The sequence below is a fragment of the uncultured Tateyamaria sp. genome (assembly GCF_947503705.1).
Taxonomy (GTDB): Bacteria; Pseudomonadota; Alphaproteobacteria; order Rhodobacterales; family Rhodobacteraceae; genus Tateyamaria.
In genome coordinates this window covers 225,217-336,814 of sequence record NZ_CANNES010000001.1, presented here as the reverse complement: position 1 = coordinate 336,814, position 111,598 = coordinate 225,217, and the positions used below count along the sequence as shown (strand labels likewise).

Annotated in this window: 111 protein-coding genes (2 of these 111 running past the window's edge); 45 read left to right on the top strand and 66 right to left on the bottom strand. The window is 59.8% G+C overall.

Annotation, left to right across the window (positions count from 1 at the left end; genetic code table 11):
* Together Q1A44_RS01650 and Q1A44_RS01645 are read right to left on the bottom strand one after the other, a co-directional pair.
* Nucleotides 1-1,022, bottom strand: the 5' portion of a protein-coding gene (locus Q1A44_RS01650) for a M17 family metallopeptidase (protein WP_299618613.1). 361 nt of this gene lie to the left of the window's left edge; 1,022 of the gene's 1,383 nt are visible here — the first part of the coding sequence; it begins with the start codon at nt 1,020-1,022; the stop codon falls past the left edge of the window.
* 71 nt (nt 1,023-1,093) lie between these two features.
* Nucleotides 1,094-1,474 (bottom strand): hypothetical protein, encoded by a 381-nt coding sequence (locus Q1A44_RS01645; protein ID WP_299618610.1) that lies wholly within the window; start codon nt 1,472-1,474, stop codon nt 1,094-1,096.
* A gap of 157 nt (nt 1,475-1,631) precedes the next feature.
* Between Q1A44_RS01645 and Q1A44_RS01640 the strand changes: the two genes are divergently transcribed.
* The 3 genes from Q1A44_RS01640 to Q1A44_RS01630 are packed head-to-tail and all read left to right on the top strand — an operon-like array spanning nt 1,632 to nt 3,603.
* Nucleotides 1,632-2,282 (top strand): carbonic anhydrase, encoded by a 651-nt coding sequence (locus Q1A44_RS01640; RefSeq protein WP_299618607.1) that lies wholly within the window; start codon nt 1,632-1,634, stop codon nt 2,280-2,282.
* A 27-nt stretch (nt 2,283-2,309) separates the two neighbouring features.
* Nucleotides 2,310-3,287: a sodium-dependent bicarbonate transport family permease gene (locus Q1A44_RS01635; RefSeq protein WP_299618604.1), complete on the top strand. Its 978-nt coding sequence runs from the start codon at nt 2,310-2,312 to the stop codon at nt 3,285-3,287.
* Nucleotides 3,288-3,291: 4 nt separating this feature from the next.
* Nucleotides 3,292-3,603: a transcriptional regulator gene (locus tag Q1A44_RS01630; RefSeq protein WP_299618601.1), complete on the top strand. Its 312-nt coding sequence runs from the start codon at nt 3,292-3,294 to the stop codon at nt 3,601-3,603.
* 786 nt (nt 3,604-4,389) lie between these two features.
* Here the strand turns inward: Q1A44_RS01630 and Q1A44_RS01625 are convergent.
* Together Q1A44_RS01625 and Q1A44_RS01620 are read right to left on the bottom strand one after the other, a co-directional pair.
* Nucleotides 4,390-5,412: an aspartate-semialdehyde dehydrogenase gene (locus tag Q1A44_RS01625; protein ID WP_299621312.1), complete on the bottom strand. Its 1,023-nt coding sequence runs from the start codon at nt 5,410-5,412 to the stop codon at nt 4,390-4,392.
* Nucleotides 5,413-5,478: 66 nt separating this feature from the next.
* Nucleotides 5,479-6,651, bottom strand: coding sequence for an MFS transporter (locus Q1A44_RS01620; protein WP_299618598.1), 1,173 nt, complete (start codon nt 6,649-6,651; stop codon nt 5,479-5,481).
* Nucleotides 6,652-6,758: 107 nt separating this feature from the next.
* Here Q1A44_RS01620 and Q1A44_RS01615 point away from each other — a divergent pair, with 107 nt between their 5' ends.
* Nucleotides 6,759-7,895, top strand: a complete 1,137-nt coding sequence (locus tag Q1A44_RS01615; RefSeq protein ID WP_299618595.1) for a DUF3095 domain-containing protein — start codon at nt 6,759-6,761, stop codon at nt 7,893-7,895.
* An 18-nt stretch (nt 7,896-7,913) separates the two neighbouring features.
* Here the strand turns inward: Q1A44_RS01615 and Q1A44_RS01610 are convergent, their stop codons facing one another.
* The 3 genes from Q1A44_RS01610 to Q1A44_RS01600 form a co-directional block, all read right to left on the bottom strand.
* The gene (locus Q1A44_RS01610) at nt 7,914-8,690 is read right to left on the bottom strand and encodes an HpcH/HpaI aldolase/citrate lyase family protein (protein WP_299618592.1); all 777 of its coding nucleotides are present in this window, start codon (nt 8,688-8,690) and stop codon (nt 7,914-7,916) included.
* A 157-nt stretch (nt 8,691-8,847) separates the two neighbouring features.
* Nucleotides 8,848-9,552 (bottom strand): hypothetical protein, encoded by a 705-nt coding sequence (locus Q1A44_RS01605; RefSeq protein WP_299618589.1) that lies wholly within the window; start codon nt 9,550-9,552, stop codon nt 8,848-8,850.
* A complete protein-coding gene (locus Q1A44_RS01600) occupies nt 9,524-9,805 on the bottom strand; it encodes a hypothetical protein (protein ID WP_299618586.1) in 282 nt (93 codons plus the stop codon). The genes Q1A44_RS01605 and Q1A44_RS01600 overlap by 29 nt, the downstream gene beginning before the upstream one ends.
* 181 nt (nt 9,806-9,986) lie before the next feature.
* Between Q1A44_RS01600 and Q1A44_RS01595 the strand changes: the two genes are divergently transcribed.
* From Q1A44_RS01595 to Q1A44_RS01580, 4 genes are all read left to right on the top strand, one after another.
* Nucleotides 9,987-10,481, top strand: coding sequence for a hypothetical protein (locus tag Q1A44_RS01595; RefSeq protein ID WP_299618583.1), 495 nt, complete (start codon nt 9,987-9,989; stop codon nt 10,479-10,481).
* 167 nt (nt 10,482-10,648) lie between these two features.
* Nucleotides 10,649-11,239, top strand: a complete 591-nt coding sequence (locus tag Q1A44_RS01590) for a ribonuclease HII (protein WP_299618580.1) — start codon at nt 10,649-10,651, stop codon at nt 11,237-11,239.
* A gap of 112 nt (nt 11,240-11,351) precedes the next feature.
* Entirely contained in the window at nt 11,352-12,452 is a 1,101-nt protein-coding gene (locus Q1A44_RS01585) for a site-specific DNA-methyltransferase (RefSeq protein ID WP_299618576.1), read from the top strand.
* A 237-nt stretch (nt 12,453-12,689) separates the two neighbouring features.
* Nucleotides 12,690-14,042, top strand: a complete 1,353-nt coding sequence (locus Q1A44_RS01580) for an adenylate/guanylate cyclase domain-containing protein (protein ID WP_299618573.1) — start codon at nt 12,690-12,692, stop codon at nt 14,040-14,042.
* Here the strand turns inward: Q1A44_RS01580 and Q1A44_RS01575 are convergent.
* The 3 genes from Q1A44_RS01575 to mutY all read right to left on the bottom strand — a co-directional run bounded on the left by Q1A44_RS01575 (nt 14,039) and on the right by mutY (nt 17,471).
* Nucleotides 14,039-15,208, bottom strand: coding sequence for a hypothetical protein (locus Q1A44_RS01575; protein ID WP_299618570.1), 1,170 nt, complete (start codon nt 15,206-15,208; stop codon nt 14,039-14,041). The genes Q1A44_RS01580 and Q1A44_RS01575 overlap by 4 nt on opposite strands.
* Nucleotides 15,205-16,341 (bottom strand): alkane 1-monooxygenase, encoded by a 1,137-nt coding sequence (locus tag Q1A44_RS01570; RefSeq protein ID WP_299618567.1) that lies wholly within the window; start codon nt 16,339-16,341, stop codon nt 15,205-15,207. The genes Q1A44_RS01575 and Q1A44_RS01570 overlap by 4 nt, the downstream gene beginning before the upstream one ends.
* Before the next feature lie 83 nt (nt 16,342-16,424).
* Nucleotides 16,425-17,471 carry an A/G-specific adenine glycosylase gene (mutY, locus tag Q1A44_RS01565; RefSeq protein WP_299618564.1) on the bottom strand — a complete coding sequence of 349 codons (1,047 nt, stop codon included), beginning with the start codon at nt 17,469-17,471 and terminating at the stop codon, nt 16,425-16,427.
* Nucleotides 17,472-17,555: 84 nt separating this feature from the next.
* Here mutY and Q1A44_RS01560 point away from each other — a divergent pair, with 84 nt between their 5' ends.
* From Q1A44_RS01560 to Q1A44_RS01550, 3 genes are read left to right on the top strand one after another with little or no spacing between them, the layout of a single operon-like run.
* Nucleotides 17,556-18,077 carry a DciA family protein gene (locus Q1A44_RS01560; RefSeq protein ID WP_299618561.1) on the top strand — a complete coding sequence of 174 codons (522 nt, stop codon included), beginning with the start codon at nt 17,556-17,558 and terminating at the stop codon, nt 18,075-18,077.
* The gene (locus tag Q1A44_RS01555) at nt 18,074-18,757 is read left to right on the top strand and encodes a DsbA family protein (RefSeq protein WP_299618558.1); all 684 of its coding nucleotides are present in this window, start codon (nt 18,074-18,076) and stop codon (nt 18,755-18,757) included. The genes Q1A44_RS01560 and Q1A44_RS01555 overlap by 4 nt, the downstream gene beginning before the upstream one ends.
* Nucleotides 18,757-19,884 (top strand): CaiB/BaiF CoA-transferase family protein, encoded by a 1,128-nt coding sequence (locus Q1A44_RS01550; protein ID WP_299618554.1) that lies wholly within the window; start codon nt 18,757-18,759, stop codon nt 19,882-19,884. Before Q1A44_RS01555 ends, Q1A44_RS01550 begins: the two co-directional genes overlap by 1 nt.
* A 107-nt stretch (nt 19,885-19,991) precedes the next feature.
* Here the strand turns inward: Q1A44_RS01550 and lpxK are convergent, their stop codons facing one another.
* From lpxK to Q1A44_RS01520, 6 genes are all read right to left on the bottom strand, one after another.
* Complete coding sequence (gene lpxK / locus Q1A44_RS01545) at nt 19,992-20,975, bottom strand: tetraacyldisaccharide 4'-kinase (protein WP_299618551.1); 984 nt, start codon at nt 20,973-20,975, stop codon at nt 19,992-19,994.
* On the bottom strand, nt 20,975-22,195 hold the full coding sequence (locus Q1A44_RS01540; RefSeq protein ID WP_299618548.1) for a glycosyltransferase N-terminal domain-containing protein: 1,221 nt from the start codon (nt 22,193-22,195) through the stop codon (nt 20,975-20,977). Before Q1A44_RS01540 ends, lpxK begins: the two co-directional genes overlap by 1 nt.
* A gap of 8 nt (nt 22,196-22,203) precedes the next feature.
* Nucleotides 22,204-22,446 (bottom strand): DUF4170 domain-containing protein, encoded by a 243-nt coding sequence (locus Q1A44_RS01535; protein WP_299618545.1) that lies wholly within the window; start codon nt 22,444-22,446, stop codon nt 22,204-22,206.
* Between the two features lie 63 nt (nt 22,447-22,509).
* Nucleotides 22,510-23,283 carry a 3'(2'),5'-bisphosphate nucleotidase CysQ gene (locus Q1A44_RS01530; protein WP_299618542.1) on the bottom strand — a complete coding sequence of 258 codons (774 nt, stop codon included), beginning with the start codon at nt 23,281-23,283 and terminating at the stop codon, nt 22,510-22,512.
* Nucleotides 23,270-24,619, bottom strand: a complete 1,350-nt coding sequence (locus Q1A44_RS01525; RefSeq protein ID WP_299618539.1) for a TldD/PmbA family protein — start codon at nt 24,617-24,619, stop codon at nt 23,270-23,272. The genes Q1A44_RS01530 and Q1A44_RS01525 overlap by 14 nt, the downstream gene beginning before the upstream one ends.
* An 86-nt stretch (nt 24,620-24,705) precedes the next feature.
* Nucleotides 24,706-26,241: a DUF2125 domain-containing protein gene (locus Q1A44_RS01520; RefSeq protein WP_299618536.1), complete on the bottom strand. Its 1,536-nt coding sequence runs from the start codon at nt 26,239-26,241 to the stop codon at nt 24,706-24,708.
* 143 nt (nt 26,242-26,384) lie between these two features.
* Between Q1A44_RS01520 and Q1A44_RS01515 the strand changes: the two genes are divergently transcribed.
* Together Q1A44_RS01515 and Q1A44_RS01510 are read left to right on the top strand one after the other, a co-directional pair.
* A complete protein-coding gene (locus Q1A44_RS01515; protein WP_299618533.1) occupies nt 26,385-27,137 on the top strand; it encodes an SDR family oxidoreductase in 753 nt (250 codons plus the stop codon).
* Nucleotides 27,134-27,751, top strand: coding sequence for an enoyl-CoA hydratase/isomerase family protein (locus tag Q1A44_RS01510; protein WP_299618530.1), 618 nt, complete (start codon nt 27,134-27,136; stop codon nt 27,749-27,751). Before Q1A44_RS01515 ends, Q1A44_RS01510 begins: the two co-directional genes overlap by 4 nt.
* Nucleotides 27,752-28,033: 282 nt before the next feature.
* Here the strand turns inward: Q1A44_RS01510 and Q1A44_RS01505 are convergent, their stop codons facing one another.
* From Q1A44_RS01505 to Q1A44_RS01485, 5 genes are all read right to left on the bottom strand, one after another.
* Nucleotides 28,034-29,371: a hypothetical protein gene (locus Q1A44_RS01505; RefSeq protein WP_299618527.1), complete on the bottom strand. Its 1,338-nt coding sequence runs from the start codon at nt 29,369-29,371 to the stop codon at nt 28,034-28,036.
* 950 nt (nt 29,372-30,321) lie between these two features.
* Complete coding sequence (gene motA, locus Q1A44_RS01500) at nt 30,322-31,191, bottom strand: flagellar motor stator protein MotA (RefSeq protein ID WP_299618524.1); 870 nt, start codon at nt 31,189-31,191, stop codon at nt 30,322-30,324.
* A 71-nt stretch (nt 31,192-31,262) separates the two neighbouring features.
* Entirely contained in the window at nt 31,263-31,664 is a 402-nt protein-coding gene (locus Q1A44_RS01495; RefSeq protein ID WP_299618521.1) for a hypothetical protein, read from the bottom strand.
* 197 nt (nt 31,665-31,861) lie between these two features.
* The gene (locus tag Q1A44_RS01490; RefSeq protein WP_299618517.1) at nt 31,862-32,239 is read right to left on the bottom strand and encodes a hypothetical protein; all 378 of its coding nucleotides are present in this window, start codon (nt 32,237-32,239) and stop codon (nt 31,862-31,864) included.
* A gap of 9 nt (nt 32,240-32,248) precedes the next feature.
* On the bottom strand, nt 32,249-32,737 hold the full coding sequence (locus Q1A44_RS01485) for a flagellar basal body-associated FliL family protein (protein WP_299618514.1): 489 nt from the start codon (nt 32,735-32,737) through the stop codon (nt 32,249-32,251).
* A 98-nt stretch (nt 32,738-32,835) separates the two neighbouring features.
* On the opposite strand from Q1A44_RS01485, the gene fliF reads away from it, so the two are divergent.
* From fliF to fliP, 4 genes are read left to right on the top strand one after another with little or no spacing between them, the layout of a single operon-like run.
* Complete coding sequence (gene fliF, locus Q1A44_RS01480; protein ID WP_299618511.1) at nt 32,836-34,488, top strand: flagellar basal-body MS-ring/collar protein FliF; 1,653 nt, start codon at nt 32,836-32,838, stop codon at nt 34,486-34,488.
* Complete coding sequence (locus Q1A44_RS01475; protein WP_299618508.1) at nt 34,485-35,087, top strand: hypothetical protein; 603 nt, start codon at nt 34,485-34,487, stop codon at nt 35,085-35,087. The genes fliF and Q1A44_RS01475 overlap by 4 nt, the downstream gene beginning before the upstream one ends.
* On the top strand, nt 35,080-35,373 hold the full coding sequence (locus tag Q1A44_RS01470) for a FliM/FliN family flagellar motor C-terminal domain-containing protein (RefSeq protein ID WP_299618505.1): 294 nt from the start codon (nt 35,080-35,082) through the stop codon (nt 35,371-35,373). Before Q1A44_RS01475 ends, Q1A44_RS01470 begins: the two co-directional genes overlap by 8 nt.
* Before the next feature lie 43 nt (nt 35,374-35,416).
* Complete coding sequence (fliP, locus tag Q1A44_RS01465) at nt 35,417-36,097, top strand: flagellar type III secretion system pore protein FliP (protein WP_299621309.1); 681 nt, start codon at nt 35,417-35,419, stop codon at nt 36,095-36,097.
* 223 nt (nt 36,098-36,320) lie between these two features.
* Here fliP and Q1A44_RS01460 read toward each other — a convergent pair whose 3' ends face one another.
* The 5 genes from Q1A44_RS01460 to Q1A44_RS01440 all read right to left on the bottom strand — a co-directional run bounded on the left by Q1A44_RS01460 (nt 36,321) and on the right by Q1A44_RS01440 (nt 42,172).
* Entirely contained in the window at nt 36,321-37,421 is a 1,101-nt protein-coding gene (locus Q1A44_RS01460; RefSeq protein ID WP_299618502.1) for a flagellar basal body P-ring protein FlgI, read from the bottom strand.
* Nucleotides 37,418-38,425, bottom strand: a complete 1,008-nt coding sequence (locus Q1A44_RS01455) for a flagellin (protein WP_299618498.1) — start codon at nt 38,423-38,425, stop codon at nt 37,418-37,420. Before Q1A44_RS01455 ends, Q1A44_RS01460 begins: the two co-directional genes overlap by 4 nt.
* A 2-nt stretch (nt 38,426-38,427) precedes the next feature.
* The gene (gene flgK, locus Q1A44_RS01450) at nt 38,428-39,882 is read right to left on the bottom strand and encodes a flagellar hook-associated protein FlgK (RefSeq protein ID WP_299618493.1); all 1,455 of its coding nucleotides are present in this window, start codon (nt 39,880-39,882) and stop codon (nt 38,428-38,430) included.
* Between the two features lie 47 nt (nt 39,883-39,929).
* The gene (locus Q1A44_RS01445; RefSeq protein ID WP_299618490.1) at nt 39,930-41,240 is read right to left on the bottom strand and encodes a flagellar hook protein FlgE; all 1,311 of its coding nucleotides are present in this window, start codon (nt 41,238-41,240) and stop codon (nt 39,930-39,932) included.
* A gap of 92 nt (nt 41,241-41,332) precedes the next feature.
* Nucleotides 41,333-42,172, bottom strand: a complete 840-nt coding sequence (locus Q1A44_RS01440; protein WP_299618487.1) for a flagellar motor protein MotB — start codon at nt 42,170-42,172, stop codon at nt 41,333-41,335.
* A 127-nt stretch (nt 42,173-42,299) separates the two neighbouring features.
* Between Q1A44_RS01440 and Q1A44_RS01435 the strand changes: the two genes are divergently transcribed.
* The gene (locus Q1A44_RS01435) at nt 42,300-43,514 is read left to right on the top strand and encodes an MFS transporter (RefSeq protein ID WP_299618484.1); all 1,215 of its coding nucleotides are present in this window, start codon (nt 42,300-42,302) and stop codon (nt 43,512-43,514) included.
* A 30-nt stretch (nt 43,515-43,544) separates the two neighbouring features.
* Here the strand turns inward: Q1A44_RS01435 and Q1A44_RS01430 are convergent, their stop codons facing one another.
* Nucleotides 43,545-44,468 carry a rhodanese-related sulfurtransferase gene (locus Q1A44_RS01430; RefSeq protein WP_299618481.1) on the bottom strand — a complete coding sequence of 308 codons (924 nt, stop codon included), beginning with the start codon at nt 44,466-44,468 and terminating at the stop codon, nt 43,545-43,547.
* A gap of 182 nt (nt 44,469-44,650) precedes the next feature.
* Here Q1A44_RS01430 and Q1A44_RS01425 point away from each other — a divergent pair, with 182 nt between their 5' ends.
* The 6 genes from Q1A44_RS01425 (at nt 44,651) to Q1A44_RS01400 (ending at nt 49,357) form a co-directional block, all read left to right on the top strand.
* Nucleotides 44,651-44,917 carry a hypothetical protein gene (locus Q1A44_RS01425; protein WP_299618477.1) on the top strand — a complete coding sequence of 89 codons (267 nt, stop codon included), beginning with the start codon at nt 44,651-44,653 and terminating at the stop codon, nt 44,915-44,917.
* An 83-nt stretch (nt 44,918-45,000) separates the two neighbouring features.
* Nucleotides 45,001-45,600 (top strand): bifunctional nicotinamidase/pyrazinamidase, encoded by a 600-nt coding sequence (gene pncA / locus Q1A44_RS01420; RefSeq protein WP_299618474.1) that lies wholly within the window; start codon nt 45,001-45,003, stop codon nt 45,598-45,600.
* Nucleotides 45,601-45,790: 190 nt separating this feature from the next.
* The gene (pncB, locus tag Q1A44_RS01415) at nt 45,791-47,083 is read left to right on the top strand and encodes a nicotinate phosphoribosyltransferase (RefSeq protein ID WP_299618470.1); all 1,293 of its coding nucleotides are present in this window, start codon (nt 45,791-45,793) and stop codon (nt 47,081-47,083) included.
* A 120-nt stretch (nt 47,084-47,203) separates the two neighbouring features.
* Nucleotides 47,204-47,929: a YMGG-like glycine zipper-containing protein gene (locus Q1A44_RS01410; protein ID WP_299618468.1), complete on the top strand. Its 726-nt coding sequence runs from the start codon at nt 47,204-47,206 to the stop codon at nt 47,927-47,929.
* Nucleotides 47,930-48,228: 299 nt separating this feature from the next.
* Nucleotides 48,229-48,597, top strand: a complete 369-nt coding sequence (locus tag Q1A44_RS01405; protein WP_299618466.1) for a hypothetical protein — start codon at nt 48,229-48,231, stop codon at nt 48,595-48,597.
* The gene (locus Q1A44_RS01400; protein WP_299618463.1) at nt 48,584-49,357 is read left to right on the top strand and encodes an ImmA/IrrE family metallo-endopeptidase; all 774 of its coding nucleotides are present in this window, start codon (nt 48,584-48,586) and stop codon (nt 49,355-49,357) included. The genes Q1A44_RS01405 and Q1A44_RS01400 overlap by 14 nt, the downstream gene beginning before the upstream one ends.
* Here Q1A44_RS01400 and Q1A44_RS01395 read toward each other — a convergent pair.
* Complete coding sequence (locus Q1A44_RS01395) at nt 49,354-50,331, bottom strand: DMT family transporter (RefSeq protein WP_299618460.1); 978 nt, start codon at nt 50,329-50,331, stop codon at nt 49,354-49,356. The two genes, Q1A44_RS01400 and Q1A44_RS01395, sit on opposite strands and share 4 nt — an antisense overlap.
* Nucleotides 50,332-50,373: 42 nt before the next feature.
* Nucleotides 50,374-50,796, bottom strand: coding sequence for an alternative ribosome rescue aminoacyl-tRNA hydrolase ArfB (arfB, locus tag Q1A44_RS01390; RefSeq protein ID WP_299621306.1), 423 nt, complete (start codon nt 50,794-50,796; stop codon nt 50,374-50,376).
* A 75-nt stretch (nt 50,797-50,871) separates the two neighbouring features.
* On the opposite strand from arfB, the gene Q1A44_RS01385 reads away from it, so the two are divergent.
* Entirely contained in the window at nt 50,872-51,261 is a 390-nt protein-coding gene (locus Q1A44_RS01385) for an STAS/SEC14 domain-containing protein (RefSeq protein WP_299618458.1), read from the top strand.
* A gap of 251 nt (nt 51,262-51,512) precedes the next feature.
* On the opposite strand, the gene Q1A44_RS01380 is transcribed toward Q1A44_RS01385, so the two are convergent.
* The 5 genes from Q1A44_RS01380 to Q1A44_RS01360 all read right to left on the bottom strand — a co-directional run bounded on the left by Q1A44_RS01380 (nt 51,513) and on the right by Q1A44_RS01360 (nt 56,002).
* Nucleotides 51,513-52,133, bottom strand: a complete 621-nt coding sequence (locus Q1A44_RS01380) for a queuosine precursor transporter (protein WP_299618455.1) — start codon at nt 52,131-52,133, stop codon at nt 51,513-51,515.
* Between the two features lie 61 nt (nt 52,134-52,194).
* A complete protein-coding gene (locus Q1A44_RS01375) occupies nt 52,195-53,031 on the bottom strand; it encodes an esterase-like activity of phytase family protein (RefSeq protein WP_299618452.1) in 837 nt (278 codons plus the stop codon).
* Nucleotides 53,004-53,885 (bottom strand): penicillin-insensitive murein endopeptidase, encoded by an 882-nt coding sequence (gene mepA, locus Q1A44_RS01370; protein WP_299618449.1) that lies wholly within the window; start codon nt 53,883-53,885, stop codon nt 53,004-53,006. Before mepA ends, Q1A44_RS01375 begins: the two co-directional genes overlap by 28 nt.
* Nucleotides 53,855-55,252, bottom strand: coding sequence for an MFS transporter (locus Q1A44_RS01365; RefSeq protein WP_299618446.1), 1,398 nt, complete (start codon nt 55,250-55,252; stop codon nt 53,855-53,857). The genes mepA and Q1A44_RS01365 overlap by 31 nt, the downstream gene beginning before the upstream one ends.
* Before the next feature lie 183 nt (nt 55,253-55,435).
* Nucleotides 55,436-56,002 (bottom strand): thioesterase family protein, encoded by a 567-nt coding sequence (locus Q1A44_RS01360; protein ID WP_299618443.1) that lies wholly within the window; start codon nt 56,000-56,002, stop codon nt 55,436-55,438.
* Nucleotides 56,003-56,127: 125 nt separating this feature from the next.
* Between Q1A44_RS01360 and Q1A44_RS01355 the strand changes: the two genes are divergently transcribed.
* The 3 genes from Q1A44_RS01355 to yaaA all read left to right on the top strand — a co-directional run bounded on the left by Q1A44_RS01355 (nt 56,128) and on the right by yaaA (nt 59,339).
* On the top strand, nt 56,128-56,415 hold the full coding sequence (locus Q1A44_RS01355) for a YggT family protein (RefSeq protein ID WP_299618440.1): 288 nt from the start codon (nt 56,128-56,130) through the stop codon (nt 56,413-56,415).
* An 80-nt stretch (nt 56,416-56,495) separates the two neighbouring features.
* Entirely contained in the window at nt 56,496-58,535 is a 2,040-nt protein-coding gene (gene recQ, locus Q1A44_RS01350) for a DNA helicase RecQ (protein WP_299618437.1), read from the top strand.
* Nucleotides 58,536-58,565: 30 nt separating this feature from the next.
* On the top strand, nt 58,566-59,339 hold the full coding sequence (gene yaaA / locus Q1A44_RS01345) for a peroxide stress protein YaaA (protein ID WP_299618435.1): 774 nt from the start codon (nt 58,566-58,568) through the stop codon (nt 59,337-59,339).
* An 18-nt stretch (nt 59,340-59,357) separates the two neighbouring features.
* On the opposite strand, the gene Q1A44_RS01340 is transcribed toward yaaA, so the two are convergent.
* Nucleotides 59,358-61,538 carry a response regulator gene (locus tag Q1A44_RS01340; protein ID WP_299618433.1) on the bottom strand — a complete coding sequence of 727 codons (2,181 nt, stop codon included), beginning with the start codon at nt 61,536-61,538 and terminating at the stop codon, nt 59,358-59,360.
* 148 nt (nt 61,539-61,686) lie between these two features.
* On the opposite strand from Q1A44_RS01340, the gene Q1A44_RS01335 reads away from it, so the two are divergent.
* Both Q1A44_RS01335 and pbpC read left to right on the top strand, forming a co-directional pair.
* Nucleotides 61,687-67,074, top strand: coding sequence for an alpha-2-macroglobulin family protein (locus Q1A44_RS01335; protein WP_299618431.1), 5,388 nt, complete (start codon nt 61,687-61,689; stop codon nt 67,072-67,074).
* Nucleotides 67,071-69,065: a penicillin-binding protein 1C gene (gene pbpC / locus Q1A44_RS01330; RefSeq protein WP_299618429.1), complete on the top strand. Its 1,995-nt coding sequence runs from the start codon at nt 67,071-67,073 to the stop codon at nt 69,063-69,065. The genes Q1A44_RS01335 and pbpC overlap by 4 nt, the downstream gene beginning before the upstream one ends.
* On the opposite strand, the gene Q1A44_RS01325 is transcribed toward pbpC, so the two are convergent.
* The 4 genes from Q1A44_RS01325 to Q1A44_RS01310 are packed head-to-tail and all read right to left on the bottom strand — an operon-like array spanning nt 69,062 to nt 75,748.
* A complete protein-coding gene (locus Q1A44_RS01325) occupies nt 69,062-71,104 on the bottom strand; it encodes a hypothetical protein (protein WP_299618427.1) in 2,043 nt (680 codons plus the stop codon). The two genes, pbpC and Q1A44_RS01325, sit on opposite strands and share 4 nt — an antisense overlap.
* Nucleotides 71,101-73,866, bottom strand: coding sequence for a DUF4159 domain-containing protein (locus Q1A44_RS01320; RefSeq protein ID WP_299618425.1), 2,766 nt, complete (start codon nt 73,864-73,866; stop codon nt 71,101-71,103). The genes Q1A44_RS01325 and Q1A44_RS01320 overlap by 4 nt, the downstream gene beginning before the upstream one ends.
* Nucleotides 73,863-74,744 (bottom strand): DUF58 domain-containing protein, encoded by an 882-nt coding sequence (locus Q1A44_RS01315; protein ID WP_299618423.1) that lies wholly within the window; start codon nt 74,742-74,744, stop codon nt 73,863-73,865. Before Q1A44_RS01315 ends, Q1A44_RS01320 begins: the two co-directional genes overlap by 4 nt.
* Entirely contained in the window at nt 74,741-75,748 is a 1,008-nt protein-coding gene (locus tag Q1A44_RS01310) for a MoxR family ATPase (protein WP_299618421.1), read from the bottom strand. The genes Q1A44_RS01315 and Q1A44_RS01310 overlap by 4 nt, the downstream gene beginning before the upstream one ends.
* A gap of 68 nt (nt 75,749-75,816) precedes the next feature.
* Between Q1A44_RS01310 and Q1A44_RS01305 the strand changes: the two genes are divergently transcribed.
* The 4 genes from Q1A44_RS01305 (at nt 75,817) to Q1A44_RS01290 (ending at nt 78,340) form a co-directional block, all read left to right on the top strand.
* Nucleotides 75,817-76,392, top strand: coding sequence for a DUF1285 domain-containing protein (locus Q1A44_RS01305; protein WP_299618419.1), 576 nt, complete (start codon nt 75,817-75,819; stop codon nt 76,390-76,392).
* A 150-nt stretch (nt 76,393-76,542) separates the two neighbouring features.
* Nucleotides 76,543-77,244, top strand: coding sequence for an SDR family NAD(P)-dependent oxidoreductase (locus tag Q1A44_RS01300; protein ID WP_299618417.1), 702 nt, complete (start codon nt 76,543-76,545; stop codon nt 77,242-77,244).
* 36 nt (nt 77,245-77,280) lie between these two features.
* Complete coding sequence (locus Q1A44_RS01295) at nt 77,281-78,033, top strand: TIM barrel protein (protein ID WP_299618415.1); 753 nt, start codon at nt 77,281-77,283, stop codon at nt 78,031-78,033.
* Nucleotides 78,034-78,112: 79 nt separating this feature from the next.
* Entirely contained in the window at nt 78,113-78,340 is a 228-nt protein-coding gene (locus tag Q1A44_RS01290) for a DUF2798 domain-containing protein (protein ID WP_299618413.1), read from the top strand.
* Nucleotides 78,341-78,385: 45 nt separating this feature from the next.
* Here the strand turns inward: Q1A44_RS01290 and polA are convergent, their stop codons facing one another.
* The 14 genes from polA to Q1A44_RS01220 form a co-directional block, all read right to left on the bottom strand.
* Entirely contained in the window at nt 78,386-81,181 is a 2,796-nt protein-coding gene (gene polA / locus Q1A44_RS01285; protein ID WP_299618411.1) for a DNA polymerase I, read from the bottom strand.
* A 160-nt stretch (nt 81,182-81,341) separates the two neighbouring features.
* Nucleotides 81,342-81,515 carry a zinc-finger domain-containing protein gene (locus tag Q1A44_RS01280; RefSeq protein WP_299618410.1) on the bottom strand — a complete coding sequence of 58 codons (174 nt, stop codon included), beginning with the start codon at nt 81,513-81,515 and terminating at the stop codon, nt 81,342-81,344.
* Nucleotides 81,516-81,584: 69 nt separating this feature from the next.
* Nucleotides 81,585-82,052, bottom strand: coding sequence for a DUF1203 domain-containing protein (locus Q1A44_RS01275; RefSeq protein WP_299618409.1), 468 nt, complete (start codon nt 82,050-82,052; stop codon nt 81,585-81,587).
* Between the two features lie 154 nt (nt 82,053-82,206).
* Nucleotides 82,207-82,851, bottom strand: coding sequence for a DUF1523 family protein (locus tag Q1A44_RS01270; protein ID WP_299618408.1), 645 nt, complete (start codon nt 82,849-82,851; stop codon nt 82,207-82,209).
* Nucleotides 82,852-82,865: 14 nt separating this feature from the next.
* Nucleotides 82,866-83,129 carry a hypothetical protein gene (locus Q1A44_RS01265; protein ID WP_299618407.1) on the bottom strand — a complete coding sequence of 88 codons (264 nt, stop codon included), beginning with the start codon at nt 83,127-83,129 and terminating at the stop codon, nt 82,866-82,868.
* Nucleotides 83,130-83,132: 3 nt separating this feature from the next.
* Nucleotides 83,133-84,467, bottom strand: coding sequence for a DUF6638 family protein (locus tag Q1A44_RS01260; protein ID WP_299618406.1), 1,335 nt, complete (start codon nt 84,465-84,467; stop codon nt 83,133-83,135).
* Nucleotides 84,464-84,760 carry a hypothetical protein gene (locus tag Q1A44_RS01255; protein WP_299618405.1) on the bottom strand — a complete coding sequence of 99 codons (297 nt, stop codon included), beginning with the start codon at nt 84,758-84,760 and terminating at the stop codon, nt 84,464-84,466. Before Q1A44_RS01255 ends, Q1A44_RS01260 begins: the two co-directional genes overlap by 4 nt.
* 10 nt (nt 84,761-84,770) lie before the next feature.
* Nucleotides 84,771-85,067, bottom strand: a complete 297-nt coding sequence (locus Q1A44_RS01250; RefSeq protein ID WP_299618404.1) for a hypothetical protein — start codon at nt 85,065-85,067, stop codon at nt 84,771-84,773.
* Nucleotides 85,064-85,957 carry a hypothetical protein gene (locus tag Q1A44_RS01245; RefSeq protein WP_299618403.1) on the bottom strand — a complete coding sequence of 298 codons (894 nt, stop codon included), beginning with the start codon at nt 85,955-85,957 and terminating at the stop codon, nt 85,064-85,066. The genes Q1A44_RS01250 and Q1A44_RS01245 overlap by 4 nt, the downstream gene beginning before the upstream one ends.
* A complete protein-coding gene (locus Q1A44_RS01240) occupies nt 85,954-87,888 on the bottom strand; it encodes an ATP-binding protein (RefSeq protein WP_299618402.1) in 1,935 nt (644 codons plus the stop codon). The genes Q1A44_RS01245 and Q1A44_RS01240 overlap by 4 nt, the downstream gene beginning before the upstream one ends.
* A 77-nt stretch (nt 87,889-87,965) precedes the next feature.
* Complete coding sequence (locus tag Q1A44_RS01235) at nt 87,966-89,066, bottom strand: hypothetical protein (RefSeq protein WP_299618401.1); 1,101 nt, start codon at nt 89,064-89,066, stop codon at nt 87,966-87,968.
* 17 nt (nt 89,067-89,083) lie between these two features.
* Complete coding sequence (locus tag Q1A44_RS01230; protein WP_299618400.1) at nt 89,084-89,272, bottom strand: hypothetical protein; 189 nt, start codon at nt 89,270-89,272, stop codon at nt 89,084-89,086.
* Nucleotides 89,273-89,316: 44 nt separating this feature from the next.
* Nucleotides 89,317-89,466 carry a hypothetical protein gene (locus tag Q1A44_RS01225; protein WP_299618399.1) on the bottom strand — a complete coding sequence of 50 codons (150 nt, stop codon included), beginning with the start codon at nt 89,464-89,466 and terminating at the stop codon, nt 89,317-89,319.
* 3 nt (nt 89,467-89,469) lie between these two features.
* Entirely contained in the window at nt 89,470-90,546 is a 1,077-nt protein-coding gene (locus Q1A44_RS01220; RefSeq protein WP_299618398.1) for a hypothetical protein, read from the bottom strand.
* 183 nt (nt 90,547-90,729) lie between these two features.
* Here Q1A44_RS01220 and Q1A44_RS01215 point away from each other — a divergent pair, with 183 nt between their 5' ends.
* The 4 genes from Q1A44_RS01215 (at nt 90,730) to Q1A44_RS01200 (ending at nt 93,717) form a co-directional block, all read left to right on the top strand.
* Nucleotides 90,730-91,335, top strand: coding sequence for a TetR/AcrR family transcriptional regulator (locus tag Q1A44_RS01215; RefSeq protein WP_299621303.1), 606 nt, complete (start codon nt 90,730-90,732; stop codon nt 91,333-91,335).
* Between the two features lie 83 nt (nt 91,336-91,418).
* Nucleotides 91,419-92,090, top strand: a complete 672-nt coding sequence (locus tag Q1A44_RS01210; protein WP_299618395.1) for a PspA/IM30 family protein — start codon at nt 91,419-91,421, stop codon at nt 92,088-92,090.
* Between the two features lie 36 nt (nt 92,091-92,126).
* Complete coding sequence (locus tag Q1A44_RS01205; protein ID WP_299618392.1) at nt 92,127-92,414, top strand: hypothetical protein; 288 nt, start codon at nt 92,127-92,129, stop codon at nt 92,412-92,414.
* A gap of 199 nt (nt 92,415-92,613) precedes the next feature.
* Nucleotides 92,614-93,717 (top strand): Hint domain-containing protein, encoded by a 1,104-nt coding sequence (locus Q1A44_RS01200; RefSeq protein ID WP_299618389.1) that lies wholly within the window; start codon nt 92,614-92,616, stop codon nt 93,715-93,717.
* A 2-nt stretch (nt 93,718-93,719) separates the two neighbouring features.
* On the opposite strand, the gene Q1A44_RS01195 is transcribed toward Q1A44_RS01200, so the two are convergent.
* Nucleotides 93,720-94,928: an aminopeptidase P family protein gene (locus Q1A44_RS01195; RefSeq protein WP_299618386.1), complete on the bottom strand. Its 1,209-nt coding sequence runs from the start codon at nt 94,926-94,928 to the stop codon at nt 93,720-93,722.
* Nucleotides 94,929-95,028: 100 nt separating this feature from the next.
* Nucleotides 95,029-95,820 (bottom strand): alpha/beta hydrolase, encoded by a 792-nt coding sequence (locus Q1A44_RS01190; protein WP_299618383.1) that lies wholly within the window; start codon nt 95,818-95,820, stop codon nt 95,029-95,031.
* A 77-nt stretch (nt 95,821-95,897) separates the two neighbouring features.
* Between Q1A44_RS01190 and Q1A44_RS01185 the strand changes: the two genes are divergently transcribed.
* The 4 genes from Q1A44_RS01185 (at nt 95,898) to Q1A44_RS01170 (ending at nt 100,479) form a co-directional block, all read left to right on the top strand.
* The gene (locus Q1A44_RS01185; RefSeq protein WP_299618380.1) at nt 95,898-97,367 is read left to right on the top strand and encodes an NAD-dependent succinate-semialdehyde dehydrogenase; all 1,470 of its coding nucleotides are present in this window, start codon (nt 95,898-95,900) and stop codon (nt 97,365-97,367) included.
* Nucleotides 97,368-97,542: 175 nt separating this feature from the next.
* On the top strand, nt 97,543-98,685 hold the full coding sequence (locus tag Q1A44_RS01180; protein WP_299618377.1) for a Xaa-Pro peptidase family protein: 1,143 nt from the start codon (nt 97,543-97,545) through the stop codon (nt 98,683-98,685).
* Nucleotides 98,682-99,464, top strand: a complete 783-nt coding sequence (locus Q1A44_RS01175; protein ID WP_299618375.1) for a carbon-nitrogen hydrolase family protein — start codon at nt 98,682-98,684, stop codon at nt 99,462-99,464. The genes Q1A44_RS01180 and Q1A44_RS01175 overlap by 4 nt, the downstream gene beginning before the upstream one ends.
* Nucleotides 99,465-99,510: 46 nt before the next feature.
* On the top strand, nt 99,511-100,479 hold the full coding sequence (locus tag Q1A44_RS01170; protein ID WP_299618373.1) for a threonine dehydratase: 969 nt from the start codon (nt 99,511-99,513) through the stop codon (nt 100,477-100,479).
* A gap of 86 nt (nt 100,480-100,565) precedes the next feature.
* Here the strand turns inward: Q1A44_RS01170 and Q1A44_RS01165 are convergent, their stop codons facing one another.
* The 8 genes from Q1A44_RS01165 to Q1A44_RS01130 all read right to left on the bottom strand — a co-directional run bounded on the left by Q1A44_RS01165 (nt 100,566) and on the right by Q1A44_RS01130 (nt 108,335).
* Complete coding sequence (locus tag Q1A44_RS01165; protein WP_299618370.1) at nt 100,566-101,609, bottom strand: endonuclease/exonuclease/phosphatase family protein; 1,044 nt, start codon at nt 101,607-101,609, stop codon at nt 100,566-100,568.
* A gap of 122 nt (nt 101,610-101,731) precedes the next feature.
* Nucleotides 101,732-102,196: an Hsp20 family protein gene (locus tag Q1A44_RS01160; RefSeq protein ID WP_299618367.1), complete on the bottom strand. Its 465-nt coding sequence runs from the start codon at nt 102,194-102,196 to the stop codon at nt 101,732-101,734.
* A 133-nt stretch (nt 102,197-102,329) separates the two neighbouring features.
* Nucleotides 102,330-103,133 carry a serine protease gene (locus Q1A44_RS01155; protein ID WP_299618364.1) on the bottom strand — a complete coding sequence of 268 codons (804 nt, stop codon included), beginning with the start codon at nt 103,131-103,133 and terminating at the stop codon, nt 102,330-102,332.
* Nucleotides 103,130-103,915, bottom strand: a complete 786-nt coding sequence (locus Q1A44_RS01150) for a trypsin-like serine protease (RefSeq protein ID WP_299618361.1) — start codon at nt 103,913-103,915, stop codon at nt 103,130-103,132. The genes Q1A44_RS01155 and Q1A44_RS01150 overlap by 4 nt, the downstream gene beginning before the upstream one ends.
* A gap of 95 nt (nt 103,916-104,010) precedes the next feature.
* Complete coding sequence (gene glcF, locus Q1A44_RS01145; protein WP_299618358.1) at nt 104,011-105,324, bottom strand: glycolate oxidase subunit GlcF; 1,314 nt, start codon at nt 105,322-105,324, stop codon at nt 104,011-104,013.
* A gap of 1 nt (nt 105,325) precedes the next feature.
* Nucleotides 105,326-105,679, bottom strand: a complete 354-nt coding sequence (locus Q1A44_RS01140) for a hypothetical protein (RefSeq protein ID WP_299618355.1) — start codon at nt 105,677-105,679, stop codon at nt 105,326-105,328.
* The gene (locus Q1A44_RS01135) at nt 105,679-106,791 is read right to left on the bottom strand and encodes an FAD-binding protein (protein WP_299621300.1); all 1,113 of its coding nucleotides are present in this window, start codon (nt 106,789-106,791) and stop codon (nt 105,679-105,681) included. Before Q1A44_RS01135 ends, Q1A44_RS01140 begins: the two co-directional genes overlap by 1 nt.
* 95 nt (nt 106,792-106,886) lie before the next feature.
* Nucleotides 106,887-108,335, bottom strand: a complete 1,449-nt coding sequence (locus tag Q1A44_RS01130; RefSeq protein WP_299618351.1) for an FAD-linked oxidase C-terminal domain-containing protein — start codon at nt 108,333-108,335, stop codon at nt 106,887-106,889.
* Between the two features lie 83 nt (nt 108,336-108,418).
* Here Q1A44_RS01130 and Q1A44_RS01125 point away from each other — a divergent pair, with 83 nt between their 5' ends.
* Nucleotides 108,419-109,117, top strand: coding sequence for a DUF599 domain-containing protein (locus Q1A44_RS01125; RefSeq protein ID WP_299618348.1), 699 nt, complete (start codon nt 108,419-108,421; stop codon nt 109,115-109,117).
* Between the two features lie 36 nt (nt 109,118-109,153).
* Nucleotides 109,154-109,510 (top strand): hypothetical protein, encoded by a 357-nt coding sequence (locus Q1A44_RS01120; RefSeq protein ID WP_299618345.1) that lies wholly within the window; start codon nt 109,154-109,156, stop codon nt 109,508-109,510.
* A 163-nt stretch (nt 109,511-109,673) separates the two neighbouring features.
* On the opposite strand, the gene rlmH is transcribed toward Q1A44_RS01120, so the two are convergent.
* The 3 genes from rlmH to Q1A44_RS01105 all read right to left on the bottom strand — a co-directional run bounded on the left by rlmH (nt 109,674) and on the right by Q1A44_RS01105 (nt 111,176).
* Complete coding sequence (gene rlmH, locus Q1A44_RS01115; protein WP_299618341.1) at nt 109,674-110,144, bottom strand: 23S rRNA (pseudouridine(1915)-N(3))-methyltransferase RlmH; 471 nt, start codon at nt 110,142-110,144, stop codon at nt 109,674-109,676.
* Nucleotides 110,145-110,154: 10 nt separating this feature from the next.
* Nucleotides 110,155-110,511 carry a ribosome silencing factor gene (gene rsfS, locus Q1A44_RS01110; protein WP_299618338.1) on the bottom strand — a complete coding sequence of 119 codons (357 nt, stop codon included), beginning with the start codon at nt 110,509-110,511 and terminating at the stop codon, nt 110,155-110,157.
* A 146-nt stretch (nt 110,512-110,657) separates the two neighbouring features.
* Entirely contained in the window at nt 110,658-111,176 is a 519-nt protein-coding gene (locus Q1A44_RS01105) for a hypothetical protein (RefSeq protein WP_299618335.1), read from the bottom strand.
* A gap of 69 nt (nt 111,177-111,245) precedes the next feature.
* Between Q1A44_RS01105 and Q1A44_RS01100 the strand changes: the two genes are divergently transcribed.
* Nucleotides 111,246-111,598, top strand: partial view of a hypothetical protein gene (locus Q1A44_RS01100; RefSeq protein ID WP_299618332.1) — the 5' portion only. It continues 181 nt past the right edge of the window; only the first 353 of its 534 coding nucleotides appear in the window; the start codon lies at nt 111,246-111,248; its stop codon lies off the right edge, out of view.

Below are 111,598 nucleotides of genomic sequence, written 5' to 3'. Positions count from 1 at the left end.
GCGGCCCCGGTGAGCGTGGCCATAGAAATGATGAGATCGGGCTGTTCCTCATCCGCCAGCGCCAGCGCGTCTGCCAGTACCAGCCGCCCTTCGGCATCGGTATTGTTGATCTCGATCGTAAGCCCCTTGCGGGAGGTGAGAATGTCGCCGGGCCGAAAAGCACTGCCTGCGACACTGTTTTCGACCGCCGGGATCAGGATGCGGAGTTGGAGTTGCAGCCCCATCGCCATGATCATGTGGGCGAGGCCGAGGACTGCCGCCGATCCTCCCATATCCTTCTTCATCAACCCCATGGAGGCACCAGGTTTGAGGTTGAGCCCGCCTGTGTCAAAGCAGACCCCTTTGCCGACAAGCGTCAATTTTGGGCCCGCATCGCCCCAGCGCATGTCGATAAGGCGCGGAGCGCGGTTGGCGGCGCGACCCACGGCGTGAATCATCGGGAGGTTCTGATCGAGGAGGTCATCACCGATGGTCACGCCGAACTGCGCGTTGAACGAAGTGGCAAGGTCGCGCGCGGCATCTTCCAGGTCGGGCGGGCCCATGTCTGAGGCGGGTGTGTTGATCAGTGTCCGTGTGAGCGCCTCGCCATTGGCGATGGCGGTAATGCGTTCCTTTTCAATACCTTCGGGCGCCAGCAGCTGCGCCTGCATGGCCGATTGGCTCTTGTAGCGATCAAAGCGGTAGCTGGCGAGAAGCCAACCGAGCGCTTCGTTTTCCAGTGTTTCGGTGCTCAGGTCGTGATGCAACACATATGCGCCAGCGGGCAGGCGATTGGCCGCGGCAGCCAGGTGGAATCGCCCCCGTGCACGCGCGGCTTCGGTGCCGTAACCCGCGGCGCACAGCGCGATTCCATTTGGGCCCGGACAGACCAGAACTTGCCCTAGACCGCCGGTGAATCCGTTGACTTTGGCCCAGTTTTGGGTCGCCTCATCCTGTGCCGCAATCCACTTGCTGGCGTTATCCTCGTCCAGCAGATGCAAAGGAATGGCGTCGGTTGGATCGGTGGCGAAGGACAGCGGCATTAGGGCACCTTTGAGATTTGGATGCCCGTGACCCTAGCCTGTTTGCCCGGTGCCGCAAGGCCCGTTGCCCTCTAGATCGTGATGTCTTGCAGATCCCAGATGGCGGTCAACGACCCCTCACCCGCGCGCATCAGGCGGCCCAGCGTGGCCCCCAGGGCAACGCGGTCGCCACAATCGATACAGACCATCACGTCAGCGGCCACCTTGGCCAAAAGGCCCATGCCGATCTGATCTGCAATGGCGATCAGGGAGCGTGCCGATTTGCGCAGCTCGTCCAAGTCGCCAGCCCGGTGCAACCTGTCGCAATGGGCCATGCGCAGGGCAAGCTCCTCCATCGCGCGGCAGACGACGTCTTCGGCCCCGGAATGGCCCATATCGGAATAAAGCGCCCCCAGCCGGTCATGATCGACTCGCACCGGTTCGGCCGGACGGATTTGTGTTACGGAATTCAACTGTCTCACCTCTGGTCACCCCAAGTCATTTGCCCCCACGGCCCGAACGTCTTGCCATGTAGACGGTTCTCAAATGGTTAGGGCCAAAGTGCCTTTTCTCTCGAATTTGGTTCGAATTGCCGTTAATCAGCCCAAACAAAAGGCCGAGGGACGTAAAATGCACAGGGTCAAACCGCTTCCGACATTTCTTTTGCAACGCTATCAGGGTTGGAAAGCGACGACCTATGCGGAAAACAGCGCGTGGTATCGCCGCCTTGCCAATGAAGGGCAGCGCCCGCGCGCGATGCTGATTTCGTGCTGTGACAGCCGGGTACAGGTAACGTCGATTTTCGGGGCGGATCAGGGCGAGTTTTTCATCCATCGCAACATCGCCAATCTTGTGCCGCCCTACGAGCCGGATGGCGACCACCATGGCACCTCGGCCGCCGTGGAATATGCGGTAACGGTTTTGAAGGTCGCCCATATTGTGGTTCTGGGTCACTCCAACTGTGGCGGTGTTCAGGGCTGTCTGGATATGTGCGAGGGCCGCGCGCCAGATCTTGAGGAAAAATCGAGCTTTGTGGGTCGCTGGATGGACATTTTGCGCCCGAAATACGCAGAAGTGCAGGACGTCGAGGACAAAGCTGCCCAGGTTCGACGGCTTGAGCAATTGGCTGTTGTCATCTCGATGGAAAACCTGATGACCTTTCCCTTTATCGAAAGCCGCGTAAACGACGGATCGCTGAGCGTGCATGGCCTCTGGCACGATATCTCAGAGGGCGGGATGAGCCAGTTCATGGGTAAAACACTCGACTTTCAGCCGGTTTGACCGGGTCTTTATCTAAAAGGGGTCCAGATGGATCAAATCCTTAGTCTGGCGGCGACGAACCTTTTGTCGCCCATAATCCTGAGCTTTGCGCTGGGCGTCGCGGCGGCGCTTGCGCGATCGGACCTGAACATTCCCGAGGCTGTGGCCAAGGGTATGTCGATCTATCTGTTGTTTGCCATCGGGTTCAAAGGCGGGGTGAGTGTGGCCGATCATGGGATTGATGCCACTTTGGCCTCGTCATTGGTGGCGGGTATCGTTCTGTCGGCGGCGTTGCCGAGTGTCGCCTTTGGCTTGTTGCAGGTGATGGGCAACCTCAGCCGCCTTGATGCGGCGGCGGTGGCGGCGCATTACGGCTCAATCTCTATCGTGACCTTTGTTGCGGCGACGTCTGTTCTGGAGAGCAGCGGGATCGCAGCCGAAGGGTACATGGTGGCCGTGGCCGCCGCGATGGAGGCACCGGCGATTCTGTCGGCCCTGTGGTTGATTTCGCGCGGCGGAGACAGCCGCCGGATGGACGGCGACCTGATGCGCGAGATCATGTTGAATGGGTCCATCGTCTTGCTCGTGGGCAGCTTTTTCATTGGCTGGATCACCGGGAATGACGGATTGGAACGCATCGAGGCCTTTATCGTGTCGCCGTTCCAAGGCGTTTTGTGCTTGTTCCTGTTGGATATGGGGCTGGTTGCCGGGCGCGGATTGCGCGGCGGATCGGGCGTTTTGAAGCCTGGCGTCCTCGCCTTTGGCGTGGTGATGCCGTTGGTCGGGGCAAGCGCGGGGCTTGCGACCGGATTGCTGTTGGGCGTCAGCACCGGGGGCGTGGCCCTTTTCATGGTGCTGTCGGCGTCGGCCAGCTATATCGCGGTGCCAGCGGCGATGCGGGTGGCCTTGCCAGAGGCGAACCCGTCGATTTACCTGACCTTGTCGCTGGGCGTGACATTCCCGTTTAACCTGACGCTGGGCATTCCGATTTACGTGTCGGTTGCCAGCGCCCTGACCGGAGGCTGAGGCCATGCAGACCCATCAAGCGAAACGTGTGGCGATCATCATCGAACTGGTGATGCAAAGCCGCCTGACCGACGCCATATCCGAAGCCGGCGTGACCGGTTGGACGGTGTTGCCGGTGCTGGGCGGTTCGGGCCGGTCCGGCGCCTGGAGCCGTGAGGGCCAGGTGACCCGTGCGGGCGGCATGGTGCAGGTGGTGTGCGTGATCCGGCCGGACCGCTTGGATACTCTTCTGGATGCGGCCTTTACCGTTGTGGATCGGCATATCGGCGTTGTGACTGTCAGCGATTGCGAGGTTTTGCGGGCGGAACGGTTTTAGGGATTGTCGAACGAAACGAGCGACATGACAGTTGCCCGCCATGCCGCTCACCACTCGTTACCTCACCCCGCTTGCGTGCCACGCACCTCGAACGCTTTTTACCCATTTGCACGCAAGCTTTGACCTATGCCGCAGTGCCCTGGCCCAATTTGACCGATCACGCAGCGAAGCTATGCAGAGCCGCCTTTGACCGATACCGGGCGCAGTGATGCGCTCGACTGATCGTTTCAAACGGTTTGAAATTGGCGTCCTGCCACGAAACGACGGGGCTTTGCCCCGCGTTTTTCTGTGCGCTTTTGCGGCACTTTATACCCAAGTTCGTCGGCAAAGAGCGCCGCGATTTCCTGGCGTGTGACACGTTCACGCCCCCAGGCGTTATCGTTTGTGTCACTTCCTTCTTCTGCACGGCAAACCGTGCGCACCCAACTCAACATCCCACTCACCTCATCGTCTGTCCGGCCCCCCGGCCGGTCGTTGATCCAACCCGGAGGATGGATATCGTCCGACCCCCCGGCCATTCGATGAGACAGGTATGACAGTGGCAAATTACTAATTTATTGCTGATTCCAGCGCAGTTTTCGAAAACGCGTTAACCATGGTTTTTTGCATTTCAAATCAGGGATTTAAGCGCGAAATTATCATCGTTAAAACTCTATCTATCGCGAAAATACTCCATTGTGCATGCTCGGGTCGCCACTCTGTTAACTGCACAGCAACCATGATTGGCCCGAAAAGAAAAAAGGGGGCCACGGTGGGCCCCCAATCGCGAATCTCTGGCTGTGTGCGTCAGCCCTTTTTCAGAACCCGATTGCCCAGCAGTTCTGCAATCTGCACGGCGTTCAGGGCCGCACCCTTGCGCAGGTTGTCCGACACGCACCAAAAGTTGAGGCCGTTGTCGATCGTGCTGTCTTGGCGGATGCGGCTGATGAACGTTGCGTAGTCGCCTACGCATTCGATAGGCGACACGTAACCACCGGGTTCGCGCTTGTCGATCACCATCACACCTGGCGCCTCGCGCAGGATGTCACGCGCCTCGTCCTCGTCCAGGAAATCTTCGAATTCGACATTGACCGCCTCGGAGTGGCCCACAAACACCGGAACCCGCACGCAGGTCGCTGTGACCTTGATCGAGGGGTCAACGATTTTCTTGGTCTCAACGACCATCTTCCACTCTTCCTTGGTCGAGCCGTCTTCCATGAAGACGTCGATTTGTGGAATCACGTTGAAGGCGATCTGTTTCTGGAACTTGTTCGGGGGCACGTCAGATGTCGGGTTATAGACCGCCTTGGTCTGGTCCCAAAGCTCGTCCATGCCCTCTTTGCCAGCACCCGAAACGGACTGGTACGTGCTGACCACAACCCGCTTGATCGTGGCGCGGTCGTGCAGCGGCTTGAGCGCCACAACCATCTGCGCGGTCGAGCAGTTGGGGTTGGCGATGATGTTTTTCTTGGCATAGCCTTCGATGGCGTCCGCGTTCACTTCGGGCACGATCAGCGGCACATCGGGGTCGTAGCGATACAGCGAGGAGTTATCGATCACCACGCAACCGGCTTTGGCCGCGATAGGCGCATACTTCTTTGTCGCGTCCGAGCCGATGGCAAACAATGCCATGTCCCAGCCCGTGAAATCGAAGGTGTCGAGGTCCTTCGTCGTGAGCGTCTTGTCACCGAACGACACTTCCGTGCCCAGCGAACGGCGGCTGGCCAGAACGGTCAGTTCGTCCACGGGAAACTGGCGCTCGGCCAGGATGTTCAGCATTTCGCGGCCCACGTTGCCAGTGGCACCTGCGACGACGACACGATACCCCATCATCTTCTCCTTTTTGGGTAGGTGAGGGGGCTTTATACCCAAAGCCTTGCGGGGGAAAGGGGCGTGTCAGGCGGTGCTGTCACGGCTGCGTGCATAGATGGCGAGGCCAAGCAAAAGGGCCACACCGAAAAAGCCGAAGATGGCGACATAGGGGACAGCGGTGTCACTACCCGCGCTGGCCGTGTGGATGCGGCCCGATGCGAATTGCATGACCCCTACGCCCCCGATTCCAAAGAGGTTCATCAGCGTCACGCCACGCCCGGTCAGGTGGGGTGGGAAAAAGCTGCGCGCGTGGGCGATGATGACCGGAAAGCTCGCGCCAAAAAAGCCGATGCCCACCATAAGGGCGATAGCAAGCGTCTGGCTGGCCCCGATCCAGAATGCGAGCGCCAGAGTTGCGCTGGCAGTGATCAGGTTGCCCCCAAAGACAATCCATTTGCGGGTCCCCAGAATCCGGTCGAGCGGACCATAGGCGAGGGTTCCAAGGATCATCGCGACGCTCATTACCAGAGTGGCAACCCCGATCTGGGCCGTCGTCATGGCGAACACATCGCTTAGGTATGGGCCGATCCATAATCCCCTGATCCCCGCAATGGGCGCATAGTTCACGAACATGATCGGAAAGATCACCCAGAGGGCGGGCATCTTGAGCAGATCGAACAGTGATCCCTTGGCCTCACCCTGCGGTTTGTCCGGGTCGCGGACGGTTATCAGGCAGCCCAAAGCCACCATCCCCGAAACAAAGGCTAGACCCCACATCGCGTTGCGCCAGCCGATCGTCTCGGCGGCAAAGGCCATGGGAAAGGAAGAGATCAGATTGCCCACAGTGCCGACACCGATCATCACGGCGGCCAGTGTGGCAAAACGGGTCGGGTTAAACTCGCGCGCGAATTTGTAGAAACTGGCCATCAGGACTGGCGAACAGCCGATCCCGATCAGGAGCATGGCCGCGTGGATATAGAGCGGACCTTGAGCCAAGGCGAACAGTGCCGAGCCCCCCGCCCCGCCGACCAGCAAGAGCCAACCAGACGTGCGACGTGGCCCGATGGTATCAAGCGCCCAGCCCACGGGGATCTGCATGGCCGCAAAGGACAGGAACCAAAGCCCCGAGGCGGTGGCCAATACGTCAGGTGCAATCCCAAGCTCTGCCTCAAGCGGGCCTGCAAGCACTGCTAGAAAAGCGCGAAAAAACTGGCTGAGCACATAGGCCAGCGCCAGCAAGATCAATCCGATTTGCATGAGGTCTCCATCCCTTGCCCTTGCGTCGCATGGGTGTGCCGGACGCGCAAGTGTGATTGCCGTACCCGCATGCCGTGCTAGGGTCGTCCCGGAAAGAGGAGCGTTTCATGTTCTATGACCAATTGCCGCGACGCTCTGCCTTCTCTGATCTAGCAGATCCAGCGCGCTATACCCCGTTGCCAAAAGACTGGGTTGTGGGGACCTCTGACATCATCGGATCAACCGACGCGATTGCCGCTGGCAAGTACAAGGTGGTGAACATGGTTGGGGCTGCCGTGATCTCGGCTCAGATCAACGCGGCGGGGGGGCGTGCTTTTCCATACGTTTTTGGCGGCGATGGGGCCGCCTTTGCCCATCCGCCGGAGTTTGAGGACGAAGCGGCGGCGGCGCTGGCCGCTGTGCAGGTCTGGGCGCGTGAAGAGTTTGACATGGGCCTCCGCGTTGGGCTGTTTCCCGTGTCCGAGATACGGACGGCAGGGCGCGAGGTGGCGGTGGCCCGGTATCGCGCGTCTGAGGACGTGGACTATGCGATGTTTGCGGGTGGTGGGGTAAGCTGGGCCGAGAACCGGATGAAAGACGGGGTAGAAACCGTCGCCGCCGCAGCCCCCGGCACGCAGCCAAACCTTGAGGGGTTGAGCTGCCGCTGGAACCACATGCAGGCCCGCAACGGCACTATCTTGTCGCTGCTGGTGCAGCCGGGTGAGGGCGTGGATGCCGACGCCTTTGGCGCGGTGGCGCAATCGGTGTTGGACCTTGTGCGGCACCTGGAACGGGGCGGGCACCCGGCGCCGGCCGAGGGGCCGGGGTTCGGTTGGCCACCACCCGGCGCGATGCTTGAGGCCCATGCAAGCCGTGGGAGCGGATCACTGGCCAAGCGCAAGCGGCAGATCATGATCGAGACAGCGCTGGCCTGGGTATTTTTGACGACGCGGATCAAGCTGGGCGGGTTCGATCCGGCGCACTATCAGCGGGTCGTGGGGGCCAATGCCGATTTCCGCAAGTTCGACGACGGGCTGAAGATGACAATTGATTGTGACGCCGAGACCGTGGCCCGGCTGCGCGCCGTTCTGGATGAGGCGCGCGGGCGTGGCATCGTGCATTACGGCATGCACATGCAGGACGAGGCGATGATGACATGCATCGTGCCGTCCATCATGGACGACAGCCATGTGCACTTCATCGACGGGGCTGCGGGGGGCTATACTCAGGCCGCCATGGGGATCAAGGATGGTGCATCCCCGTAGGACGGATTTGATCCGCCCTCATTTGGCGGGCGGCATCCACTGCTTGGCCAGGTCCCGCAACGCGCCCGCGAGCAGTTGCAGGTCAACGCCCGTGGCGACAAAGCGGGCGCCCGCGTCGATCATGTCCTGCGTCATGTCCGATTGGGTCGACAGCACGCCGGGGGCCTTGCCCGCCGCCTCGATTCGCTGGAACGCGCCCTTGATCGTCGCTTGGACTTCGGGGTGTTTGATCTGCCCCATAAAGCCCATGTCGGCTGACAAATCCGCGGGGCCGATGAACACGCCGTCAATGCCGTCGACAGCGAGGATTTCGTCAAGAGCCGCAATACCCGCCCGATTTTCAACTTGGATCAGCAGACAAATCTGATCGTCAGCGGTGGTGCCATAGTCAGTGATCTCGCCAAAACGGCTGCACCGCGCGCCGGAATAGCCGACGCCGCGCCCGCCGGTGGGCGGGTATCGGACGTCATGCACCAGTTGCCGCGCCTGTTCGGCGCTTTCGACCATGGGCACCAGCACAGTTTGCGCACCTGCATCCATCACCTGTTTGATGATCCATGTCTCTCCACTGGGGACGCGGACGGCGGCGTGGCTGTCAGAGGCAGCAAGCGCCATCAACTGCATCCGCATACGGCTGATATCATAGGGCGTGTGTTCGCCGTCGATCAGCAGCCAGTCGAACCCGGCAGTGCCCGCGATTTCGGTGGGCAACACGTCGCCCAGAGACAGCCAGCAGCCAATGACGGTTTCGCCGTTTTTCAGGGCGGCCTTGAACGGGTTATGGGGGGCGGGCATGAGGCGTCTCCTTTTGGTGTTGGCGCACCCTAGACCTGTCGTGGCACCCGTGGCTACTGGTGAAATGAGGCGCATGCGCGCCACCCGATGTTTTGCATCTGCCTCCGGCAGTTGCGTTTTTGCGCTCCGCGCGGGAGTATTTTTCAAGAGAAGAGAATCAGAGGACTTTGATCACGTCTTTTTCCACTGCCAGCATATAGCCCCGTCTGGCGATGTTCTTGACCAGTAATTCGCTGACGATCTGGTTGCCCAATGTGTCACGCAGCCGTTTGATCCGGGTGGCACCCGCCGCCTCGTCGCAATCAGCGGAATTGCGGCCTGAAATCACCCCTTCGATTTCCGAGCCTGACAGCACATCGTCATCCATCCGGGCCTCGGCAAGAACCGACATGGTTTCCATCGCCGCATCCGTCAGTTTGAAACCGAGGTTGTTGAGGTAGACGGTGTTTTCCTCGCGGCTGATCAGAAGCGAATTAACCTGGATGCCGACTCGTTCGATTTGGGCCATGCGCCGGTTGAAGCCGACCAGAAGGATAAGGAAGACCAGTGCCGCGCTCATCATACCGGTGGCAAAGACCAGCAGCACATAGATGACCAGCCTGTAGCTTGCCAGCGTATCCGAAAAGGCGGTGCCGGATTGGGCGAGGATTTCGAGCAGCTTGATTTCCGCCTGACTTGTCAGATCGGCGTTCTCAATGAACATCCGTTCGACACGGGCGTCAAAAGCCCCACTGTCGGGGAGTGTCAAAAAGAGCAAGAGTGCCGCGCCCAGAAGCAGGATCAGGATACCCGCGATCCCCACGACCACCAGCCGCCCGCCCGTGCGCCGCATCTCAGAAGCGGAGGTAGTATTGTCCTGCACTGTCTTTCCTTTGATCAAGCCCGTCTGGGCCAAAAACGGACATCACCTGGAGCAGAGTCCAGCCTTGCGCGGACAGTCGGCCCTGCAGCTCTGATCGGGCTGCTCCGCTTGAGCAGTCACCGGAGAGTTGCGCCACACCGTAATGCAGCCGCAGCGGATTGTCCTGTTTTGCCTTGTAGTCGGCAAAGCATTGCGCGGTCGCACCGCCCGCGAGGGCCAGCGTGAGCACGAAAGAAAGGGCGATCTGTTTCATGACCCCAGACTGGGCTGGAACGGCGGGATATTCAATAACATCAGAGGTCTGAGCACGATGTTATTGGATAACAGGGGGCCGTTATTGCCTGTCTGAGGGGGGGTGGCCCAGTTTTGGATCAAGGACCAAACGCATTGGCCCATAAACTTTAAACTTAACGAACCCGAGAAGGACTGCCCCCATGCCCCACATCATCTCCCGCCAATTCATTGCAGCGGTTGCCGCCGCCGCCATTGCCATCACCGGTTTCAGTGCGGCCCCCGCCCGCGCCGGCGATGATGACCTGGGCAAGGCGCTCGCTGCCCTCGCGGGCCTGGCGGTGCTGGGCGTCGTGATCAAGAACTCACGGGATGACAAGAAGGCCAAGCATGGAAGTGACCTGCGCGACTATCCCCGCGATGACCGTGGTACACATGGTGTCCACAAACGCGTGCATCCGCGCCCTTTGCCCCCGCGCGTCGGTCATAAGCTTTTGCCGCAGCGGTGTTTGCGCAGTGTGCAAGGCCGGGATGGTCGCTTGCGTGTCTTTGGCGAGCGCTGCCTGGAGCGTCACTACAACCATGTGCACCGTCTGCCCGAACGCTGCAGCACCCGGTTTCGGACAGAACGCGGGCTCCGCTATGGCTACCGCGCCCGCTGCCTGAGCCGCCACGGTTTCCAATTGGCCCGTCACTAAGAACGGGTCTGTGACCCGCGCCCATGTTCCCGGGCGCGGATCAAACTGAAGAGGGCGGTGTTCGGGCACCGCCCTCTTTTTCCGTTCCGGGTCATGGGGATTTGCGCTTGGGTTGCGAACGTGCTTTGCCTCCGGTGGGGTTTTTTCGAACAGAGAAGGGGACCGGCGTGCCTGACTATTCCTATGAGGCGCGGATTGACGGTTGTGTGGCCGGTGTGGACGAGGTGGGCCGTGGCCCCCTGGCCGGGCCGGTGACGGCGGCGGCTGTTGTCTTGGACGCTGCGTGCATTCCGGCGGGACTGGACGATTCCAAAAAGCTGACGGCGCGCAAACGCGATGCCCTTTGGGCAGAATTGATCGCTTGCGCTGATGTCAGTGTGGCCCATGCGTCGGTGGCCGAGATTGACGAGATCAACATTCTGCGCGCCTCGCATCTGGCGATGGAGCGAGCGGTGGCAGGGCTGCGTTCGTCGCCGGATCACCTGTTGATTGACGGCAACATGATCCCGCGCGGCCTGACCCTGCCGGCGACGACTTTGGTCAAGGGAGACGGCCGATCGCTGTCCATTGCGGCGGCCTCAATTGTGGCCAAAATATGTCGCGATCGGATCATGGTGGATTTGGCGCAACAGCATCCCGGCTATGGCTGGCACACCAACATGGGATACGGATCAAAAAGCCACATGGCAGCGCTTCGAAATCTGGGTGTGACCCCACACCATAGACGTTCGTTCAAACCCGTCCACAATATGTTGTGACAAGAAAATTTCTTAACTCACTGATTCAAAAAAGAAATTGACCGCGAATCAGCTACGTTCCATCTTGAAGCCAACCAACGAGCACAAAATGTGCCGGGGACAGAGGCAGACGATGACGAAACATGTAAAGGGCGCTGAGGCGCTTCCCTTGAACCAGATTATTGCGGGTGACTGCATTGACGTGATGAACAGCCTGCCTGCTGGCAGCGTTGATCTTATCTTTGCCGATCCGCCTTATAACTTGCAGTTGAAGGGTGATTTGCATCGCCCGGACAACAGCAAGGTGGATGCGGTTGATGACCACTGGGATCAATTCAATTCCTTTCGTGCTTACGACGAATTTACCACGGCTTGGTTGAAGGCCGCCCGCCGGTTGCTCAAGCCCAATGGCGCGATCTGGGTCATCGGCAGCTACCACAACATTTTCCGTGTTGGCTCGTCGCTTCAGAACGAAGGGTTCTGGATTCTGAACGACGTTGTGTGGCGCAAGTCCAACCCGATGCCGAATTTCCGCGGCAAGCGGTTCACCAACGCGCACGAGACGATGATCTGGGCGGGCAAGTCCGAAGCCAGCAAATACACGTTCAACTATGAGGCGCTGAAGGCCCTGAACGAGGGTATTCAGATGCGCTCGGATTGGGTCCTGCCGATCTGTACAGGTCACGAGCGGCTGAAGGATGATCAGGGCGACAAGGCCCATCCGACCCAAAAACCAGAAAGCCTATTGCACCGTGTGCTGGTCGGGTCGACCAATCCTGGCGACGTGGTCCTGGATCCGTTCTTTGGTACAGGCACAACAGGTGCTGTGGCCAAAATGCTGGGGCGCGAGTTTATCGGGATCGAGCGTGAAGCCGCCTATCGCAAGGTCGCTGAGGCCCGCATCGCCAATGTACGCAAGTTTGACCGCGAGGCGCTGACCGTTTCCGCCTCCAAACGTGCTGAGCCGCGTGTGCCTTTTGGGCAGTTGGTCGAGCGCGGTATGCTGCGACCTGGCGAAGAGTTGTATTCGATGAACAAACGCCACAAGGCCAAGGTGCGCGCTGATGGCACCTTGATCGGTGACGATATCAAAGGCTCGATCCACCAGGTGGGTGCCCATCTGGAAGGCGCGCCCAGTTGCAATGGCTGGACCTATTGGTGCTTTAAACGCGAGGGCAAGGTTGTGCCCATCGACGTTCTGCGCCAGCAGATTCGTGCCGAAATGCACAGCTGAATGAAACTTTACGTTTCTAGTGTGTCGATTTTCCCTGCCTCTTGCGCTCAGCGCTCGAACTGGAAAACCGTCGCTTGGATATGATGAAAACGTAAAGTTCCGAGAACACCGCCTGGTGCCTGCGGCCCTACCCAAGGCTTAACCGCACGCACCGCACCTTTGCCCCGCCTTTTTGGCGGGGCTTTTTTGTTAATGCGCGTTACATTGGTCTGGAGAATGGCAAAGGGCCCGTGATCCATGGTTGATATCAGCACCTCAGTTTTGTCTTCTGGCCGCGCCCAAACGGATGCCGAGGCCCCGCAAAACAAGTATGTCCAAGAGGCTCTGGCCCGTCACAAACGCGAGGGGATGGACCTGGCCGTCAAGGCGCGGGTTGGCGCGTTGTCAGCGACCGCCTTGTTCCTGATCTACCTGAACCCAAACTGGGACGTGAGCTGGTATCTATTCTTGTTGTTCTGCCTTGTGCTGGTCGGTCTGTTGCAGCGCCGTGTCGGGCAGGTCGGACAATCGCGGGCCGAGTTGGGGTTGCTGTTTGCCGACTTGCTGTTGATGACCGTTGCGCTTTTGGTGCCCAATCCGCTTCAGAACAATCTGGTGCCAACGGCGTTGATCTATCAGTTTGACGTGTTCCAGTATTTCTATGTCATCCTGGCTGCGGGCGTGTTGAGCTATTCCTGGCGTACCATCGTTGCCATCGGGAATTGGACGTCCGCTCTTTGGTTGTTGGGGGCCACCTGCGTGTGGTGGTTCGGTTGGCAAGACCCGCGCGTCACCGCAGGGGCCGAAATGATGTTTCCTGACATTCCCGATCTTGGCGTGCAGATGAACCCGAACCTGGTGCATTGGGATTTGCGTATTCAGGAGGTGTTCGTCTTTGTCATTGTGGCGGTGATCCTGGCCATGACCGTGCGGCGTTATCAGGCGTTGATCCTCGACAGTGCCGAAATGGCCCGCGAGCGGACCAACCTGGCCCGCTATTTCAGCCCGACAATGGTTGAAGAGTTATCAACCAAAGACGAACCTTTGGGCCAGATCCGCAGCCATGACGCCGCCGTTCTTTTTGTCGATATCGTGGGGTTTACGACCTATGCCGATGGCCGCCCGCCCCAGGAGGTGATCGAGACCCTGCGCGCCTTTCACGCGCGGATGGAAAGTGAGGTGTTCGCCCATGGCGGGACCCTCGACAAGTACCTCGGTGATGGGCTGATGGCGACCTTTGGAACGCCACTTCCCTTGCAGGATGATGCGGCCCGCGCCCTATCCTGTGTCACGGCGATGGTGGACCGGATGGCAGCGCTGAACATGGACCGCAAGGCGGATGGGCTGCCCGCAATTGATGCCCGCTTTGGCCTGCATTTCGGCACTGTGGTTCTGGGCGATATCGGGGCCAACCGTTTGGAATTTGCAGTGCTGGGGGACACGGTCAATGTGGCCAGTCGGCTTGAGGCGATGACACGCGCGCTGGACGTGCAGGCCATCGTCAGCGATGCGGTGGTGGCCGCCGCCGGAGCGGCAAGCGGTTTTCGCCGCGCACCCGACCAACAGGTGCGCGGCGTGGCAGAGCCGTTGCCAGTCTGGGTGCTGGACTAGGTGATCGTCAGTGTGGCGGGGTCGTGATCGGCGTCAGAGACATAGCTGTGGCGCCACGCGTTATGGCGGGTCAGCTTGAGAGACTGCACTTCGAACCTCTGGCCGTCGAACAACTGCCCCGTGCTGTCCCGAATACCGCGACCGGGGCGCAGGGCGTGCATCCACGCCTCAAACCGGGCGATGTGATCGGGTTTGGACATGCCGTTTGGCACCTGGATGCAAAAACTTTTTGGTCCGCCGCTGACCAGCACGGCGTGCAGATACACAGGCCTAAGGTTGTCTTCATCCAGGTCGGGCCCGTGTTGTTGATCGGGGGGCAATAATTCCAACTGTCCATTCACGCCACGCACCACCCTGTAGGGCGCCCAGCCTTCGTCGATGACATAGGTGGTGCCGTTGGCGGCGGCGCGGGCAATGGCGGCGGGGGCGTTGCCATGAAACCGCTTGGGAAAAATCGTTTGGGTCAGATCGTATCGCGTGAAATCAAACGGAACAACCGACGCGGGCGGCGGCAGATCCAACAGCACATCCTCATCCCCGGGGTCCATAAAACGGATACGATGCCCTTCTGAGGATTTGTCGAAATAGACGTGCGGCTCCATGTACTGGACGCCGTTTTCCGAGCCGGACATCGTTTTGATCACGGTGCCATCGGGCTCGCGAATCTCGAAATCATAATCGCGGCCTTCCATCTTTTCGCGAAAGACCGCGCGCCCGCTGGTGATGTCGAGGTCTTTTTGGACCATGCCAGAGAGGTTTTGTTCTGGCACGTATGGGCGGTCGGTTGGCTTGTCGCGCGGGCCCGCAAACCAGTCCGGGTCAAAGTCATCCCCATTGATCACCTGGTGGTCTTCCGGATTGCTCCCGAAGATTTTGAGAGCTTCGATTACTTCAAAGGCCTGACCATCCAGCACCCGCCGCTCCCACGGCCGTGCGCCATCCTTGATCCCGATGTCACAGATCAAGCCACCGGTTTGCAGTTTGTGAATAATACGCTCGATATGGACGCGGTCGGGGGTGTCGAACACCATCCCAAAACCCTGGTACCGCAGGCCGCTGTGCAGGCGCCGCATCTGGGTTGCCGAGACGGTTTTGACGGCTAACACAATCCGGTCGTCGCGTTGCAGAGCCTGATCAAGCGCAGTTCTGAGCGTCTCGTCGATCATCGGGGCAACGGGTTGGCGGCTTTGTTGTAAAGCGCCCAATCGGTGATTTCAGGGTAATACATGCCGCGCCATTTGCGGACCCTGGGGTTCATCACCTTGCGCCAGATGGGCGGGATCATCGCCGCAATCGTCATCACCGGATAGCCATAAGGCAGTTGCGGTGCGTCTGCTTCGGTATAGTTTTGCAGCACGGGAAAGCGCCGGTCGGGTTTGTAGTGGTGATCGGAATGCCGTTGCAGATTGATCAACAACCAGTTCGACGCCTTGTGGGCCGCGTTCCACGAATGCTGTGGCTTCACATGTTCATATTTACCGTCACCCAGATGTTTGCGCGTCAGGCCGTAATGTTCGATATAATTTACCAACTCAAGCTGCCAGACCGCGACGCCCGCCTGCATGAGGAAGAGCCCAACACCGACCCAGCCGCCCAGGGCAAAGGCCAGCAGCACAAAGATCAGTTGAAGCGTCCAGTATTTCCAGAATGGGTTGGACAGGTCGGTGACGGGTAGGTCCTTGCGCGCCAGCATCGCCTTTTCCGCGTTCCAGGCCGAGTGAAAGCATTGTTTGAGAACACGAGGGTAAAACCGGTAAAAGCTTTCGCCCATGCGCGCCGTCACGGGGTCGCGCGGCGTGGCCACATAGCGGTGATGCACCAGCAGGTGTTCGGACCGGAAATGCGAATAAAGCACCATGGCCAGAAGAGCATCGGCCAGCCAGCGTTCAAGCTTGTTCTTTTGGTGCATCAGCTCGTGGCTATAGTTGATCCCGACCGTGCCGGTGATCACGCCAATGCCAAAGAAGACGGCGATTTTTTCGAACGTGTTCAGGTGCTCGGCCGGGGCCACGTACCAGATCAGGCTAAAGAGCATCAGAAGCTGCACCGGCACCCAGGCGGTTGTGATGGCGCGGTACCAAAACAAGTCATCTTCGGTGGTTTCAAGGTCCGCATTGTCGGTGTTCAGCCCGACCGCCAGATCAAGCACCGAAAACATGTACCAGGTAATCACGGGCAACAGCAGTACGGTCCAGCCGCCATACAAAGCGCTGATCCACGCCAAGGGGACCAGCAGGAAGGACATCCAGAACGGCAGAGCGTTTTGGAACTTGGCGACAGTGTCGGGGGGAAGGGTCATGCCTCGTGATCCTTTGAGTTGCGCGCAGGTAAAGATCATACGCCCACTGCGCCTGATGCCAAGTGTAACGCGGCGCTTGGCGGTCAGCTTTGCGCCAGATCGTAGGCTTTGCGCATCACTGTGGGCAGGTCAGAGGGGCGGAATTGGGCGCGGGGCAGGAAAGTGCCGGTCGTCGGTTCGGCGCCCAAAGGCACTTGCGCGACCATCACGTCCAACATCAGGTGGAAATGGGTGAACGTATGACGCACCTCACCGTCCAGCTTTGTCCAATTCGCTGAAAGGGGCGGGTTTTGTGGACGTGGGCCATCAGCGGCGATCCAGTCAGACCCGGGCCAGCCCAGCATACCGCCCAAAAGCCCCTTGTCGGGACGTGTTTCCAGCAAGATGGCCCCATCGCCGCGCGTGGCGATATAGACGGTGCCGTGACGGATGGGCTTGGCCGCTTTGGGTGTTTTTTTAGGTAGTTCCGGGGCAGTGCCGTTGACGCGGGCCACACAAGGATCGCGCCAAGGACAAATGCCGCAAGCGGGGGATTTGGGCGTGCAGATCGTGGCGCCCAGGTCCATCACTGCCTGGGCGTAATCGCCCGGGCGTTTGGCGGGCGTCAGGGCATCCGCCATCTCGGTCAGGATTGGCTTGGCCGATGGCAATGGCGTGTGTTCGTCATGCATTCGGGCCATCACACGTTCCACATTGCCGTCGACAACCGTGTGGCGCAGGTCAAAGGCAATGGAGGCGATGGCGGCAGCGGTATAGGGTCCGATGCCCGGAAGTTTCAGCAAGGCGGCGTGATCGGCAGGGAATTGCCCGCCATGATCCTCCACGACTGCGCGGGCACATTTGAGCAAATTGCGCGCACGGGCATAATATCCAAGGCCCGCCCATTCGCCCATGACATCGGCATCCTCGGCGGCCGCCAGATCCGCGACAGTGGGCCAGCGGGCGATAAAGCGTTGAAAATATGCGGTAACGGCGGCAACTGTGGTCTGTTGCAACATGATCTCGGACATCCAGACGGCGTAAGCGTCGGGGCGCTGGCCCGCCAGCTTGTCCGCAGGTGCCACCCGCCAGGGCATGGACCGCGCATGCACATCATACCAGTCAAGCAACTCGGCGCTGAGGTCACGCAAGATTTATGTTCCTTTCAGGCATCTGATCTGGGTTCGGGCGCGCGCATCCGCTATGATCACGCTTGAGTGAAGGAGAACATAGCCATGGCCACGCGCCGCGCCAGTACAAAAGGGTTCAAACGGACGGCATCGCTGCTGACCGGGCGGATTCGCAAGGCGAGCGAAAGCCGGGGCTTTGCCCAAAGCCGGTTGCTGACCGATTGGGCCGAAGTGGTGGGGGCAGACATCGCCGCCATCGCAAGGCCGGTTGAGGTCAGCTATGGCCGGGGCGGCATGGGGGCGACGCTGACATTGCTGACCACGGGCGCGCAGGCGCCAATGCTTGAGATGCAAAAGGAACAGCTGCGCACAAAGGTCAACGGGGTCTACGGATTTAATGCCATTGCCCGCATCCGGATCACACAGACCGCCTCAACCGGATTTTCCGACGGGCGGGTGGCTTTTGATCACAAACCGAAAGAGAGCGGGCCAAAGACACCGGACGCCGCAATGCACCGTGCCGCGTCGACCGTCGTGGCCCCGGTCGCTGACGACACATTGCGCGAGGCCCTTGAACGGCTGGGCGCGAATATTCTGACAAAAGAAAAACAAGGAACACGCACATGAACCGCATTCTCGCCGTGGTGGCTGTTGCCATCGGGGTCGCAGGCTACTTCTGGTACAGCTCTGCCCCATCGAATCCTCTCGACAATCCTCAGGCGACTGCCCTTCTCGGGGCTGCCAGCGCACAAGAGGCCGGAGCCGATATTGACACGTCCTCCGTCATCGAAATGTCGATTGGCAACCCCGACGCACCTGTGACGGTCATCGAATACGCCAGCTATACCTGCCCGCACTGCGGGCGGTTTCACGAAGGGCCGTTCAAGCAGCTCAAGGCCGATTACATTGACACGGGCCTGATCAATTTTGTCTACCGCGAGGTCTATTTTGACCGCTTTGGCCTCTGGGCCTCCGCCATCGCCCGTTGTGCGGGCCCTGAAAAATTCTTTGGAATCACCGATCTGCTTTATGCTGGCCAGTCCACATGGACTCGTGCCGGTGGCGGTGACCCTTCGGCGATTGTTGACGAGCTACGCAAGATTGGTCGTTTGGCAGGTCTGGGCAATGATGCGATTGAAGCTTGCCTGCAAGATGGCGACAACCTGCGTACTCTGGTGGCCTGGTATCAGGAAAACGCGGCTGAGGACGGGATCACCTCGACCCCCAGCTTTGTCATAGATGGCCGGACCTATAACAACATGTCCTATGAAGAGATGCGTGGCCTGATCGACGACGCCAGCAGCTGATGACATCTGCACCCCATGGCCCGCTCGCGGGTTTGCGCGTCGTCGAGTTGGCGCGCGTGCTGGCGGGCCCCTGGGCCGGCCAGACCCTGGCCGACCTTGGGGCTGAGGTGATCAAAGTCGAGGCCCCGCGCGGCGACGATACGCGCCAGTGGGGCCCACCCTTTGTGGCGCGGGACGATGATGTCTCTGCCGCCTATTTTCATTCCACGAACCGGGGCAAATCGTCGGTCGTGATTGATTTCAAGACCGAGGCTGGTCAGGCAGACCTGCGCGACCTGATCGGCACGGCAGATATTCTGATCGAGAACTTCAAGGTTGGAGGCTTGGCCAAATATGGCCTGGATTACGCAAGCCTGTCGCCTGATTTCCCCACGCTGATCTATTGCTCTATCACCGGTTTTGGCCAGACGGGCCCATATGCGCCGCGCGCAGGCTATGATTTCATCATTCAGGGCATGTCGGGCCTGATGTCGATCACCGGCGAACCGGGCGGGCAGCCGCAGAAATCTGGGGTGGCGATTACCGACCTTTTTACCGGCGTTTACGCGACCACGGCGATTTTAGCAGCTGTGCATCAGCGGGCACAGACTGGCCTGGGACAGCATATCGATATGGCTTTGCTGGATGTCGCGGTGGCCATGACCTCGAACCAGGCGATGAACTACCTGACCAGCGGTGTGGCCCCTGGCATGATGGGCAACGCGCATATGAATCTGACGCCGTATCAGGTGTTCGACTGTGCCGACGGGCACATCATCATCGCGACCGGCAATGACGGCCAATATCAACGTCTGTGCCATTTGCTGGGGTTGGACGAGATGGTTGAGGCACCGGAATTCTTGCGCAATTCGAACCGGATCGCCAATCGGGACGAAATGACCCGGCGCCTGACCGCCGCGACACTTTTGCGGACGCGTGCGGACCTGTTGGCGGCCTGCGAGGATGCGGGCGTACCTGCGGGGCCCATCAATAACATGGCGGATGTGATGGCTGACCCGCAAGTGCGGGCCCGAGGCCTTCAAATCGAGGCGGGTGGTGTTCCGGGCATTCGCACGCCGATCCTGTTTTCGGATGCGGAACTGTCCTTGGGCCGTCCGTCACCAAAACTGGGTGAGGGTGACGCCTGAGGCTTCTGTAGAAATGAGGCGCATACGCGCCACGCGATATTTTGCATCTGCCTCCGGCAGCTGCGGTTTTGTGCCTCCGGCGGGGATATTTTTGGCCAAAAGAAGTGTCAGGGTTTGCCGAGGTTCTTCAGCGCCGCGTCGAGGTGTTGAGAGTCTTGGAATTTTAGCCGCACGGGCAGTGTGATGACCTTGGAGCGGTAAGCGGGCGGCAGCCGTGCTGCGTCTTTCTCTGTCGTCACCAATTGTGCGCCTTTGCTGCGCGCCTCGGTTTCCAGCCGGTTGAGCAGAGCGGGGGAAAGCGGTTGGTGATCGGCCAGCCCTTCGGTTCTGAGCACTTTGGCCCCCAAACTGCGCAAAGTGGCAAAGAACTTTTCCGGCCGCCCGATACCTGCAAAGGCGATCATGGGCGTGTCGGTCCAATCCATCCCGGTCTGGAGCGGCTCCAGGCTGGCGCGGATGCGGGGCAATGCGTCGGGCAAAGCTGTTGCGTCGAACGTTGCCTGCGCCGCGTCGTCCCCGATGGACAGGAGAAGGTCGGCCCGTTTCAGTCCCACATGCGCAGGTTCGCGCAAAGGGCCGGCAGGAAGGCAAAGGCCGTTGCCGAAGCCGGTTTCGGCGTCCACCACCACAATTGACAGATCATAAGCCAGGCTCGGGTTCTGCAGGCCGTCATCCAGTACGATGACGGTCGCCCCGGCCGCAATGGCCGCCTTGGCCCCGGCCGCACGATCACGGGCGATCCAGGTTCGGGCAAACGCGCTGAGCAAAAGGGGTTCGTCGCCTGTCTGGGACGCCTTGTGGCGGCGCGGGTCCACTTCGGTCACCTCTGTCAGCGACCCGCCATGGCCACGGCTGACAATGTGGGGGTCGTGGAAGAGGTCGCGCAGCTGTTCCGTCACGGCCATCACGGTCGGCGTTTTACCCGTGCCGCCCGCGTTGATGTTGCCGACGCAGATCACAGGCACGGGCATTTTTTCGCGTGGCCCTTTGGCCAGCCTGCGTGCCGTAGCACGCGCGTAAAGAGCGCCGAGCGGTGACAAGAGCATCGCAAGCGGCCCTTTGGGCGCGCTCCAGAATTCGGGCGCGCGCATCAGGCGTTCCCGTCCTGGACGGCGTTCAGGCGGTCCTGGACCTGGGTGATAATGCTGTCGAGACTGTCGGCGCCCTGGGTCACGACATCCCAGCCGGCCATTGCCATCTGGGCCGCTTGATCGGGGGCGATCATCTGCATCACGGCCCGGCCCAGCGTGTCGGCATCATTCACGATACGGGCGGCGCCAGCGTTCATCAGGCCAGAATAGGCATCCACATTCGCGCCAACGTGAGGGCCATAGATCAGGGCGGTGCCATGGGCTGCGGCAAGATAGGGGTCGCAACTGGTGTGGCCGGGCCGAACCGAGCCGCCAAGAAAGGACACAGGTGCAACCCGCAGCCAAAGGCCCAGATCCTCGGCGGTGTCGGCGATCAGCACTTGGGTGTTGTCATCCGGCAGTGTCCCCCCGCTCCAACATGTGGTGCGCAGTCCGGAGGCGTTGGCGATGTCGATCATATCGAGGGCATCGCCAGTCTGAGCCGGATGCAGGATCAACAAAAGGCGGTGCGAGGCCATAAGTGCCTGGCGGTGGGCCTTGAGGATTGTTTGCGCCTCGTCGGCGGCCACGTGCATGGCCAACCAAACCGGGCGGCCGCCGAGGGCCTGTGTCACATCTTTCAGATCATTGTCACTGGCGGGCAGCATTCGGCCAAAGGGGCGCAACGGGTCAGTTAGGTTGATCTTTTCCAGAGCGCCGCCCAGTTGGGCCAGCCGCAAATGCGCAGGCTTGGACCGGGCGCTGATCGTGTGAAACTTAGACACGAGGCTACGGGGCACTTCTGGCAGCCACCTGTCACGGCGGCTATCAAAGCCGTCTCGCGCGGCATCAATGAGCATCATATAAGCCCCGCTATCGGCCGCAGACAGGATCAGGTTGGGCCGTAGACCACCCCAGGCCCAGATCACCACATCGGGCTTCCAGTGGGCGATGAAGGCGTCAGTCACATCGGGATGCTCTCCAGGTAGATCCTGGGCGATTACAGCGTCGGAGCCGCGCGTATTAAAACCGTCATGGGCGGCAGTCAGCAACACATGACAGCCGTGGCGCATGCTGACCAGGCGGTGGGCCAGATCGTTAAGGGCGCGGTTGTTGCCCTCTTCGGCGGCATGGATCCAGATCAGTTCGCCTGTTGGTCGCGGCCGGGGTGGAACGAATTCTGCCCCCCCGCGCCGCCGCGCCAATGTGCGATAGGCCGATAGGCCGAGGGATCCGCGCATCAGGGGCCTTAGCCCAATTCTTCGGTCGAGGCGGTTTCGGTTTCTTCGTCCCGCAGCCGGTGCAGATGGGCGATGAAATAGCGCATATGCGCGTTGTCGACTGTGCGCTGTGCTTCGGATTTCCAAGCGTTATAGGCCGTTTCATAATTGGGAAAGATGCCAACGATGTGCAGGTCATCCACGTCTTTGAACACGTTTTTCGACGGGTCCACCAATTCGCCGCCAAAAACGAGGTGCAGGCGTTGGGTCATGGGGTCATCCTTTGGATCATGGGTTTTTCTGTTGAGGGCAGTTTGCGCATCTGCGCTGGGGGGTCAAGCTGTGCCAAGTCGCCCGACAAGGTCCGCATGCAGCGCACCGGAGCCCGCCACAACCCCGTTCAGCGTGGGGTGCGGATTGTTGAAGCGCAGCGCCGTGCCGGTCCGGTCTGTGATCTGACCGCCCGCCTCTGACACGATCAAGGCACCTGCCGCGATGTCCCATTCCCAACTGGGGCGCAGCGTCAGCATCCCGTCAAAGCGCCCTTCACCCACCAGCGACAAGCGGTAGGCCAGCGAGGGGCGGTAATGGCGGTCGACGGGGGGCACGCCGCCCGGCCAATGCCGTTCGTCCAGATTGGGGCGGGCAGCGAGGACTTTGGCCCGGTCCGGTGTCTTGGCTACGGACAGAGGGGAACCATTGAGCGTCGCGCCCAAGCCAAGCCCCGCGCCGTACATCTTATCCCGCCGGGGCAGGTAAATGGCCGCCGCCGTCACCAGACCCTTGTGCGCCACAGCGATCGAGATGGCCCATGTGCGCCCCCCTTCGACAAAACTGCGCGTGCCGTCGATGGGATCGACGATAAAGACGGTGTCTTGGGACAGCCGTTCTGTCGTGTCCTCGGTTTCTTCGGATAGCCATCCGTAGTTGGGCCGCGCAGAGCGCAAGTTCGAGAGCAGCAGGTCGTTGACGGCCAAGTCAGCTTCGGTCACGGGCCCTGCGTCGTCTGGCTTGTCCCAACGCGCAGCCGTCGGCCCGACAAAGCTGGTGGCCACCCGTCCAGCCATGCGGGCGGCGTCAATCAGCAGGGGGAGATCAGTTGCCGGCAAGGGTCATTCCCGGGACCAAAAGCGATGGGACCACGCGTGACAAGTGCGTGCGTGCATCATTCGCGGGAACAATCCGGCGCAGAATTTCCGGCAGCGACCCCGCGATCGTGCATTCGTTCACCGGATAGGTCAGCTCGCCATTTTCAACCCAGATGCCAGCAGCCCCGCGCGAATAGTCGCCTGTATTCGGATTGATGGTCGAGCCAATCATGGAGGTCACCAACAGCCCCGTGCCCATGTCGCGGATCAGGTCCGCCTGACTGGCGGTGCCTTGGTCCAGCGCCACGTTCCAGTTGCTGGGGCTGGGCGGGCCCGAGGTGCCGCGTGCGGCATTCCCGGTCGAAGCCATGCCCAATTTGCGCCCGCTGGCCAGATCCAAAGTCCAGCCGGTGAGCACGCCGTTTTCCACGATATTTCGCCGCTCGGTTGCCAGGCCTTCACCATCGAAAGGGCGACTGCCGCCGGTGCGGGGGCGGTGCGGGTCTTCGACCAGGTTCAGGCCGTCAGGCAAAACGGCCTCTCCCAACAGGTCTCGCAACCACGATGCCCCGCGCGCCACCGCGCTGCCATTGGCCGCCGCCAACAGGTGGCCGATCAGCGTGGAAGACACGCGTTCGTCAAAGATGACAGGGTATTGCCCGGTGGGCGGCTTGCGCGCGCCAACACGGGCCACGGCCCGCTCACCAGCCTCGCGACCAAGCTCGGCGGCGGGGCGCAGATCGCTTTGGAAAATGCGGCTGTCGCCGCTGTAGTCCCGTTCCATTCCCGTTCCAGTGCCGGAGATGGCGACGCAACTGATGGCGCGGTCGGTTCGGGTGTAGCCGCCGGAAAAACCGGTACTGGTGGCGAGCCAGACCTGGCGGCTGCCATATGCGCCGGTGGACTGCTGAACCTGGGATACGCCATTTACGCCTTGGGCTGCTGCTTCGGCCGCCATGGCATCGTCTTGCAAGGTTTCGGCAGAAGGCTCGGGTGTCGGGTCATAGAGCTCCAGCGCGTCGATATCCCAATCGGTGATCAACTGGTCAGGATCGGCCAGGCCTGCATGGGGATCATCGGGGGCCTCACGGGCCATGGCCACGGCGCGGGTGGCCATTTCCTCGACTGTACGGTCAGACGTGTCCGAAGACGACACATTGGCCTGTTTTTGACCCACAAAGACTCGCAGGCCCAGGTCAATCCCTTCGGACCGTTCGGCATGTTCCAATGCGCCCGCCCGCACGTCCACAGAGACCGAAGTGCCCTGAACGGCCATGGCGTCAGAGGCGTCTGCGCCTGCGTTTCGCGCGGCGGCGATCAGGCGTTGCGTCAATGTGGAAAGGTCGGAAGGTGTCATGCGCTGCTCCGCTGTGTTGGGTGTGAGGTAGCGGGGCAGGCGGGGCTGTGCAAGGGCAGGTGCGGTCAGACCTGCCCCGTGCCGCCTCAGCGGATGCGCTGACCGTTGGCCAGAACGTGGCCCTCTGGGTTCACTTCGATGCGCGAGGTCAGCGTGTCGGGCCCATCACCCGGTACGGCAAAGAGGCCCATCATCATCCGCGCGCCCATGGCCTGCTCGGCGGGGACAAAGCCCATGTTGACCAGCGTATCGAGCAAGGTGTTGCCCCCTGTCAGCATCAGATCAACAGCGCCCTGGGGGCGTGGGAAGCCACCGAACGTCACCAGATCATCATTATCAAAGGTAAAGGCACCCGCACCGGTCAGACGGGCGCCGCCGGCCTCAAGCTCAAGCGTGTTCAGAGCCAGTGTATCCAAAGTGCCGGGCGCGGTGCCCGCCTGTGCCATCACTTCGGCCTGGGCCGGGTCAAGGTAATCAAACAGCACCTTGCCCGTGCCCGTCAGATCCAAAAGCAGGTTGGCGGGGCTGCGGGGCAATTGGCCTGCGGGATCAAAAATACCCCAAAGCGTGTCCGAGACGGTCAAACCCTGCATCGCTACACCCATCGCAAAACCTTGTGCGTCATTGGATTTCTGCACCGGCATCTGCACATTTGTGGCCACTTCCGCCGCGGCAAATGAGACAGGTATGGGGAAGGCGGTGAACAACATGTTGGCGTTCACGCCGCGCTGCGACAGCGCATAGCTGAGCCCGGCAGGCGACAGGGCCGTCGTGATCTCGGCCCCTTCGGATGTGGCGTTGATCGTGCCGCTGCCGTCTGTGCGGCTGTTGAAGGTGACGTCATAGCTGCCGCCTTGCGTGGTGAAGGTGCCGCCGAAGTTGAAACCGGCATTCAGGAGTGCATTCACATCCGTCGGATCCATGTTTGGGGGCAGATCAACGCCGCCATCAAAGGCCACGTCGCGGATTGTCCCGTTCAGGTCCATGCTGTCGCTGCTGGCTGGATCAGCGAAATCAAAGCTGTAGGTAACGGCACCGATTTTGGCGGTTTGTGTCAGAGTCTTCAGGTCTTCGGTTTTGGACGTCAGCACATAGAACGTGTCTTGCAGTGTGACCGACGCGCTGGCGATGTCGGGGCCAAGACCCACCCCATCGACACTCAGATCGCGCATCACCAGATCAGTGGCCGCAGTGGTATAATTGTAGGTCAGGTCGTCCGGATCGCCGCTGGCCGTCATCACCGGATCGGTCACTTTGGCGTCGATGGCAAAGGACACCGCCTCGCCGCTGTTGGGCGCCATAGCTACGTCAATTGTCGTATCGGTTGGTAGTTCGATTGTGACGCTGCCGTCCGCATTTTCGACAAAGCGGATTGCCGGAAAGACCACGGTGAGAGCACCTTGGCCGTTTGCGTCGCTCAGGTCCATTGTCAGGGACATATCCGAAACCGAAACCCCGTTTGAACTTGCAGCTTCGACGGCGCTTAGCGTGTAACCGCCGCTGGTCATCATCGCTTTCCAGTCTGACCAGACTTCGGCGGCGCTGACGTCGGCAAGGGCGGCAGAGGCGGGCATGCACAAAGCCAGCGCGGCGCAGGGGGCCGTGAATGTGAAACGGGGCATCAGAGAATCCTTTTGTCGAATATCGGCACATGGTCCGGCAGGGCGCACGGGCCGTCAAGGTCGTAGGCTGGACCTATGAAGCCTGCCCGCGTACCACAAGATCAGACTGACAACCAATTTAGAGACAAATGGGGGCAGTGCAGATGCACGATATGACTGGGAAAACTGTTCTGATCACCGGAGCAAGCCGTGGGATCGGCGCCGATACGGCACGCGTTTTTGCGACCGCCGGGGCGAATGTGGCGCTGGTTGCGCGGGGGGCGGACGCGATCATAGAGTTGGCTGCAGAGATCGGGACTCAGGCCATCGCCTTGCCCTGTGACGTCAGCCGGTATGAGGACGTCGCCGGGGCCGTGGAAAAAACGGCAGAGCATTTTGGCGGGCTGGACGTCTTGATCGGCAATGCTGGGGTCGTTGAGCCGATTTCACATCTTGCGACCGCTGACCCGGACGCATGGGGGCACGTCATCGATATCAACCTCAAGGGCGTGTTCTACGGAATGCGGGCGGCTTTGCCGGTGATGCAGGCCGCAGGTGGCGGGACAATCCTGACGATCAGTTCTGGCGCGGCCCATGGCCCGGTCGAGGCGTGGTCGCACTATTGCGCATCCAAGGCCGCTGCGGCGATGCTGACCCGGTGTGTCGACAAGGAAAATGCTGGCGATGGTATCCGTGCCATGGGCTTGAGCCCGGGAACCGTGGCCACCCAAATGCAGCGTGAAATTAAGGCGAGTGGCATCAATCCGGTCAGCCAGTTGGATTGGTCTGACCACATTCCTGCCGAGTGGCCTGCCCGCGCGCTGTTGTGGATGTGCTCACCCGAAGCCGATCCTTGGATTGGCCAGGAGATTTCGTTGCGCGATCAGGATATTCGTGACCGGGTGGGCTTGAAATGATCGAGGTGGATGACGCGGGCCCGATCTGGACCATCACGCTCAACCGCCCGAGCAAGGCGAATGCGTTGACCGCGCAAATGTTATCCGATTTGGCGGACGTGGCCGAAAGGGCCGCATCCGCGCGGGCTGTGATTTTGACCGGTGTTGGGAAAGTGTTCAGTGCAGGGGCGGATTTGGACGCGGCCAAGGCCGGCTTGGCCACATCGCCGGATTGGGAGCGTTTGTCGGGTGCCATTGCCGCCTTGCCCGGGTTGACAGTCGCTGCGCTGAACGGGACGTTGGCCGGTGGTGCGACTGGCATGGCGCTGGCGTGCGACATTCGCATTGCCGTGCCACGCGCCTCGTTTTTCTATCCGGTCATGAAGCTGGGGTATTTGCCGCAACCCAGCGACCCACTTCGCATGGCGGCGCTGATCGGCCCTGCGCGGACCAAGATGGTTTTCGCGGCGGGGCAAAAGCTTGGGGCGCAAACTGCTTTGGCTTACGGGCTGATTGATGAAATCGTCGAGGACGAAGACGTCATGGTCCGCGCGCTGGCGCTGTGCGCCGATGTCGCGGCCGCAGATCCTGTTCATGCTCAGAAAATCAAAGCGATGTGCGCAAACATGCAGTGACGATTATGCAGCCTGTCGTTGAAATTGGAATCGTGCTAGCGTCCGATTGCTATGGCTCGCGATCACGATATCAAACGTATACCGCGGCGCAAAATGCCCGCGATTTCAACGCCGTTGACCCGCGAGGAACGGGTGCACGGGTTGGCCGCTTTTGCATTGCAAGTTGCGGTATCGCGGCTGCGGAACAGCAATGACGAGAAATCCGCTAGAAAGCGCCCCTTCGCTGGAGAGACGTAGCAAGTGATCGGCGTTTTCTTGCCGTTCTTGGCTGATGCGTGGCGCTCAGTTTGCCGGGCTTTGCCCCGCGGTACTAGTGGTCGTGCGCAGCAGGTCTCTTATCGTGGCACGGGCGGCCGCACTTTCGGAAATGGCTTCGCTTGTACGAGACAGCATGCCTTGCAGCTCAGTATTCTCCGACAGTTCCGTTTGCGCCACACGCGCGATCTGACCAAAGACTGGCGCGTCCTCGCGCACCAGAGCGGTCCAAGAATTTGCCAACCACGCGGAATGCGCGCTGGCATCCTGCTCTCCCAGGTCTTCTAGAATTGTATGGGCGGCTTCGTACGCACCCGCCTGCCTTTTCGCGCGCGCGCGCAGCATGTCTGCCTCGGGCGTGTCGATGCCGTAAGCCAAGGCTTCGGCTTCAAATGGGCGTCCAAGCTCAAGGGCAATTTGCCCTCTGAGGATTTTGATTGCAGCTGTGTTTGGAATGTCTTCCCGCGCGCCCAGGACGGTTTCGGCCTCGCGGGCAAATCCCAGATCAACGAGGCGGCGCGCGATTTTAACTTTGGCCCTGGGTTTGACCGACCCAAGCGAATACGTCATCTGTTCAAACACATGGTCGAGAAATTCAATGTCCTCTCCATTTTGAGTCAGTAATGTCAGGATCGACGATTTCAAAGTGAGGTCCATGGACGCGGCATCGCGCTCCCGCACTCGGTCCAACGCATCGAATGCGGCGTCAAATTGACCGGATTTCCCCAGGGCCAGAACATGTGCGCGGCGCAATTCCGCTCCGATCGGCTCGTCTCGCATTTGAAGTGCATAGCCTTCGACAAGCGTTGCCACGCTTTGGTCGATCTCCGCATCTGCGTCCAAATGCGAGTCGATGAACTGGATCAGAGCGGCAGCCGACTGTTCAACGTTAGAAGAGACGACCTTTGCCAGTCGCTCCTGTCCTTCTGCCACCTTGCCTTGTGCCAGGTCCAGATTCGCGCGCGCCAGGTTTGCATTGGGTGACATCGGCTCTGCTGTGCGTTCCACGCTGCGCAAGGCCGCCGCTGCCGCATCAGGATCGCCGTAGTCAAGCAAACGGCGGCTCAACTCGGGGGCAATGAAGCGACGGAGGTGCATCGGCAATGCGGTGACGGTGCGCAAGGCCGCTTTGATGTTGATCTGTTTTGCCGTGTCGATCGACGGCTCGGCCAGGATTGCCCAAAGCGCCACGGCCGTGTCGCATTCGGTAAAATTCGGAAGGTACCGGGCATTGTTCGCAGAGCCGTATTCCATGATCTCGGCGATTTCGATGAGCGCGGGGTTGTCGCGCGCCAGTTGTGCGTCCATCGACAGGATTTGCCGCGCCTCTGCGCCAAAACCGAAGTACAAATAAGCCCTCGCCAACTTGACTGCGGCGTCAGTGTTCAACCTGTCAAATTCAGAAAACAACAGATTTCGATAGCCGGAAATCTGGGATGAAAATGGCTGGTCTGATCCCCAATCATTGACATTCATCGTCTTTGGGTCGGCGCAACTGATACCGAGGCTTGTCGCAACAGAAGACCCTCGTTCATTTATTGCGATGTCAGCGCTGCTGGTTATGCGCAAATTGCTCCCCTCCATCGGCGTGACCGTGTCGGCTGGCATCACCTGTTGAGCGGAGGAGTCAAATATGCGCGTATCGATTTGGGGCCTGCCCTGGGTCAGCGGTAAGTCGATCGTTCGCGTTTTCGGAGACAATAGCCCGCGAGACGCCGCAATGCTGAACTCGGATGTGATTTGTGCGCGGGCCTGTTGAAGACGCCCGTTGTCCGCCAAAGCCGTTTGATCAAGTTGGCGGGCCGCGTTTGCGATATTACTGTTCGCGGCATAGGCGACGCCCGTTCGTTGCGTGCGGGCGTCTCGCGGAAGGGCGATTGGATTCGCTTCCGCAATCCCCGACAAAGGCCGGGAGGGGTCTGACGGAGTTTCGATTTGCTCGTCCTTTTGTACGGCCGCCGATGCTTCAGATACGTCCAGAACAATCATCCGTGCCCCTTGCTCGAAGGCTGTCACCCTACACTCGCATGCAAATTGGATATCGATAGAGCTTGTGGAGGCCGTGACATCAGCGACGCGGCTGCGATCAATGCGATCGAAAACATTACTGATGTCAAAGCCATCAGCATGTCCAGCCACGGTTACGCGTGCGAGTCCGTCTTTGTTTTCCACAGCCCAATCCGTACCTGGCGGCACATCCAGTACCAAACGGGAAAAGCCTTCGTGGGCGCCTGATCTCACGCCGATCGGGGCCGCTGCACTCTGGACTGCCAGCACGCTGAGGAATGCGCCCATGATCAAACCGTATTTCAAAATCATGCGGCGTGTTGCTTCGCGGATTTCAACGCATCCTCCAACTCGGAGAAGCTTGGCCGGAAATGTGAAGGTGTATTTTGACGCCCGACTTCGATGCAGATGTTGGTCGCATGGTTGTGCAAGTTTGCGACCAGAACTTCGCGGATCAATTGATAGAAATGGCCGTCTTCTTCAACAACCGCTTTCACCTTGGCCGCGAACGGGCCGACAAGCCCATAGGCGAGAAACACGCCCAAGAAAGTCCCCACAAGAGCGCCGCCAATCAATTTCCCAAGAATTTCAGGTGGTTGATCGATTGAAGCCATCGTTTTGATCACGCCCAAGACTGCGGCAACAATGCCCAAAGCTGGCAGGCCATCCGCCACCGTCTGCAAGGCATGGCTTGAATGCATTGCGTGGTGCATGTTGGCGTCAATGCGCTTTTCAAGCACTTCTTCGACCTGGTGGGGATCGTCATAATTCATTGATGCCGATCGCATCGTATCGCAGATCAAAGCCGTCGCTTCTTTGTCGGCAATAATTTTTGGGTAGCGTCCGAAGATATTTGAGTTTTCAGGGTCTTCTATGTGTTCCTCGATTGCCACCGGGTTCTGTCGGGCGAGCCGGATCAATTCGAACAACAGGCAGAGCAAATCCTTGTAGTCTTCGTTTTGCCACTTTGGTCCCTTAAAGACTTTGCCAAGATCTTTGATTGTGTGCTTCACTTCGGCGATGGAGTTGCTGATGAGAAAGGCGCCTACCGCTGCGCCGATGATCATCGTCATCTCGAATGGCAAAGACTTGAGGATGATGCCCATTTTGCCGCCGGCGGCAAGATAGCCGCCAAATACCATGACAAAGATGGTAATGATCCCGATAATGCCGACCATGAGAAGCCTCTTTGACTGCGTTGCGTTGCGCGCATCTTTTCAGAATGCGGTTAACAAAGCCTCTCACTCCTTCAGCTTTTTGGCGCATTTGCATTGCGGCCCGCCATAATGACAGAGATCGAATAGGCCGCTTGAGGATTGAGGCCAGACATCACTTTGGCCGCTGCATCCGGGCGCATGCGTGCGATAAATCCAGCTGCAAACTCCGGTTCCATGGCTTCGAAAAGGGCCGCTGCATCCTTGGGTTTCATGTTCTCATATACAGTCGTAAGGCGCGCCAGGTCGTTTTCAGAGGCGGATTGCGCAACTGCGAGCGTTGATTCGAGGCGGTTTTCGGCGGCCTCCAATGCATCCAGACGACGCTCAATCTCGATCTGTGCGACGTCCAATGCTTTGGCACGAATGTCGAGGTCGGTTTCGCGTTCAACAACCGATGCTTCGCGTGCCCTCAAAGCTTCCAATAGCGATGCCATTTCTGTGCGGCTGCGGTCAGAAACGTTTGGTTTTGCGGGTTCTGCAGCCACTGGCAAAGCAAATCCGTCCGCCGTCCCTATTTCGGCCAAGGCGCTTTCCGCACTCGTCAGTATCCGAAGCATCGCGGAGACCACGAACAAACTTGCGATCAAAAGGACGGAACCTCGAACAACGACAGTTTTCGATTTACGGGGCATTAGCGTCCCCCCGCCGCACGGCGTGTAAACATCGGCTCTGACGGGTATTGTGGTTCGGCGGTTGGCTGCGCTTGCGGCTTGGGCGTTGCAACCTCGGGAATGTCGTGCATGGATGCCATCTGCAGCTCAAGCCGCTTGGCCATTTCTTCGGCGCGATAAGTCATGTCGCTGAGCGTTTCAGCAGATGCAGCAGCGGTTTGCTGGGCGGCGGTCAGCGTTTTCCGCAAGTCTTCAACCTGGGCCGACAAAACAGCGACAGCACCACCCACGCCCTGCTCCAGACTGTTGAATTTCTTGAGCCTGCGTCCCAGAATAAAGCAGTAAAAACCGGCACCTATGGCCCCGGCCGCTAGAAGAATATCAGCAATCAGTTCCATATCTCACCTTTAGTTGAGGACGAATTCCATAATGAGCAGGTCATTGACCCGTCCGGGCCCGGCCACGATTTGAACGCGGCGCAACATTTGAGCGCGTAATCGGGTCAGTGCGGCCGCACTTTCGATATCGCGAATCTCAAGCGCCCTGAGGTACCCATTCAAGACATCCACGACGCGCGGCATCAGCAATTCAAGGTCTGGCGCATGCTGCGAGGGCACTTCCAACTGGGCGCGAAACCTCAAGTGTCTGTTATCTGATGCCGGGCTGAGCGACACGACCATAGGCTCGACCGGAACGAAGGCCACATCTGGCAACGCACCCGGTTCCACTTTCGCATCGGCAGCCTCAACATATGATTCGGGTTGCAAAATGAGACCGGAATAAGCGGCGTAGAATCCTCCACCGGCGCCCAACAAAGCCGCTACAATTCCAAGTAATAAAGGCAACTTGGATGGTTTTTTGGCTATTTCGGCGGGATCCGCCACAGCATCCGACATCTAAAACCCGTTCATTGGTGTCAAAAGCTGTTTTGGCACAGATCAACTAACCGATTGTTAAGGCTCATCCGTCATTGCTGTTGCCACGACCGGGCAGAATGCGCGGTGAGACGGAGGCAATTGTGCAGCAATTACTAAATGTCTGGATGAGCTTGGATATCCGGCGGCAGATCACGGTCGTGGTGGCAACCGTTGTTATGTTTCTGGCTGTTCTTGCGATGTCACGCATCGCGAGCGCACCTTCGATGACTTTGCTTTATGCAGGGCTTGAAAATGGTGCTGCGGGTGATGTCGTCCGTTCGCTAGAACAACGCGGTGTTCCGTTTGAAGTACGCGGAGGATCCATTTTCGTGGAATCGTCGAACCGCGATCAGCTGCGGATGACACTGGCCAGTGAGGGGCTGCCCGCAAATAGCAGTCGAGGATACGAGCTTTTGGACACGCTGTCTGGGTTCGGCACTACATCTCAGATGTTCGACGCCGCCTATTGGCGCGCAAAGGAAGGCGAGCTGGCGCGGACAATTGTTTCAAGTTCGCACGTCTCGATGGCGCGGGTTCATATTGCATCGACCGGGTCGAACCCATTTCAGCGTAGCGTGACGCCGACCGCCTCTGTATCCGTCACGCCAAATGGTGCCGGACTGACTGCGTCGCAGGCAAAGGCCATCCGTTTCTTGGTTGCATCTGCGGTAGCTGGTTTGTCGGCGGATGATGTCGCCGTGATTGACGCAAATGGCACGTTGATCGGATCCACAGATGAGGTCGCACCAGCAACCGGAGCCGACGACAAGGCTCAAATGCTGCGCGAACGGGTCGAACGTTTGCTTGCGGCGCGGGTCGGGCACGGCAATTCCGTGGTTGAGGTCAGTGTTGATACGGTGACTGAGACCGAAGAAATCAGAGAACGCCGCTTTGATCCTGAAAGTCGTGTGGCGATCAGTACCGATACCGAAGAACGCACGAGCAATTCGAATGAGGCAGGCGGGGGGGACGTGACTGTCGCATCAAACCTGCCGGACGGGGACGGGGCGGAAGGCGATACAGCCTCTTCTCAGAACAGCGAGACGCGCGAACGTATCAATTATGAGGTTTCGGAAACGGAACGCGCCATTGTGCGTGCGGCAGGAGCGATCAAGCGGGTGACGGTCGCGGTTTTGGTGAACGAGACTGTCGAGAGAGCCGCAGACGGAACAGAGACTTTTGTGCCACGCGCGGAGGCTGAGATTGGTGCATTGCGCGAACTGGTTGCCTCTGCCGTCGGCTTTGACGAAGAGCGTGGCGATATAATCACGATCAAATCCATGGGATTACAGTCTGTTGTGCCCATGGGGACGGAAGCGTCTACATCGCTGCTTAACCAGTTTGAAATTGATATGATGTCCGCGATCCAAATGATCGTTCTGGCGGTTGTTGCGCTTGTGCTGGGATTGTTTGTTGTACGCCCGTTGCTGTCACAAAACCAAACCATCGAACCGATGCCCGCTGCCTTGCCGCCCGTTGCCCCGCCCGAGGCCGAATCTTTGCCGACGATCGATAGCGATTTAGGTGACGATCTGCCGGAGTTCGAAGACATCCAGATCAATTCGGACCTTCCTGATTTGCCGGCCCTGAGCTTTGCGAGCGCGGATTCTATGGGCGATCGTGTTTCTGCGGATCCGGTTGACCGATTGCGTTCCATGATTGGCGACCGGCAAGAGGAAACTGTCGAAATTCTGCGAAGCTGGCTTGAAGAAAACGAGGAGCGCGCATGATGACTGCAACGCATCTGTTTGAAGACTTTGGGGATGTGCCCAAAAAGCCAAAGACTGTGACAGCCCTGGGGATCGAAGAAGTCGAGGATCAAAAACTGCAGGCCTTCGAGAACGGATACCAAGCCGGTTGGGAGGATGCGGTAAAAGCGCAGACGAGTACAGGCGGCCATGTCTCAGCCGCTCTCGCCGCCAACCTGCAAGATGCGTCTTTCGAATATCACGAAGTGCGCAAGTCTCTGACGGATGTCGTCCAATCGATCATGGAAGAGGTGGTTGCAACTATTTTGCCGCAAATCGCGCAGGAAAGCCTTGGCGCTCATATCCGGGAACAGGTGTTGATGATCTGCAAAGATGCGCTTGAGCGAAGCATTGAGATCGTCGTTTCCCCTGAGAACAAAGAGGCCGTGCACGCGTTGCTGGCGGAAGATCTGGACAGGCCGTTTGCGCTGATGGCTGATCCGCTTCTGGCTCCGACACAGGCAATATTGCGACTTGGGACTGATGAGCGGGAAATGGACTTACATCGCGTTGTAGACGGAATAGGTATTTCGATCTCCGATTTCTTTGCCATTGAAAACAAGGAGGCGCCTCATGGCTGACCTGCCCGACACTCAAACGCTTGCTTCTGACACGCACAATCCGTTCACTGCTGTTCCGATAGAAATCACCGTATCTGTGGGCCGTGCGCGACCGCTGGTGCGCGACCTTGTGATGTTGGGTGAGAATGCGGTGCTGACCCTGGACAAGAGAGTTGATGACCCGGTCGATCTGTTTGTCGGTGATAAATTGATCGCGCGCGGCATCCTCGAAGAAGCAGAAGGCACCGAGGACGGTCAACTTGTCGTCCGTTTGATTGAGATACTGGACACAGGTTCCAGTGCCTAGATTATTTCGATGGTTGGTCGTGGTCTGGCTGGTCACCCTTCCAATGGGGGCCTTGGCACAAGATATTGCCATATCGTTTGGTGATGACGGATCATTGAGCGCAAGAACGTTCCAACTTATTGCCCTGATCACAGTGCTGAGCCTGGCACCGGGCCTGGCGATCATGGTCACCTGTTTCCCCTTCATCGTGACCGTCCTGTCGATTCTGCGCCAGGCGATCGGGTTGCAACAGTCTCCGCCCAATATGTTGATTGTCAGTCTTGCACTGTTCCTCACCTATTTCGTCATGGAGCCGGTATTCACTCAGGCTTGGACACAGGGTCTGCAACCTTTGTTCAACGAAGAGATCGACGCCGAAACCTCTTTTGCGCGGACGCTGGCACCGTTCAGAGACTTTATGGCCGCGCGGTTGGATGCTGATACATTTGCTGCCATGGCCGATCTAAGGCCAGACACTCAAGGTAGTGTGCTGTCACCCGACGCGCCTTTGTCCGTTTTGGTACCCAGTTTTTTGCTGTCAGAGATATCGCGCGCGTTTCAGATTGGTTTTCTGGTCTTTTTACCATTCCTGATCATCGACCTCGTCGCGGCCGCAGTGCTGATGAGTATGGGGATGATGATGGTGCCACCAGCGATCGTGTCACTGCCCTTCAAACTGGCATTCTTCGTTATTGCCGACGGTTGGAGTTTGATCGCGGGCAGCTTGGTTCGCAGCTATTTCTGAGTATAATCGCGCCACGGCGTTTGTCTCTGTGGGCGAATGATTGGACGAGCGGTGAAAAAGATGCTTTTCAGCCGCTGCATCAGAGAGTTGCGACACGCACAACAGGATAGATGGCGCGTTGTCTAAACAGGTTCAAAGGCATGACCGACAGCCGTAGCTTGGGGAACGTGGTGCCCACGCAAACAGAGATGCATGGACAAAGGTCTGGATTTGTCGACAGATGTCATCGCACCACAAATTCTGCATGCAGCGCCCCTGCAGCTTTGATGCTTTTGAGAATGTCGATCATATCTCGCGGGGCAACACCCAATGCGTTCAGGCCCGCAATCACTTCGGAGAGCGACGCCCCATCAGGCACTTCCGCGAGGCCCGTCCCTTCCTCATCCTGGATATCGACCGTTGTACGCGGCACAACGACAGTCTGACCTTGTGCAAACGGATTGGGCTGAACGGCTAGGGGCTGTTCCTGGATCCGCAAGGTGAGATTGCCTTGCGACACGGCCACACGAGAAATACGAACATCTTCGCCCATAACGATCGTGCCCGAACGCTGATCCACCACGACGCGCGCTTTGCGTTCAGGCTCGACAGAAATGTTCTCTATCCTGCCCAAGGCGTGCGCGACCGAGCGCATGCCGGTGCGTTCGACGTTCAGCGTGACGGTGCCAGAATCAAGCATGGTCGCGACCCGTCGGCCGAAGTCAGAATTAATGGCATCCTCGATGCGCAATGCGGTGGTGAAATCCGCGTCCCGTAATGCCAGCCGCATGTCGGACAGGCTGCTGAGCTCAAAATCAATCTCACGTTCCACCCGCGCCCCGGAAGGGATCACCCCAGAGGTTGGAACGCCTTGCGTCACGCGTGCGCCGTCCCCTTCAGCCACGGCGCCTCCGGCGATAATTGTGCCCTGGGCAACGGCATAGATCTGACCATCGGCAGCATTCAAAGGCGTCATGATGAGCGTGCCGCCCAGAAGGCTTTTGGCGTCGCCAATGGCAGACACCGTGACATCGATTTGTGAACCGCTACGCGAGAAAGGCGGAAGGCTGGCCGTCACAAAGACGGCCGCGACATTCTTGGGCCTGAACTGTTCGCCGGTGACATTCACGCCCAGCCGTTCGAGAACGTTGGTCATGATTTCTTCTGTAAAAGGTGCGTTTCGGAGACCATCGCCAGAACCGTCCAGCCCAACAACCAACCCGTAGCCGACCAGATCGTTGCCCCGCACGCCGTCGAATTCCACCAGGTCCTTGATCCGAACCGGGCCGGCAACGCTGACCTGTGCAAGCAGCAGTAAGACAATTGCACTGATGATAAGTCTCATCGGATAAAATTCACCAAAGAGAGATCGGACATACGTGCCGTGACGGTATAGAGGCTTTGAAGTTGGAATTGGACTTCCTCCAGTTTGGTGGCTGTCTCATAAGGATCAGCCTGCAACAGCGCGCCTTTGGCAAAGGCCAGCGTCGTCTCCTCGGTGGCGTTTCGGGTGGCGATTGTCTCGATCCGTTCCTGCGCCGATCCGACGTTGGCCTGCAGGGCCGTCAAGTCAGCCTGATTCTCGAACAGCCTTTTGCCCGTTTCAGAAAACACTTCTCGGATGCTGTCACCGCTAAATCCAAAGCTCGGATCGGAAGCGATGGCGGTCAAGGCGACACTTCGGATCAACGCGCGAAATTCTTCGGCGTCTGCTGTTGTGTCCATGGTGACGGTATCCGTGTCAGACACGCGAAGCGGCGCAAGCGTCTGGTCAGAGCCTTGGTACATCGTGGCTGAAAACCCGGCGGGGTCGTCGAACCATGTATCAGCGGCATCGATGAGCGCATCGGGGCTTTGCGCACCCGCTGTTGCGCTGCGCAACGCGCTCAAAATTGTATCCGCATTCGACATGGCGGCACTGTTTGTCGCCGTTCCGGCAAAGAGTGAGCGACCGCCGCTGCTCGTATTCAGGGCGCTTACAATCGCGTCCAGATCGTTCTCCGCGTCGACCGAAATTTGTTCCAACACAGGGCCAACGGCGCTGGCGGACGCAGTCAGGATTGCCGTGCTCAGCGAACTGGTCGTGTCGTAAATACGTTCCAACGAAATCTGGGTGGCGTCCGCGAATTGCGCGGCCTCGGCTGTCGCTATTTTGAAGCCGCCCAACGTGTTCAGATCGTTTTCAATGTCGGTCAGGTAACTGACATTTCCTGCGAGAACCGCCTTGACGTCGCTGACTTGACCAGAAGTCAGTTCGGCGTTCAGGCGGCTCATTTCCGCTTTGAGGTCAGCGCCACGCCGCTGCAACATAAAAGACTGGGCGAGATCCCCCAGAGACAGGCCGCTCATGCTCAGATCCTCATCAATGTGTCGATCATTTCATCGACAGTTTCGATCACACGCGCGTTTGCCGCATAGGCTTGCTCCACCGCCATAAGCCGTTGCAGTTCGACATCCGTATCCACGCCATCCGCCAACTCCAGCTGGGTAAACTCATAGAATTGAGCAGACGCAAAGCTGAGCTGTTGGTCCTCGCGCAGGCGGTCCGCGCCTATTTGTGACGTAAGCGCTGCCGTCAGGTCGATTGCGGAAAACGCGGCGCCGCCGAAGCTGCCGGAATTTGGCAGGCGCGTGGTGTTGAGGGCATCGGTGAGTGCGTTCAGCAGTTGCGCGTTCCCGACGTCACCCTGTGCCGTGGCCCCAAGACCGTCGCGCATACGCCACGCCTCGCCTCCCGCAGTTGGGTCGACGAGGCTATTCACCGTCAGGCGGCTGGCCAAACCTTGTTCTCCCAGCGGGTCAAATGGGGCGTTGGCGTCGGTAAAGAGGCCCGCCTGCCCGGGCAACAGTGTCGGATCTACCGTGCTGTCTTCAAATCGTTCGATCAGGTCACGAGCCAGCGCGTCCATTTGTTCTTGCGCCTCAGGAGCAAGCTCATCCCGGATCTCGAATTGCGCACCAAGCGTGCCGCCGCGCAGGTTGCCGGATTGCGAGGTTGTATTGATGGCAAAGCCATTCACGGTGAGACCGGACAAAGTTCCATCACCCACCGACATGTAGGGGGTCACGATGTTGGCAGGTTCAAACCCGATTTCTGCGGCGCGCCCATCCAGCAGAATAGCGCCGCCGGTCGAATAGAGCGCGACGGTGTCATTTGCACGCGGCACCGTTCGGATCGGGACCATTTCGCTGATCTCGTCAATCAGTGTTTGGCGTTGATCCATCAAAGAGGATGTATCGCTGTTTTGACTGGAACCGGCGGTGATTTGTCGGTTCAAACGTTCGACCGATTTCAAAGCTTCATTCAGGCGATCCACCTGCGTGCCGATGTTGCGGTCCGCCTGGGTTCGCGCATCCTGTACGCCATCAGACACCGTATTGATTGCACCGGCCAGATCGCGGGCGGCCCAGGCGGCAGCCTCAAGCCGTTCATTGGCGTCAGGGCGGCTGCTGGCGGTGATCAGGCTGTTTTCAAAGTCGGAAAGGCGGGCGGACAACGAACCGGCTTGGTCCGGGGTGCCAATGAGATTTTCGATGTTTGTTAAAAAGCTGCTGGTTTCACTGCGATATCCGAACTCTGCCCCTGCCAGTCGGCGGTCGGACAAAACTTGGCTGTCGACATGCCTTTGGATGCCGTTCACCTGAACACCCCCGGAAAATCCGACTGACGCTGAACTGACCGACAGGGTACGCCTTGCGTAGCCCGGTGTCATGGCGTTGGAGATGTTCGAAGAGACGACTTCGGATGCGCGACCCGCAGCACGCAGCCCCGACATGGCCGTGTTCAAAGCAGATGTAATGGTCATGTCAGGGCCCTTTGTTCAGTGCTCCGGCCGCATATCGGCCTTAGCCGTTAACGTTTGATGTTGGTGGTTTCCTGAAGCATCTCGTCCACGGTCTGAATGACCTTGGCATTGGACGAATAGGCCCGTTGGGTCTGGATCATGGCCGTGAGTTCACCGGCGACGTCGACTGCAGATTCCTCGCGGGCATAAGAGACCACGTCGCCCGTCGGTCCATCCCCGGCGTTCCAGAGGAAATAGCTGCCGCTTTCAGGGGATGGCAGATAGGTTTGTTGGTCCAGGGCAACCATCCCATTGGGATTGGGCAAATCGACCAGAGGGATCTGGTAGATCGTGCGGTTGATGCCGGTGTCAAAGAACGCAGTCACAAAGCCGTTTGCATCAACCTCGACACTGGTCATGTTGCCGACGGGCGATCCATCCTTGGAGATCGAAACCGGCGCAAAGCTGTCTGACAGCTGCGTGATCCCGTCGCTTTCGCCCAGTTGCCCGATGTTCACCTCAAGTGGGCCGCCTTCGACATTCACCACGATGTTGCCCGTGGCCGGGTCATAGGTGCCACCGGGATTGCCCGCGGCATCCGCCACAGCAATCAGCGTGCCGCCAGATGTCCGGCTGTCGTCGAAGGTGAGGGTATATTCACCGATCACGGCTCCATCGAGCGCGGAATCCGTCATCGTCATCGTCCATTCATTTGACGACCCTGTGCCCGGAACGGTCGGTGCAAAACTGATATTCACGCTTTCGGATGTGCCGAGGTTGTCGAAATATTCCACAGCCAGGTTTTGCGCATCACCCAAGGCACCTGCGTCCGTTTCCGTCGCGGGCAGGTTCACGCCCAGCGAAATTTGTGTGGTCGGCTCACCTGAAAACTGGTTCACGTTGATCTGAACTGGCTCAAGCCCGTCCGACGTGTCGCGGGGAAATGTCGGGACGGTCCCGTCTGGCAAGGCGGGCCAGCCCAGCAGGATAAGCCCCGCGTCAGAGCGCAAATACCCTTCCGCATCAGTGCGGAAAGACCCCGTTGTCGTCAGAAACATCTGGTTTTCGCCGTTCCCGACCTCGACCTCGCTTGCCTTGGCCACTGGCAGCATGCCGCGACCCCGCACGGCCAGGTCTGTCGGGTTGGATGTCGACACCAGCGACCCGCTTTGGTCGATCAGGCGTGAGGTTGTCGCCCGGACCCCACCTGCCGAATATGTCCCGCCAGAGGACGAAATCACCAGCGAATGGAAATCCGTGTTGACCCGTTTGTATCCGAACGTCGAAGAGTTCGCGATATTGTCTGAAATGGTTGCCAGTCGTGTTGCATTGGCCTGAAGCCCTGCCACACCTGCGTTAAGCGAAGATGAGATCGTCATAGACACGCCTTTCTGCTGTATCGACCCAATTGGGCCAACAGTTAGGCGCAGCTGATTAATGTCAGACTAACAGATAAAATCCGATCTATTCCTCATTCGCGCAGCAAGACAATCTCCAATCGGTTGTTGCGCAGCGCCATGGGATTGCGCGTGATGGGTTCGCGGTCGGCATGGCCGGTGACCCTTTTGATCTGCGCCGGTGCGATCCCGGCCGCTTCGATCAGCTTGCGCATAGCGGTGGCCTGGTTCGCAGAGGTTTGCCAGGTCAGGTTCTCGGCCCGCACAATCGGTTCTGCCGGAACATGACCACCGATTGCGATACCGTTTTCCACGGTTTGTGCGGTGTCGCTGATCATCAGGGCAAGGCTGCGCAGCAAGGGTGTTGGTTGATCGCTTGTGCCTTCAAACAGCGGCGTGCCCTCCAGCGCAAAGATCTCGATCACCAGCCCCTCGTCGGTCAGACGGGTGTTTATGTGTTGCAGCTCATTCTCCATCACCTTGGATTCGCCGCCTTTGCCCAGCAACTTGGCCTCAAGGGATCTAAAGGCTTCTTCGGCCTGCGTCTGTCCTTTGCCGTCCACACTCATCCCGCTTTCGCCCCGGGCCTGCCGCCCTTCGGTGGGCCGCGCGGCGGTCGCACCTGTGCCGTTCTGCGGCAAGGTCATTTCAGAAAAGATACTGTCGCCGCCAAAGCTGCCATCCCCGCCACCTGAAATCCGATTGATCGGAATCGTCGGCGAAAAGTAATCCGCAATTCCCTTGCGTTGCTTTTCGGTCGTTGCATTCAGCAGCCACATCAACATGAAGAAAGCCATCATAGCGGTCACGAAGTCCGCATAGGCCACCTTCCACGCACCGCCATGATGGCCCCCGCCAGCAATGACTTTCTTGCGCTTGATGATGATAGGCCGCGCATTTGCTTGCGCGCTCATTCCCACACCTCATTTTCACCCAAGATCATTCTTATTCCACGGCGCCTTACCCGGTGCTTAACAGATCAAATTGTCAGAACTTCATCTGGCCCCTTGCGCAGCGGATCGCGCCACGCGCAGATAGCATATGAGTAAAAGCGTCCTTGATAGCCCTTATGCCTGGGGGCGGCTGGCCCTGACCTTGGCAATTGCCACCGTGGCCAATGTCGGCATGTGGGCCATCATCGTGGTAATGCCCTCCGTTGAGGCAGAGTTCGGCACGGGCCGGGCCGAGGCGAGCCTGCCCTATACCCTGACCATGATCGGCTTTGCCGTAGGGAACTTCGCGATTGGCCGTGCGGTGGATCGCTGGGGCGTCACGCGGGTTCTGGTGGCCTGCGGGCTGGGCATCGCGGCGGGATATGGCCTGGCCATCCTCAGTACTTCAATCCTCATGTTATCATTGGCACAGCTGGTGGTGGGGTTCTTCACGGCGGTGGGATTCGGCCCGCTGATCGCGGACATCTCGCACTGGTTCATCAAGCGGCGGGGGATCGCCGTCGCTTTGGTGGCCAGCGGAAACTATATCTCGGGCGCGTTCTGGCCGATCATTCTGGCGGGCTATCTGGCTGAAGAAGGCTGGCGGATGGTCTATGTCATACTGGCAGTCGCCACGTTGTGTGTGGTCATTCCGCTTGCCTTTGCCTTGCGCCGCTCGGTGCCTGAAGAAGCTTATGCAACAGCCGAAGCTGCCTCGGGCCTCAGGGCGCAGTCTGTCGGGCTTTCACCTCGCATGTTGGCCTGGTTGCTTGGGTTGGCCGGCGTGGGCTGTTGTGTGGCGATGTCGATGCCGCAGGTCCATATCGTCAGCTATTGCGTCGATCTGGGCTATGGCCCGGCGGTCGGTGCCGAAATGCTGTCGCTGATGCTTTTGGGTGGTGTTGCGTCGCGGATCGTATCGGGCGCATTGGCGGACCGGCTGGGCGGTGTCATGACGCTGCTGATCGGCTCGGTGCTGCAATGCATTGCGCTTGTGCTTTACCTGCCCTCTGACGCGTTGATCTCGCTTTATGTCGTGAGCCTTGTGTTTGGACTTAGCCAAGGCGGGATCGTACCCAGCTATGCCGTGATCGTCCGGGAATACATGCCAGCGCGCGAGGCGGGCGCCCGGGTTGGGTTTGTGTTGATGGCGACAATCATGGGCATGGCGCTGGGGGGCTGGATGTCGGGCTGGATTTATGACGTGACGGGCAGCTATCAGATGGCGTTCTGGAACGGGATCCTGTGGAACGGGCTGAACATCGCGATCATGCTGTGGCTTTTGGGCCGCAGCCGCACGCGTGGTGTGTTGCAGCCAGCCTAGCGCTTTCGCCGCATCTTACGGGGGATGCACCTAGGTTTTACCCGGCACCATCTTGCCTGTCAGATGGTCGGTGCCGCGGGCCTGCGCAAGCACCATCTGCTTTTGACGTTCGCGAAAGCGGGCCTTGTCCTCATACGTGGTCTCATCAACGCAATGATGGCAGCTGACACCTGCCTCATAGCCAGGATGGTTCTGATCCGCAGGCAAGATCGGACGGCGGCAGGCATAGCACAGCAGGTGCGGCCCAACCTCCAAACCGTGACCGACGCTGACGCGGCCATCAAAGACAAAGCACTCACCCTGCCATGTGCTGTCAGATGCAGGCACCTCTTCGAGGTATTTCAGGATGCCACCCTTGAGGTGAAAGACATCCTCGACCCCCTGGCCGAGCAGGTAGTTGGTAGATTTTTCACAGCGGATGCCACCCGTACAGAACATGGCCACCTTCTTGTTATGAAAGCGGTGCTTGTTCTCCTCCCACCAGGCGGGAAAGGCGCCAAAGCTGGCAGTTTTTGGATCAATTGCCCCGTCAAAGGTGCCAATGGCCACCTCGTAATCGTTGCGGGTGTCGATGACGGCGACATCATCACGCCCAATCAGGTCGTTCCAGTCAGAGGCTTCGACATAGTGACCGGTGCGGGCCGCCGGATCGACGTCAGGCTGGCCCATGGTGACAATTTCCCGCTTGAGACGGACTTTCATTTTTCCAAAAGGGGGCGTTGGGCTATGGCTCTCTTTCCACTCCAGTTCTGCACAGCCGGGCAGGGCGCGGATATGATCCAGAACGGCATCGATGCCCGCGCGACTGCCCGCGATCGTGCCGTTGATCCCCTCCGGAGCCAAAAGCAATGTGCCGGTCACGCCGTTGCCACACGCAACTTTGGCCAATGGCGCCTTCAAGGCGGCGGGGTCGTCAAACCGGGTAAAGTGATAAAGCGCAGCGATGGTGAACATGCGCGCTCAGATACGCCTGCGCGCTGCGTCCTGCAAGTCTTTCGCCACGCCGGTGTGACGCCTGAGCACGTGTCAGGTACCCGGCCCGCCATGAAGCTGCGGTTCGGGTCCGGTATTCCATACTATGCGTCACGGCGCCTTTTCGGCTACCGTCGGATGCATATTTTGAAAGCAATATTAAAATGATAGATGTAAAAGCCATCGCAGTTGTAGCTGCTGCCAGCCTGTCCTTGGCTGCCTGTTCTGCGCCTCCCAACAGCAGAGATGGCATGTTGCCGCCGCCGCCAACAGAGCGATTTTCACCCGCAGTCACAAGAGAAGAACCCGCCAAGACCAAGGCGTTTGACATGAACGAGGATGGCACCGTCAGCGCAGGAGAAGCGGTGGGTGGTGCCGTGATGGTTGGAGGCCTGATTGCAGTGTGCCCCTTTTGCGTTCTGGGCATGTAGCGCCCGGCCCAGATGGGTTATCTGCTTTTCGTCATGAGTGAATTGGGAATAGACTTAGGCGACACCCTAGACGAAAGCTGCCAATGACCTATGCCCTGATCGTGATCGACGTGCAAAACGACTTTTGCCCCGGGGGGGCGTTGGCCGTCCCCGAAGGCGACCGGATCGTCGCTGGGATCAATGCGTTGATGAACGATGCAGACGCTGTGGTGTTGACGCAAGACTGGCACCCAGCGGGGCACTCGTCTTTTGCCTCGTCGCACGCGGGACGCGATGCCTACGAGGTGTTGGACATGGCCTATGGCCCACAGGTTCTTTGGCCGGATCATTGCATTCAGGGGTCCATCGGGGCCCAGTTCCACAACGAACTGCACAGTGACCGGGCAGAGATGATCGTGCGCAAAGGCTTCCGGCCGGACATCGACAGCTATTCCGCGTTTTTCGAGAATGACCACAGCACGCCCACCGGGCTGGAGGGCTATCTGAGGACACGAGGTATTTCGGACCTGCTGATGGTGGGGCTGGCGACGGATTTTTGCGTGAACTTCTCGGCGGTGGATGCTGCCAAATTGGGGTTCAATATAACGGTGCAAATGGATCTGTGTCGGGCCATTGACTTGAACGGGTCGCTTGCAGCAGCCCAAGATGGGATGCGGGCCGCAGGCGTCACACTGGCCACGTAATCCGACGCGGATCACTGCAAGACGCCGACGCGGCGTCTGAAGGCTGGCAAATCCTAGCGCTACAAAGGCCAACGGGCGCGACCGCAATCCGCGCCGGATTGCAGCCGAAGACCGCGCCGGTCTTCGCCCCGCCTTGCGGCCAGGCGCAAACCTCTGGCACAAGGTGATCAGCCAAGCAAGGAACTACCCCATGGTCGACATCGCCACCCGCGTCTGGAACCACAAATGGAAGATCGACCCCATTGTCCGGTCCCTCATCGACACGGATTTCTACAAACTTCTGATGTGCCAATCGGTGTTCCGAAACAAGCCCGATACCCAAGTCACCTTCAGCCTCATCAACCGCTCCACCCATGTGCCGCTCGCCAAGCTGATTGACGAAGGCGAGCTGCGCGAACAATTGGACCACATCCGCTCCCTCTCGCTCAGTCGGGGGGAAAGCACGTGGATGCGGGGCAACACGTTCTACGGCAAACGGCAGATGTTCACCCCCGAATTCATGGATTGGTTCGAAACCCTGCGCCTGCCCGCCTACCACCTGGAGCGGCGGGAGGATCAGTACGAACTGACGTTCGAAGGGTCCTGGCCCGAAGTGATGCTGTGGGAAATCCCGGCCCTTGCCGTATTGATGGAACTGCGCGGGCGAGCGGTTCTGAACCGCATGGGCCGGTTCGAATTGCAGGTCCTTTATGCCCGCGCCATGACCAAGCTTTGGGAAAAGATTGAGCGGTTGCGCGAACTGGACGGACTGCGGGTCGCGGATTTCGGCACGCGGCGGCGGCATTCTTTCCTTTGGCAGGATTGGGCAGTGCAGGCGATGGGTGAGGGGCTGGGCGACAAATTCGTGGGCACCTCAAACTGTCTGATCGCGAAAAACCGCGAGGTTGAGGCGATCGGCACCAATGCGCACGAACTGCCTATGGTGTACTCCGCCCTGGCCGAAAACGACGCCGATCTGGCGCGGGCCCCGTACGACGTGCTCAGCGATTGGCAAGAGGAACATGACGGCAATCTGCGGATCATCCTGCCTGATACCTTCGGGACCAAAGGGTTCCTGGACCGTGCGCCCGATTGGCTGGCTGGGTGGACAGGCATCCGCGTCGACAGCGGTGACCCCGCCACCGGGGCGGAAACGGCCATCCGCTGGTGGACCGAACGGGGCGAGGATCCGCGCGACAAGCTGGTGATCTTTTCGGATGGGCTGGATGCGGGCAAGATCGAAGAACTGCACCAGCAGTTTCAAGGGCGGGTTCGGGTCAGCTTTGGCTGGGGCACGATGCTGACCAACGACTTCAAAGGGTTGACGCAAGGCGACGCCCTGGCCCCCTTCTCGCTCGTCTGCAAGGCGGTCAGTGCCAATGGCCAGCCTACGGTCAAATTGTCGGACAATCCCAACAAGGCAATGGGACCGGCAGCAGAGATCGACCGCTACAAGCGTGTCTTTGGCGTGGGCAGCCAGGAGGCCATTGAGGTTGTGGTGTAGCGCCTCACGTCTGCATGGAAACAATTTAAGGTAAATCCGGGCTTTGTCCAAAATGATGCCACAATTTGGCTTTAGCGGGGTGCCGTGACCTAACGCTGATCCAAAGACTGGACACCTCAAATGCCCCGACTGACCCCCGCCTTGTCCCTTATCACCATTGCCGCGCTCGCAGGCTGCGCCGAGTTTCCGCAGCGCCCTGACGCGGCGACGCGGCTGGATACGTCGCCCCTGGTGTTTCAGAACCGGGCGCAGGACGCAGCTTATCTGACAGAACAGGCCGACACGTTGAAGCAGATGGCGCAGGACCTGCGGCGCAAGTCGACACTGCGTGGGGCAGCTGCCGGCGCCGTGATCGGCTGTGGTTTGGGCGTATTGACGGCAAATGGTGCGGAGCGGTGCCTGATCGGGGCCGCCGCTGGAGGGCTGGTTGGTGCTGCGGCTGGAAACAAGGCCGGTCAACGTGACGTTACTCGCCGCTTGGACGCCGCAACGCCGGATATGTTGATGCGCAGTCTGCGCACGACCCAGGATCACATGGACCGGATGAATTTGAGCCTGCCGCAGGTGCTTGCACAACAAGATGCGGAACTGGCACAGCTACAAGCGGCACATGAAAAGGGCGAGATCAACCAGGCCGCCTACGATGATGGGATTAACAGCATTCGCCAAAGTCGTGCCGACATTGCCGAGGTGCTCACGATGAGCCAACAGCAGATCGAAACTAGCCATGCCCATATCCAAAAAGCTATAGATCAAGGGCAGAAGGGCCTCGACGGTCATTTGCAGGCTGCGCAGCTGTTACAGGCCGATGTCTACTCCGCTCGCTCGGGAATTACCCTGCTTTAGGTCCGCGTCGTTTCTTTCCCTCAGTGAGGCGGCATCCGCTAGTCGAAATCAATTTTCGCCCGAGCAATTGCAAGTGCGTTTCGGATACCAAGCTATCCGGTTTCGCCCGTAAATCACTATCCGGATAGCTTTGTAAGAAGCCAATCTAGTTTGGTTTGCAAGAGTGTGTGGTGCCGTAACTTTCGACAAAATCCCAAAATTCGGCAGATTTGAGAACATTTTCTTGAATTATTCACCATTTGTAGTACTTTGTCGATAATTGACAACATGATGTAGTACTTGTTTGAGCGGATGGCCCGATGGAATATCTCGAAAGCATTTTGTCTGCCTTAGGGTTTTACTGGCCATGGTTTGTTGCTGTCGCCGCGATTGTTGCATTCTTCTATCACTCCCTCGGTTTGATGGAGCGTATCCAAAAGCTTAGGAAAGACAGGGCGCTACGCAAAGAAAAACGAGAAGAAGAAGCGTTTCAAAAACGTTTAGAGCAGCGTTTAAAAGAGCGAATGCGGCAAGAACCCAGTGCACAAGACGTTCAGGAATGGCGCCAACTGAAGGATTTTTATCGCACGAAGTTGGATGACTACGATGTTGGTATAACAAAGCAAGAAATCGATTTAGTCCGCAGAACGCGTTCCATCAACAAGAGTTTGCCCGATGACAGCGCATAGCAACATCGTAAAACTAAATGCGCGAACCACTCAAAAAGCGCGAGCCAAGCGTATCACTTCGCAGGTTCGCAAACACAAAAAATTTGAAGCCAAAATTCTAGAGTTTCAAAAGTCGGCCAACAACTCATTAGTTGAACTTGCTGAGTCTCTGGGTTTGCCGGTTGTCAAAGTTGCATTGCCGGGCAACCTCGCAGGGTTTTTATACCCATCCAAACGGACTACCCCATCCGGTTGGGAAATCGTTGTGAACGAATCTTTGGGGGAACGCGAGTTGCGCTGGACCATCGCTCATGAATTAAGTCATTGGGTTCTGGACAAAGACTGCATGCCGCCTGAGTTCGATGATGAACAAGTCTTGCCGCGCATTCGTGGCGATTTGGAAAATTATATAGTAGAGCGTGTGGAAGTCAGACTCGACAAAAACCGTTCTGTATCAAAGGCTTGGTGCGTTGGTGATCCGTTCATTACTGAATTTGAGGATATCCTCGAGTCTGAGATGAGCGCTAACTTCCTTGCGGGCTTTATTCTTTTGCCGACCCCAGAACTTTTCTGCCGGATGACACGGGGTGAAACAGTTGCGACAATTTCGAAACGCCGCTGCGTGCCAGAAAAGGTAGTCAGACGGCAGACGTCATACATCCGTAAACGGCTTCAAGAAGATGCCAGGTCCAAGGATGAACCTTTGGCTGCATTGCTGGCGTCACTAACGGCAGCACAGTGCGGCTGTGATGATACAGGCGGTGATTTTAGGGCTAGCTAGTATGTATCGCGTGTGCGGCGACGCTCTCGCCAGATGATCAAAAGTCCGCCCGCGGCGATCAGGAATGCGCCTGGGAAAAGCGCGCCCCAAGGCGTTTCGCCAAAGAACAGCCAACCCAGCAAAAAGGCCAGCGGGATGCCGAAATAGCTGAAGGGGGCGAGGTTGCTTTGCTCGGTCATCCGGTAGCTGACAACCAGAAACAGGACAGCCGTGCCGCCAAATCCGCCCATGGCGATGATCCATGCCATGTCCGTCCCGCTTTGGACCGGCGTAAATCCCCCGAGGGACAAGGCCAGGATCAAACTGCCACAAGCCGCGGCGACCGACGAATACAGGCTGACCAAAGCGCTGGGCACATCGTCGTCGATCATCCGGGCTGTCACGCCGACCAAGGCATAACAGGCCGCGGCGCCCAAGGGCAGAAGGGCGTCATATGAAAACGTGTCAGCCCCGGGCTGCATTACAAAAACCACCCCGGCAAAGCCGACCATCACCGCGCTCCACCGGACCCACCCGACGTGCTCGCCCAACAAAGGCACGGCAAGGGCGGTCATGAAAAGCGCATTGGCATAGGTAATGGTGGACGCGGTCGCAAACTCCATCCGGCCCAGGGACATATAGAAAAAGAGCTGGGCAAAGGTCACGATCACGCCACGCATGAGGGCCAGCCGCCATTGGCGGATCTGCCAAATGCGTCCCTTGGCGTGCCAACTGCGGGCTGCGGCGAGCGCAATTATCGACGGGATAAGGCCAAACAGGTTCCGCCACGCGGACAGCTCGGCGGCGGAATAGGTGCTCGACAAATGCTTGATCACCAACCCCATCGCATCAAACAGGGTCAGCGCCACGAGGCTCAGGATAATGGCAAGACCGGTGCGGTCGTTGGGGCGCATGATGATCTGTCTGAAAAAGGGGGCAATGGTGGACGACAGGTGCACCTTACGGGCTTTGGGGCCACTGTCATCCGTAATCATCCCCGTAAGGTGGAGATGCCCTCAACCAGCACTCGTCCTGGCCTAATCCTCCGGATCGACGCGGCCGCGCATCGACTTGACTTCGCCGCGCACTTTCTTGGCCTTCAACCGTCGTTTCTTGGACCCCAGCGTCGGGCGGGTCGCGATACGGCGTTTGGGGGCGACAAGGGCCTTGCGAATCAAGTCGGCCAGGCGGTCACGAGCGATATCGCGGTTGCGGGCCTGGCTTCGGGTCTCGTCACATTGGATGATCAGCGCCCCTTCCAGGGTCCAACGGCGGCCCGCCAATCGTTTCAACCGCGTCTTGACCGGACCGGCCAAAGACGGCGAACGCGCCGCCTCAAACCGCAGTTCCACGGCAGAGGACACCTTGTTCACGTTTTGCCCACCTGGGCCGGACGAACGGACGAACTGCTCGCTCAGTTCCCAATCCTGCAAGATGATCTCGTCATTGATGCGCAGCATATCCTTGCGTCCCATGGAACTTAGCAAAGCGTCGGGCGTTCCCGATGCATACCGCAATGATAACGGAGAATGACAGTGTTGAACACAAAAGGCATCACCCAGATTGCAACCAACCGCCCCGATCTTTACGCGTTTCGCATCAGCGGCGAGATCAGCGATGATGCCATGGAAGACATGGCAAAATATATGAATGCGGCCTTCGACGCGCACTCGGAAAAAATCGACATGCTGATGATCTTTGACCACTTCGACGGCGCTGAACTGGGCGCAGGCTGGGACTGGGATGTTCTCAAAAGCCGGTTCAAGGCCATCAGCAACGTGAACCGTTATGTGGTTGTCGGCGCACCGGACCGTGCCAACAAGATGATCGCGTTCATGGACAAAATCCTGCCAGTGCAGGCCGAAACCTTTGGCACCGAGGATGTGGCGTGGCGTTCGTTGCAGGCGCATGCCGCTGCGGCCTGATCTTTGATGCCATATTCGACAAAAAAGGGCCGCACCCTGGAGTGCGGCCCAATCGAATGGTTTCAGGAGGTTGTGTCGGTTAGGTCAACCGACCAACTTGGCGGTCTGCACCGCGCGGGGCTGCCCTAGCAGGCGACCTCCCAAGTTGTTCCGACACCTCGCTCCAATACCTTTCTTGACACTGGATCACCTCCTTTACATTTGTTGAACTCACCTTCAGCGTCGCATAGCCACGCCAAAAGTCAACGAATTTAGGCAGGCTCTGAAACTTTTGTTGTCACCCAGCGGAACGGCGCCAATGCAATAAGCGCGAGGGTCAGTTTCACCGCCCAATCGGCAATCGCCAGCGACACCCAAAGCGGGGCCACGGGACCAACTCCAAGGACTGGCAGCATCTCGCCCGCCCAGGACACGTCGTTGGACGGCTCGATAAAGGTCAGTGCGCCAGAGAAGGCGATGGTAAAGAACAGGGCCGTATCGACCGAACTGCCGATGATGGTCGAGACCAGCGGCGCTTTCCACCAGGCCCCTTTGCGCAAGGCAGAGAAAATGCCAACGTCCAAGAGCTGCGCAGTCAGGAAGGCCAGGCCCGAGCCGATGGCGATGCGGAAGGTGACCAGCGGGCCGAACTCGCCCATGATCTGCGTGCCGACCAGCGAGCAGAAAAGCCCGACGATAAAGCCCACGAACACGACCGTCCGTGCCGGTCCCGCGCCATAGACGCGGTTCATGATGTCCGTCACGAGGAAGGCCAGCGGGTATGTGAATGCCCCCCAGGTCAGCCAGTTTCCGAACAGGAATTGAACGAGGATGTTTGAGGCGACCACGATGAGGGCCATGGCAATAATGCCGGGAAGGTGTGCGCGTGTCATATCTGATGCCCGTTTTAGCAAGGTTGCGGCGACTTGATCCCCGAGCGGGGATTTGCGCGTCTTAGTCGCAGGTGGCACCGCCTGCAAGGGTTTCCGTGAGGGCGTATTCCACCAATTCGGTGCGTTGAACGGACAGGAAGTTGTTATCCGATACCATGCTCAGGCAGGTGGCCCCGCTGTCCGAGCGCCAAAGCGCCAGTCCCTCAAGGTTGTCATGCAGGCCCGCGCGGGTCTTCAACACGGTTTCCGTTTCGACCTCTGGGGCTTTTGGGTCAAGGCGCCGGATGCGGCTGCGAAACCCCAGGGGGCTGAAAGCCCTTTCGAGTATATAGAGCATCCCGTCGGGGCCAATATCCGCCCCCGCTGGCAGGAACGGCCCCAGGCGCGGCAGCGCCGCCCACTTTTCCCACGTGCCGCCTGTGTAGCGATAGATCGGAAAGGGAATGTTCGGATCGCCCGATCGTTCCGGCAAGGTGTAAAGGGTCCCGTCCGGGGCGGCTGCCAAAGCTTCGAGTGAGCCGTTGGGTCGATGCGTTGAGAAATCCGGGTGTACCGCCAGTCGCTTGCCATCGGCGCGCACCACCGCGCCGGGCCCCTCGTAGCTAAAAAACATTGCCGTGCCGTCCCATGCCAATCCTTCGCTGTCGCGATGAGGGCGGGGTTGGGGGACCGACGTGATGGCATAGGTGCCCGCCGCTCTGTCAATCGACAGCGCAAAGGCGGCCCCGCGATCCGAAAGCATCAAGGCCTCGCTCCCCGACAGCGGCATCTCGATAGCGGAAAGCCCACCAAATTCAGGCAGGTCAGAGCCAAGAACGACCGACCGCACAAATGTAAGCGGTTCGGCGACCCCTGCCGTCCCGGAGAGGATCAGCGCGAGGCTAAGACGCCAGCGCATTGCTGTGGTAAATCCGACATTCGCAATTCGCGGCGCGGTTTTGGCGCGGGCGCGTTGGGATCACGCGGTTTCGGTGGGGGCGGATTGAGGATGTCGTTGACCCACTGCTGTGCATCATCGCACCCATCCCCCGGTGGCGGCGGCGCTTGGTTCACACAGCCACTGTCCCCGCGGGGACAGGCCAGCCGCACATGGAAATGGTAGTGATGCCCATACCAGGGCCGCACCTTGCGCAGCCATTTGCGGTTTCCCTTGGCATCCTTGCACATTTGCACCTTGGCGCCGGGAAACACGAAAATGCGCGCGGTGCGTTTGTCCTTGGCCGCCTCTTTGATGATGCGGTGGTGCGCGCGGCTCCAATTGTCATTCACAAAGGCACCGCCCGCGCGGCGCAAGGAGATGGAAGAGATGTTTTCGCGCGTGTTCTGGCTGAGGTTCAGGCGGGAGGCGGGCAGCATCCAAATGTCGATATCCAGACCCAATTGGTGACTGCGGTGCCCCGACAGCATCGGCCCGCCACGCGGCTGGCTGATGTCCCCGATATACAGGCCCTTCCAACCGGGCTGTTTCGCGGCAAAGCCCGACAGGTCCTTGATGAAATCCAAAGTGTTGGGATGGCCCCAATTGCGATTGCGCGACAGGCGCATGGCCTGCCAGGTGGGGCCGGTTTCCGGCAATTGCTCGGCCCCCGCAATGCAGCCCTTGGCGTAGCTGCCGAAGGGGGCGGGCCTCTGGGCGGACGCATTGCTTTTGGCCCCGAACTGTTGCTTGGCCAGTTGTTGGGCCTCGCTGACACCCCCAAGGCTGAGGATCAGGGCAAAGACTATGGCGCAGGTACTTCGGATTTTGACCATTTGGCGTGGTCTCCCTCGGGGTTAACATGGCGCAAAAGGTACAGGCCAAGAACGAACAGCAAGATGACCGGAATGTAACCCATCTGGGCGTTGCCTGTCAGGGTAGAAAACAGCCCGATCAGAAACGGAGCCAGAAATGCGGTGGCCTTCCCCGACAATGCGAAAAGGCCAAAGGCTTCGGTCGGGCGTTCGGGGTGGGTGTGGCGCACCATCATCGAGCGGGATGCGGCATAAAGTGCGCCGCCCGCACCACCAATCGCCGCCCCGCAGACATAGAACACGATGTCAGGCAGGCTGGACCCTTCAGCCACGGCGACCAGACCAAAAAAGCTTTCGCGGTTCATGCCCACGATGATCATGCATACGACGATCAGGATGTAGCAACAGAATTGGATCACCGGGCGCGGCCCGAGACGTTTGTCGAACATGCCGCCGATCTGCGTGGCAATGGCGGCGGTGATGGCGCCGACGATGCCAAAGACGCCGATCTGGATGATGCTCCATCCCAGAACCAGCGTCGCATAGACACCCCCCGCCGAATAAAGCGCGTTCAATGCATCGCGGTAAAACATCGACGAAATCAGGAAATTCAGCAGGGATTTGCGTTTCAACGCCCCGCTCAGCGACTGTTTCAGATCGCGCATCGCGTTGGAAACGCCGCCCGTGCGATTGGCCTGACGCGGCTCGCGCACCCAAGCAAAGAAGGGGATCATGAAGATCATGAACCAGATCGCGATAAAGGGGCCTACCGATCGGGTCCCCTCGCGTGCGCTGGCATCAAGACCAAAGAGGGGATCGAGGCCAATGAGGGTTTTCCCTGTGTCGTTTTCCGCAAAGAGCAGCAGCATCAGAAACAGAGAGACTACGCCGCCCCAATAGCCCAAGGCCGCGCCATTGCCGGAGATTTTGCCAACCTCGTCCTTGTCCCCCAGCGACGGCAGGATCGCGTTGACAAAAATCAGGATAAATTCGGCCGCAATCAGGCCCACGTTGAAGGCAATCAGGATCAGAAAGAGCGTCGAGGCGTCGGGAAAAGTGTACCAAAGCGCCCAGGTCATTAGGACGTAAACGACGCTAAATCCCCAAATCCATGGCATCCTGCGCCCCGTACTGTCGGCATAGGCTCCGATCAGCGGTGCGGTGAAGGCGATGAACAGGCCCGCAATCGTTTGCCCCCAAAACCAAAGGGCTTGGCTGGACGCTTTGGCAGCCTCCACATCGTCCATCTGGCCTTGGAAATACTCAAGAGAGACGGCGGCGAAATACGGCCCAAAGACAAAGGTCAGACCCAGCGTGTAAAACGGCTGCGTCGCCCAATCAAAGGCCATCCAGCCGCGAATGCGTTTCTTGAGGCTGATATCTGTCATGACCCGATCCCCGTCTTTTGTTGACGCGGACCAAATCAGGCTGACGGGCAAGTGGCAAGACAAGGTTGGCATGTGTCAGTCCGGTCTTTGACGCAAAGACCGGCTGGAAATCGGTGCGATTTCCTGTGGGGTTCCGTTTTCCGCGTCGGAAAACAGCCGGAGACCGCGCCAGTCTCCGGTCCGTCAGGCGACTTCGCGCAGGTGGGTCTTGGCAACGTTCTGCATTGGGGGCCAGGGGCGCATGGCTTCGGCCTCGATCCAGGCTGCGACCCAGTCGGGTGCAAGAGGCGAAGTTGTATCAAGGCCCATGGCCTCGCCAACCTCTCTCGGGGGGACAATCCCGTTTTTGCTGGTGACCGCCGCACGGTAGAGAACATGGCTGGTGCAAGTGCCGTCAGGCTTCCACATCGACTGTTCGATATAAAAGAACTTGTCGTCCCAACAGATCGTTCTGCTGCGCATTTCGAACCGCTGAAACGCATGTAGACGCCGACGATACCGCACGGACGACCCTGCCATTGTCAGGCTCCATTTCTTGGTTCGGAGAGTGCCGATCAGGCCACTGCGCGCACCCATGCCCAGACGGCCCAGATCATACAGCGTCAGCGTGCGACCATTGTTCAGCTCGGCAAAAGCGTCCAGATCCCAAGGCCACACCATGTGGTGCGACACATGTATGTCGGTGGGGTGGATCGGCGCTTGGCGGCTGGCGACAAGCATATCTTTGATGAGGCGAACAAAGGGAAACATGCGATTACTCCTGATGCACTCTAAATGCGGCGCTGCAGCGACAGGTCAAGACCTGGGACAAAGTGACCTTGCGCCACAGGCCCCCACGGCCTACCTGTTGGGGCAACACATGAAGGAGCCTGCCCATGCTGGCCATTTACGGACCTCTGCAACTGATCCTTGGCGTTGTCTATTTCGTGATGATCGTGCACATCATCATGAGCTGGCTGATCAACTTTCAGGTCTTGAACCTGCACCAGCCGATCGTGGCGCAGATATGGGCCGGTCTGAACCGGCTGCTTGAGCCGATTTACGAGCCCATTCGCCGCATTCTGCCTGACACGCGGCCCCTTGATCTGGCCCCGCTGGTGGCGCTGCTGATCGTGATTTCGCTGCGCGCCTATATCCTGCCTGTGATCTTTGGTTTCGCCTGATCGGGACTTGTTCACGCCCTGTTAAAATGTGAATCTGTATTCAACGAGCAGACACATAAAATTTTACAGGGTTTCATGACATGGCCAGCGCTGCCACGCTGTTGAAGGACGTATTCGGGTTTGACGATTTTCGTCCGGGCCAGGAGCCGATCGTTCAGGCGGTGACGGCGGGCGAGAACACCCTGGCCATCATGCCGACAGGTGGCGGCAAATCCCTGTGTTTTCAATTGCCTGCGCTGATGCGCGAAGGGGTCACTGTTGTGATCTCGCCGCTGATAGCGCTGATGCGCGACCAGGTGCGGGCCTTGCAGGCGGCGGGTGTGTCGGCGGGCGCGCTGACATCCGGCAACACGCCCGAGGAAACCGATGCGGTCTGGGACGCGTTGGAACGTGGCGAGTTGAAGCTGCTCTATATCGCGCCGGAACGATTGGCGGCCGGATCGTCCATGGGGATGCTGCGCCGCATCGGTGTCAGCATGATCGCGGTGGACGAGGCACATTGCGTCAGCCAATGGGGCCATGATTTCCGGCCCGATTATCTGCGGATCGGTGAGTTGCGACGCGCCCTGGATGTGCCCTTGGCCGCCTTTACCGCGACTGCGGATGCCGAAACCCAGGCCGAGATTGTTCAAAAGCTGTTCGATGGCGTTCCCCCGCGCGCCTTCCTGCGGGGTTTTGACCGGCCAAATATCCATCTGGCCTTTGCCGCCAAAAACGGGCCCCGCGCGCAGATCCTTAGCTTTGCCGCCGCACGCAAGGGACAATCCGGGATCGTTTATTGCGGCACACGGGCCAAGACCGAGACGCTGGCCCAGGGTCTGCGCGAGGCGGGGCACGCGGCCATTCATTATCATGGGGGCATGGACGCCGATGACCGGCGTATTGCGGAACGGCGGTTCCAGCAGGAAGATGGCCTGATCGTTGTGGCCACCGTTGCCTTTGGCATGGGGATCGACAAGCCGGATATTCGTTGGGTCGCCCATGCCGATCTGCCCAAATCCATCGAGGCCTATTATCAGGAGATTGGCCGCGCCGGTCGCGACGGCGCACCAGCCGAAACGCTGACGCTTTTCGGGCCCGAGGACATCAAGCTGCGCCGCAGTCAGATTGACGAAGGGCTTGCCCCGTCCGAACGACGGATGGCGGACCACGCGCGGTTGAATGCACTTTTGGGTCTGGCGGAAGCTTTGGAATGTCGGCGCAAGACGCTGCTAGGCTATTTTGGCGAAACGGAAGTGACCTGTGACCACTGCGATCTGTGCCAGACGCCTGCGGATGTGTTTGACGGGACGACGGCGGTGCGCAAGGCGCTGTCGGCGATGCTGCGTACCGATGAATGGTTTGGGGCGGGCCACCTGATCGACATTCTGCTGGGCAATGAGACTGACAAGGTGCGCCAACGCGGGCATACCAGCCTGCCTACATTTGGTGTTGGCACGGAATACACCCGGCGCCAATGGCAAGCGGTGTTTCGGCAAATGATGGGCCACGATCTTGTGCGCCCTGATGCCGACAGGCATGGTGCCCTGCGGATGACGGATGCAGCCCTGCCGATCCTTCGGGACGAGGCCAAGATCAACCTGCGCCGCGACACGATCAAGTCCGCCGTCCGCCGCCCGGCGGTCAAGGCGATGGTGTCGGAGGAAGACGCGCCGCTCTTGTCCGCGCTCAAGGCCAAGCGGCGTGGGCTGGCAGAGGCGGCCAAAGTGCCCGCCTATGTGATTTTCCCGGATCGGACTCTGATCGATATGGCGGAAAAGCGGCCAATGAACCTTGATCAAATGGCGCAGATCGGTGGGGTCGGTGCCAAGAAACTTCATAGTTTTGGCGACGCGTTCCTCGAGGTGATCAACGGCGAGGCGGCCGCCCTGCACCCGTTGCGGCGTAAGTTGGCGGGCCGAGCGGCCGGCACAGTCTATGACCGATTGCTTGAGGTGCAGGCCGATCTGGCGCGCGGGCACGACGGCACTGACAAACCGCTGAGCTGTTCGGCCTCGCAATTGGCTAAAGTGGCGCAGATGCGCCCGGATGATGACGCGGCCCTCGAACGGCTGCTGGGCGACCGCAAGGCGGAACGATTTGGGCCTGCTTTTCTGGACGTGCTGCGGGATGCGGGCTAGATCAGCCTCAACGAGGAAAAGGGTGGCAAGATGCTGGTTGTGATTTCTCCGGCCAAACGGCTGGATTGGGCGGCGCGTGACGTTGAAATGACGGAACCCGCGATGCAGGACGACGCGGTGCGACTGGTGAAAACGGCGCGAAACCTGACACTGGGAAATCTGAAATCCCTTATGAGCCTGAGCGATGATCTGGCCCGGTTGAACCGTGACCGGTTTCAGGCCTTTGCCGATGCGCCCGATGTGGACACAACGCGGCCTGCGATGCTGGCCTTTGCGGGGGACACCTATCAGGGGTTGGAAGCGGCCAGTCTGTCAGAGGCGGATGTAGCTTATGCTCAGGACCATTTGCGGATTTTGTCGGGCCTTTACGGGCTGTTGCGCCCGCTGGATGGAATCCAGCCCTACCGCCTTGAGATGGGCAGCCGTTTGAAAACGCGGCGCGGTGCATCGCTTTATGACTATTGGCGCGATGATCTGTCCAAGGCGCTGAACGCGCAAGCCGAGGCGGTGAACAGCGATGTGCTGGTGAACTGTGCCAGTCAGGAGTATTTCGGGGCTGTGGCACCAAAGGCGTTGAAACCGCGGGTGGTGACGCCGGTGTTCATGGAGGACAAAGGGCAGGGCCCCAAGATCGTGAGCTTTTTTGCCAAGCGGGCAAGGGGGGCCATGGCGCGCCACATGATCCAAAACCAGGTGCGGGATATGGATGGCCTCAAGGCGTTTGACGCAGATGGCTATGTGTTTCAGCCTTCTCAATCGGACGACGATCGCCTGGTCTTTGTCCGGCCCTATCCGGCAGGCTGAGCCAAGCGAGCCAAATGGCTAACCTGCCTCGTCCAGAGCGGGCGGCGGAAAGGGTGGCAAGGCGTCTTTTGGACAGGCGTCACTGATCTTGCCGTGAATCTCGGGTTTGCGCAGCGGTTTGGTCAGATAGTGGTCGATGCCCGCCGCCAGAATGCCCTTGTCGTCACCATTCAGGGCATGCGCTGTCAGCGCCACGATGGGCACGTGCCCCCCGGTTTCCTGTTCAATCTCGCGGATCTTGGTTGTGGCCTCTTTGCCGTCCATCTTGGGCATCGAGATGTCCATAAAGATCAGGTCGGGCACAAAGCTGGAAAACTGCTCGACGGCTTCGATGCCGTTGTTGGCAAATTTCAGATCAATATCAGCGCCTTTCACCATCTTGGTAAAGACAAGTTGGTTGGTCTTGTTGTCCTCGGCAGCAAGGACCCGCATTTTGCGCCGTGCGGCTTTCTCTGCTGATGGCGCGGTTTGTTGGATCAGGGGCCCCACGCTTTGCAATCGGGCAAACAGGTCAGCCCGGGGAACCGGTTTTTGAACAATTGCATGAAGATGCTGCGCGCCGGGATCGCCGGCCGCGACGCTGGGATTGGAGCTGAGCAACAGGATCGGGGTTTCATTGCCGGTGGCGCGCACGGCGTCAGCAAACTCCAACCCATCCATGTCGGGCATGTTGTGGTCTGTCAGGATTAGGTCGATATCGGTGAGATGCTGCAACGCTTCGGGTCCGCTGGCACAACAGACGACACCCAGGCCCATTTGTTCCAACTGCCGTTGCAGAATGGTGCGATTGGCTGCGACATCGTCAACCACCAGCACACGGCGCAGCCCGTCGGGCACGGGCGGTTGTTCAGGCAATTTGGCATCCGTCATTTCAAGGGGGATGCGGAAGCCAAAGCACGAGCCCATGCCTTCCTCGCTGGTCACCCAGATCTCTCCCTCCATGAGCGAGACCAGACGTTGTGAAATCGCGAGGCCCAGACCGGTGCCATCGAACTGGCGATTGCGCTCGTTTTCGACCTGATTGAACTCGCCAAAGATGTGGTCAGTCTTGTCTTCGGGGATGCCGATCCCGGTGTCTTCGATCACGACGGTGACGTCGGCCTTGCCGTTGTCGGGGTCAGACACGCCTGTCACCCGGATCAGGACGTGGCCCTGGGCGGTGAACTTGACGGCATTGCCCATCAGGTTTGTCATCACCTGGCGGAACCGGCCCGGATCGCCGATATAGGCGGTTGGCAGGAACAGGTCGTAATCCAGCAGGATCGTCAGGCCCTTGTCGCGTGCCGAGGGCTGAAGCAGCATGATGACCTCATGAATGCTCCGCTCCAGGTCAAAGGGTTCGGGGTGCAGTTGAAGTTTCTTTGCCTCGATCTTGGAATAGTCGAGGACGTCGTTGATGATGACGAGCAGAGCCTCGCCCGAGTTCTTGATCGTGTCGACATAAAGCTGCTGTTCATCGCTGAGGCCGGTTTCGCCCAAGAGGTCCGCCATGCCGACGACCCCGTTCATCGGCGTCCTGATCTCGTGGCTCATGTTCGCGAGGAATGTGGATTTGGCGCGGCTGGCTGCTTCAGCCTCGGCTCGGGCCGCCTTGAGTTCTTTTTCATAGATGACCGAGGTGGTGATATTCAGGCCAAGCGACACGATATCGCCGCCCGCGCCGCGTCTATCCACAAGCTTGATATACTGGTCATTCCAAAGGCGGATGGTGATCGGCTCCGGCTCTGGCTGCATCCAGCGGTCGGCCATCATCTCGCGCCAATCGGCAGCGGCAAGGCTGCCGGTATTGACGATCCCCTCATCCGTGAGGACCTGAAGAATGGTGATATAATGGACGCCCGGCTGGATCACGTCCAGCTTGTCAAAGATCGCCAGATAGCTCGCGTTGGCGGCAACAAGGTGGTTTTCGGAATCAAAGAAGGCAAAGCCGTCAGTGATTGTTTGAACGGAGTGCCACAAACGCCGCTCGGCTATCTCGACCTTTTGGTTGGCTTGACCCAGCTCGGTTTTGACCCGCGCATTTTCGGTTTTGACCGTTGCTACCTCGGCCCGTGTTTCGACGATTTCGCCCTGCAAAGCGGCGGCATGTTTGCCCAGTTTGCGGTTGGCCGCCGACAGCTCCGCCTGCTTCAGTTCCAACAGCCGTTCCGCTGCCAGCCTGCCCCGCCGTTCCTCGGCCAGCTTGTTTGCTAGGCTCATGACCTGCTCCGCCAATCTTCGTTTTAAACGATATGTCACAGCCTTGGTGAACATCCGCTTAACCCGAGCGCAGTCTTATCCGTTGCGTGTGGACGCGCCCGCGTGGCAGGCTGCAAGGGCAAGACCCAATGGTTTTAGGAGTCCCGTGATGCGCCGTTTTTTCCTGTTTTTCTGTGCAATGCTTTGGTCGCTTCCGCTTGCGGCACAGGATGTGATTCCGCCGCACCGCTATGTGCTGAGTCAGGATGTGGATTTCTACGGGTCTGACCGAACGGCCCTGTTCGACACCAATTACGGGGCCTGTGAACGTGCGTGCAGTGCTGATGATCAGTGTGTCGCCTTTACTTTCAACAACCGCTCCAACGCGTGTTTCCCCAAATCCGACGTGACCGAACGCCAGCCCTATGTGGGGGCCGTTTCGGCCATCCGGGTCCCCAGTGATCCAACCCTGCGCGCGGCGGCAGCCGCCCGTGCGGCCGCCCTTGATCTGACAGAGGCGGATTTCGAAGCCGCGCGCACTCTGGCACGCGGAATGGGTGGGCGGTTTCCGGTCAATGGCCAAACGCTGAAAGCGTTGGTCGATGCCTCGCGTAGCGAGTGGCAAGCGGGTCGCCGTGCCTCTGCGCTGCGGTTGATGGGGGGTGCCGTGACCTGGTCGGATGCCTCCGACCTTTGGGCGCGGTATGCCTATGTTTCGTTGCGCTTGCCTGATTCTGTCCCGTCGTCCCAACGCCGTGCCGCCCGATCCGAGGCGGTGCCTGCCGCCCTGAACGCCTATGTTCGGGCCGCAATACCCGGTGCGCAGGTCTCAGCCCTGCAAGGGTTGGCAGAGGCGTTGGAGGCAAACCGCCGGGGCCGCGATATGTTGGGTGTGTTGCGCCTGGCGCAATCCATCCAACCCCGCGACGACGTGGCCCGCGCGCTGGACGATGCCATCGGTAAGTACGGGTTTCGGATAGTCGAGCACAGTGTCGACAACAACAGTGCCTCCCCTCGAATTTGCGCCACGTTTTCGGAACCGCTGGCGCAGGCAGGTGTCGACTATGACCCTTATGTGCGCAGTGATTCCGACGGGCTGGTTGTCGAGGCCAATGACCGTGTGTTGTGTGTAGACGGCGTCCGCCACGGCGAACGGTACCGGGTGACCTTCCGCTCGGGCCTGCCTGCCGCCAGTGGCGAAAGCCTGGCCCGCGATACGTCCCTGAACATCTATGTGCGTGACCGCGCGCCACTGGTTCGCTTTCCGGGGCGCAGCTATGTTCTGCCGCGCAGCAGTTCCGCCGCCGTCCCGATTGAAACGGTGAACCTGAACACTGTCGAGCTGATCCTGAGCCGCGTCAGTGACCGAAACCTCGTACGGTCATTGCGAGACGGGTATTTCGGCAAACCCCTGTCGGCCTGGCAACTTCAGACCTTTAACGCCGAAGTGGCGCAAGAGATTTGGCGTGGTACGGGCGATGTGCAAAACGACCTGAATGCCGAGATGACAACCCGCCTGCCCTTGGGCGAAGTGCTTGAGGAGCAGACGCCCGGTATCTATGTGCTGACCGCACGTGCCCCGGGCGTGGATCCGTATGAAGTTGCATCGGCCAGCCAGTGGTTTGTGCTCTCTGACCTTGGGGTCACCAGTTGGCAAGGCAATGACGGGCTGACCGCGGCCGTGCGCAGCCTTGAGGATGCGGGGGCTGTGAGCGATGCCACCGTTCGCCTGATTTCGCGCGCCAATGCGGTTCTGGGCACGGCCCGGACAGATGCCGAGGGTTTCGCGACCTTTCCTGCGGGTTTGACGCGGGGTGGCGGTGCGGCGGCCCCCGCCCTGTTGCAGGTGGAGACGGGGGAAGACTTCGTCTTTTTGCCGTTGATCGATCCGGCTTTTGACCTGTCAGATCGAGGGGTTGAGGGGCGCCGTCCTGCGCCGCCCGTTGATGTCTTTATGACCACCGATCGAGGCGCGTACCGGCCCGGGGCCACGATTCACGTGACCGCCTTGGCCCGTAGCGGAACGGTTGCCGCGATCCCCGGCCTGCCAATCACCGCTATCCTCAGCCGCCCGGACGGCGTTGAGTACAGCCGCATGGTCAGCACAAATGACCGCGCAGGCGGGCATGTACTAAGCCTGCCTTTGGCCGATGGCGTGCCCCGTGGCACCTGGCGGATTGACCTCAAAAGCGACCTGGACGCACCGCCCCTTGCCACGCAAACCGTCCTCGTCGAGGACTTCATCCCCGAGCGGATTGACGTCAACCTGGCCTTGGCTGACGGCGACTTGCGTTTTGGGGCGCGTGAGTTGCTGAGCGTCGAGGCCCGCTATCTCTTTGGAGCGCCCGGTGCCGATCTGCCGGTTGAAGGCGATTTGACCTTGCGTCGTCGCACCGGTTTGGACGGCTGGCCCCGCTACCGCTTCGGCCGTCACGACGCGAATTTCGCACCACGCCGTGCCAGTTTCGCTTCTAAAGTCACGGATGTGGCGGGTCTTGCTGCTGTGCCGATGGTTTGGCCAGAGGTCGAGGCTGAGGGCGTCCTGCTTGAGGCGGCGATGACAGTGCGAGTGTCGGACGGCTCAAACCGCCCGGTCGAACGGAGCCTGACGCGGGCCATTGCCCCGGACGGCCCGGTGATCGGCATCCGCCCCACGTTCGACGATGTTCTGCCCGAGGGGGGTGAAGCCAATTTCGAATTGATTGCTGTCGGTGCCGCAGCGCCTGTGCCTGTGCGATGGACGGTAAACCGGATCGAGACGCGTTATCAGTGGTATCAGCTTTATGGCAGCTGGAATTGGGAGCCGATCACCCGGCGTATACGCGTAGGTCAAGGGTCTCTGATGCTGTCAGAGGTACCGACTGCTTTTGCCACGCCTACGGAATGGGGTGACTATGAGCTGGTGGTCGAGCGGTTGGAAGGCGATTACGCGTCCAGTTCTGTTGATTTTTCGGCCGGTTGGTACGGCGGCACCGACAGCGCGAGCACGCCTGACCAGCTTGCCCTGTCGCTGGATGCAAACAGCTATGATGTGGGCGACACCGTACAACTGCGCGTCGTGCCGCCCTTTGATGGCGTGGCGCTGGTTTCGGTCTTGTCGGACGGTTTGATTGCAAGGCAGGCTATTCCAGTGCGCGCAGGCGAAAACCTTATCCCGCTGGAGGTGACCGGCGACTGGGGGACCGGTGCATATGTCACCGCATCAATCCTGCGAAGCGGTCACGCGGAGGCCTTTGGTCCTGCGCGCGTGCTGGGTCTGGCTCATGCTGCCGTTGATCCAGGTGCCAAAGCGTTGCAGGTCAGCCTGGCCGCCCCCGAGGCCGTCAGTGGTCAGGCGGGTGAAACGCTGGTCACGGTGCAAGTGGATGGCCTGAACGGTGCGCCCGGCTATGTCAGCTTGGCGGCTGTGGACCTAGGTATTCTCAACCTCACAGGATTTGAAGCACCAGATCCGCAAAGTCACTATTTCGGACAACGGCGGCTGGGCGTCGCGTTGCGTGACATGTATGGCCGGTTGATTGATGGAAATAACGGGGCACTCGGGCAGGTTCGCTCGGGCGGCGACGCGGGCAGCAGCATGCAGCGCCAAGGACCACCGCCAACAGAGGCAGTGATGGTCAGTTTTGATGGGCCGGTTGCCCTCGATGCGGACGGGCGGGCCAACATTTCGATCCAGCGCCCTGATTTCAACGGGACCATCCGTTTGATGGCTGTGGCCTGGTCCGAGACAGGTGTCGGCCAAGCGACCCGGGACATGTTGGCGCGAGATTCGGTGGTGATCTCGGCTGCCTTGCCACGGTTCCTCGCGCCCGGAGATGAGAGCCGACTGATGCTCGATTTTGTTCATGCGGATGGGCCTGAGGGTGCGATGCAACTAAGCGTCACGGGGGCGGGCCTAGCCTTTGGGCAAGTACCGACACAGATCGCCTTGGCCAACGGGGCCACGGTTCGGGTTCCCGTCACCTTGGGCGCAGACCAAACAGGCGATTACCAGATCAATGTGGCGCTGACCTTGCCGGATGGCGATAAACTGACCAAGACGCTGATGCTGGGCGTGCGCGCAAATGACCCTGTGGTGGCGACAACGCGACGGTTCACGTTGGGCGCGGGCGAGTTTTTTACCTTTGACGACAATGTCTTTACCGATCTGCGCCCTGCAACAGCGCGCGCGACGCTGTCGGCGGGGCCTTTGGCGCGGTTTGATATGCCAGCGCTTTTGCGGCAGCTTGATCGCTATCCCTATGGGTGCACGGAACAAGTGACCTCTGCCGCGTTGCCCTTACTCTATGTCCCGCAAGTGGCGGGGGCTGCGGGAATTTCGAACATCGACAACCGGGTTGAGGACGCTATTGCTCGGGTCCTGATGCGTCAGGCGAGCAATGGGGCCTTTGGCCTCTGGCGCGCGCAAAGCGGGGAGTTCTGGTTGGATGCCTATGTGACCGACTTCCTCAGCCGGGCACAGGCCAAGGGCTATGCCGTCCCCGAGACTGCCATGCGCATGGCTTTGGATAACTTGCGCAACCGGGTGAATTACGCGCCCGACTTTGACGAAGGGGGCGAGGATATAGCCTACGCCCTGCTTGTTCTGGCGCGTGAGGGGGCCGCAGCCATGGGCGATCTGCGCTACTACGCGGATGCCAAAGCTCGGGCCTTCACCACGCCGCTTGCGCGGGCGCAGTTGGGGGCCGCCCTGGCCAGCTATGGCGAACAAAGTCGAGCAGACCGGATGTTTGGTCTGGCCGAGGATCTTGCGGGTGCCACGGACATCGACACCAGCGGCTGGCGCGACGACTTTGGCACCGATCTGCGCGATGCGGCGGGCCTTTTGCACCTCGCGGTCGAGGCAGGCAGCACGCGGGTGGATCGGGGCGCGCTTGCGCGCTCCATCATGGATCACAGCGGGCGGTATTCCACGCAGGAAGCGGCGCAGGTTCTGATGGCAGCGCAAGCGCTGCGCACAGGCAGCGGCCCAGCGGTGCTGTCAGTGGATGATGTTTCGGTCAGTGGCCCGGTCGTCCAGACACGGGCTGTGGCGGATGCGGTGTCGGTCATCCGAAACGTGTCCGGCGTCGTTCAGGACGTGACTTTGACCACCTACGGCGTGCCGCAGGTCGCGCCCGAGGCGGGCGGTTATGGCTATGGCATTCGGCGCACTACCTATGACCTTGAGGGCAACGTGGCCGATGGCCCTTGGGCCGTTGGCGAACGGCGCGTGATCGTGTTGAACGTGACCCCGTTCGAGGATTTGGGCGCCCGACTGATCGTGGATGACCCTTTGCCTGCAGGGATCGAGATCGACAACCCCAACCTGCTGCGTTCGGGTGACGTGCGAGCGTTGGACTGGCTGGAGCTGACCCGTGCAGAGCATGCGGAGTTCCGGGCAGACCGGTTCGTTGCCGCGGTGGATCACCGGGGCAGCCAACCGGTGTCGCTGGCTTACATCGCGCGGGCCGTTAGCCCGGGCAACTTCCACCATCCCGCCGCCCTGGTTGAGGACATGTATCGCCCGGAATACCGGGCCATCACCGCAACGGGCCGGGTGCAGGTCGCTGAATGAACGGCCACCGCGCCCTTTTTGCCTTGGCGGCGTGCCTCGTGGCGGTTGGGCTGGCGCGGGATGCGTGGGATGGTTGGGTCGAGCGGACCCAGTTGCCCCCAACCCTGACCGAGACGTCTGCCGAGATGCGCGACCGCAATGGCACCGTCATGCGGGTCTTTGGGGTCGAGGATGGGCGTATCCGGCTGGCTGTACCGCAGGGCGGAGTGGACCCAACCCTGACGAATATGCTGATCGCTTATGAAGACAAGCGATTCCGGACGCATAATGGTGTCGATCTGCGTGCAATGGGTCGCGCGGTGGGTCAGGCACTTTGGTCTGGGCGGGTGGTGTCGGGTGGGTCTACCCTCACGATGCAAGCCGCGCGGTTGCTTGAAAATTCCGGCACCGGGTCGGTGCGCGGCAAAATACGGCAAATGCGGGTGGCATGGGCGCTGGAACGGCGGCTGAGCAAGGATGACATCCTGCACCTGTATCTTCAGCACGCCCCCTATGGTGGTCGGATCGAAGGGGTGCGCAGCGCGTCTTTCGTCTGGTTCGGCAAAGAACCCGGGCGCTTGTCGCCTGCCGAGGCGGCCTTGCTGGTGGCTTTGCCCCAAGCGCCAGAGGCGCGCAGGCCAGACCGGCACCCAAAGGCGGCGCGCGCCGCACGCGACAGGGTGCTTGCGCGGATTGGCCTCGACACTGTTACGGCCCCGGTGCCGCATGCGATGCGTCCTTTGCCCCGCCTTGCCCCGCATCTGGCCGACACGCGCCGGGTAGATGATCCGCTGGCGGCACGGTTTGACACGACCTTGGATGCGGACCTTCAGGCTCAGATCGAGGCGCTGGTGCGGACCCACGCAGCAGCACAACCCGAAGGGGTGTCTGTGGCCGTAATGGTGGCCGATCACCAAAACGGTGAGATTATCGCGCGGGTTGGTGCGCCCCATTATACCGATGCGGCGGGCGCGCTTGGCTTTGTCGACATGACATGGGCCAAACGGTCGCCCGGTTCGACGCTGAAACCGGTGATTTATGCGCTGGCCTTTGATCGCGGCCTGGCCCATCCCGAAACGATTTTCACGGACCAACCCACCAGGTTTGGCCGTTATGCGCCGCAGAATTTCGATGGGTATTTTCGCGGTGATGTGACCGCCCGCGAAGCGTTGACCCTGTCTCTGAACATCCCACCCGTTGCGCTGACCGACGCGCTGGGGCCTGAGCGGTTGATGGCCACGCTGCGCCGGTTCGGGGCAAAGCCTGTTTTGCCGGGTGCAGCGCCGGGACTTGCCGTCGCGCTCGGCGGTGTTGGCCTCAGCCTTGAAGACATGATGATGATCTACGCCGGATTGGCGCAACTGGGCAACGAGCTAACCCTGACCGATGTGCCCATGGATATCTCGCCCGGGGGTCAGATCATTGTGCCGCGCGCTGCTTGGCATGTGGGCGATATCCTGAGGGGAATCGCGCCGCCCGCTGATGCGCGCGCGGGCCTCGCCTACAAGACCGGCACGTCCTATGGTCACCGGGACGCCTGGGCACTTGGCTATGATGGGCAGCACGTTATTGGGGTCTGGATGGGGCGCCCGGATGGCACGCCCGTGCCCGGCGCATTTGGGGGTGATCACGCGGCCCCTATCCTTTTCGAAGCCTTTGGCCGGCTGAAGCCGACCTATGCGCCGCCGCCCCCGCCGCCTCCGGATACGCTGATCATGACCACCGCCGATCTGCCCCCGAACTTGCGCCGGTTTGGGGCGCGGAGCGGTGATCAGGCGGCCCCGCGCCTGGTCTTCCCACCTGATGGTGCCGTTTTGGGGCAGGCCGAAACATACCTGAAAGTCGAAGGGGGGACGCTGCCTCTGACTGTCTTGCTGAATGGTTCACCTGTGGCCACCGGGTTGCGAGACCGGTTGGTGGAAATCGGGCAGCTTGGCCCTGGCTTTGCGCGGATCGCGGTAGTCGATGCAGCGGGCAAATCCGCCCATGCGGAGGTCGAGGCGCGGCCTTAGCGCCGCCCCTCGCGCAACCAGGCGGCCGTGATGAAGCTGGCTGCCAAAAGCAGGACCAGCCACGGCGGCAACAGGGCTGTCTGGCGCAGGTCTTGCGTTTCGTACGCGCCGCGTGGCGTCAGGCCGATCCAACCGCGTCCCGCCGCGGGCCGTCCCTCGCGGACCATGCGGATGCGCGGCGTGCCGTCTTCCAGGCGCAGGATGCCGCCGCGCGTGGCGGCAACCCGATCTCCTATGATGGCGGCGGTGGCAATGGTCGCCTCGAATTCGCGCGGTGCGGCGGGACCAAGACCAATAACTGAGTTCTGATCGCCGTTCTCAAGCCGGTACAGCCCAATCTCGGGACCGTCAAAGAGGGTTGCAAACTGGCCCGGCCCCGCCTCTTCCAGATCCAGCGTGGTGACCGCGCCGTCAGGCCCGGTGATGGTCAGCGGCGGCACCTCGTCAAACAAGGTTCGGCGCACGATCCGCATGCTTTGTCCGGTGGCGGTGGCGGTCAGCGTCTCCTCCTCCAACTCGGGTTCTTTCATCATCCAATGGGCCAAACGGCGCAGCAGTTCGAGCTGCGGCCCGCCACCTTCGTAGCCACGGTTCCAAAGCCACGCATGGTCCGAGGCCAAGAGCGCCACACGTCCTTCCTCGACCCGGTCGAGGATCAGCAGAGGGCGCTCATCGACGCCTTCCATCACCACCGCGCCAGAGCTGGCATCGACATCAATCTGGCGCAGCCAGCGACCCCAATCCCCGGCAGCAGGCAAGCCGGTGGTCACCGGGTGACGCTGGCCAATATCTGACACGACAGGGAGGTATGCTTCTTCTAGAACGCGGGCTGAAGGTTGGGCCGGAATGACAGAGCCGAGAGGCGAGCGATAAAGGCTGTCGGCCCCGGCAAAGTCGGGACCTGCGGCGATCAAAACCGCGCCGCCCTCGCGGACATATCGGGCCACATTGTCCAGGTAGAGCGCCGGAAGAATGCCTCGCCGTTTGTAGCGATCAAAGATAATCAGGTCGAAATCATCAATCTTTTCCAGGAACAGTTCACGCGTTGGAAAGGCGATCAGGCTCAACTCGCCCACGGGCACGCCGTCTTGCTTTTCCGGAGGACGTAGAATGGTGAAGTGGACCAGATCAACAGAGCTGTCTGATTTCAGGAGGTTACGCCAGGTGCGCCCGCCCGCATGCGGCTCGCCCGAGACAAGCAGAACCCGCAACCGATCACGGATGCCGTTGATCTGAATGAGGGCGGTGTTGTTGCGGTCGGTCAACTCGCCGTCCGCCTCGGGCACGGTGAACTGGATTACGTTGCGCCCACCATGGGGCAGGGTGATGGGCAGGGTCACATCCTCGCCGATGCGCACGTTAAAGCGTTGTGGCGTGGCCCCATCGACGGATATGTCCAGCGGGGCGAGGCCGCTCTCGGTAGGGGCCGCACCGCTGTCCTCGATCCGCAAGGTCAGGGTCACAGGCTCGCCGATAATGGCAAAGGCCGGGGCGTTTTGAACCAAAAGGCGTCGGTCCCAGTCGGTCTCGCGACCCGTCAGCAGAACATGCAACGGGGCGGGCAGGTCCAGCGGCAGGTCGGCGTCATGCACTTGCCCATCGGTCAGCGCAATAAGGCCTGCGACCCGCGCCCGGGGTTCTTCGGCCAAGGCATCAGAAAGGGCTGTCATCAGGCGGGTGCCTGCATCTTCTTTGCCATCGGGTACGGTGACCTGACGGATTTCAGTGCCCTCGCGGGCCGATAGGGCCGCCGTCAGAGCGGTCACTGCAGCGTCGGTCTGTACGGGGCGGTCCGCAAGCCGCTGGCTCGCGCTTTCGTCTTTGGCCAGGATCACGATATCGGTGAGGGGTGCTCGCTCTTCCTGTTGGAAGGCAGGCCCGGTAAGGGCCGCCAGAATAACCAAACCGGCCATGCCGCGCAGGGCCCATCCGTTCAGGCCGCGCATCAGCGCCAACAGCACGCCACCCGTTACAAGGACCGCAAGCGCGATCAGCACGGGCCAGGGCAGCAGTGGATCAAAGAGGACAGTTCCGGTCATTGGCCCAGCCGATCCAGCAAAGCAGGCACGTGGACCTGATCACTTTTGTAATTGCCGGTGAGCACATGCATCACCAGGTTCACGCCAAAGCGATAGGCCAGTTCGCGTTGCCGCTCACCGCCGAGGCCCCGTCCCACGGGCAACATGCTTTGACCCGTCGCCGTGACGGCCCAGGCCGATGCCCAGTCGTTGCCACCTATGACCACAGGCGTCACGCCGTCATTGAGGTTGCGGAAAGGCATGCCCTCGACCTGCTCGGCCCCGGGTGGGGCCGCCTCGACCCAGATATCGCCTTGAACATGGCGACCCGGAAAGTCTTGCAGAAGGTAGAAGGTGCGCGTCAGGACGTGATCGCGGGGCACAGGTTCGAGTGCAGGAATATCAAGGGCTGCGGCCAGGTCCCGCAATTTGCGTCCGTTCGCGCTGGCCGCGCCAAAGCTGGCGACGTCCGCGTCGCGGGTATCAAAAAGGATCAACCCGCCGGACCGGAGGTAATCGTTGAGCTTGGCATAGGCATCCTGTGACGGGCGCGGTTGATCGGGTGTGATCGGCCAATAGAGCAAGGGAAAGAATGCCAATTCATCCGTTTCAAGGTTCACGCCGATGGGCGTAGAAGGCTCAACCGAGGTGCGGAAAAACAGCGTATCGGACAGGCCGCGCAAACCGGCCTCGGCAATCTCGTCGACATTTTTGTTGCCGGTGATCACATAAGCCAACGCGACCTCGCTTGCGGCGGCGAGGGCCGCATCAACGTTTTGCTGCGCCTCGGCCTGCGGCGTGGGCATGGACAAGAGCAGCGCGATGCCGATTGCAGCGGTTCGGCTGCCCCGCAAGCCGCTGGTCAAACGGCCCGACAGGGCCAGCGACGCGATCACATCGAGGACCAGAAGGCCGATGGCCATGGCGAGGAGCAACCCACCGAGAGGCTGTTGCGGCGCAATCGTCAGGCCCGACACGGGGATGCGCGGGGGCCATTCGGCGGGCGTCAAAACATCGTCAGCCGTCAGCACATTCCGGGCCAGGCTGCGGTCACCCGAGACATAGACACCGGGCAGTAAGGAGGGGCCAGCCGGATCATTCACCAATTGCGGGCCAGGCACGCCGGGCATCGCGCCTGCGTCGCGCAGCGTTCCAAATCCGTCCATGACGATTTGCGGGGTCCAGATGGTGCCTTCGAGATCCCCAGCGGCGGGGCTGGCGGCGGTTGATGATATGGCCAGCCGTTCCAGCATTTCGACAAACAGACCCGACAGGGGCAGCGATGACCATTCCGCATTTGCGGTCACGTGGAACAGCACGATCTGTCCCTGACCGCTGCGCTTGCGGGTGACGAGGGGGGTGCCGTCGCTCAACTCGGCAATCACACGTTCGGCCAGGGTCGGATCGGGTTGCGCCATGACTTGCGCAGTGACGGTCACATCTGAGGGGAGGCCGAGGCCGAAGAAGGGCGAGTTTTCCCGGAACGGGGCCAGTGTCTTGGGCGAACCCCAGCTCATTGCGCCCCCCACGCTGCGCCCGCCAGAACGGAGACGCACAGGCATCAGCGGGTCTTCGGTGCTGCGGCTGATATCGCTGGCGGCCACGCGCGGCCCCGCAAAGCGCAAGAGCAAGCCGCCATTTTCCACCCAGTCGGCAATCGCCTCGGCCTCACCGTCGGCCAGAGTGGCCACATCGGCCAGCACAATCACGTCGGGATTGGCGGGTAGGATATCGCTCAGCGACCCGTTCAGCAGGTCGGCCGTCGGTTCCAACGCGCGTTCCAGATAATGCAGGGGGGATAGAAGTTCGAGGCCTTCGCGTCCGGCACGGCCCGCAATCAGCGCAACCTCGCGGCGGCGCAGGCTGTCATCAATCAGGGTCACGGCGCCGGCAGAACGGGCGCGCTGAACCTCGAACCGGGTGACGCGCGCGCGCAGCTCCGACGGAAGCGAAAGGGCGGTTCGGGCTTCGGTTTCACCGGCTTCAAATACGGCGTTGGCAGTGGCAAGGACCGCCGCATTGCCTGCAGGATCGCGGCCCTGCGCCAGGATCGTGACGCTGCGTTCCGGACCTTCCATGGCGCGCCTTGCAGTCAATTCGACCACGCCATCCACATAAGCGGCGGGCGCCAAGGCCACGATATCAACTCCGGATTGCACCACGCGGACGGGGCCGCGCGCTTCTAATCCCTCCAAGAGGGTGGTTTGATCAGGATAGGCCAACCCGTCGCCGAACCACACCGTTTCGAACCCGCCCTCGGGTAGCCGATCAAGGACCGTATTAGTGTCACCGGGCTGCCAGGGCATGGGCAGGATACCCGGCAGACGCGGTATCAAGGTGTTGGCCGCCTGAAATACCGCCGCCTCTGGCATCGACAGTTGCAGCATCGCAACCTCGCGGCCTGCCGCACCGGCGCGGCGCAATTCGGCCTCGACCGCCTCGATCTGGCGGGGCCATTGACCGGCGCCAGCCCAGCTGCCGTCGAGCACGATCACCAGTGGTCCATCGCCTGCTTCCGCCTGATCGCCGGGGTTCAGCACAGGGCCCGACAGGCCGATGATCATCGCAGCCACCGCCAACAGACGCAGCAACAACAGCCACCAGGGGGTGCGGTCAGAAACGGCCTCGTCATCCTGCAGGCCCAGCAAAAGCGCGACGCCGGGAAAACGTTGGCGGATCGGTGCGGGCGGAATTGCGCGCAGGATCAGCCACAGGATGGGCAGCGCGATCAGCGCGAGCAAGAGCCAGGGGGCGGCAAAGCCGATGGGGCCAAAGACGGTCATGCGCCGGCCCTCCCACCATCAAGGGCATGCCAAAGCCACAAAAGACCCGATTGCGCGGATGATCCGGTGTGGTGCAGGCCGTATTGCCACCCCGCGATGGCGCATAGCTGTTGCAGCTCGGCCTTGCGGGCGGCAAGGCGATCCAGATAGCGGTCTTTGAGTTCGGAGGCTTTGAGCGTTTCATGCTCAATCGTACCGCCCACGCTTTGGAAGATGGTGCGCCCCCGGAACGGAAACGCCTCTTCGGCGGGATCAAGAACGTGGCACAGCACGCCGCGCACGCCGCGATCCGCCGCTTTGGTCAAGGCGGTGCGAACACCTTCAATATCGCCCATGAAGTCTGAGATGAACACGGCCCGCGCATGGGGGATCATCGCGCGGTGTTCAGGGGGGCTATAATCCTCTTCTGCGTCCTCGGAAAACATCTCGGCAAGGCGAAGGATCTGGGCGTTGCCCCGACGGGGCGGCAGGCGGGTCCCGGTCAGGCCCACGCGTTCGCCTCCGCGCACCAGCAGGATCGAAACGGCCAGCGACAACACGCGCGCACGCTCTGCTTTGGTTGGCAGATCGGGTGTCGATGCAAAGCGCATCGAGGCCCCCTGATCGACCCAAAGCATGACCGATTGCGCAATCTGCCACTCGCGTTCGCGCACAAATTGCACGTCGCCCATGGCGCTACGCCGGTGGTCGATCATGCGCAGGCTATCGCCCATCTGAGCGGGGCGGTATTGCCAGAAATCGTCGCCCATGCCCGCTCGACGGCGGCCATGATCGCCCAACAGGACAGCGCCCGCCAAATGTTCGGCCCGCGCAAGCAGGGGCGGCAGGCGGGCGGCCTGCGTCTCTGCCTTTTCGCGCAGGGCGGTAGGGGTGATCACGCGGCGGCCTCACGGCGGCTGAGGCCTGAGGCGGTTTCGTCAATGAGGTCGGCCAGACTGTCGCCTCGGGCGCGAGCCGCAAAGTTCAGCGCCATCCGGTGGCTGAGAACAGGGCGGGCCATGTCGATCACATCCTCAGCCGACGGCGCCAGACGCCCCTGCAACAAGGCGCGCGCGCGCACGGCCAGCATCAGGGCCTGAGCGGCACGGGGGCCTGGGCCCCAAGCCACGGTTTCGCGGACCTTGTCCGAGGCGTCAGCTTCGGCAGGTCGGAAGGCGCGGACCAGATCGAGGATCATCTCGACAACGCTGTCGCCTACCGGCATCCGGCGCAACAGGGTTTGCGCGGCCAGCAATTCGACTGACGTGAAGACCTGAACCGATTCCTCATCCATGACACCGGTTGTGGCGATCAGAATATCCCGCTCGGTCGTGCGGTCGGGATAGAGCACGTCGATCTGCACCAGAAAGCGGTCAAGCTGCGCCTCCGGCAGGGGGTAGGTGCCCTCTTGCTCAATGGGGTTTTGCGTGGCCAGCACATGGAACGGTGTGCCGAGCGGGCGATCCTCGCCCGCGACGGTGACAGTCTTTTCCTGCATGGCCTGCAAGAGGGCCGATTGGGTGCGCGGCGAGGCGCGGTTGATCTCGTCCGCCATCAAAAGCTGGCAAAACACCGGGCCGGGGACAAAGCGGAAGGCGCGTGTGCCGTCTTCGGCGGTGTCCAACACTTCGGAGCCGAGGATATCGGCTGGCATCAAGTCGGGAGTGAACTGGATGCGGTTGCCATCCAGACCCATCACGGTGCTGAGGGTTTCGACAAGGCGGGTCTTTCCCAGACCGGGCAGGCCGATCAGCAAGCCATGACCGCCACAGAGCAACGCGGTCAGGGACAGGTCGACAACGCGTTCCTGACCGATGAAACGCCGGGTGATCGAGGCCTTGGCCTCGGCCAATTTCGCCTCCAGCGCTTCGATTTCGGTGACAAGATCTTCTGCGTCGGTCATGACATCTCTTCCATCAGGGATATATGTTTGAGTCTAACCTATCCCTCCAGCGCGGAATGGCAAAACATATGAGTGGACAAAAAACCGTGACACCGGATGCAGAAAGCCTTGTGGCGTCGATCAGTGCCACAAAAACACGCGGTTTGCCGCCGGTTCACCTGTGGAACCCGCCGTTTTGCGGTGACCTGGATATGCGGATCGCCCGGGACGGGACGTGGTTTTATCAGGGCACGCCGATCGGGCGACCCGGGTTGGTGAAATTGTTCTCGTCGATTCTCAAACGGGAAGACGGAAAATATTTTCTGGTGACTCCGGTGGAAAAGGTCGGGATCACCGTGGATGACGCCCCGTTCGTGGCTCTGGATTTTGAGGCCACGGGCGAAGGCAACAGCCAGGTGCTGCGGTTCGAAACGCATGTGGGGGATTACGCCGCCGCGGGTCCGGATCATCCGATCCGTGTGGTGCGGGACGCAGAGACAGGAGAGCCGTCACCCTATGTCCTGATCCGCGCAGATTTGGAAGCGCTGATCGACCGCAAAAGCTTTTACCGGCTGGTCGATCTTGGGGTGCATCACGACGACTGGTTCGGCGTGTGGTCGGGCGGTATGTTTTTTGGGATCATCCCGTCGGCAGAATTGCCCTGACGCGAGGCGCACCAAGAGGTACGCCTTACGGGGATGCTGCACAATCAATGTGCGCAATCAGACCTTTGGATTGTAGCGATCACTGCGCCATTCTGGCCGTAAGGCGGAGGGGTTCTCTGCCATCGCTTCGGACGCAGGGAGAAATAGAACATGAGCACAGGCACGGCAGTCATCATAGGGGCAGGCAGCGGCTTGTCGGCCTCCCTTGCGCGCCAGCTCGACGCGCGGGGCCTCAAGCTGGTGCTTGCCGCTCGTGACACGGAAAAGTTGAAAGACTTGGCCAAGGACACGGGCGCGCGCACGGTTCAAATGGACGGCAGCGACCCTGCCGCGATGGAGGCCTTGTTTGAAGGTCTTGAGGCGCCCTGCCGCGTGGCGATTTACAACCCATCGGCGCGCAGCCGAGGGTCAATCGTCGACCTTGATCCCGAAGAAGTGCGGCGCGCCGTCGAAATTACAGCCTTTGGCGCGTTTTTGATGGGGCGGGCCGCGGCGCGTGTAATGCTGGCGCAAAAGGCACGCGATGGCTGCAAGGGGACGATCCTGTTCACAGGCGCCTCGGCCGGGGTCAAAGGGTTCGCCCAATCTGCCCCTTTTGCCATGGGCAAATTCGCGCAAAGAGGCCTGGCCCAATCCATGGCCCGCGAATTGCACCCCAAGGGTGTGCACGTCGCCTGGGTGAATATCGACGGCGGGATTTCGAACACGGCACGGGCGGAACGAACCGATGACGGGACTGACAAGATGCTGGACCCCGACGCCATTGCCACGGCGTACCTGCAATTGGTGGATCAACACCGCTCTGCCTGGTCGAATGAGTTGACTTTGCGCCCGTGGGTCGAGACCTTTTGATGGCGTCGGGCGCAGGTGCGGGATAGGCTTGATGCCATGCCACGCTTTGCTGCCAATCTGACCCATCTTTGGGCCGAATTGCCTTATCTTGACCGCTTTGATGCTGCGGCTGAGGCCGGGTTTGAGGCTGTTGAAGTTCTCATGCCCTACGACGTGCCCGCGCCCGAAACCCAATGGGCGCTGCGGCGCAATGGGCTGACGATGATCTTGTTGAACGCTCCGGGGCCGAATTACGCGGGCGGCCCCCGTGGTTTCGCCGCTTTGCCCGGTGGGGAGGCGCGGTTTGACTATGACATGCGCCGGGCCGTGCGCTATGCGCAGGCTTTGGGTGCAGGGATGATCCATGTGCTGAGCGGGGTGGCAGAAGGAGACGCGGCCAAGGCCACGTTGATCGCCAATTTGAAACGTGCCTGTCAGGGTTTGCCCGATGGGCTGTGCCTGACCCTTGAACCGTTGAACCAAACGGCGCAGCCGGGCTATTTCCTGTCGCGCTATGATCTGGCGGCCGAGATCATAGCAGCGGTGGGCGCGCCGAACCTCGGCCTGCAATATGACAGCTATCACGCGCAGGAAATCACCGGTGACGCGGTGGCCGCGTTCAACACCTATCAACCGATAATCCGCCATATCCAGATCGGAGACGCCCCGGGCCGTGCGCCGCCCGGGACGGGTGATGTCGATTTTGTCAGTCTGTTCGCGGCCATTGACGCGTCAGACTATTCAGGTTGGGTCAGTGCCGAATACACGCCCCAAGGTCGCACAGAAACCGGGCTGGACTGGATGCGCTGACCCTGTGCAGTGCCGCACTTTTCATGGGCCGCCTAGAGGCCTAGCATAAAGCTGTCCATTCGATCCATGGAGGTTTTCAATGATCCCTGCCCGCTATGCCCATATTGCGTTTGGCTTTGTCCTCAGCGGGATGATGTCATTCCTCGTCTCTGGGATTTCGACGTTTTTGGCTATTGGCTTGGGGGTCGGTTTTCTGGGCAATTGGATCGGTGCCTGGTTGCCCAGTTGGGCTGTAGCTTTTCCAGTTGTCCTGTTTGTGGCCCCATTGGCCCGGCGTTTGGTTGGGATGATGACCGCGCCTGACTAGGGCACAGGGCGGGGCGTACCATTCGGTACGCCTTACGGGCCAAGCTTAGTGCGCTTCGGCCCAGTTTTGCCCTTTGCCTGCGTCCACGGTCAATTTGACATCCAACTTGACCACAGGATCAGCGGCCCCTTCCATCACGTCCTTGGCCACGCCAATCAGATCGTCTGCCGCGCCTGTTTCCACCTCGAACAGTAGTTCGTCATGGACCTGCAACAGCATCGTGGCGGGCAGACCGTTGATGGCGTCTGGCATGCGGATCATGGCGCGGCGGATCACGTCCGCAGCGGTGCCCTGAATGGGTGCGTTGATCGCCGCACGCGCTGCAAAGCCTGCGCGGGGCCCTTTCGATGCGATCTCTGGGGTGTGGATTTTTCGACCAAAAAGGGTTTGGACGAACCCGTGTTCTTTGGCGAAGGCCTTGGTGTCGTCCATGTAGGTGCGGATGCCCGGGAACCGTTCGAAATAGCGGTCGATGAAGCCTTGGGCCTCAGAGCGCGGAATCCGCAGATTGCGGGCCAAGCCGAAACCGGAAATCCCGTAAATCACGCCAAAGTTGATCGCCTTTGCCTGACGGCGAATGTCTGGCGTCATCTGGTCCAGCGGCACATCGAACATCTCTGACGCTGTGAGCGCGTGGATGTCGATGCCTTCGGCAAAGGCTTGTTTCAGCTCGGGGATGTTGGCGATATGGGCCAGAATGCGCAACTCGATCTGGCTGTAATCCAGCGCCACCAGCGTCTTGCCTTCTTCCGCGACGAAGGCCTCGCGGATACGCCGCCCTTCTTCGGTTCGGATCGGGATGTTTTGCAGGTTCGGATCAGTGGAGGCGAGACGGCCGGTAGAGGCCCCTGCAATGGAATAGGACGTGTGCACGCGGCCCGTGTCGGCGTTGATATGATCCTGAAGCGCGTCGGTATAGGTCGATTTCAGTTTTGACAGTTGCCGCCAGTCGAGCACGCGGCCGGGCAATTCGTGTTCGGTTGCGAGGTCTTCGAGAACGTCGGCACCGGTGGCATAGGCCCCGGTCTTGCCCCGTTTGCCGCCTTCGATCCCCATTTCGTCAAAGAGAATCTCGCCCAATTGCTTGGGGCTGCCCACGTTGAATTTGCGCCCTGCGATCTCGTAAATCTCATCCTCCAGCCCCGCCATTTTCTGGGCAAAGGCATTGGACATGCGGCTGAGCGTATCGCGGTCAACCTTGATGCCCGACCGCTCCATCCCCGCAAGCACGGGTACCATCGGGCGTTCCAGCGTTTCATAAACGCGGGTGACCTGCACACGATGCAATTGCGGTTTGAACTGCTGCCAAAGCCGCAGGGTGATGTCGGCATCTTCGGCGGCATATTTCACCGCATCCTCGACCGGAACCTGATCAAAGGTCTTGGCTGATTTGCCGGACCCGAGCAGCGGTTTGATCGGGATGGGGGTGTGGCCGAGATAGCGTTCAGACAGGGTATCCATGCCGTGATTGTGCAGGCCCGCATGCATCGCATAGGACATGAGCATGGTGTCGTCGATGGGGGCCACGGTGATGCCGATTTGGGCAAAGATCTTGGCATCGTATTTCATGTTCTGGCCGATCTTGAGGATGCTGTCATCCTCAAGCATCGGCGTGAGAATCTCCAGCGCGGTTTCCAGCGGCATCTGCCCCTCGGCCAGCGCGTCAGAGCCAAAAAGGTCGTCGCCGCCCTGGGTGTGGGCCAGGGGAATATAGCAGGCATGGCCGGGGTTCACGGCCAACGAAATGCCAACCAGTCTGGCGGTCATTTCGTTCAGGCTGGTGGTTTCGGTATCCACCGCGACATAGCCACGCTCGTAAATCAGGTCGATCCAGGTTTGCAGGGCGGTAGCATCGCTGACCTGCTCGTAACTGGCGTCCTCGAACGACGGGGCCTCGGGTGCATCCGTAGCCTCGGTTGGCGCGGGTTCCTTGATCTCGGGAGCCTCGACGCCCAGCTTGTCGGCGATGCGTTTGGTGAGGGTGCGAAACTCCATCTCTGCCAGGAAGGGCATCAACTGTTCGGGGATGGGGTCGCGGACTTCGAGGTCGTCGAGGGTAAAGTCGAGAGGCGTGTTTTCGTCAAGTTGGACAAGATCGCGGCTCAACCTGATCTGATCGGCGTGATTGATCAGAGTCTCGCGGCGCTTGGGCTGTTTGATCTCACCCGCGCGCTCCAGCAAGGCATCCAGATCGCCGTATTCGTTGATCAGCAGCGCCGCAGTCTTGATCCCGATACCGGGCGCGCCGGGCACGTTGTCGACGCTGTCGCCCGCCAGGGCCTGCACGTCCACGACACGCTCTGGGTAGACGCCGAATTTCTCGTGCACGCCGTCGCGGTCGATGCGCCGGTTTTTCATCGCGTCGAGCATTTCAACGCCGCCGCCCACCAATTGCATCAAATCCTTGTCGGAACTGATGATGGTCACGCGACCGCCCGCGGCGCGGGCCTGTACGGCAAGGGTGGCGATGATGTCATCAGCCTCAAATCCCTCTTTCTCTTTGCAGGCGATGTTGAAGGCCTCGGTCGCCTGACGGGTCAGCGGGATTTGGGGGCGCAAGTCTTCGGGCATGGCCTCGCGGTTGGCCTTGTACTGGTCGTACATATCGTTGCGAAAGGTGTGGCTGCCCTTGTCAAAGATCACGGCCACGTGGGTGGGCGCGTCGGGGCCGTTGTTATCCTCGACATAGCGCTGGAGCATGTTGCAAAAGCCGCTGACCGCGCCGATGGGCAGCCCGTCGGATTTGCGGGTGAGGGGGGGCAAGGCGTGATAGGCGCGAAAGATAAAGGCAGAGCCGTCGATCAGGTGCAGGTGGCAGCCTTTGCCAAACTGAAGTGTCATTGCGCTGGTCTCCCTCCGTGCCGCGATGCCTTTGTGCCATGGGCCGGGGCAGGGTGCCAGACGTGATCCAACGGCGCGCCTATCGGCGCATTACATTTTTGATTTGGGAACAGCGGATCGCAGGGGGTCGTGTGACTAACCGAATTCTCGTGCGGCCAGATCAGCCCTCGGCATCCTCATAGATATATTTGCAGTCGCAATAAGGGCATTCAACCCAACCGGTATCCTCGGGAATTTGCAACCAGACACGAGGGTGCCCCAAGGGGCCTTCGCCGCCATCGCACGCCACCCGGTGGCTGTGGACTGTCTTGGTTTCTGGGGCGTCGATGCTCATGTCGGCACGTCCTTGGCTGGGATGTCTGCAGACGCGTTTATGGGCCATGACCCGCGTGCAGACAAGGGGCTAGTCGTCCCGGTCCACTCGCGCCTGATAGCAGTTGTTTCGGGCAGATCGGACGTGGATATAGGCCACTTCAGGATGTGCGAATATTGCGTCCAAGCGGGCCGTGATTTCGGGGGTAGGGGTTATCGCACCGGTGCCATAGACGATCCGGTCATCGTCTGAATAACCTTTGATCAGGTAATCCGGTGACGTGGTCAGGATCGGGGGCAGTTCGGCCCCTCCGCCCCGTTCACAGGAGTCTGCACAGAGAAAAATCGGACCAACTTCGGCATAAGGATGGGTGCCCTCAAAAGGTTTGTGGGCAAGGATCAGCATCTCGGCGCCCTCGGGGATGTCGCGCAAACAATGCCGACAGGGATTTCCCTGACCATCGGAAAGTTTGCGTTCCGGCGGATTGCCAAAGGCATCCAGGCCCCCGGAGCGGTAGGCATCTGCGATCTCGGTCGGCAAAGCAGTGAATATGGGCAAAGCGGGTCTCCTCTTTTGTAGGCATCACAGCGTGAATGCGCGTACAAAGCGACCCGATTGTTGCGCATTTTCCGACCCGAACCGCAGCAAAGCCGAAGGCCAGAGTCGGAACTGACCCTTGCCGTACATCCGCTAAGACGGATATTGGCACGCCCTAACTACGCCAGCTGTTTAACCAATTGCGAAACCGGCCGCGCCGCTTGTCCACGGCATCCCCTGCCGCTTCCCAATTGTCCTGCAACTCTTCAAGCTTGGGATCAAGACGGGCGCGCCGAAAGCGGCGCCACCGGACCCAGATCGCGGCAAAGAACACGGCCAGCAAGGACAGGACGATGATATTGACCCAGGGAATGCCCTTGGACGCATCCGGGCCATCCACCGGGCGCAGCGATATAGCGTTGGGAAAGGCGCTGAGGAATTCGTTCCGCCAACCATAATGGGTCATCACATACCACTCGGGCGCGGCCCGGGTCGAAATGGCGTCGTTGGCTTCGGTATAGAGGTTGGCTGTGTCGAACTTGAAATAGGGTGGCCAGCTCCAACCGGTGTCCTCATTGCGGTACACGATTGGGTCGCCATTGGCACGCAGGGCCTGAATGAACTGCACATCCCGGTTGATCAGCGCATCGGTCTGCTCGTCCGGGCGGGACCAGAACACGCGGGTCCAATCGCCAAGTTCCTGACGTTCTTCATAGGTGTTTACGATGCGAACCACATCCCGCTGCGGCAGGGTATAGTGCAGGAACGCGCCCAGAATAACCCAGAACGAGATCAACAATGTCCAACCGATGTAACGCATAGCGCAGCCCTTTCTCAGGCGAAGTTCACAAGGTAGATGATCAGGCCCACAAGCACCATGGGCACAATATAGACACCCAGGATCAATTTGCGCCTGAGCGATCCGTCATAAGCCCGCAAGCCATCCTGAACAAAGGTATCGCGCGGGGTGGCAATGCCCCCTTCGTCCCATTCGGCCTCAAGTTTGTCGCGGCGCCGTGCGCGCGAGTAAAAGGACAGGCTGACATAGACAACCGTCAGCACCACAAAGGCGATGAAAAGAACGCGGATCAGGGCCATTTGCTATCTCCTCACTGCGCCCCAGGGACCGACGCGGGCAATCATATCACGTACAGGCGGTTCTGGCGCTTCCATCGGGGCATCATGGCCGAACAACGCTGCCCGCGCGCCCACTTTGTCGGCCTTGTACTCCGCTTCCAGATACTGCGCGACATATTCCTTTTTCGCCTCGGGCCAACCCGCATAGGCCGCATAAAACGCCTGTTTATGGCAGATGAAAAGTTGACGAACATCACGTGGGGAAAGTTCGCTCAGCAACATGTTAACCAGTTCCGCCTCGGGCGTGTCCGCCGCCCTCAGGGTATAGAAATAGGCCGGATGATCGGACGCAATGCGCGGCCAGTCCCCGCCGTTCTCGGCCCAGTTGACCAGTTGCCCCAGGGCGTGGAACTCATCTGGCAGCACATCCGAGTGCCGCCGCGCCAGCATCCGCATGTCGCGCCGCGTGGTGCCCTCCAGATCAACGCCCGCCTCGGTCACGGCAGACACCAGAATAAAATCCATCTTTTGCCGCAGAATGGCGACCGCATCGATCCCGCGCGCTTTGACAATGGGTTCTGCCAGGTCGTTATATTCGAGGAATTTCGCAATCCGGTTCCGGTCGCCCAGGTCAAAGCTGTACTTGATCGGCACGTCCTGAGGGGCCGCCGTGCTGCCGATCACTGCCGGATGATCCAGTGTTTGAAACACGTAAAGCCCGCCAAAATGCGCCGTCCAGAAATTGCCCTTGGTCACCTTGAGGGGTTTCAGAGTCACAGGGTTGCGCGTCACGTCCCCGGTTTGGCCCGCCAATTCGATCATCTGCGCAATCAGCACATCGTCGAACCACGCGTCCTCTTCGGTCAGAAACGTATCGACCTTGTTGGCCAGTGCCGCCGCATTGCGCACGGTGCCGCGCGTTGTGTCCGCCTCAACCGTGATGGCGCGCAGATCGAAGAGGCGGGCGGGATGCGAGATATCATAGACCGAGTTGACCAATTCCCCGGCCACCGCATCACGCGCGGTTAGGGCAAAGAGGGCCGCTTCGTTTTCCGTAATAAACCGTTGCAGGATCGGGCGGCTGGTGGAGAATTTGGCATCTAGTAGCGGGCATTTGCGTTGTTCAGTGCTGAGCAGGATAAACTGCCGGTTCACACCGTTGTGGTTGAGGTAGAGCGGATCGCCCAGATCATCGCCGACCTCGGGGGAAAAGCCGGAAATGTCGACATAAAAATCGGCCAGGCTGGTCCGTTTGCCGGTCAGATGTTCCAGCGCGCGATTGTAGCGGTCCACCAACGCAGGCGAGGCGACGTGGAACAGGTTCCCATACATCAGGCCGGATTGAATAAGGCGGATCATGTGCCCGTTCCTTTCAGCATGGCAATACGGGCCGCCAGCACAATGCAGCCCGGAATGGCCAGCGCCACGGTCGAGAACAGGAACGCCCCCTCTTGGGTCGGGTCGGCAAAGCGCATCGGCGCGCCAGTTGCGTCCATGAGCAGCATCAAGAGGGTGGCTGCGCCGAACAACAACATGGTGCACAGGATCGCGACGGCACCCGCTGGCATCGGGATGAGCCGCATCACAAGTTTGGGCAGCATCCAGCCTGCGACACAGACGAGCAGGGTGAGAAGGGTCACTTGGGTCAGCATCGTTCGGTCTTCATCGGTTGGCCCTTGCAAGGCGGAAGATCAGCGGTGAGGCGAGCGCCAGCAGTGGTAACGCAAAGGCACGATAGGTGATCTGAAGGTTAAAGCCGAGGTAAGCACCCCAAGCGTTGTCAAAGAGAAGAAGGGATTCCTCAAGGGACGTCCCATTGAACCCACTCGCGGTGTTGATCCCGAATTGGATGAGAAAGACGAGGGCGGCGGCGGCCAGAAAACCGAAGACACCCCAGCGAAGGGGGAGGATGGTGCCGAGGATAAGGGCGAGGGTGGATATGGTGAGGAGGAGGGTCATGAACGCTTGTTTTCTGACTCTAATGACCAAATGTCCAATTCCAAGGCGCGACCAAGCTCGATGCTCAGTTGGTGGAAACCTAAGCCATCCAAACGTAAAGCCTGATCGTCGGATAAGCGGCTGCGAAGAGTAATAACTTGGTCCACTCTGGATTTTAGTTGCTCAAACCTATCTCGCTTTGGTTGCTCAATAACTTGCTCACTAGCTAAGGCCTCGATTTTTTGTGAAACATCCCGTGTTTGCGTCGCCGTTCGTCTTAGCCTTTCGTCAAAAGGGACTTTTTTTGAATAGCTGATAATTTGCCAGTGCTCAGTGGCGTCAATTAACTCGAAGCTTCGCTCGTCACTTGAGGTACTATGAAAGTTGAAACGGCTGTTGTATTTCTTTTCTTTTACATTTACTTTCCATTGGTCTCGAGCGACGCTTGCAAAGTCAATTTGCAACGTCTCAAGGTATTGTTCAAATAGGGCAGCGGCTCTAGATTCATCCCTAAAACGACGTTCGTCTTTAAGTACGTCAGACTGTAATTTCATTGCTTGTGCCATTTCCTGTGTGGCAACTCTTTGCAATGCTGTTTCTTGCTTTTGCTCGCGAATAATATCTCGCTGATCAGCAATAATTTCCCGTTGCTCGCGCAACTCAATGCTTTGCTGCCATGCAGTAATTATGATCCAAAAAAGAGCCAAGGATCCAGCTAAACCTGCCAGTGTATCTCCAACGTTATTGGGATCGCCCATGCTCAGTGCTTGCCAATTGGACAAACTGTCTGGCCCAACGCTGCCTGCTTGCAAAAAGGCTATTGTCAAAAAGGCGAATATGACGGTTCCAATAACTCCCCAAGCAAAAGGGCCTTGCGGATAGTTTGGCGGAATTTTCTTGAGGTTACTCACCCCTTCCCCCCCAAATACCGCTTCTTCGCCTCTTCCTGTCGGCCAAAGTCGCGCACCATTGCCTCGATGGCCACCTCATCCGACTTGTCCGCATAACGGAACTCGCTGTCCGCGTAGCGGTTGATCTCCTGCACCACCATGTCGACCGTGATCGGCACCCGCAGTTCTGAAATCATCTCCTTTTTCTCGTCGTAGCCTTTGAACAGGAACAGCTCCGGGTTCTCCATCCACTCATCGGGTAGTTCAAAGTCCATGGCCCGCACCTTCACCGCGTCGGTGATGTTCTTGATCGCACGACCGGTAAAGCGTTCATCCGCCTCCTGAATGCCTTTCAGATAGGTGCCGAGTTTCGCAATTGTGTCCAATTCTCCAATCGAAGAATGCACCCGGTCAAAGACCTCCAACAGCCCGGCCTCATGCGGACGGCTGTGCGAGTCAAAGGACGCAGCAACGGCCTTCTTGATCTCTTGGGCCGAGAAAAGCTCGTGCGCGCCCATGGGGATGTCGTGGTTCCTACCCATGAGCAGCGCCAGAATGTCGATGTAATCCTCGCGGGTTTGTGGCCCGTCCACGAGGAACCGCGCGCCCGCGCGTTGGCGCAGAGCGTCGTCCACGTTCTCAGGGTAATTCGAGAACATGCCAAAGGTGCAATTGCCCCGCACGACCGTGTTCGCCCCGGCAAAGCTTTCCATCAGCACGGCGGTAATCTCCAACTGGCCCGCACTCGACTGACGATCCCCACGCTTGCCCGCAAGCTGGTCAATGTCGTCGATTGTGCCAAAGCCGATGGCGGCGGGGTCTAGCACGTTGTTGATGAACGCCTTGGCGTTCTGGCCCGACTTGCCCTGATAGCTGTCGATATTGTCGGTGCTCAGGTTCTGATAACGGAAGGGATAGCCCGCCACCTGACAGTAGTCGTTCAAGAGACCCGCCATCATCTGGATCAGGGTGGTCTTGCCCGTACCCGGCTTGCCATCCCCCATGAAGGTAAAGATGAACCCACCCAACTCGGCGAAAGGGTTAAGGCGGCGGTCAAAGTCATATGCCATCAGCATCTTGGCCAGCTTCATGGCCTGATATTTGGCGATATGGTTGCCCACAACCTCATGCGGCTTTTTGAAGGTCATGGTGAGGGTGGTGGATTTCGCCTTATGCGCCGGCGAGAATCCTTGGACGGTGAAATCGTCTGCCTCAACGCGCCAACTGGCCGCTGTAAAGGGGGCAAGGCGCGGTGCATTCTGGGCGCGCAGGGCGATCTTTTCCATCAGTGCTTCGGCATAGGCGGTGACTGTCGCGACCAGATGGGTGTCGTCGGGGGCATGGGCCGCAATGTCCTGATCCAGCTCCCACAGCGCCCCATGCAGGGCCGTTTGGCCATTGTCGGTGAGCACCTCCTCGACCTCGCCGACTTCGACGGTCACTTCAGTCTGGTGTGCTGACAGCAAATAGGCGGTCGCATTGCCAAAGACATAGAGAGTGATCAGCGCCTCGGCGGCCAACAACTCGGCAAACTCGGTCTTGCGGGCCGGGGGCATGGCCCCTTCCAGATTGGCCCGCTTCAAATCGCCCAGACCTGATACCCCGGCATAGTTTTCGGCCACGGCCAAGGCGATGGAGATCGCTCGGCGCAGCGCGTTCAGCACCGTTGCCTGCACTGGCGACATCAACGCATCATCGCCATCCGAACCTTCGATGGTCGCCATAAGCTGCACGGCGCCCGTCGGTGTCGTGCGCCGGGTCACCAACCCCGGTGTGGTCGACCGAAACCGGCGGCGCGTGCCAACACCGGGGGACCGCTCCGCAACCGGGGCTGCTGCCCCTTTACCAATGCGCGGCGCGTGGTCAAAACCTTGTAACAAGGCCAGCGCCATGGGGTAATGCGCCACGATTTCCGCTTCTCGCAATTCCATTTGGTCCGAAACCTGGCTCATGACGTGTCCTCTTCATTGTTCCGGCAAATACTCCCGCCGGAGGCATTAAGTCGCGCGAATACCCTGCGCCCGTTCCATCAATATCTCAGCACCCGCCCCGCCGGGCTGACTACAAATTTGCGTACCGACCGAAACCCCGGCGGGTTCATTTCTTCAAGCGCTTGAAAGGGGCGTTGGGGCAGAACGATGCTCCGCTCCATCCGGGTGGTGCCTGTTTCGGCCCCCCGGCCCGAAAAGGGATCGAGCGCAAAGACTTCGCGTTCCACTGAGGAAAACCAGCCCGACCGCTCCGTCATAACGCGTTCGGACCGCAGGTCTTCTTCGGTCCACACCAGCGCCCAATCCTGGCCTTCCGGCGCGCGGGCGGATTCGAGAACTTGCGAAATGGGTCCCGACTGTTTGGTAAAGGCCGAGGAATACATCGGCCCCACGTGGAACCGGCGTAACCGCTTGGGGTGCAAGTCGGCAAAATCTTCGTCAAAACCGGTGGCGATGGTTACCAGCTTCAGCCCGCCCAGGGCTTGTGCCATCAGATGCGCTTGCGCCTCGGGCCAGCGGCGTTGGTCCTTGGGCAGGGCGGTGCGGCCTGTATCCTCGACCTCCATCATATAAATCACCGGCAGGTTCACCTGGCTGTCATAGACGGCCCAATGGATGCGGAATGTACGGCGGTCGTCAGCCTTGTTGCCGGTCCAAACGATCTGCGGATCGTTGCGGGGCCAAAACAGGTTCCCGCGCTGCAACTCCTCGTAATAAAGCCGCTGGGACAGCGCGAATTGCAACTTGGTCGGTACTGTGCGGTCGCCAACAATCACCTCGACCATCTGTTTTTTCAACTCATCGGCCGAAGCCATACCTTCCAGATGCCGGTCTGCCTGTTGGGCGTCGCTGGCCATGGTGATGATCTCTTCCGCCGCAGGGAAACCGGATTCGTTAGCGTCGATGGCGAGGGAACCAAAAAAGCGCCCGGTATCGCGGCCCACCAGCAGGTATTTCTGACCCAAGGCACGAAAGGTAAAGGTAAGTTCTGCCAGATAGCGGGTGAGGATCTTGACCTCATCCCGGTTCAGATCGCCCTCGGCCTCCATCACGCCCGCGACACGACCCAAATGGGCGGTGATCGTTTCGAACTTCTTGAAATAGCGGCGCGAAGCGAAAAGGTCGGTGAGGCCGGTCATATCGAGTTTGGGTGTATTCAACTACCTTGTCCCATTTCGCCCCTGCCACCCGACGCATCCGCTTCGGCGTTATAAACGCCAAGCCATGCAAGGCCGATGAGTGCGGGTACAATGCCAAAACCATATGCCCACCACGGTAGCCCCAAGAGAATAGCGCCGCCGATCAGGGAAACTCCGAAAACGACAAGGGCGAATTTCTTTTTCATGTCTGTCTTTCCCCGCAAGGCTGAGGTTGACGATTTGGCGTAACTTAACCGCCCTTGCGCGCCCGGCTCAGCAGATACAGCCCGGCGATGCCACAAAAAAATCCTACTCCGTTCACCCAGGGCGGTGCGCCGAACCCGATAGAGGCGATGAGGCTGAGGATGGAAACCGCGATGGCGGCGATACCGAGCTTCATGGCTTAGCCCCCATACGCGTTGCTGTCGTGTTCTTCGACGATCTGGGCAAACCGGCGGGCAAATCGTTCGTCGGCCTTGGCTTTCTGCTCCAGCACGTCGCGGGCAAAGACCATGTGGTCCTCGTGCGCCTCTAGCATGTCGGCCATCCGTTTGTTGGTGGCCGCACCGATGCCTGCCATGGCGGTTTGCGCCTCTTGGTCCGTCTGCACGCCGATCTCGTTGATGCGGTGGGCGACGTCCTGTTGCTGGGCTGTTTTGAGCGATTTGGTCAGCGCGTCATACAACACCACACGCTGCTTGGTATCCGTCTGCAATTTGTTGATCAGCACCATTTGCGTCGCTGCCTGGTTTTGCAGGGAGTCGATCCAGGTTTTACCTTTTTCGATATAGCGTTCAAGGGTTTGGGACTTGGCCAGCTTGACCTGTTCGTCCTGAACCATCTGGTTGTACTGGCTGTTCAACTCGGCCAATTCCGTTTCCAAAGCCGTGCGTTTGGCGGCATCGGTCTCGGACGCGATCTGGTTTTCCAGCGTGATGATCTTGGGGTCCATCCCCTGAATATCGGCTTGCAAGGCGGACAATTCCTGAACGGTAAACTCGCGTTCATCCAGCGTTTCGGTCAGGTTGCCCTCGACTTTGACCTTCTGCTCTTCGAGCATGGTCAATTGGCCTTGCAGCAGTTGCACGATCACATCAGATTTTGAGATCAGATCCTGCAACTTGTCATCGATGGAGGCGGTGCGAATACGTTCCTGTCGCATCGATTCCGACTTGGCCTTGGCAAAGATGCCAACGACGCTTTCCCATCCCGTCTTGGTCCGCATCTCGTCGAAATCCTTGGAGAAGGCGGATGTCACATCGTCCAGTCCCATGATAAGCTCGGCGATGTTGGCATTCATGACATCCGTATGCGCATGCACGTCCTCTAAAGAGGCATTTTCAATGTCCATCGAAATGTCATCGCCTGATTTCATCTTGGCTCGTGCGGTTTCAATGCGACTGGTGAGTTCCGCAATCTTTGACTGCGCCTGCGCCACCTGCGCTTGGGATTCTTCCACCTGACTTGCGAAATCGGCCATCAAATTCTCCTATCGATCAATGTGTTGCATTACATATAGGCAATGTTACGCCCATTTACATCTGCCGGGGCACTTATTTGGCCTGAGTGTTGCAAAACCTGTGCGTGAAAGGAAGTCGGTCGCGCCCCTTTTCGTCTTTGTCCTGTTGCGCTACTGCCTGAACCACGTTCAAGCGAGGACATGATGGCAACCAAGGCCCAAGAGCGGCGCAATTCGCTGCGCGAGAAACTGATCGAGATCGCTGAGGCGCAGATCGAAGAAAACGGAGCCAAGGCGATTCAGGCGCGGCCCCTGGCGCAGGCGGCGGGGTGCTCGGTCGGGGCGATCTATAACGCGTTTGGCGACTTGCAGGATATCGTGATGGCCGTGAACGGCCGCACATTCGCCAAGCTGGGACGGCATGTGGCAGCCGCGCTTGAAGGGAAAGAGGCGTTGCCCCCCACAGAACGGCTTATCGCGATGTCTTATGCCTATCTTGAATACGCGGGAGAACATCCACGGCTCTGGCGGGCCCTGTTTGACCTGCGCATGTCAACCGATATGGATGTGCCGCCCTGGTATCTGGCCGAGTTGGCGCATTTGTTCAGCTATATCGACGGGCCTGTCCGCGAGTGTTTTCCCGACCTTGAAGCCGAGGACGTGAGCCTCATGACCCGCGCACTGTTTTCATCTGTGCATGGGATTGTGCTCTTGGGCTTGGAGAACCGCATTTCCGGCGTGCCGCGCGAACAGGTCCGGCGGATGATTGCGATGGTTTTGCGTTCTGCAACGGAAAACAAAAAAACTTGAACAATGTTCAATTTCAGTCTTGAACGGGGTTCACGGCTATCCTATCTCCCTTCGTGAACGATGTTCAAGAAAAGGGAGAACACATGCTCGCCACCTTCAAAACGCTCTTTGCCGGTGCCAATGCCCGTGCCGAAGAACATGTGCGCGATGTTTACGCCATCGAGTTGATCGACCAGAAAATCCGCGAGACCGAAGTGCAGGTTCATGCGGCCAAGTCCACCTTGGCCAGTCTGATCCAGCGCCGCAGGTCCGAGCAAAAATTGCTCGATATGCTGCGCACCCGTATCCAATCCCTGACCGAGCGGGCGCGCGAAGCGATCAGCGCGGGCCGTGAAGAACTGGCCGTGGAGGCCGCCAACGCAATCGCCGAGATGGAGAATGAAAGCGCCGTCCGCGTTGCGACCCTCGACCGCCTTGAGATGCAGGCAACCCGTCTGCGTGGGTCAGTCGAGAGGGGTCATCGCAAGGTGATCGACCTCAAGCAAGGCGCGCTTCAGGCCAAGGCGATCCGCCGCGAACAAACAATGCAGGCCAAGCTTCATACAACCGCGCACGGACCGTCTGCCGCTGACGAAGCCCAGGACCTGATTGACCGCGTTGTCGGCAAAGACGACCCGTTGGAGCAGGCCCAGATTTTGGCCGACATCAACGCGGGCCTCGATCACAGCGGTCTTGAGGACCGCATGGCCGACGCCGGTTTCGGCGCCGCGACCCGTGTCACCGCGCGCGACGTGCTGGATCGTCTCTCCAAATAACCTTCATCCCACCTATAAAACGTAAGGATAGAACCAATGTTGAATGAAAAACCCGATAACTCCCTGATCATGATGTTCAATGGCGCAGGCGTTGCGATCGCCTATGCCTTGCTGGGTCTGTCGCTGTACCTGTCCACTGACGTGCCCCTGTCGACCAAAGGATTTTGGGGCATCGGTATTCTGATGCTCACGCTGAGCCTCGTGAATTTTGTCAAATACCGCTTCGACAATCAGCAGCGCATCGACCGCATCAACCGGATCGAAGAGGCGCGGAACGAAAAGCTGCTTGAGGACTACGTGGGCGAGATCAAAGACTCGTCCTGATCCTGTCCCTTGAACATGCGCCGGGCCGCCTTGCAATTGCACGGCGGCCCGTGCCGTTTCTAAAAGCCCGCAGTCCAGGCCTCGCAATTGTTAAAGACTGTTGAAAATCCTCTGTACTTCGATGGCCGCGGATTCAGGGGTTGTTCAGGTCCGCCGCCCCACAACGCATTGATCGAAGTTATCAAGTGGCGCACACCCGATGCCAAGCACATTCAAGGTCATTTCGCTGGGCCAGCAGTCGAAAATGGACACGACCGAGGGCAATTATACCGCCGAAAATGCCGCCGATCTGGTGGGCATGTCTTTTGGCGAGGCGGGTGATCCTTTATTCAACGATGTTCAAACGCTGTCCGAGGTCAGTGCCAGCGGCGGGAACCGCAATGCCTATGACATGAACAACAACCGCAGTGACGATAAATTCAGTATTGATGGCGGATCGGCACAGACTTTTGACGCAACTGCGGTGTTTAACGCAACCTTGACCTATACTGACGGGACAACGGCCAATTTCACCGCTGTGGTCTTTCAGGACACCGACGGCAAGACCTACCTCGCGCCGGAGTTTTCCCAGAACGCTGATCAAGCTGCGCTTGAGGCAAAGCCCATTCAATCCATGTCTTTGGATAGCCTCGCGGGCAATCGGTACTCGGGTATGACAGCCAGCCGTGAGGACAGCGATTTTGTCACCTGTTTTGTCTCTGGAACGTTAATTGCAACTGTCGATGGCGACCTGCCAATTGAAGCCTTATCCGTCGGTACTGAAGTCATCACGCAGGATGGACAGCCCAAACCGATCCGATGGATCGGCGGACGTACGGTGCGCTGCTATGGCAGCCTGATCCCGGTTCGGATTCGGGCCAATACCTTGGGTCTTGGCCTGCCGAACCGCACGCTGCTGGTGTCAAAACAGCATCGCATGATGGTGGCCTCGCCCATCGCCAAACGCATGTTTGGCGAAGACGAAGTTCTCGTTGCAGCTCACAAACTGGTCGGATTGCCGGGCGTTGAATTGGCGGTTGAAGCGGGTTTCGTGACCTATTGGCACATCTTGTGCGACCGGCACGAGGTCATCTTTGCCAATGGTGCGCCCGTTGAAACCTTGTACCTGGGTACGATGACCAAGGTCGCGATGTCGGATGCGGCCTGGTCAGAGGTCGCGGCGCTTTTTCCCCAATTGCAAACACACGCGCACAGGCTCGTCAGGATGACCCCCAAAGGTCATGCGCAATCGAAACTTGTAGCCCGCATGATCAAGAACAAGCGCGCGGCGTTGGAACGTATCCGCCTGCCGCGCGCCTCTTGACCTTAGCCGACGACGTTGTGTTCGGGACCATACGGGAAGCCGGTGATATTCTCCGCGCCGTCCTCTGTGATCACCAGAATGTCGTGCTCTCGATAGCCGCCCGCGCCAGGTTGCCCATCGGGAATGGTCAACATCGGCTCCATTGAGATGACCATGCCGGGTTCCAGCACCGTGTCGATGTCTTCTCGCAGTTCCAACCCCGCCTCGCGCCCGTAGTAGTGCGATAGCACCCCGAACGAGTGCCCATAGCCAAAGGACCGGTATTGCAGCAAGTCGCGTTCTTCAAAGAACGCGTTCACTCCGTGGGTCACATCGGCGCAACTGGCGCCGGGTTTGAGCAGGGACATACCCAACTCATGCGCGCCCACGTTCGCTTCCCACAGCTTGAGGCTCGCCTTATCCACGGTTTCCACGAAAAGGGTTCGTTCCAGCGCGGTGTAATAGCCCGAAATCATCGGAAATGTGTTCAGCGAGAGGATATCGCCCCGTTCCAGCAGACGTGCCGTGACCGGGTTATGGGCCCCGTCGGTGTTGATGCCGGACTGGAACCAGACCCAGGTGTCGCGGTACTCGGCATCGGGAAAACGCTTGGCGATTTCCAGCTCCATCGCGTCACGTCCCGCCATGGCCACGTCAATCTCCCGCGTGCCAGCCTTGATCGCATCGCGTATGGCATAACCACCCACATCTGCCACTTGGGCACCGTGGCGGATCAGGGCAATCTCTGCCTCCGACTTGTGCATCCGCTGACGCATAGTGGTTTCATAGAGATCGACGGTGGCCACGGGCTTCAGGAAGTCTTCCATCTTGGCCTGTTGCAGCAGGGTCAGGTGATCGCTTTCGACGCCAATGACTGCGCCTACGCCGGTCACTTCGCGCACCGCGCGCCAGAAGTTATCCCGCTGCCAATCGGTATAGGTAATGTTGTCGCCGTAGCAGCGCCGCCAGGGTTGGCCCGCGTCAATGCCGGCACTGATGGTCACACAGGCGTCGTCGGTCACGACGCAAGCGTAAGGCCGCCCAAAAGCGCAATAAAGAAAGCCAGAGTAGTAGGCGATATTGTGCATCGAGGTGAAGACAGCGGCGGTGGCACCTTGCGCCTCCATTCGGTCGCGCAGCTCGGTCAGGCGGGCGACATATTCGGCGTCTTCAAATGGCAATACAGCCTGTTGGCCATTATGCAGGCGGTAAAAATCGGGGCGAGCGGTCATCCTTGACCCTCCTTTTCAGAAAGGTCCCGGCGTTCAGGACGGGTGGGCCAATATGCACAGACGACGCCATCGCCTGCGGCCTATTTTGCGTCTTGCCGATCTAGGGCGCGGTCGTCAAGCGCCGGATCATGTCGCTGGCCGGATCGCTGAGCGCGTCGATGACGTTGAAGTGGTGTTCGCCGTCAGTCACCACATGATCGCAAGCCCAGGCCTCGGCCAACCACCGGGCCTGATCTAGGAAAACCGGCCGCTCGTCCGCCCCAACCCAAACCGTCACGGGCACCTCTGGAGCAGGCTGGCGAACGGGGCTTTCAGCGCGGGCCATAGCGGTGTCCATCTTGAAGTCGGCATTCATTGACGTCCTCAACAGCGGTTCAAGATCCGACACGGGCGAGATCGGCATCACATGAGTGACACGGTCCAAAACGGTCTGCGGCAGCATCCCCGGTGCCAGCATCCGCGCGACAAGGTGCCCACCGGCGGAATGCCCGGCCAACGACAAGGGCCCTTTGGTTTGTTCTGCCACGTGCATTACGGCCTGCGCGATCTGCTGGGTGATACCCGCGATCCGTACGGCAGGGCACAGATCGTAAGAGGGCATCGCGACGACCCATCCTTGTGCCACGGCACCGGCGGCAAAAGCGGACCAGTAAGAGCGGTCAAATTTCAACCAATAACCCCCGTGGACAAAGATCAGCGTGCCCTTGGCGGCCTCTTCAGGGTGAAACAGATCAAGTGCCATCCGCTCGGATGGCCCATAGGACTGCCCCAGCGTTGTCCGCGCGCCCAGTCCGTCCCGAAAGGCAGCGGCTTCCAGAGGCCAACGGGCGACATAGTCTTCGGCACCGGCAATATAGGCTCCGTTTGCATAGGCATCATCAAGGTCTGGCATTAAATCCCCCCGGTATTGGAACTGGACAAACCTAGCGTGGGTTGATTGACATGCGCCAGCCCCGAAAGGACCCTGCCATGCTTGACCAAATGACCGACCTGAAATCCCTTCTGAACGATCCCAGTTTGCTTGAGACCCGCGCCTACGTGAAGGGTGCGTGGGTTGACGGCGATGACGGCACCTTTGATGTGACAAACCCGGCACGGGGCGACGTCATTGCGCAGGTGGCCGACCTGAGCCGTGCGCAGGTAGCCGATGCAATCGCCGCTGCCGGTGCTGCGCAAAAGGAGTGGGCCAGTTGGACTGGAAAGGAGCGCGCTGCCGTGCTGCGCAAATGGTTCGACATGATGATGGCGAACCAGGACGATCTGGGCACCATCCTGACCGCTGAACAAGGCAAACCCCTGGCCGAGGCCAAGGGCGAGATTGCCTATGGCGCGTCTTTTGTCGAGTTCTTTGCCGAAGAGGCCAAACGCATCTATGGCGAAACGATCCCGGGCCACCAACGTGACAAACGGATCACCGTGATCAAGCAGCCTATTGGCGTCGCCGCCTCGATCACACCGTGGAATTTCCCCAACGCGATGATCACCCGCAAGGCGGCCCCGGCTTTGGCCGCAGGCTGTGCGTTTATTGCGCGCCCCGCTGAACTGACGCCGCTGTCGGCCATCGCCATGGGCGTGCTGGCGGAACGGGCGGGCATCCCGGCGGGCGTGTTTCAGGTGGTCACCACTTCTGATGCGTCCAGCACGGGCAAAGAGTTCTGCGAGAACCCGATCGTGCGCAAACTGACATTCACGGGCTCGACCGCCGTGGGTCGTATCCTGATGCGCCAGGCCGCTGATCAGGTCATGAAGTGTTCGATGGAGCTGGGCGGCAACGCCCCATTTATTGTATTTGACGATGCTGATCTCGATGCCGCCGTCGAAGGCGCGATCATGTGCAAGTTCCGCAACAACGGGCAAACCTGCGTCTGCGCCAATCGCATTTACGTGCAGGCGGGGGTCTATGACGCCTTTGCCGAAAGACTGCACGCGCGGGTGGCTAAGATGAAAGTGGGTGACGGGCTTGAGGACGGCACCGATTTGGGCCCTTTGATCAACGCCAAGGCCGGAGAGAAGGTTTCGGACCATATCGCGGATGCGACGTCAAAGGGCGCGCAAGTGCTGCTGAGCGGTGACGCGATGGACGGGAACTTCATTCCGCCCACCATCCTCACAGGCGTGACGCAGGACATGAAAGTGGCGCAGGAAGAAACCTTTGGCCCGCTCGCGCCACTCTTCAAGTTCGAGGACGAGGACGAGGTGATCGCCATGGCCAACGATACGATATTTGGCCTCGCGTCGTATTTCTATGCCAAGGACCTCAGCCGCGTTTATAAGGTGGCCGAAGCGCTGGAATACGGGATCGTGGGTGTGAACACGGGCATCATCTCGACCGAAGTTGCTCCCTTTGGCGGGGTCAAGCAATCGGGTCTGGGCCGCGAGGGGTCGCATCACGGGATCGATGAATACCTTGAGATGAAATACATCTGCATGAGTGTATAAGCCGGGCGTTTGACCACACACGTCGAGAGGCGATCGGTCACCCGTCACAACGTCTTATTGTAGCGACATGGCGTGTCGCAATTGCCGGGTCGAGATGTTTTCGGCGCGATACCCTGTTGCTATGCGTTCGACGCGTTGCTCCTTACCTGAAAGGTCTCTCATGCTGCAAGAAGCGATGACCCGTACCCACGTTCTGAGGCAGCGGATGGCTAACGCGGGCATTCATCACGCCGTTTTCACCTCGGAAAGCTCAATTGCATATTTGGCTGGATTCTGGGGGTATCTGGGCATCGAGTTTGGTCGTCCCACCATGCTGGTTGTGTCCGCTGATGCCGAACCGGTGGTCATCACCCCCTTTATGGAAAGCGAGATGGTTTCAGAAATGACCTGGGTGTCGGACATCCGCACCTGGGAAGATGCAGGCCAGCGCAGTTGGGGGCGTGCCTTGGCCGGCGCCTTGCCCGCCAACCCGGCGGAGATCTGGGTTGAAGCATCTGATTTGCCCGCCATTGTCCGCAATTTCCTGGACGAAAGTTTCACCACTGCCGTTCTGCGGGATATCGGCCCGGTCCTCGGGACACAGCGGATGATCAAGTCACCGCTAGAGATCGCGGTGATGAAACAGGCCGGTGAAATCGCCGGGGCAATGATGGCAGCGGCGCATGGGTCACTCAGCGTCGGGGCCAAAGAATACGAAAGCGCGCTCGCCGTGATTGACGCGGGCACCCGCAAAGCAGCCGGATTCCTGACGGCCACTGGTTGGGATCGCTTTGTCTCGCCAATGATCCACAATCTGCAGATTCTGCAAAGCGGCAAGGATGCATCGATGGTGCATCGTCGGGCGTCGGTCAAAGCCTATGACAGATTTGACCCGGTTTATTTCTGTTTCTGCAACATGGCGCAGTTCAAACAGTACAAGCTAGGCTTTGACCGGATGTTCCATGTGGGGGCCGTAACGGATGAGGCCGCTCGCGTGCAGCAGGCGGCGATTGATGCGCAACAAGCTGCGATTGCCGCGATCCGTCCGGGAGTGCTGGCGCAGGATGTGGCCGCCGCCGCCAACGCCGTTTACGCGGAGCGTGGGTACGAGACAGGCTATCGTACGGGCCGTTCCATTGGTGTTGCATATCTGGAGGCGCCCGAGCTGAAGGCAGGGGACAAGACCGTTTTGCAACCCGGCATGACCTTTGCCGTCGATGGCGGTATTTCCATTGACGGTATCACGGCGGGCAGGATCGGCGACAGCATTGTGGTGACCGAAACCGGTTGCGATTACCTGACAGACTACCCTCGCACCTTGTTGGTCACGGACGCATGACTGTTGGGCTTCGGCTTGCCTTGGGGCAGGCCCCCGCGGCGCTGTCTGGCACGGCCGCTCGATTGGCGTGGTTGGATAGCATCTTGCCCGACGTGGCGGACCGGGCCGATTTGCTGCTACTGCCCGAGTTGTTTGCCTGCGGCTACAATATCAGCGATGCCATCGTGACCCGAGCCGAAACGGTTGATGGCCCGACGGCGCAAGCCGTTGCTGCGCGTGCGCGACAATACCGGACGGCCATCCACTACGGGTTTGCGGAAACTGCGCCCGAAGGACTTTTCAATGCCGCCTTGTGCTTTGGACCCGATGGAATGCAGTTGAGCCACCAACGCAAGCTGGCGATCCCACCCGGATTTGAACGCGGTTATTTCGAGGCCGGTCAGGGGTGCCACTTGTTTGACTTCCACGGCCTGAAAATTGCGACCCTGATTTGCTATGATGCGGAGTTCCCCGAAACGGCGCGCCATGTCACGGGCTTGGGGGCGCAGCTTGTTTTGGTGCCGACCGCCCTCGGTTCGGATTGGGGTTGGGTGGCAAATAGAATGATCCCGACCCGTGCTTACGAGAACGGTGTTTATCTTGCCTACGCTAACAGCGCCGGAACGGAAAGCGGTATGCAGTTTCTGGGGTGCAGCGTCATTGCATCGCCGGATGGGCAAGAGGCCGCGCGGGCGGGTGCGGACCCCGAGATTCTTTTTGCCGACATTGATCCTGCCCGCGTCCATGTGGCTCAAGCGCGGCTGCCTTACCTGACAGACAGGGCGCGCCTGAAGTTCTAGCTGGACCACATTGACAGCGCCGCAAGGGCTCCCCCATGGTTGGCGTATGTTAACCCGAACTGACCTTGAGACAGCCGCAGCGTTTGTCCATGCCCGCATGCCGCCAACGCCCCAGCACAGCTATCCGTTGTTGAATGCGGCGACGGGTGCGCAGACCTTTGTGAAACACGAAAACCACACGCCCACCGGGGCCTTTAAGGTGCGGGGCGCGCTGACCTTCATGGATTGGCTGACGCGGACCCATCCGGATATTCCGGGCATTTGCACTGCGACGCGGGGCAATCACGGGCAAGGGCAGGCCTGGGCGGCAACTGGCGCAGGCCTGACGGCCAAAGTCTATGTGCCGCGTGGAAATTCGGTGGAAAAGAACGCGGCGATGCATGCCTTCGGGGCCGAACTGATCGAGTTTGGCGATGACTTTGATACCGCGCGGCTTGAGGCGATCCGTGTCGCCGAGGCGGAGGGGCTTTTTCTGGTCCCCCCCTATCACCTCGAACTGGTGCGTGGTGTCGCGACCTATGCGTATGAATTATTTTATGCACAGCCTGATCTGGACACGGTGTACGTGCCCATTGGCTGCGGGTCGGGCATCTGCGGCACGATCATGGCCCGCGATGCCATGGGCCTTGATACAAAGGTGGTGGGCGTCGTGTCTGACCAGGCGCAGGCCGCAAAACTGTCGGTGGACGCAGGCCGTTTGATCGAGACGAATTCGGCATCCACCTTTGCCGACGGGATGGCGGTGCGCATGCCGGTGCAAGAGGCGTTCGACGTCTATTCCAAGGGTGCAGAGCGGATCATCACCGTCACCGATGACGAGGTCGCAGACGCAATCCGTTTGTATTTCTCCTCAACCCACAACGTTGCCGAAGGGGCGGGGGCGGCACCCTTGGCGGGTTTGATGCAGGAACGCGAGGCGATGGCCGGACGCAAGGTCGGCGTGATCCTGTGTGGTGGCAATATCGACACCGGCTGGTTCAAGGCCGTGCTGGACGGCCAGACGCCGTCAGTCTGACGCCGCCCTCCAGGTCTTGATTGCAGGTGGCTGGCCGCCCTTCCGGGCGCAGCATACTTTTGAAACAGTAAGAGGGCGGGAGGTCGCTAGACTGCGGTGTCTGGTCCTTCTTCGAGGGTGACGGAGACAGGGAAATGGTCGGAATACCCGCTGGTGTCCACGTTCTTGTCGGCGTTGCCTTTGGGAAGGCCGAAACGGATCGCGCCCTCGCTTGACCGGTGGCTGACCATGTCGGGAATGGCCTCTGGCCCCGCCGTGCCATCCACCAGTTTGAACGCCGCATCACGCGTGTCGAGCATGGGCCGCGAGACAAGAATCTGGTCAAACACATTGCCATCATTGTTGTAGTAAAGCGTACCGTTCAACATCCGGTCCGAGCCGGTGCGCGTCTGGCTTTGCCATTCCAGATATTCCCAGCTGAGGTTGTAGAACCGTGGTGATTGTGACCGCTCGACATCGCCCCGTTCGCGCGTTGAATTTGCGTTGAACCGGACCGATGCGTCCCACGGATCATCGTTCAAGTCACCCATCGCAATGACACAAGCGCGTTTTCCGTCTGCCGCCTCCTCGCGGATACGGCCGTGCCAATAGGCCAAAGTTTCGCCCGCGGTGGACCGGAATCCCGCGCTTTCCAGCGCTCCACCGGAGCGCGACGGCCAGTGGTTTGCCAGGCAGACAAGCTGTCGTCCTTCGGGCGTCTTGAAGGTGGCTTGCAAGATGTCACGGGTGCCGGTGCGCCGGATCACAAAATGGCTGAACACGAGTTTGGGATCGACCGAATAGCGCGTTTCATCAAAGAGAAAGGCGGTGTCGATGCCCCTTTTGTCCTTGAGGTTGTCGGCATGCACAACGCCATAGCTCCGACCGGTGGCTGCGTTCACGCGGGCTACAAGATCGTCCAGAACAGCACGGTCCTCGACCTCGCACAGCCCCAGAATATCAGGCCCGGCCCCGCCATTCATAGCGGCGATCACTTTGGTCAGTTGATCTTGTTTGATGTCATAAAGTGCTTTGGTCCAGCCGCGCAGGTCGGACCCCATCGCCTTGGCCACCCAGTCGATACGGGGCGGGTGGTTTTCCGGGCCAAAGAGGTTTTCGACGTTCCAAAAGGCAATGTGATGCTGGGGCATGAGATCAATCCGATTTGTGATAAATGCGGACAGACTACACCAAAAACGAGAATTCCGGAACGAAAAAGCCCGGGACGCGGTGTGCGCCCCGGGCCATCCGGCGTATGAGTCCGGAAGGGGTGTTAGTTGACGGCCTTGGCGTCAACCACGTCTGTTTCAATCGCCTTCTGGCTGGCGATCTCGATCCGGCGGGGTTTCAGCGCTTCGGGCACTTCCTTGACCAGATCGATATGCAGCATGCCGTCCGCATGCGATGCCCCTGTCACAACGACGTGGTCAGCCAGGTGGAATCGGCGTTCAAAAGCGCGGGTCGCAATGCCGCGGTGGAGGTAGGTCTTGCCTTCCTCTTCGGCCTTTTTCGCAGACACGACCAACGACCGGTCCTTGACGTCCACAGACAGGTCCGCGTCGGAGAAACCGGCCACGGCGATCGAGATGCGATAGGCATCATCGTCTGTCTTTTCGATGTTGTAGGGTGGGTAGCTGTTGGCGTTTGTGTCCGTCGCAGTGACCCGGTCCATCAGGTCGGCGATCTGGTCAAAACCAACGGTTGCGCGGTAAAGCGGTGCAAAGTCATATGTACGCATTGTTATCCTCACTTGAGCGATATCAGATCCGCACTTTCCATCCTGGACAAGCGCGGGGGTTGCTATGGTCGGACCCCGTTCGGGCACCCGATGACGTCAATGTGGGAAGGATTTTTGGCCGTTCAAGACCCTTTTAGGGTTTGACGAATTTTGCGCCGATATTGCTGCGGGTGCCGCCGCCGACGGTGATCCGCCGCACCTTTGCGACCGGTGGTGCTACCTGCATCCGCAATTGCGATTTCAACTCGCTGATCCGCTGGGGCAGGACCATGCCGACGGCCCGCTTTTGCCCCTCGACCTGCATCATCCCCGAAATCACCGCCATCACTTGCCCCCGCCCATTGAGGTGCGAAAACACAGGTGCGCCCGACGATCCATGCGTCACGTCGCAGTCAAAGATCATTGCGTCCCCGACCCGGTGCAGCATCTGGCATTCCTTTTGCCGGGACTGCGCCGTCTCGCGCCCACGCCCATATGACACGATGCTGACCGGTCCTTGGGCGATTCGGTCGCTGTGCACGGCAAAGGGGGGCACTTCGAAGGTGGAGATCGGCTCTGACAACCGGATCAGGGCCACGTCATGCGCCACGTTCACAGCCGTCAACGGACCGGTGGGGTCAAATCCTGCATGGGCTGCGGCATCCGACGCCTTGCGCACAGCTTGCGCATCACCATCCCGCAAACCTGCTGAGAAGCGGATGTTTTCCGTTGGCCAAAGGTCACGCGTTCCGGGGCGATAGAGGCAATGAGCGGCTGTCAGGACCAGATCGCGCGCGATCAATGTGCCGGAACAAAAGGCGCTGCGCCCAAAGTCGATCCGGCCCACGGCTTTCCAGCTCGCAGCGGCATAATCGGTATCCAGCGTGCGCAGCGCTGTGGTTTGGGCCGATGCAATGCCCGTGCCAAGCAGCATGAAGAGGAGGGCGATGACCTTCATGGTCTGACGAACTTGGCACCGGTCTGGTGCCGCGCCCCGTGGACCTTGACGCGAGGGGTCAAAGTACCCTTTTCTGCGACCCATTCCGCTTGCAAGCGCGCCAGCGGTGCGCCCAAAGAGGTGCCAAGCGCCACGGCCTCACCTTCGACTTCGGCCTTGGCCGAAACAACCGAAACGATCTGGGCCCGGCCTCTGTCCACGACAAAGATCGGCGCGCCAGAGCTGCCGAATTCGACTGAACATGAGGTGACCAATACGCCGTCTTGCTGGGCCAACACCCTGCACACTTCTTGCAGCGATGGGGCCTCTGACCTGCCGGTCCCATAGCTGACCACACCCACTTGTGCGCCGCGTCGGGGGCGGGCTGCGGTCTCGAACGGGACGATCTTGCCGTCGCGGATCGGGTGGTTCAATTCGAGCAAAGCTAGGTCATTGCGGACCACACCGGACGAAACGCTGCCCTGGAAACTGTAATCAGGATGGACCAAAGCCCGGCGTACATCGCGGTAGGCTGACGCGCGGCCGTTGCGCCAACCGGCGAGAAATTCGACCTGACTATGATCAATCCGCGCGCCCGTCGTCTTGTCATAAAGGCAATGGGCCGCCGTCAACACCATGTCAGGCGCAATCAGCGCGCCGGTACAAAAACCGGTGCCGCCAATGTTCAATCGCCCCACAGCCTCCCACGCGGCGGCGTCGACACCGTTGTTCAAGCGTTTCAGGCGCGCGTCCTGGGCAAAGGCCGTCGAGGTGACCACCAATGCCATGATTGAAAGGGCCATCCAACGCCGCATAGTTTTGCAAACTCCGATCCCAGGGGGTGCTTGGGTTCGGGTCTAGGCACCAATGGCGGCAAAATTAGGGCAGCACTGCCAATTTAGCGCAAAATTGGGACATCGCTGTGGACCCGGTCGAGGCCGGGGGGGCGTGGCCCGCCGGTGCCCCAATCCAGCAGTTCGACGGTGTGCACCACGGGGACGCCCGCGGCTGATCCGATCTGCATCATGCAGCCGATGTTGCCCGCCGCGATGATGTCGGGGTTCTTGGCCATCAGCGTCTCGACCTTGCGGTCCTTGAGCTGTTTGGAAATTTCGGGCTGCATCAGGTTGTAAGTGCCGGCCGAGCCGCAGCACAGATGGCTGTCTTTGGGTTCCACCACGGTGAAGCCTGCGCGTTTCAGCAGGTCTTTGGGAAAGGTCTTGATCTGTTGTCCATGTTGCAGCGAACAGGCGGCATGATAGGCGATGGTCATATCCTGCGGGGTACCGGCGGGCAGGTCCAGCTTCATAAGCACTTCGCTCACGTCCATGGCGATACCTGCGACACGGGCCGCGTCGTCGGCCAGCGGATCATTGCGGAACATATGTCCATAATCCTTGACGGTTGTGCCGCAACCGCTTGTGTTGATGACAATGGCGTCCAGGCCGTCGCCGTCCATTTCCTTGGCCCAGGCTTTGATGTTCAGGGCGGCGGTCGCATGGCTCTGCTTGGCTTTGCCCATGTGATGGGTCAGGGCGCCGCAGCATCCCGCCCCCTCGGCCACGACAACCTCGCACCCCAAACGGGTCAGCAGGCGGATGGTGGCATCGTTGATGTCGGTGTTCAGGGCCTTTTGGGCACAACCGGTCATCAGGGCGACGCGCATTTTTTTCGGGGAAACGGGGGCAAAGCTTTGGGGGTCATCATTGCGGCTGACGGCGGGGATATGCTTGGGCGCCATTTCCAGCATCGCGCGCAGACGAGCATCCGGCATCATCCAGGCAAAGGGGCGGCCAATCTTGGCCCCCAGCAGGGCCACGCGAAAGCGCATGGGATAGGGCAGGATCTGGGCCAGGACCCAGCGCAGCATGCGGTCAGTCAGCGGGCGTTTATAATTGTCTTCGATATACTCGCGGGCATGATCCACCAAGTGCATATAATGCACGCCTGACGGGCAGGTCGTCATGCAAGCCAGACAACTCAGGCAGCGGTCAATATGCTTGACGACCTTTTCGTCCGGTGTCCGGTCATTTTCCAGCATATCCTTGATCAGGTAAATCCGGCCGCGCGGGCTGTCCAACTCGTCACCGAGCACCTGATAAGTAGGACACGTGGCGGTGCAAAACCCGCAATGCACGCAATTGCGCAGGATCTCGTTTGACCGACTGATCTGAGGATCGGTCAACTGTTCGGGGGAAAAGGTCGTCTGCATGTCACTCCGCCATCATCTGGGCCGTGGCAAATCCGAACCACGGCACCGTTGTGCCCATTGCGCCCAAACCCCGCGCCCAACGTTGGGCAGAGGGGCTGGGATAAGTACGGCGGACCGCGCGTACCACCAAAACCAGAACCAGGATCCAGGCCAGCCAGATCAAAAGGATGCTGAAAAAGAGCGGGCCGGGGTCAACCGCCACGCTCATGGACGCCTCATTGCGCAAGGCCAGGCTGAGAACGACCATGACCGACGCGATCAGGGCCGGAGGCCACAACCGCCCGTCAAAGCGCGCCATCGCCAGAAAGAGAGCCGGGCCAAGCACGAAGGCCATAGTGTACAGAACCAGCGTCATCAGGCGGCCATAAGCCCAGGGTTGAGAATGCCGCGCGGGTCAAATCGTGCGCGCAAGGCAGCACTCAGCGCCGCGACACCCGCCTGCTCGGGCTGGAATACGGGCACAGCAGCGCGCAGTGCCTCCGGCCCCTTGATCAGTGTCGCATGCCCGCCAAGACCGGCCACATGGGCTTGCAGGGCGGCGTGGGCTGCGGCGTCCGCACCTGTTTGACCGATCCAAACCAATCCGCCGCCCCAGTCCATCAGGCTGTCACAGCCCTCGGGCAAAGCGGCAATGACAGCGGGTCCGTCACTGGGTTTGACCGAGACACGCCACACTGTGTCGGCCCCATGCAAGGGCTGCGCATCGCGCACGCGGCTCCAGTCGGCATTGGGCTCCAGCGATATATTTCCCGCCCCTGTCAGCACAGTTTTCAGAGCATCCGCTCGATAGGCAATCGAGGCAGTGAACCCTTCAAGACGCAGCCACACGGCCCCATCAATCCACGCGGCCCCACTGACCTCGTAGGGGGAGGCAAGGGCGCGCGACATGGCCCCGACCGCTTGGGCGGGGTCTAGCCCGTCGATGACCAAAGTGGTCACATCTTCGACACCAGGCAGCACTTTCAGGCTTACCTCGGTCATCACGCCGAGGGTCCCCCAGGACCCGGCCATGAGCTTGACCAGATCATAGCCGGTCACGTTCTTCATCACGCGCCCGCCGTTCTTGATCACATTGCCGGCCCCATCGACAAAGCGGACGCCCAGGGCAAAATCCCGTGCCGCCCCGCCCTGAATACGGCGGGGACCACTAGCATTGGTGGTAATGACGCCACCGATGGTGGTTTCGCCTGCGGTGCCAAGCATCTCACGCAGATCGTAAGGCTCGAAGGCAAGGCGCTGATTCTCGACTGCGAGGGTCTTTTCGATCTCGGATACCGGCGTACCGGCCTTGGCAACAATGGTCAGGGCACCGGGTTCATAGAGGGTTACGCCCGACAGGTTCGACACGTCCAACAGATCGCCTTGGCTCGGACGACCCACAGCGCGGGTGCCGCCGCCACGTACGACCAGTGGCCCAGTCGCATCCGCCACATATCCCGCAATATCGTCTTCGGTCTTCAACATGATGATCTTCTTCTGGCTCTATATATCCCGAGGATGCAGGGGCTGGCCCCGCTGGGCGGTATGTGTGGGGGCCGGCCCCAAACGGACGACGTGTGGCTTTACTCCGCCGCCATCTGTACGGCACGGCGCGGCTCCGACACGGCGAGGGGGAACACCTTGGCCGGGTTCAAAAGCCACTTCGCATCAAACACGTCCTTTACGGCCATCTGTGCCTCAAGGTCAGCGGCCGCATATTGATAGGTCATCAGGTCACGCTTTTCGATACCTACGCCGTGCTCGCCCGTCAGGCACCCGCCCACATCTACGCAAAGCTTTAGCACTTCGGCCCCGAAGACCTCGCACAGTTCTAGATCGCCAGGCTTGTTGGCGTCATAGCAAATCAGCGGGTGCATGTTGCCATCGCCCGCGTGAAACACATTGCCCACGGCCAACCCATATTCCTTGGACATCTCGCCAATACGGCGGAGTACATAAGGAAGCTCCGACACCGGGATCGTTCCATCCAGGCACATGTAATCGTTCACACGGCCAATGGCCGAAAAGGCGGCCTTGCGGCCTGCCCAGATGCGTGCGCTTTCCTCTGCAGAAGCACTTTCACGCAAAGCAACAGGATCGTGGCGCTTGGCGATTTCTGTGATCAGTGCAAGCTGCGCGTCAATTTCGGCGTCAGACCCTTCGACCTCAACGATCAACAGAGCCTCGCACAGCGGATAGTCGGCCTTGGCAAAGTCTTCGCAGACTTCGATCAACATCTTGTCCATGAACTCGATGGCCACGGGCAGAACGCCGGCTTTGATGATGTCAGCCACGCAGGCACCCGCAATCTCTGCGCTGTCAAAGCCCATCAAGACCGGGCGCGCGCCTTCGGGTTTGTGCAGAATGCGCAAAGTGGCCTCGGTCACAACGCCCAACTGCCCTTCGGAACCGCAAATGACGCCCAACAGGTCCAAGCCGCCCGAATCCAGATGCGCGCCGCCAATTTCGACAACGGTACCGTCCATCTGAACGAGGGTCACACCCATCAGGTTGTTGGTGGTCACGCCGTATTTCAGACAGTGGGCTCCGCCCGAGTTCATCGCGATGTTGCCCGCGATGGCACAGGCAAGCTGGCTGGATGGATCAGGCGCATAGAAGAACCCGTCGGACTCGACGGCGCCCGTCACGCTGAGGTTGGTACGGCCGGTCTGGACCCGGACAAAACGGTTGTCATAATCCGTCTCAAGCACGTCGTTCATCCGGGCCACGCCCAGGATCACGCAATCAGCGGTGGGCAACGCGCCGCCTGCCAATGATGTGCCGGACCCGCGGGGGACAACCGGCACGCCCTCCTGATGACAAATACGCAGAACGTCGGACACTTCGGCGGTGGTGGCAGGCAGAACCGCAACCATTGGCGGACAGCGATAGGCGGTCAGGGCGTCGCATTCATAGGCGCGGGTCTCGGACGGGTCATCAATCACCGCATCGCGGGGCAAAACAGACCGCAAACGTTCGACCACACGGGCCTTGCGCGACAGGACTGCAGAATCAGGGACGGGCATTTCCATGGCACACCTCCTCAGGATTGGTAAAATAATATGACCAATTTAGCCGGGATGCAATCCTCAATTCTGCGGTGTAAGAGCACAGCATGACTTGGATCGACAGAATAACACTGTTCAGCACGCTGGATTTCGTGGCTCTTGGCCTGCTGGTGGCCGGTTGGGTCCTGATCGGATGGCGGATCGAACACCCGGGAGCCAAAAAGCCCTCGACCTCGCAAATCATGGCCGGGTTCCGCCGCGAATGGATGCGCCAGATGATTACCCGCGAGCCACGGATTTTCGACGCGCAAATCGTGTCCAACCTGCGGCAAGGCACAGCGTTCTTCGCCTCCACTTCTGTGATCGCATTGGGCGGGGCACTGGCGGTGATCGGCAACGCGGAACGGCTGGCGGGCGTAGCAAACGATCTGTCTCTGATGGAGGCACCGGTTTTTGTGTGGGAGGCCAAGCTGGTGGTGCTCACCCTATTCCTGACCAACGCATTCCTGAAATTCGCCTGGGCCAATCGGCTATTTGGCTATGCGGCGGTGCTTATGGCAGCGGTGCCAAACGACATCACGGATCCCAATTGCATGTTTCGCGCGGACCAGGCGGCAGAGATCAACGTGACAGCAGCGCGGTCGTTCAATCGCGGTCTGCGCTCGGTCTATTTTGCGCTGACAGTTGCGGCCTGGCTGGCGGGGCCTATCGCGCTGATGCTGGCCACGGTTTTCACGCTGGCCGTGATCTGGCGGCGCGAATTTGCGTCCGAATCCCGCAGCATCCTGCTTGGCACAAAGACGTGAACGGACAAGTGCGCCCGTCGTCGTTAGTCTAATGCCATGAAACACCTGATCCTCGCGGCCCTGCTGGTCGCCGCCACCCCCGCCCTTTCCGAAGAACCGGTGATCGAAGATGTCACTGTCACGCGCACGGGTACCGACACCTACCGGTTTGCCGTGACAATCCGCCATCCCGACACGGGATGGGATCACTATGCTGACGGTTGGCGTGTGCTGAACATGGAAGGGGAAGAGTTGCGCATGCGGGTCCTCTTTCATCCGCATGTGAACGAACAACCCTTTACCCGCAGCCTCGATGGCGTTGTCATTCCGCGCGGAACTGTACAGGTTCAGGTACAGGCGCGGGATTTACCGGCAGGGTGGAACTCTGGCACGACCATCGTCGATCTGCCTTAAGCGTCGGAGCGGCCAGGCCCCGCCCATACGGGCTTCTGGGGTTATTTCGGAACAGAGAAGATGCGTCCCACAGCGCTCGCCGTCTGACAACGTACGTTACAGCGGCGGAGCAACGGTGGACGAAGCGCCAAGCAAAATATGGCGTCGCGCAGCGTCCTTTGGATCACACCCGATGATAGGGAGAACCAGCCAGGATCGAGGCGGCGCGATATAACTGTTCAGTCAGCATCACCCGAGCCAGCATATGGGGCCAGACCATGGCACCAAAAGACAACAGGTGGTCGGCCTCGCGGCGCAGGCCGGGGTCAAGGCCGTCCGCCCCGCCGATGACAAAAGCCACATCCGAACGGCCCGTATCGCGCCACCCCGCCAGTCGGTTGGAAAAGGCAGGTGACGCCTCAACCTTGCCCCGTTCATCCAGACAACAGATCACGGCACCTTTTGGCACCGCCCGGCGCAGCAACTCTGCCTCGGCCCCCATGCCGCCGCCCTTGCGGTCCTCGACCTCCACAATGGAAAGCGGCCCAAGGCCCAAGGCTCGGCCCGTCCGGTCAAATCGTGTCACATAATCGGAAATCAGGTCAGCCTCGGGGCCGCCGCGCAGACGGCCCACAGCACATAGATGCACGCGCATCGGCTCGGGATCAGTTGGCGCCGGCCGTCGGCTGCCACATCTTCTCCAGCTGGTAGAACTCGCGCACTTCGGGGCGGAACACATGGACGATCACGTCGCCCGTATCGATCAGCACCCAATCGCCTGTGTTCTTGCCTTCGATCCGGGCCGTACGCCCGAACTCGGCCTTGATGCGCTCGACCAGTTTTTCCGAAATCGACGCCACCTGACGGGACGACCGCCCCGAGCACACGACCATGTAGTCGCCAATGGCCGTCTTGCCGCGCAGATCAATCTGCACGATGTCTTCGGCCTTGTCGTCGGAAAGAGAGGAAAGAACGGTGGCCAGCAGCGTCTCGCTTGTGGCCTCGGTTGTGGCGACGGCCATCAAGGCCGCAGCTCCATCAGCGGCGCGCACCGCTTGAGCAGAGATTGACAGGACATTGTCCTCCTATGTACCGCGCCGTCAGGTCCCCGACGCTGGGATAGAAGCAGAATAACAACCCTTGCATGACATTTCAATGAAGCGCGGGCCTATTGGCACTGTTCCAGACTGTCCCATGCCTCATCCTTGACCAATGTGGCCAAGGGAACGTCAGCCACCAGCGGCAAAAAGGCGCCGTCTTCATCCAGCCGGATCGCTACCGAGGCGCGGCCCTCTTGTCGGCTGAAGCCCTCGGTACGGCAAGGTTCGAGATGCACGCTGAGGCTGCCCCGCGTGCCTGTCGGGTCCTGGTCTTTCCAATCGAGTATACGTGCTTGCAGCGCGCGCAGGCGGGCGTGATCTCTTTGCGCGACCGACAGCACGTCATCGCGCAGATCAAGCACAAAGCCTTCCTCGGCACCGGTTCCGTCGGCTTTGCGCGCGGCAAGGGTCAAGGTTGCAGTGTTCGGGACAATGGCCACGGCGTCCGGCAGATCAAGTCGGACAGCGATATCCGCCGGGTCTGCCGTCAGTGGATCAATATCCTTGGCCGCCCATAGCGTGGCGGGCACAATGTCGCCACAGGCTGCAAGCAGGATCAGGGCAGATAGCAGGAGTTGTTTATGCATTTTACCTCTTTCGAATCAAAATTTACTGTTTTACAGTAATTTTAATGCTTGAAAGAGGAAACACAGAAAATGAATACGGATCGAATTTCCAAACGCGCCCGCCTGTTGTCGGCGCTGGCCACCGTCCTGTTGCTGGTGATTCCAGCCGGGGCCGCTCTGATCATGGCGACGGGTGGCTTCGACGTGGAAAGCTTGCGTGCCGCTTACGGCGTTCAAGTGACGCCTGACGTACTGGCAACTGGCCCAACCCTGATCTGGTTTGCTGTCGAGGTGGTCAAGTTGGCCGTCCTCCTCTGGGTGATCTGGTGCGCGCGGGCATGGCTTCTGGCCTGCGCCGGGGGGCGCGTGTTTTCGGGCCAGACTGCCCGCCGCATTCAACAGATCGGCATTGGCCTGATCGGGTTGGCCGTGGCCCATGTGCT

Bases quoted from the DNA above. Each gene is read 5' to 3' on its own strand.
- Q1A44_RS01640 (WP_299618607.1), top strand. From the start codon at position 1,632: ATGCACAGGGTCAAACCGCTTCCGACATTTCTTTTGCAACGCTATCAG.
- Q1A44_RS01635 (WP_299618604.1), top strand. From the start codon at position 2,310: ATGGATCAAATCCTTAGTCTGGCGGCGACGAACCTTTTGTCGCCCATA.
- Q1A44_RS01630 (WP_299618601.1), top strand. From the start codon at position 3,292: ATGCAGACCCATCAAGCGAAACGTGTGGCGATCATCATCGAACTGGTG.
- Q1A44_RS01625 (WP_299621312.1), bottom strand. From the start codon at position 5,412: ATGGGGTATCGTGTCGTCGTCGCAGGTGCCACTGGCAACGTGGGCCGC.
- Q1A44_RS01620 (WP_299618598.1), bottom strand. From the start codon at position 6,651: ATGCAAATCGGATTGATCTTGCTGGCGCTGGCCTATGTGCTCAGCCAG.
- Q1A44_RS01615 (WP_299618595.1), top strand. From the start codon at position 6,759: ATGTTCTATGACCAATTGCCGCGACGCTCTGCCTTCTCTGATCTAGCA.
- Q1A44_RS01610 (WP_299618592.1), bottom strand. From the start codon at position 8,690: ATGCCCGCCCCCCATAACCCGTTCAAGGCCGCCCTGAAAAACGGCGAA.
- Q1A44_RS01600 (WP_299618586.1), bottom strand. From the start codon at position 9,805: ATGAAACAGATCGCCCTTTCTTTCGTGCTCACGCTGGCCCTCGCGGGC.
- Q1A44_RS01595 (WP_299618583.1), top strand. From the start codon at position 9,987: ATGCCCCACATCATCTCCCGCCAATTCATTGCAGCGGTTGCCGCCGCC.
- Q1A44_RS01585 (WP_299618576.1), top strand. From the start codon at position 11,352: ATGACGAAACATGTAAAGGGCGCTGAGGCGCTTCCCTTGAACCAGATT.
- Q1A44_RS01580 (WP_299618573.1), top strand. From the start codon at position 12,690: ATGGTTGATATCAGCACCTCAGTTTTGTCTTCTGGCCGCGCCCAAACG.
- Q1A44_RS01575 (WP_299618570.1), bottom strand. From the start codon at position 15,208: ATGATCGACGAGACGCTCAGAACTGCGCTTGATCAGGCTCTGCAACGC.
- Q1A44_RS01570 (WP_299618567.1), bottom strand. From the start codon at position 16,341: ATGACCCTTCCCCCCGACACTGTCGCCAAGTTCCAAAACGCTCTGCCG.
- Q1A44_RS01560 (WP_299618561.1), top strand. From the start codon at position 17,556: ATGGCCACGCGCCGCGCCAGTACAAAAGGGTTCAAACGGACGGCATCG.
- Q1A44_RS01555 (WP_299618558.1), top strand. From the start codon at position 18,074: ATGAACCGCATTCTCGCCGTGGTGGCTGTTGCCATCGGGGTCGCAGGC.
- Q1A44_RS01550 (WP_299618554.1), top strand. From the start codon at position 18,757: ATGACATCTGCACCCCATGGCCCGCTCGCGGGTTTGCGCGTCGTCGAG.
- lpxK (WP_299618551.1), bottom strand. From the start codon at position 20,975: ATGCGCGCGCCCGAATTCTGGAGCGCGCCCAAAGGGCCGCTTGCGATG.
- Q1A44_RS01540 (WP_299618548.1), bottom strand. From the start codon at position 22,195: ATGCGCGGATCCCTCGGCCTATCGGCCTATCGCACATTGGCGCGGCGG.
- Q1A44_RS01535 (WP_299618545.1), bottom strand. From the start codon at position 22,446: ATGACCCAACGCCTGCACCTCGTTTTTGGCGGCGAATTGGTGGACCCG.
- Q1A44_RS01525 (WP_299618539.1), bottom strand. From the start codon at position 24,619: ATGACACCTTCCGACCTTTCCACATTGACGCAACGCCTGATCGCCGCC.
- Q1A44_RS01520 (WP_299618536.1), bottom strand. From the start codon at position 26,241: ATGCCCCGTTTCACATTCACGGCCCCCTGCGCCGCGCTGGCTTTGTGC.
- Q1A44_RS01515 (WP_299618533.1), top strand. From the start codon at position 26,385: ATGCACGATATGACTGGGAAAACTGTTCTGATCACCGGAGCAAGCCGT.
- Q1A44_RS01510 (WP_299618530.1), top strand. From the start codon at position 27,134: ATGATCGAGGTGGATGACGCGGGCCCGATCTGGACCATCACGCTCAAC.
- motA (WP_299618524.1), bottom strand. From the start codon at position 31,191: ATGGTCGGCATTATCGGGATCATTACCATCTTTGTCATGGTATTTGGC.
- Q1A44_RS01495 (WP_299618521.1), bottom strand. From the start codon at position 31,664: ATGGCATCGCTATTGGAAGCTTTGAGGGCACGCGAAGCATCGGTTGTT.
- Q1A44_RS01490 (WP_299618517.1), bottom strand. From the start codon at position 32,239: ATGGAACTGATTGCTGATATTCTTCTAGCGGCCGGGGCCATAGGTGCC.
- Q1A44_RS01485 (WP_299618514.1), bottom strand. From the start codon at position 32,737: ATGTCGGATGCTGTGGCGGATCCCGCCGAAATAGCCAAAAAACCATCC.
- fliF (WP_299618511.1), top strand. From the start codon at position 32,836: ATGCGCGGTGAGACGGAGGCAATTGTGCAGCAATTACTAAATGTCTGG.
- Q1A44_RS01475 (WP_299618508.1), top strand. From the start codon at position 34,485: ATGATGACTGCAACGCATCTGTTTGAAGACTTTGGGGATGTGCCCAAA.
- Q1A44_RS01470 (WP_299618505.1), top strand. From the start codon at position 35,080: ATGGCTGACCTGCCCGACACTCAAACGCTTGCTTCTGACACGCACAAT.
- fliP (WP_299621309.1), top strand. From the start codon at position 35,417: ATGGGGGCCTTGGCACAAGATATTGCCATATCGTTTGGTGATGACGGA.
- Q1A44_RS01460 (WP_299618502.1), bottom strand. From the start codon at position 37,421: ATGAGACTTATCATCAGTGCAATTGTCTTACTGCTGCTTGCACAGGTC.
- Q1A44_RS01455 (WP_299618498.1), bottom strand. From the start codon at position 38,425: ATGAGCGGCCTGTCTCTGGGGGATCTCGCCCAGTCTTTTATGTTGCAG.
- flgK (WP_299618493.1), bottom strand. From the start codon at position 39,882: ATGACCATTACATCTGCTTTGAACACGGCCATGTCGGGGCTGCGTGCT.
- Q1A44_RS01445 (WP_299618490.1), bottom strand. From the start codon at position 41,240: ATGACGATCTCATCTTCGCTTAACGCAGGTGTGGCAGGGCTTCAGGCC.
- Q1A44_RS01440 (WP_299618487.1), bottom strand. From the start codon at position 42,172: ATGAGCGCGCAAGCAAATGCGCGGCCTATCATCATCAAGCGCAAGAAA.
- Q1A44_RS01435 (WP_299618484.1), top strand. From the start codon at position 42,300: ATGAGTAAAAGCGTCCTTGATAGCCCTTATGCCTGGGGGCGGCTGGCC.
- Q1A44_RS01430 (WP_299618481.1), bottom strand. From the start codon at position 44,468: ATGTTCACCATCGCTGCGCTTTATCACTTTACCCGGTTTGACGACCCC.
- Q1A44_RS01425 (WP_299618477.1), top strand. From the start codon at position 44,651: ATGATAGATGTAAAAGCCATCGCAGTTGTAGCTGCTGCCAGCCTGTCC.
- pncA (WP_299618474.1), top strand. From the start codon at position 45,001: ATGACCTATGCCCTGATCGTGATCGACGTGCAAAACGACTTTTGCCCC.
- pncB (WP_299618470.1), top strand. From the start codon at position 45,791: ATGGTCGACATCGCCACCCGCGTCTGGAACCACAAATGGAAGATCGAC.
- Q1A44_RS01410 (WP_299618468.1), top strand. From the start codon at position 47,204: ATGCCCCGACTGACCCCCGCCTTGTCCCTTATCACCATTGCCGCGCTC.
- Q1A44_RS01405 (WP_299618466.1), top strand. From the start codon at position 48,229: ATGGAATATCTCGAAAGCATTTTGTCTGCCTTAGGGTTTTACTGGCCA.
- Q1A44_RS01400 (WP_299618463.1), top strand. From the start codon at position 48,584: ATGACAGCGCATAGCAACATCGTAAAACTAAATGCGCGAACCACTCAA.
- Q1A44_RS01395 (WP_299618460.1), bottom strand. From the start codon at position 50,331: ATGATTACGGATGACAGTGGCCCCAAAGCCCGTAAGGTGCACCTGTCG.
- arfB (WP_299621306.1), bottom strand. From the start codon at position 50,796: ATGCTGCGCATCAATGACGAGATCATCTTGCAGGATTGGGAACTGAGC.
- Q1A44_RS01380 (WP_299618455.1), bottom strand. From the start codon at position 52,133: ATGACACGCGCACACCTTCCCGGCATTATTGCCATGGCCCTCATCGTG.
- Q1A44_RS01375 (WP_299618452.1), bottom strand. From the start codon at position 53,031: ATGCGCTGGCGTCTTAGCCTCGCGCTGATCCTCTCCGGGACGGCAGGG.
- mepA (WP_299618449.1), bottom strand. From the start codon at position 53,885: ATGGTCAAAATCCGAAGTACCTGCGCCATAGTCTTTGCCCTGATCCTC.
- Q1A44_RS01365 (WP_299618446.1), bottom strand. From the start codon at position 55,252: ATGACAGATATCAGCCTCAAGAAACGCATTCGCGGCTGGATGGCCTTT.
- Q1A44_RS01360 (WP_299618443.1), bottom strand. From the start codon at position 56,002: ATGTTTCCCTTTGTTCGCCTCATCAAAGATATGCTTGTCGCCAGCCGC.
- Q1A44_RS01355 (WP_299618440.1), top strand. From the start codon at position 56,128: ATGCTGGCCATTTACGGACCTCTGCAACTGATCCTTGGCGTTGTCTAT.
- recQ (WP_299618437.1), top strand. From the start codon at position 56,496: ATGGCCAGCGCTGCCACGCTGTTGAAGGACGTATTCGGGTTTGACGAT.
- yaaA (WP_299618435.1), top strand. From the start codon at position 58,566: ATGCTGGTTGTGATTTCTCCGGCCAAACGGCTGGATTGGGCGGCGCGT.
- Q1A44_RS01340 (WP_299618433.1), bottom strand. From the start codon at position 61,538: ATGAGCCTAGCAAACAAGCTGGCCGAGGAACGGCGGGGCAGGCTGGCA.
- Q1A44_RS01335 (WP_299618431.1), top strand. From the start codon at position 61,687: ATGCGCCGTTTTTTCCTGTTTTTCTGTGCAATGCTTTGGTCGCTTCCG.
- pbpC (WP_299618429.1), top strand. From the start codon at position 67,071: ATGAACGGCCACCGCGCCCTTTTTGCCTTGGCGGCGTGCCTCGTGGCG.
- Q1A44_RS01325 (WP_299618427.1), bottom strand. From the start codon at position 71,104: ATGACCGGAACTGTCCTCTTTGATCCACTGCTGCCCTGGCCCGTGCTG.
- Q1A44_RS01320 (WP_299618425.1), bottom strand. From the start codon at position 73,866: ATGACCGTCTTTGGCCCCATCGGCTTTGCCGCCCCCTGGCTCTTGCTC.
- Q1A44_RS01310 (WP_299618421.1), bottom strand. From the start codon at position 75,748: ATGACCGACGCAGAAGATCTTGTCACCGAAATCGAAGCGCTGGAGGCG.
- Q1A44_RS01305 (WP_299618419.1), top strand. From the start codon at position 75,817: ATGAGTGGACAAAAAACCGTGACACCGGATGCAGAAAGCCTTGTGGCG.
- Q1A44_RS01300 (WP_299618417.1), top strand. From the start codon at position 76,543: ATGAGCACAGGCACGGCAGTCATCATAGGGGCAGGCAGCGGCTTGTCG.
- Q1A44_RS01295 (WP_299618415.1), top strand. From the start codon at position 77,281: ATGCCACGCTTTGCTGCCAATCTGACCCATCTTTGGGCCGAATTGCCT.
- Q1A44_RS01290 (WP_299618413.1), top strand. From the start codon at position 78,113: ATGATCCCTGCCCGCTATGCCCATATTGCGTTTGGCTTTGTCCTCAGC.
- polA (WP_299618411.1), bottom strand. From the start codon at position 81,181: ATGACACTTCAGTTTGGCAAAGGCTGCCACCTGCACCTGATCGACGGC.
- Q1A44_RS01280 (WP_299618410.1), bottom strand. From the start codon at position 81,515: ATGAGCATCGACGCCCCAGAAACCAAGACAGTCCACAGCCACCGGGTG.
- Q1A44_RS01270 (WP_299618408.1), bottom strand. From the start codon at position 82,851: ATGCGTTACATCGGTTGGACATTGTTGATCTCGTTCTGGGTTATTCTG.
- Q1A44_RS01265 (WP_299618407.1), bottom strand. From the start codon at position 83,129: ATGGCCCTGATCCGCGTTCTTTTCATCGCCTTTGTGGTGCTGACGGTT.
- Q1A44_RS01260 (WP_299618406.1), bottom strand. From the start codon at position 84,467: ATGATCCGCCTTATTCAATCCGGCCTGATGTATGGGAACCTGTTCCAC.
- Q1A44_RS01255 (WP_299618405.1), bottom strand. From the start codon at position 84,760: ATGCTGACCCAAGTGACCCTTCTCACCCTGCTCGTCTGTGTCGCAGGC.
- Q1A44_RS01250 (WP_299618404.1), bottom strand. From the start codon at position 85,067: ATGACCCTCCTCCTCACCATATCCACCCTCGCCCTTATCCTCGGCACC.
- Q1A44_RS01240 (WP_299618402.1), bottom strand. From the start codon at position 87,888: ATGAGCCAGGTTTCGGACCAAATGGAATTGCGAGAAGCGGAAATCGTG.
- Q1A44_RS01235 (WP_299618401.1), bottom strand. From the start codon at position 89,066: ATGACCGGCCTCACCGACCTTTTCGCTTCGCGCCGCTATTTCAAGAAG.
- Q1A44_RS01230 (WP_299618400.1), bottom strand. From the start codon at position 89,272: ATGAAAAAGAAATTCGCCCTTGTCGTTTTCGGAGTTTCCCTGATCGGC.
- Q1A44_RS01225 (WP_299618399.1), bottom strand. From the start codon at position 89,466: ATGAAGCTCGGTATCGCCGCCATCGCGGTTTCCATCCTCAGCCTCATC.
- Q1A44_RS01220 (WP_299618398.1), bottom strand. From the start codon at position 90,546: ATGGCCGATTTCGCAAGTCAGGTGGAAGAATCCCAAGCGCAGGTGGCG.
- Q1A44_RS01215 (WP_299621303.1), top strand. From the start codon at position 90,730: ATGGCAACCAAGGCCCAAGAGCGGCGCAATTCGCTGCGCGAGAAACTG.
- Q1A44_RS01210 (WP_299618395.1), top strand. From the start codon at position 91,419: ATGCTCGCCACCTTCAAAACGCTCTTTGCCGGTGCCAATGCCCGTGCC.
- Q1A44_RS01205 (WP_299618392.1), top strand. From the start codon at position 92,127: ATGTTGAATGAAAAACCCGATAACTCCCTGATCATGATGTTCAATGGC.
- Q1A44_RS01200 (WP_299618389.1), top strand. From the start codon at position 92,614: ATGCCAAGCACATTCAAGGTCATTTCGCTGGGCCAGCAGTCGAAAATG.
- Q1A44_RS01195 (WP_299618386.1), bottom strand. From the start codon at position 94,928: ATGACCGCTCGCCCCGATTTTTACCGCCTGCATAATGGCCAACAGGCT.
- Q1A44_RS01190 (WP_299618383.1), bottom strand. From the start codon at position 95,820: ATGCCAGACCTTGATGATGCCTATGCAAACGGAGCCTATATTGCCGGT.
- Q1A44_RS01185 (WP_299618380.1), top strand. From the start codon at position 95,898: ATGCTTGACCAAATGACCGACCTGAAATCCCTTCTGAACGATCCCAGT.
- Q1A44_RS01180 (WP_299618377.1), top strand. From the start codon at position 97,543: ATGACCCGTACCCACGTTCTGAGGCAGCGGATGGCTAACGCGGGCATT.
- Q1A44_RS01175 (WP_299618375.1), top strand. From the start codon at position 98,682: ATGACTGTTGGGCTTCGGCTTGCCTTGGGGCAGGCCCCCGCGGCGCTG.
- Q1A44_RS01170 (WP_299618373.1), top strand. From the start codon at position 99,511: ATGTTAACCCGAACTGACCTTGAGACAGCCGCAGCGTTTGTCCATGCC.
- Q1A44_RS01165 (WP_299618370.1), bottom strand. From the start codon at position 101,609: ATGCCCCAGCATCACATTGCCTTTTGGAACGTCGAAAACCTCTTTGGC.
- Q1A44_RS01160 (WP_299618367.1), bottom strand. From the start codon at position 102,196: ATGCGTACATATGACTTTGCACCGCTTTACCGCGCAACCGTTGGTTTT.
- Q1A44_RS01155 (WP_299618364.1), bottom strand. From the start codon at position 103,133: ATGAAGGTCATCGCCCTCCTCTTCATGCTGCTTGGCACGGGCATTGCA.
- Q1A44_RS01150 (WP_299618361.1), bottom strand. From the start codon at position 103,915: ATGGCCCTTTCAATCATGGCATTGGTGGTCACCTCGACGGCCTTTGCC.
- glcF (WP_299618358.1), bottom strand. From the start codon at position 105,324: ATGCAGACGACCTTTTCCCCCGAACAGTTGACCGATCCTCAGATCAGT.
- Q1A44_RS01140 (WP_299618355.1), bottom strand. From the start codon at position 105,679: ATGACGCTGGTTCTGTACACTATGGCCTTCGTGCTTGGCCCGGCTCTC.
- Q1A44_RS01130 (WP_299618351.1), bottom strand. From the start codon at position 108,335: ATGGAAATGCCCGTCCCTGATTCTGCAGTCCTGTCGCGCAAGGCCCGT.
- Q1A44_RS01125 (WP_299618348.1), top strand. From the start codon at position 108,419: ATGACTTGGATCGACAGAATAACACTGTTCAGCACGCTGGATTTCGTG.
- Q1A44_RS01120 (WP_299618345.1), top strand. From the start codon at position 109,154: ATGAAACACCTGATCCTCGCGGCCCTGCTGGTCGCCGCCACCCCCGCC.
- rlmH (WP_299618341.1), bottom strand. From the start codon at position 110,144: ATGCGCGTGCATCTATGTGCTGTGGGCCGTCTGCGCGGCGGCCCCGAG.
- rsfS (WP_299618338.1), bottom strand. From the start codon at position 110,511: ATGGCCGTCGCCACAACCGAGGCCACAAGCGAGACGCTGCTGGCCACC.
- Q1A44_RS01105 (WP_299618335.1), bottom strand. From the start codon at position 111,176: ATGCATAAACAACTCCTGCTATCTGCCCTGATCCTGCTTGCAGCCTGT.